The 115,343-nt window shown below is 66.7% G+C and carries 103 protein-coding genes and 1 tRNA gene (2 of these 104 cut by a window edge); 59 read left to right on the plus strand and 45 right to left on the minus strand.

All coding sequences use genetic code 11. The features are described 5' to 3' along the window. Positions 1-87: the 5' portion of a uracil phosphoribosyltransferase gene (gene upp, locus DWQ67_RS10280; protein ID WP_121485690.1), read on the minus strand. It extends 552 nt beyond the left edge of the window; the window shows 87 of its 639 coding nt (coding positions 1-87); its start codon is at positions 85-87; the stop codon falls past the left edge of the window. Between the two features lie 61 nt (positions 88-148). On the opposite strand from upp, the gene tadA reads away from it, so the two are divergent. Then, entirely contained in the window at positions 149-655 is a 507-nt protein-coding gene (gene tadA / locus DWQ67_RS10285; protein WP_121485527.1) for a tRNA adenosine(34) deaminase TadA, read from the plus strand. 451 nt (positions 656-1,106) lie between these two features. After that, positions 1,107-1,194 (plus strand) — tRNA-Ser (locus tag DWQ67_RS10290). 103 nt (positions 1,195-1,297) lie between these two features. Here the strand turns inward: DWQ67_RS10290 and DWQ67_RS10295 are convergent. Together DWQ67_RS10295 and DWQ67_RS13905 are read right to left on the minus strand one after the other, a co-directional pair. Beyond that, positions 1,298-2,407, minus strand: a complete 1,110-nt coding sequence (locus tag DWQ67_RS10295; RefSeq protein ID WP_121485528.1) for a site-specific integrase — start codon at positions 2,405-2,407, stop codon at positions 1,298-1,300. Positions 2,408-2,409: 2 nt separating this feature from the next. Further along, on the minus strand, positions 2,410-2,904 hold the full coding sequence (locus tag DWQ67_RS13905) for a hypothetical protein (RefSeq protein WP_199712687.1): 495 nt from the start codon (positions 2,902-2,904) through the stop codon (positions 2,410-2,412). Positions 2,905-3,020: 116 nt separating this feature from the next. Between DWQ67_RS13905 and DWQ67_RS10305 the strand changes: the two genes are divergently transcribed. From DWQ67_RS10305 to DWQ67_RS10345, 10 genes are all read left to right on the plus strand, one after another. Continuing rightward, on the plus strand, positions 3,021-3,206 hold the full coding sequence (locus tag DWQ67_RS10305) for a helix-turn-helix transcriptional regulator (protein ID WP_121485529.1): 186 nt from the start codon (positions 3,021-3,023) through the stop codon (positions 3,204-3,206). Next, the gene (locus tag DWQ67_RS10310) at positions 3,178-3,573 is read left to right on the plus strand and encodes a hypothetical protein (protein ID WP_147433668.1); all 396 of its coding nucleotides are present in this window, start codon (positions 3,178-3,180) and stop codon (positions 3,571-3,573) included. Before DWQ67_RS10305 ends, DWQ67_RS10310 begins: the two co-directional genes overlap by 29 nt. Before the next feature lie 20 nt (positions 3,574-3,593). Continuing rightward, complete coding sequence (locus DWQ67_RS10315) at positions 3,594-4,139, plus strand: hypothetical protein (RefSeq protein ID WP_147433669.1); 546 nt, start codon at positions 3,594-3,596, stop codon at positions 4,137-4,139. Positions 4,140-4,267: 128 nt separating this feature from the next. After that, positions 4,268-4,486 (plus strand): hypothetical protein, encoded by a 219-nt coding sequence (locus DWQ67_RS10320; RefSeq protein ID WP_121485532.1) that lies wholly within the window; start codon positions 4,268-4,270, stop codon positions 4,484-4,486. 74 nt (positions 4,487-4,560) lie between these two features. Beyond that, positions 4,561-5,925 carry a DUF3631 domain-containing protein gene (locus DWQ67_RS10325; protein WP_121485533.1) on the plus strand — a complete coding sequence of 455 codons (1,365 nt, stop codon included), beginning with the start codon at positions 4,561-4,563 and terminating at the stop codon, positions 5,923-5,925. A gap of 181 nt (positions 5,926-6,106) precedes the next feature. After that, on the plus strand, positions 6,107-6,313 hold the full coding sequence (locus tag DWQ67_RS10330) for a hypothetical protein (protein ID WP_121485534.1): 207 nt from the start codon (positions 6,107-6,109) through the stop codon (positions 6,311-6,313). Then, positions 6,310-6,516 (plus strand): hypothetical protein, encoded by a 207-nt coding sequence (locus DWQ67_RS10335; protein WP_121485535.1) that lies wholly within the window; start codon positions 6,310-6,312, stop codon positions 6,514-6,516. Before DWQ67_RS10330 ends, DWQ67_RS10335 begins: the two co-directional genes overlap by 4 nt. A gap of 292 nt (positions 6,517-6,808) precedes the next feature. Further along, complete coding sequence (locus tag DWQ67_RS10340; protein WP_121485536.1) at positions 6,809-7,639, plus strand: hypothetical protein; 831 nt, start codon at positions 6,809-6,811, stop codon at positions 7,637-7,639. Then, positions 7,636-7,803, plus strand: coding sequence for a hypothetical protein (locus DWQ67_RS13800; RefSeq protein WP_158595431.1), 168 nt, complete (start codon positions 7,636-7,638; stop codon positions 7,801-7,803). Before DWQ67_RS10340 ends, DWQ67_RS13800 begins: the two co-directional genes overlap by 4 nt. A 783-nt stretch (positions 7,804-8,586) precedes the next feature. Beyond that, positions 8,587-8,976 carry a DNA primase gene (locus tag DWQ67_RS10345; RefSeq protein WP_147433670.1) on the plus strand — a complete coding sequence of 130 codons (390 nt, stop codon included), beginning with the start codon at positions 8,587-8,589 and terminating at the stop codon, positions 8,974-8,976. Between the two features lie 52 nt (positions 8,977-9,028). Here the strand turns inward: DWQ67_RS10345 and DWQ67_RS10350 are convergent, their stop codons facing one another. The 4 genes from DWQ67_RS10350 to DWQ67_RS10370 form a co-directional block, all read right to left on the minus strand. After that, the gene (locus DWQ67_RS10350; protein ID WP_147433671.1) at positions 9,029-9,394 is read right to left on the minus strand and encodes a hypothetical protein; all 366 of its coding nucleotides are present in this window, start codon (positions 9,392-9,394) and stop codon (positions 9,029-9,031) included. 20 nt (positions 9,395-9,414) lie between these two features. Next, positions 9,415-10,607, minus strand: a protein-coding gene (locus DWQ67_RS10355) for an IS3 family transposase (RefSeq protein ID WP_121485539.1) whose coding sequence is annotated in 2 segments (ribosomal slippage) — positions 9,415-10,320 and positions 10,323-10,607 — 1,191 coding nt in all. Because the reading frame shifts where the segments join, the coding sequence is not laid out codon by codon here. 1,670 nt (positions 10,608-12,277) lie between these two features. Further along, positions 12,278-12,649, minus strand: a complete 372-nt coding sequence (locus tag DWQ67_RS10365) for an SdpI family protein (RefSeq protein ID WP_121485541.1) — start codon at positions 12,647-12,649, stop codon at positions 12,278-12,280. Positions 12,650-13,292: 643 nt separating this feature from the next. Next, the gene (locus DWQ67_RS10370) at positions 13,293-13,934 is read right to left on the minus strand and encodes a hypothetical protein (RefSeq protein ID WP_147433672.1); all 642 of its coding nucleotides are present in this window, start codon (positions 13,932-13,934) and stop codon (positions 13,293-13,295) included. Positions 13,935-14,047: 113 nt separating this feature from the next. On the opposite strand from DWQ67_RS10370, the gene DWQ67_RS10375 reads away from it, so the two are divergent. After that, on the plus strand, positions 14,048-14,587 hold the full coding sequence (locus DWQ67_RS10375; protein ID WP_121485543.1) for a YaeQ family protein: 540 nt from the start codon (positions 14,048-14,050) through the stop codon (positions 14,585-14,587). 120 nt (positions 14,588-14,707) lie between these two features. Here DWQ67_RS10375 and DWQ67_RS10380 read toward each other — a convergent pair whose 3' ends face one another. Next, complete coding sequence (locus tag DWQ67_RS10380; RefSeq protein WP_121485544.1) at positions 14,708-16,105, minus strand: MFS transporter; 1,398 nt, start codon at positions 16,103-16,105, stop codon at positions 14,708-14,710. 10 nt (positions 16,106-16,115) lie between these two features. After that, positions 16,116-16,571, minus strand: coding sequence for a DUF6953 family protein (locus DWQ67_RS10385; protein ID WP_121485545.1), 456 nt, complete (start codon positions 16,569-16,571; stop codon positions 16,116-16,118). Between the two features lie 48 nt (positions 16,572-16,619). On the opposite strand from DWQ67_RS10385, the gene DWQ67_RS10390 reads away from it, so the two are divergent. The 3 genes from DWQ67_RS10390 to DWQ67_RS10400 all read left to right on the plus strand — a co-directional run bounded on the left by DWQ67_RS10390 (position 16,620) and on the right by DWQ67_RS10400 (position 19,197). Then, complete coding sequence (locus DWQ67_RS10390) at positions 16,620-17,063, plus strand: hypothetical protein (RefSeq protein WP_121485546.1); 444 nt, start codon at positions 16,620-16,622, stop codon at positions 17,061-17,063. A gap of 43 nt (positions 17,064-17,106) precedes the next feature. Beyond that, complete coding sequence (locus DWQ67_RS10395) at positions 17,107-18,051, plus strand: SDR family oxidoreductase (RefSeq protein WP_121485547.1); 945 nt, start codon at positions 17,107-17,109, stop codon at positions 18,049-18,051. Between the two features lie 102 nt (positions 18,052-18,153). Continuing rightward, positions 18,154-19,197 (plus strand): dipeptidase, encoded by a 1,044-nt coding sequence (locus DWQ67_RS10400; protein WP_121485548.1) that lies wholly within the window; start codon positions 18,154-18,156, stop codon positions 19,195-19,197. Here the strand turns inward: DWQ67_RS10400 and DWQ67_RS10405 are convergent. Continuing rightward, positions 19,161-19,916: a phosphatase PAP2 family protein gene (locus tag DWQ67_RS10405; protein WP_121485549.1), complete on the minus strand. Its 756-nt coding sequence runs from the start codon at positions 19,914-19,916 to the stop codon at positions 19,161-19,163. The genes DWQ67_RS10400 and DWQ67_RS10405 overlap by 37 nt on opposite strands. A gap of 201 nt (positions 19,917-20,117) precedes the next feature. Here DWQ67_RS10405 and DWQ67_RS10410 point away from each other — a divergent pair, with 201 nt between their 5' ends. The 5 genes from DWQ67_RS10410 (at position 20,118) to DWQ67_RS10430 (ending at position 29,407) form a co-directional block, all read left to right on the plus strand. Beyond that, the gene (locus DWQ67_RS10410; protein WP_121485550.1) at positions 20,118-20,702 is read left to right on the plus strand and encodes an NADPH-dependent FMN reductase; all 585 of its coding nucleotides are present in this window, start codon (positions 20,118-20,120) and stop codon (positions 20,700-20,702) included. Positions 20,703-20,750: 48 nt separating this feature from the next. Next, entirely contained in the window at positions 20,751-21,209 is a 459-nt protein-coding gene (locus tag DWQ67_RS10415; RefSeq protein ID WP_121485551.1) for a 23S rRNA (pseudouridine(1915)-N(3))-methyltransferase RlmH, read from the plus strand. A gap of 195 nt (positions 21,210-21,404) precedes the next feature. After that, positions 21,405-22,865 carry an NADP-dependent phosphogluconate dehydrogenase gene (gene gndA, locus DWQ67_RS10420; RefSeq protein WP_121485552.1) on the plus strand — a complete coding sequence of 487 codons (1,461 nt, stop codon included), beginning with the start codon at positions 21,405-21,407 and terminating at the stop codon, positions 22,863-22,865. 415 nt (positions 22,866-23,280) lie between these two features. Next, positions 23,281-28,362 carry an Lhr family ATP-dependent helicase gene (locus DWQ67_RS10425; RefSeq protein ID WP_121485691.1) on the plus strand — a complete coding sequence of 1,694 codons (5,082 nt, stop codon included), beginning with the start codon at positions 23,281-23,283 and terminating at the stop codon, positions 28,360-28,362. Positions 28,363-28,489: 127 nt separating this feature from the next. Beyond that, positions 28,490-29,407 (plus strand): DNA-formamidopyrimidine glycosylase family protein, encoded by a 918-nt coding sequence (locus tag DWQ67_RS10430; protein ID WP_121485553.1) that lies wholly within the window; start codon positions 28,490-28,492, stop codon positions 29,405-29,407. On the opposite strand, the gene DWQ67_RS10435 is transcribed toward DWQ67_RS10430, so the two are convergent. Next, complete coding sequence (locus DWQ67_RS10435) at positions 29,337-29,939, minus strand: GNAT family N-acetyltransferase (protein ID WP_121485554.1); 603 nt, start codon at positions 29,937-29,939, stop codon at positions 29,337-29,339. The two genes, DWQ67_RS10430 and DWQ67_RS10435, sit on opposite strands and share 71 nt — an antisense overlap. A 52-nt stretch (positions 29,940-29,991) precedes the next feature. Beyond that, entirely contained in the window at positions 29,992-30,528 is a 537-nt protein-coding gene (locus DWQ67_RS10440) for a GNAT family N-acetyltransferase (protein ID WP_121485555.1), read from the minus strand. Between the two features lie 60 nt (positions 30,529-30,588). Between DWQ67_RS10440 and DWQ67_RS10445 the strand changes: the two genes are divergently transcribed. The 12 genes from DWQ67_RS10445 (at position 30,589) to DWQ67_RS14115 (ending at position 42,309) form a co-directional block, all read left to right on the plus strand. Further along, positions 30,589-31,641 carry a pseudouridine synthase gene (locus DWQ67_RS10445; RefSeq protein WP_121485556.1) on the plus strand — a complete coding sequence of 351 codons (1,053 nt, stop codon included), beginning with the start codon at positions 30,589-30,591 and terminating at the stop codon, positions 31,639-31,641. Further along, positions 31,638-32,276, plus strand: a complete 639-nt coding sequence (locus DWQ67_RS10450) for a DedA family protein (RefSeq protein ID WP_158595433.1) — start codon at positions 31,638-31,640, stop codon at positions 32,274-32,276. The genes DWQ67_RS10445 and DWQ67_RS10450 overlap by 4 nt, the downstream gene beginning before the upstream one ends. Positions 32,277-32,337: 61 nt before the next feature. Further along, positions 32,338-33,501 carry a hypothetical protein gene (locus DWQ67_RS10455; RefSeq protein ID WP_147433673.1) on the plus strand — a complete coding sequence of 388 codons (1,164 nt, stop codon included), beginning with the start codon at positions 32,338-32,340 and terminating at the stop codon, positions 33,499-33,501. A 32-nt stretch (positions 33,502-33,533) separates the two neighbouring features. Then, positions 33,534-34,271 carry a glutamine amidotransferase gene (locus tag DWQ67_RS10460; protein ID WP_121485559.1) on the plus strand — a complete coding sequence of 246 codons (738 nt, stop codon included), beginning with the start codon at positions 33,534-33,536 and terminating at the stop codon, positions 34,269-34,271. Positions 34,272-34,897: 626 nt separating this feature from the next. Continuing rightward, entirely contained in the window at positions 34,898-35,650 is a 753-nt protein-coding gene (locus DWQ67_RS13635; protein WP_147433674.1) for a hypothetical protein, read from the plus strand. Between the two features lie 49 nt (positions 35,651-35,699). Beyond that, entirely contained in the window at positions 35,700-36,452 is a 753-nt protein-coding gene (locus tag DWQ67_RS10475; RefSeq protein ID WP_121485562.1) for a hypothetical protein, read from the plus strand. Between the two features lie 142 nt (positions 36,453-36,594). Next, positions 36,595-37,251, plus strand: a complete 657-nt coding sequence (locus DWQ67_RS10480) for a hypothetical protein (RefSeq protein ID WP_147433675.1) — start codon at positions 36,595-36,597, stop codon at positions 37,249-37,251. A 49-nt stretch (positions 37,252-37,300) separates the two neighbouring features. After that, the gene (locus DWQ67_RS10485; RefSeq protein WP_121485564.1) at positions 37,301-38,050 is read left to right on the plus strand and encodes a hypothetical protein; all 750 of its coding nucleotides are present in this window, start codon (positions 37,301-37,303) and stop codon (positions 38,048-38,050) included. A 36-nt stretch (positions 38,051-38,086) separates the two neighbouring features. Next, positions 38,087-39,202 (plus strand): NADH:flavin oxidoreductase/NADH oxidase, encoded by a 1,116-nt coding sequence (locus DWQ67_RS10490; protein ID WP_233556049.1) that lies wholly within the window; start codon positions 38,087-38,089, stop codon positions 39,200-39,202. Between the two features lie 126 nt (positions 39,203-39,328). Next, positions 39,329-39,868 (plus strand): NUDIX hydrolase family protein, encoded by a 540-nt coding sequence (locus DWQ67_RS10495; RefSeq protein WP_121485565.1) that lies wholly within the window; start codon positions 39,329-39,331, stop codon positions 39,866-39,868. 5 nt (positions 39,869-39,873) lie between these two features. Continuing rightward, the gene (locus tag DWQ67_RS10500) at positions 39,874-40,758 is read left to right on the plus strand and encodes a DUF6707 family protein (protein ID WP_121485566.1); all 885 of its coding nucleotides are present in this window, start codon (positions 39,874-39,876) and stop codon (positions 40,756-40,758) included. A gap of 93 nt (positions 40,759-40,851) precedes the next feature. Continuing rightward, a complete protein-coding gene (locus DWQ67_RS14115; RefSeq protein WP_121485567.1) occupies positions 40,852-42,309 on the plus strand; it encodes a DUF6882 domain-containing protein in 1,458 nt (485 codons plus the stop codon). Between the two features lie 26 nt (positions 42,310-42,335). On the opposite strand, the gene DWQ67_RS10510 is transcribed toward DWQ67_RS14115, so the two are convergent. Continuing rightward, positions 42,336-43,472 (minus strand): FUSC family protein, encoded by a 1,137-nt coding sequence (locus DWQ67_RS10510; RefSeq protein ID WP_121485568.1) that lies wholly within the window; start codon positions 43,470-43,472, stop codon positions 42,336-42,338. Between the two features lie 136 nt (positions 43,473-43,608). Between DWQ67_RS10510 and tgt the strand changes: the two genes are divergently transcribed. After that, entirely contained in the window at positions 43,609-44,931 is a 1,323-nt protein-coding gene (tgt, locus tag DWQ67_RS10515; protein WP_407645808.1) for a tRNA guanosine(34) transglycosylase Tgt, read from the plus strand. Positions 44,932-45,108: 177 nt separating this feature from the next. Here the strand turns inward: tgt and DWQ67_RS10520 are convergent, their stop codons facing one another. Beyond that, positions 45,109-45,801, minus strand: coding sequence for a queuosine precursor transporter (locus DWQ67_RS10520; RefSeq protein ID WP_121485570.1), 693 nt, complete (start codon positions 45,799-45,801; stop codon positions 45,109-45,111). Positions 45,802-46,126: 325 nt separating this feature from the next. On the opposite strand from DWQ67_RS10520, the gene DWQ67_RS10525 reads away from it, so the two are divergent. Continuing rightward, a complete protein-coding gene (locus DWQ67_RS10525) occupies positions 46,127-46,942 on the plus strand; it encodes a hydroxymethylpyrimidine/phosphomethylpyrimidine kinase (RefSeq protein ID WP_121485571.1) in 816 nt (271 codons plus the stop codon). Between the two features lie 294 nt (positions 46,943-47,236). Further along, positions 47,237-50,572, plus strand: a complete 3,336-nt coding sequence (locus DWQ67_RS10530; RefSeq protein ID WP_121485572.1) for a S8 family peptidase — start codon at positions 47,237-47,239, stop codon at positions 50,570-50,572. 411 nt (positions 50,573-50,983) lie between these two features. On the opposite strand, the gene DWQ67_RS10535 is transcribed toward DWQ67_RS10530, so the two are convergent. The 3 genes from DWQ67_RS10535 to DWQ67_RS10545 form a co-directional block, all read right to left on the minus strand. After that, positions 50,984-52,450, minus strand: a complete 1,467-nt coding sequence (locus DWQ67_RS10535) for a Y-family DNA polymerase (RefSeq protein WP_233556050.1) — start codon at positions 52,448-52,450, stop codon at positions 50,984-50,986. Beyond that, the gene (locus DWQ67_RS10540) at positions 52,443-52,898 is read right to left on the minus strand and encodes a LexA family protein (RefSeq protein WP_233556051.1); all 456 of its coding nucleotides are present in this window, start codon (positions 52,896-52,898) and stop codon (positions 52,443-52,445) included. The genes DWQ67_RS10535 and DWQ67_RS10540 overlap by 8 nt, the downstream gene beginning before the upstream one ends. Before the next feature lie 211 nt (positions 52,899-53,109). Continuing rightward, the gene (locus DWQ67_RS10545; RefSeq protein WP_147433677.1) at positions 53,110-53,358 is read right to left on the minus strand and encodes a hypothetical protein; all 249 of its coding nucleotides are present in this window, start codon (positions 53,356-53,358) and stop codon (positions 53,110-53,112) included. Between the two features lie 250 nt (positions 53,359-53,608). On the opposite strand from DWQ67_RS10545, the gene DWQ67_RS10550 reads away from it, so the two are divergent. Then, on the plus strand, positions 53,609-54,313 hold the full coding sequence (locus tag DWQ67_RS10550) for an HAD family hydrolase (RefSeq protein ID WP_121485574.1): 705 nt from the start codon (positions 53,609-53,611) through the stop codon (positions 54,311-54,313). Between the two features lie 174 nt (positions 54,314-54,487). On the opposite strand, the gene DWQ67_RS10555 is transcribed toward DWQ67_RS10550, so the two are convergent. The 7 genes from DWQ67_RS10555 to DWQ67_RS10585 form a co-directional block, all read right to left on the minus strand. Then, positions 54,488-55,249, minus strand: coding sequence for an SDR family NAD(P)-dependent oxidoreductase (locus tag DWQ67_RS10555; protein WP_121485575.1), 762 nt, complete (start codon positions 55,247-55,249; stop codon positions 54,488-54,490). 89 nt (positions 55,250-55,338) lie between these two features. Then, positions 55,339-56,253, minus strand: a complete 915-nt coding sequence (locus DWQ67_RS10560; protein WP_121485695.1) for a cytochrome b/b6 domain-containing protein — start codon at positions 56,251-56,253, stop codon at positions 55,339-55,341. Positions 56,254-56,449: 196 nt separating this feature from the next. Then, on the minus strand, positions 56,450-57,859 hold the full coding sequence (locus tag DWQ67_RS10565; protein ID WP_121485576.1) for a sugar porter family MFS transporter: 1,410 nt from the start codon (positions 57,857-57,859) through the stop codon (positions 56,450-56,452). Between the two features lie 161 nt (positions 57,860-58,020). Further along, positions 58,021-58,815: a LysM peptidoglycan-binding domain-containing protein gene (locus DWQ67_RS14270; RefSeq protein ID WP_325049627.1), complete on the minus strand. Its 795-nt coding sequence runs from the start codon at positions 58,813-58,815 to the stop codon at positions 58,021-58,023. 1,147 nt (positions 58,816-59,962) lie between these two features. Next, positions 59,963-60,754, minus strand: coding sequence for an ABC transporter ATP-binding protein (locus DWQ67_RS10575; RefSeq protein WP_121485577.1), 792 nt, complete (start codon positions 60,752-60,754; stop codon positions 59,963-59,965). Beyond that, complete coding sequence (locus DWQ67_RS10580; RefSeq protein ID WP_233556052.1) at positions 60,747-61,757, minus strand: ABC transporter permease; 1,011 nt, start codon at positions 61,755-61,757, stop codon at positions 60,747-60,749. The genes DWQ67_RS10575 and DWQ67_RS10580 overlap by 8 nt, the downstream gene beginning before the upstream one ends. A gap of 75 nt (positions 61,758-61,832) precedes the next feature. Further along, a complete protein-coding gene (locus DWQ67_RS10585) occupies positions 61,833-62,831 on the minus strand; it encodes an ABC transporter substrate-binding protein (protein WP_121485578.1) in 999 nt (332 codons plus the stop codon). Between the two features lie 920 nt (positions 62,832-63,751). Here DWQ67_RS10585 and DWQ67_RS10590 point away from each other — a divergent pair. From DWQ67_RS10590 to DWQ67_RS10600, 3 genes are all read left to right on the plus strand, one after another. Further along, a complete protein-coding gene (locus DWQ67_RS10590) occupies positions 63,752-64,822 on the plus strand; it encodes an aldo/keto reductase (protein WP_121485579.1) in 1,071 nt (356 codons plus the stop codon). Between the two features lie 92 nt (positions 64,823-64,914). Beyond that, a complete protein-coding gene (locus tag DWQ67_RS10595; protein WP_158595434.1) occupies positions 64,915-65,556 on the plus strand; it encodes a dienelactone hydrolase family protein in 642 nt (213 codons plus the stop codon). A gap of 199 nt (positions 65,557-65,755) precedes the next feature. Beyond that, on the plus strand, positions 65,756-66,943 hold the full coding sequence (locus DWQ67_RS10600; protein WP_233556053.1) for a calcium:proton antiporter: 1,188 nt from the start codon (positions 65,756-65,758) through the stop codon (positions 66,941-66,943). A gap of 33 nt (positions 66,944-66,976) precedes the next feature. Here the strand turns inward: DWQ67_RS10600 and DWQ67_RS10605 are convergent, their stop codons facing one another. Further along, positions 66,977-68,464: an MDR family MFS transporter gene (locus DWQ67_RS10605; protein ID WP_121485581.1), complete on the minus strand. Its 1,488-nt coding sequence runs from the start codon at positions 68,462-68,464 to the stop codon at positions 66,977-66,979. Positions 68,465-68,648: 184 nt separating this feature from the next. Between DWQ67_RS10605 and DWQ67_RS10610 the strand changes: the two genes are divergently transcribed. Next, entirely contained in the window at positions 68,649-69,548 is a 900-nt protein-coding gene (locus tag DWQ67_RS10610) for an NAD(P)H-binding protein (protein ID WP_121485582.1), read from the plus strand. A gap of 38 nt (positions 69,549-69,586) precedes the next feature. On the opposite strand, the gene DWQ67_RS10615 is transcribed toward DWQ67_RS10610, so the two are convergent. Beyond that, positions 69,587-70,267: a TetR/AcrR family transcriptional regulator gene (locus tag DWQ67_RS10615; RefSeq protein ID WP_121485583.1), complete on the minus strand. Its 681-nt coding sequence runs from the start codon at positions 70,265-70,267 to the stop codon at positions 69,587-69,589. Between the two features lie 332 nt (positions 70,268-70,599). Here DWQ67_RS10615 and DWQ67_RS10620 point away from each other — a divergent pair, with 332 nt between their 5' ends. Next, a complete protein-coding gene (locus DWQ67_RS10620) occupies positions 70,600-71,097 on the plus strand; it encodes a helix-turn-helix domain-containing protein (RefSeq protein ID WP_121485584.1) in 498 nt (165 codons plus the stop codon). A 25-nt stretch (positions 71,098-71,122) separates the two neighbouring features. Here DWQ67_RS10620 and DWQ67_RS10625 read toward each other — a convergent pair whose 3' ends face one another. The 3 genes from DWQ67_RS10625 to DWQ67_RS10635 all read right to left on the minus strand — a co-directional run bounded on the left by DWQ67_RS10625 (position 71,123) and on the right by DWQ67_RS10635 (position 76,353). Then, positions 71,123-71,755, minus strand: a complete 633-nt coding sequence (locus DWQ67_RS10625) for a ClpP family protease (protein ID WP_121485585.1) — start codon at positions 71,753-71,755, stop codon at positions 71,123-71,125. Beyond that, positions 71,752-72,381 carry a ClpP family protease gene (locus tag DWQ67_RS10630; protein WP_121485586.1) on the minus strand — a complete coding sequence of 210 codons (630 nt, stop codon included), beginning with the start codon at positions 72,379-72,381 and terminating at the stop codon, positions 71,752-71,754. Before DWQ67_RS10630 ends, DWQ67_RS10625 begins: the two co-directional genes overlap by 4 nt. A 339-nt stretch (positions 72,382-72,720) precedes the next feature. Then, positions 72,721-76,353: a DEAD/DEAH box helicase gene (locus tag DWQ67_RS10635; protein WP_121485587.1), complete on the minus strand. Its 3,633-nt coding sequence runs from the start codon at positions 76,351-76,353 to the stop codon at positions 72,721-72,723. A gap of 339 nt (positions 76,354-76,692) precedes the next feature. Here DWQ67_RS10635 and DWQ67_RS10640 point away from each other — a divergent pair, with 339 nt between their 5' ends. The 3 genes from DWQ67_RS10640 to mmsB are packed head-to-tail and all read left to right on the plus strand — an operon-like array spanning position 76,693 to position 80,488. Beyond that, positions 76,693-78,195 carry a CoA-acylating methylmalonate-semialdehyde dehydrogenase gene (locus tag DWQ67_RS10640; protein ID WP_121485588.1) on the plus strand — a complete coding sequence of 501 codons (1,503 nt, stop codon included), beginning with the start codon at positions 76,693-76,695 and terminating at the stop codon, positions 78,193-78,195. Further along, positions 78,195-79,469 (plus strand): 3-hydroxyisobutyryl-CoA hydrolase, encoded by a 1,275-nt coding sequence (locus DWQ67_RS10645; protein ID WP_121485589.1) that lies wholly within the window; start codon positions 78,195-78,197, stop codon positions 79,467-79,469. The genes DWQ67_RS10640 and DWQ67_RS10645 overlap by 1 nt, the downstream gene beginning before the upstream one ends. Positions 79,470-79,510: 41 nt before the next feature. Beyond that, a complete protein-coding gene (gene mmsB / locus DWQ67_RS10650) occupies positions 79,511-80,488 on the plus strand; it encodes a 3-hydroxyisobutyrate dehydrogenase (RefSeq protein WP_121485590.1) in 978 nt (325 codons plus the stop codon). Between the two features lie 8 nt (positions 80,489-80,496). Here the strand turns inward: mmsB and DWQ67_RS10655 are convergent, their stop codons facing one another. Continuing rightward, complete coding sequence (locus tag DWQ67_RS10655) at positions 80,497-81,012, minus strand: MarR family winged helix-turn-helix transcriptional regulator (protein WP_121485591.1); 516 nt, start codon at positions 81,010-81,012, stop codon at positions 80,497-80,499. A 299-nt stretch (positions 81,013-81,311) separates the two neighbouring features. Here DWQ67_RS10655 and DWQ67_RS10660 point away from each other — a divergent pair, with 299 nt between their 5' ends. Next, positions 81,312-82,475, plus strand: coding sequence for an acyl-CoA dehydrogenase family protein (locus DWQ67_RS10660; protein ID WP_121485699.1), 1,164 nt, complete (start codon positions 81,312-81,314; stop codon positions 82,473-82,475). Positions 82,476-83,102: 627 nt separating this feature from the next. On the opposite strand, the gene DWQ67_RS10665 is transcribed toward DWQ67_RS10660, so the two are convergent. From DWQ67_RS10665 to DWQ67_RS10715, 11 genes are all read right to left on the minus strand, one after another. After that, complete coding sequence (locus DWQ67_RS10665; RefSeq protein ID WP_121485592.1) at positions 83,103-83,705, minus strand: Asp23/Gls24 family envelope stress response protein; 603 nt, start codon at positions 83,703-83,705, stop codon at positions 83,103-83,105. Further along, positions 83,702-84,277, minus strand: coding sequence for a DUF6286 domain-containing protein (locus tag DWQ67_RS10670; RefSeq protein WP_121485593.1), 576 nt, complete (start codon positions 84,275-84,277; stop codon positions 83,702-83,704). Before DWQ67_RS10670 ends, DWQ67_RS10665 begins: the two co-directional genes overlap by 4 nt. Further along, positions 84,274-84,666 carry an Asp23/Gls24 family envelope stress response protein gene (locus tag DWQ67_RS10675; protein ID WP_121485594.1) on the minus strand — a complete coding sequence of 131 codons (393 nt, stop codon included), beginning with the start codon at positions 84,664-84,666 and terminating at the stop codon, positions 84,274-84,276. Before DWQ67_RS10675 ends, DWQ67_RS10670 begins: the two co-directional genes overlap by 4 nt. After that, positions 84,663-84,938: a DUF2273 domain-containing protein gene (locus DWQ67_RS10680; protein WP_199712693.1), complete on the minus strand. Its 276-nt coding sequence runs from the start codon at positions 84,936-84,938 to the stop codon at positions 84,663-84,665. The genes DWQ67_RS10675 and DWQ67_RS10680 overlap by 4 nt, the downstream gene beginning before the upstream one ends. Beyond that, on the minus strand, positions 84,913-85,551 hold the full coding sequence (locus DWQ67_RS10685; RefSeq protein WP_233556054.1) for an Asp23/Gls24 family envelope stress response protein: 639 nt from the start codon (positions 85,549-85,551) through the stop codon (positions 84,913-84,915). The genes DWQ67_RS10680 and DWQ67_RS10685 overlap by 26 nt, the downstream gene beginning before the upstream one ends. A gap of 259 nt (positions 85,552-85,810) precedes the next feature. Next, positions 85,811-86,077, minus strand: a complete 267-nt coding sequence (locus tag DWQ67_RS10690; RefSeq protein WP_121485595.1) for a GlsB/YeaQ/YmgE family stress response membrane protein — start codon at positions 86,075-86,077, stop codon at positions 85,811-85,813. A 532-nt stretch (positions 86,078-86,609) separates the two neighbouring features. Then, positions 86,610-87,428, minus strand: a complete 819-nt coding sequence (locus DWQ67_RS10695; protein ID WP_233556055.1) for an ABC transporter permease — start codon at positions 87,426-87,428, stop codon at positions 86,610-86,612. Between the two features lie 47 nt (positions 87,429-87,475). Further along, entirely contained in the window at positions 87,476-88,414 is a 939-nt protein-coding gene (locus tag DWQ67_RS10700) for an ABC transporter permease (RefSeq protein WP_121485596.1), read from the minus strand. Next, positions 88,414-90,156, minus strand: coding sequence for an ABC transporter substrate-binding protein (locus DWQ67_RS10705; protein ID WP_233556056.1), 1,743 nt, complete (start codon positions 90,154-90,156; stop codon positions 88,414-88,416). Before DWQ67_RS10705 ends, DWQ67_RS10700 begins: the two co-directional genes overlap by 1 nt. Positions 90,157-90,331: 175 nt before the next feature. Next, a complete protein-coding gene (locus DWQ67_RS10710) occupies positions 90,332-93,373 on the minus strand; it encodes an alpha/beta fold hydrolase (protein WP_233556057.1) in 3,042 nt (1,013 codons plus the stop codon). Between the two features lie 181 nt (positions 93,374-93,554). Further along, positions 93,555-94,556 carry a YdcF family protein gene (locus DWQ67_RS10715; protein ID WP_233556058.1) on the minus strand — a complete coding sequence of 334 codons (1,002 nt, stop codon included), beginning with the start codon at positions 94,554-94,556 and terminating at the stop codon, positions 93,555-93,557. Positions 94,557-94,728: 172 nt separating this feature from the next. Here DWQ67_RS10715 and DWQ67_RS10720 point away from each other — a divergent pair, with 172 nt between their 5' ends. The 9 genes from DWQ67_RS10720 (at position 94,729) to DWQ67_RS10755 (ending at position 104,050) form a co-directional block, all read left to right on the plus strand. Next, positions 94,729-95,745, plus strand: a complete 1,017-nt coding sequence (locus DWQ67_RS10720) for an ADP-ribosylglycohydrolase family protein (RefSeq protein WP_121485598.1) — start codon at positions 94,729-94,731, stop codon at positions 95,743-95,745. Positions 95,746-95,811: 66 nt separating this feature from the next. After that, on the plus strand, positions 95,812-96,390 hold the full coding sequence (locus DWQ67_RS10725; protein WP_147433678.1) for a hypothetical protein: 579 nt from the start codon (positions 95,812-95,814) through the stop codon (positions 96,388-96,390). Then, on the plus strand, positions 96,387-96,776 hold the full coding sequence (locus DWQ67_RS10730; protein ID WP_121485600.1) for a hypothetical protein: 390 nt from the start codon (positions 96,387-96,389) through the stop codon (positions 96,774-96,776). Before DWQ67_RS10725 ends, DWQ67_RS10730 begins: the two co-directional genes overlap by 4 nt. Positions 96,777-96,826: 50 nt before the next feature. After that, positions 96,827-97,108 (plus strand): hypothetical protein, encoded by a 282-nt coding sequence (locus tag DWQ67_RS10735; RefSeq protein ID WP_121485601.1) that lies wholly within the window; start codon positions 96,827-96,829, stop codon positions 97,106-97,108. 316 nt (positions 97,109-97,424) lie between these two features. Then, the gene (locus DWQ67_RS10740) at positions 97,425-98,630 is read left to right on the plus strand and encodes a DNA cytosine methyltransferase (RefSeq protein ID WP_121485602.1); all 1,206 of its coding nucleotides are present in this window, start codon (positions 97,425-97,427) and stop codon (positions 98,628-98,630) included. Continuing rightward, positions 98,627-99,238: an Eco29kI family restriction endonuclease gene (locus tag DWQ67_RS10745; protein ID WP_121485603.1), complete on the plus strand. Its 612-nt coding sequence runs from the start codon at positions 98,627-98,629 to the stop codon at positions 99,236-99,238. Before DWQ67_RS10740 ends, DWQ67_RS10745 begins: the two co-directional genes overlap by 4 nt. Before the next feature lie 1,720 nt (positions 99,239-100,958). Beyond that, positions 100,959-101,621 (plus strand): hypothetical protein, encoded by a 663-nt coding sequence (locus tag DWQ67_RS13640; protein ID WP_147433679.1) that lies wholly within the window; start codon positions 100,959-100,961, stop codon positions 101,619-101,621. Positions 101,622-101,738: 117 nt separating this feature from the next. Further along, the gene (locus DWQ67_RS14350) at positions 101,739-101,909 is read left to right on the plus strand and encodes a P-loop NTPase family protein (protein ID WP_407645810.1); all 171 of its coding nucleotides are present in this window, start codon (positions 101,739-101,741) and stop codon (positions 101,907-101,909) included. Positions 101,910-103,597: 1,688 nt separating this feature from the next. After that, entirely contained in the window at positions 103,598-104,050 is a 453-nt protein-coding gene (locus DWQ67_RS10755; RefSeq protein ID WP_121485605.1) for a hypothetical protein, read from the plus strand. Between the two features lie 157 nt (positions 104,051-104,207). On the opposite strand, the gene DWQ67_RS10760 is transcribed toward DWQ67_RS10755, so the two are convergent. Further along, entirely contained in the window at positions 104,208-105,476 is a 1,269-nt protein-coding gene (locus DWQ67_RS10760) for a hypothetical protein (RefSeq protein ID WP_121485606.1), read from the minus strand. A gap of 306 nt (positions 105,477-105,782) precedes the next feature. Further along, entirely contained in the window at positions 105,783-107,435 is a 1,653-nt protein-coding gene (locus DWQ67_RS10765) for a nuclease-related domain-containing DEAD/DEAH box helicase (RefSeq protein WP_121485607.1), read from the minus strand. Positions 107,436-107,656: 221 nt separating this feature from the next. Between DWQ67_RS10765 and DWQ67_RS10770 the strand changes: the two genes are divergently transcribed. Continuing rightward, positions 107,657-109,285 (plus strand): serine hydrolase domain-containing protein, encoded by a 1,629-nt coding sequence (locus DWQ67_RS10770; protein WP_121485608.1) that lies wholly within the window; start codon positions 107,657-107,659, stop codon positions 109,283-109,285. A 37-nt stretch (positions 109,286-109,322) separates the two neighbouring features. On the opposite strand, the gene DWQ67_RS10775 is transcribed toward DWQ67_RS10770, so the two are convergent. Further along, positions 109,323-110,420, minus strand: coding sequence for a LacI family DNA-binding transcriptional regulator (locus DWQ67_RS10775; RefSeq protein WP_158595435.1), 1,098 nt, complete (start codon positions 110,418-110,420; stop codon positions 109,323-109,325). Positions 110,421-110,538: 118 nt separating this feature from the next. On the opposite strand from DWQ67_RS10775, the gene DWQ67_RS10780 reads away from it, so the two are divergent. Continuing rightward, complete coding sequence (locus DWQ67_RS10780; protein WP_121485610.1) at positions 110,539-111,738, plus strand: glycoside hydrolase family 1 protein; 1,200 nt, start codon at positions 110,539-110,541, stop codon at positions 111,736-111,738. 76 nt (positions 111,739-111,814) lie between these two features. Continuing rightward, positions 111,815-113,101: an MFS transporter gene (locus DWQ67_RS10785; RefSeq protein ID WP_121485611.1), complete on the plus strand. Its 1,287-nt coding sequence runs from the start codon at positions 111,815-111,817 to the stop codon at positions 113,099-113,101. 21 nt (positions 113,102-113,122) lie between these two features. Here DWQ67_RS10785 and DWQ67_RS10790 read toward each other — a convergent pair whose 3' ends face one another. Next, positions 113,123-113,659, minus strand: coding sequence for a hypothetical protein (locus tag DWQ67_RS10790; protein WP_121485612.1), 537 nt, complete (start codon positions 113,657-113,659; stop codon positions 113,123-113,125). Between the two features lie 190 nt (positions 113,660-113,849). Between DWQ67_RS10790 and DWQ67_RS10795 the strand changes: the two genes are divergently transcribed. Then, a protein-coding gene (locus tag DWQ67_RS10795) for a PD-(D/E)XK nuclease family protein (RefSeq protein ID WP_121485613.1) crosses the window boundary here: on the plus strand, positions 113,850-115,343 show its 5' portion. The gene runs 1,386 nt beyond the window's last position; only the first 1,494 of its 2,880 coding nucleotides appear in the window; the start codon lies at positions 113,850-113,852; the stop codon falls past the right edge of the window.

Here is a 115,343-nt window from a genome sequence, read left to right on the forward strand (position 1 = left end):
ACGGAACACCGGTGAGGAGGTGTTCTTGTCTCGCAGGACAGTGACCTTGTGGGCCACCAGGGGATGATCGACGACCTGTACGCGCATGAGGGTCATGCTACCGTCGCCGCGCCCCCTGACTCATACGGAATGCTTATACGGTGGGGGCATGAGCACGCTCCCCCCGCCGGACAACGCCGATGCCTGGATGCGCCAGGCCCTGGATCAGGCGCGCCTGGCGGGCACGCACGGCGATGTGCCGATCGGGGCCGTGGTGACGGATCCCACGGGAGCCGTGATCGGTGTGGGGCGCAATGTGCGCGAGCTGGACGGCGATCCGACGGGTCACGCCGAGATCCTTGCCCTGCGCGACGCCGCTGCGACGCTGGCTTCCCGGGGCGACGGCGACGGGTGGCGCCTGGAAGGTTGCACCCTCACCGTGACGTTGGAACCGTGCGCCATGTGCGCCGGCGCTCTTGTTCTGGCTCGGGTTCCTCGCGTGGTGTTTGGCGCCTGGGATCCTAAGGCCGGGGCGGCCGGGAGCGTCTTTGATGTGCTGCGCGAGCCTCGGCTGAACCACTGGGTGCAGGTGTACTCGGGGGTGCTGGAGGCCGAGTGCGCGGCATTGCTGCGCTCGTTCTTCGCTGAGCACCGGGGGCGTGAGGGCTCACCGTGAGTACACAAGTGGCGATCAGGTATTTTTCAGACTCTGTCACTAACGTAGGGATCACCTCAAAGGGTGCGAGTGATGAACGAGTGATGAGAAACCCCCGATCGGTTCGCCGGTCGGGGGTTTCTGCGTGTGCCGGGGCGGGGGCTCGTGGGCGGTCGGGGGGCCGGCCGGGGCCGCTCGGGGCCGGCCAAGCGGGCTTATCGCCGTCAAGCAGGGTTCAAGCCCGCTTCTCGCCGATAGCCCCGCTTCCCCTCGCCCGCGCAACGCCGACCACCCCCGGCCGGACCGAACGCCGACCGACCAAGCAGGCTTATCGCCGTCAAGCAGGGTTCAAGCCCGCTTCTCGCCGATAGCCCCGCTTCCCCTCGCCCGCACCACGCCGACCGCCCCCGGCCGGACCGAACGCCGTCCGGTTTGGGGCGGTGCGAGGGTGTGCCGTAGAGTGTTGGAGCCTGGTGACGTGTCCGAGCGGCCGAAGGTGCAACACTCGAAATGTTGTGTACGGTAATCCCGTACCGTGGGTTCAAATCCCACCGTCACCGCGTTAAAGAAGGCCCCAAAATCCCTGAAAACTCAAGGATTTTGGGGCCTTTCTTATGTCCAATGGGAGCCATTTGGACACATTTTGGACACACTTCGCAGAGATCACGCCTCAGATTGACTAGCCTCGACAGCCAAATCGAGGGCATCCGCAACGACGTCTAGATCGTCCTCGAACAGGTCCGCGTACACGTCAAGAGTCATGGCCGCGGTCTTGTGGCCGAGCATCCGCTGAACCACCTTGACGTTGGCCCCAGCACTCACGGCGAAAGATGCGGCGGTGTGCCTCAGATCGTGGGGCGTGATTCGCGGAGCCCCTGCCTTCTTGATTGCCGAGGCGAACCACGACAGATTGTGTTCGTGCACGCGGGCGTTCCTCATGTAGCCACCGTCCGGGCCCGGAAACAGCAGTTCGTTCTCCGACTTACCGAGCGCGGCAGCCTCGAGGTCCGAGGCCATAAACCGAGGGAAGGGGACAGCGCGAGCCCTGTGCGTCTTTGGCGTCCCGAGAATCATGGTTCCTGCCACGTCCACGGCATTGTTCACGACCCTGAGACGCCGCTTCTCGAGGTCCAGGTCTTGGACACGGAGCGCCGCCATTTCCCCCCACCGCAGGCCGCAGTATGCGAGCACCCGAATCACGGTCGGATACTTGGCTGCATTGGCGATCCGCCGCACCTGGTCGTGCGAGAGGTAAACCTTCTCCTTGGGTTTCCGCCGCGGCAGCGATACGTCGCTGGCCGGATTGGCCGCTAGCAACTTATCCGAGACGGCGTCACCCAAGATTCCGTGAAGGATTCCATACGCTCGCGTGACCACGGTGGCCGAGCGGGCAGGGTAGCCCGGCTCGTTGCCCACTGAGAGATTGGTGACCCAAGCTTGCACCTCGGTCTTGAGGATGGACGAGATGCCCCGTCTCCCCCACTTAGGGAGCACGTAGTTTCTCCACGTGGACTCAAGCACTCGGTAGGCCGATGGCTTCAAGTGCTGTTTACGCTCCAACCACGATGGCCCCAGCTTGGCCACGGTCGTCTTGCCCGCACTGATGGGTACGAACGCCCCGCGCTGCATGGACGTGGAAACTGACGCCGCGTAGTCCTCGGCGGCGCGTTTCGTCTTGAACCCGCGCTTGCGGGTCTGCGTGTGGTCTGGAGTGCGGAAACGGATTTCCCAGCGCGTCCCGTCCGCCGTGTCGTAACGCTTGGGAGAAGGCATTGCTAGTCACCTTCGAGCGATTTGGGCACAAAAGAAGGGTTGTGCTTCATCCTGTCCCTTGCCCGAGTGCTTGGCCCCTGCCCGCGCGGTGCCGAGCGATTCGTGTACTCGTCGTGGATCCGCTCGCGCTCCTCGAAAGTCGCAGCTTCCGGCATAGGGAGCGCCATACCCATTTGCGCCCAAGACCAAAGGTCCGCGTTTGGGTGTTCGCCTGGCAACCCCGTCACCCGGCTCTTGAGGGAGTCTGACTCGTTTTCCGGCAGGAGTAGCGCTAGAGGCGAAACCTTGAACACGGCAGCGAGGGCAGTGAGGTCATCAACGTCCACTCGGCGCTCGCCAGCCTCGATGCGACGCAACCCTAGGGGCGGAATTGGGCGCCCAACGTCACTCAACTCCTCCGCGAGTTTTTTGAACTCCTTCGCCCCTCGTAAGCGAGCTACGTTCTCGCGCACGCGCTCACCGGTCGCCCCAAGCATCATCTTCTTCTTATCGGCCATGAGCAGAGCCTAGCGCCCATAATGTTCCCTCACGACCAGTCTTGCACGCTGAACGTTCGATATGTATGCTGATGCCCAGGAGATCAAAACGATCCCCAGGGAATCAAGGGAGCAGCATGAACGAGAAGCTCTACACACCACAAGAGTTGGCCGACTGGCGCGGGACCACCGTGGCAGCGCTGGCCCAGGAGCGTTACAAGGGAACTGGCCCAAGGTTCATCAAGCTTGGCAAGACGGTCCGGTACTCCGAGACCCACGTGAAGGAGTGGCTTGATGCCAACACCCACCAGCGCACTGCCTGACCGGCGCGAGCACACCCATTCCGACGGTCTGGTTATCGCGGGAAGAACGAACCGAGTTGCGATGCGCCACCGTCTCACCGAGTCGACGCGACTGATCAAGCATCACGGGCTCCAGCGCAAGGAAGCCGTGGACGTGCTGGGTCAAGTGCTCACCCACCAATCGCTCCGGTGGATCAATCGCCACTTCCAGCAGCTCATGGAAGACGATCCCGCGGTTGCCCGTGAGATTCAGTATGCAGACCCGACGGGTGAGCAAGCCGTTCACCGTCTGCTCTGCGTCGCTGAAGAGTGCGACCGTTGCGGTCGCTCCACAGAGAAAAACGGCTCCGAGACCCATTCCACCAAGAACCGTCTCGAAGCCGCCTGAAGATCCTAGAAAGGACCACCATGACTATGCAGATTACCAACAACACTTGCCCACTCTCTACCCCCGAGGCCGCAGACCTGGGCCTGTTCCTCCACCGGAGCACCGACCGTGACGGCATTCTCCGCTACGAGTTGGAGACACAAGAGGGGCCCATGGACGCCGAGGGCCTCGCAGCACTGCGTGACCTGATCGCGTCGATCCTGGACAAGCCGCAGCGTCGGCAACTCACCTTCGCCCCTGACCCCAGCGACACCCCCGTGGTGGTGTCCTGCGTGAACGTGGCCGGTGTGCAGGTCTCCAAGTACCAGAGCACCGAGGATGGCGTCACTGTGGCCCTGGAGACCGATGAGGTGGTGCCGGTGGCGCAGCTCGTACACCTGGTGGACCACTTGCAGGGCATCCTGCGTGAGCACGCACCACGGGCGCAGGCGGAGCACTACTTCTCCAAGCCCGACGCGATGGACGCTAAAGCGCAGACCGTGAACTCCGTGATCGCCTTCGCCGTGTCCAACGGGTACGACGTCGCCAAGTTCACCGGCCTTGCCAGTGAGAGGGCAGGCAAGTGAGCGTGGCCGCCCTCCCCTGGCAAGCGCACAGGGCGCGGTGATGGGAGATGGCCTCGAACCCGAACGCCAGGCCCTCGCCGTTGCCGAGGCGTGGTGGCGCGGATACCAAGCAGGAGCCGCAACCCGAAGTGTGGGAGCTACTGGACCGCGAGGACGTACAGCTGCAAATCGCGTTCGAGCGGCATTGCGCCTACTCAGACGGCAAACGTGACGGCGTGAACGAGGAGTACCAGCGCTGGCAGAACATCCCGCTAGCCGCCTACTCCTACGCCCAAGGCTGGCACGCCTGCCGCGAGCAATACGAGCGCACAGGCAAACTGCCACACCACCTCAGGGCCGTGTCCTGAACCCACACACACTCAACCAGAGGCCGTGCTCTCCACACCAGGAGAGCGCGGCCTCACCCATTCACAAGGAGACCATGAACACCACCGATACCGTGCAGGTGCCCGCAGCAGATTCACCGCTCCCCGAGAGCGGCGCGGCCCTCATGGACGAGATTGCCAACTACTGGCGGCCCTATGTGCACGCGGCCACACCTAACGCTGTGGAACTGATGTGTCTTTGGGCTGGGCATACCTGGCTCCTGAACATCCCCGATCCAGAAGGTCCCGAACGTGAGGCTCTGCGCCTCTGGCGGACCGAGTATCGCAAGCGTGCCGCGGCACGGGTCAAAGAGTCCGAGATCATCGCTCAGATTGGCCCTGAGCCGCTTATACCCGATGATCCGCGCATGGACAAAGTGAAGGCCCCCCTGGGGCTGTTCACCTCCCCGATCCTGGCCATCAACGCGGAGGGCCCCGGGCTGGGGAAGTCTAAAGCCATGCAGGCCCTGCGCGGGCTCGGGTTCTCCTCCATGCCTATCCAGTACGCCACGACCGTTGCAGCCATGCGAGAGTTCCTGGCCGCCGGAGGCACGTTCCTGGTGGACGAGGCGCACCGTGTGTTCCGTTACGACCATCCTCAACGCTCAGAAGTAGAGGCCCTGATCAATGCTTCCTTTGACCTCGAAGGCGGCGGCATCTCCAAGATGGTTCAGAAGAAGAGCGGAGAACACGAACTACAGACCTCGCAAGTCTTCGCACCGTGGGCCGTCGCGGGAATCAATATGCACATGCCCGCAGATGTTGAGTCCCGCATGATCTGGGTCAACATGACAAGAGGCGATGTGGCGCGGTGGGATGACCGCACAACACCTACACCATTCCATTCCTATGGGATCCGGCTACGGGAGCTGTTGCGGCCGCAACTTGCGCTGGCGTTCGAGCACGACGCGGCCATGCCACCCGAACTCACAGGAAGGCTTGGCGACAAGTGGAGACCGCTCATCATCACCGCCGATCTGATCGGCGGGCGGTGGCCTCAAGTCGCTCGTGAACTCGCCGTGGACGCCATCAACGACGAACGAGACGAGCAAGACGAGGTTCCTGAACAGGCGTTGCTCTACCGGGATTGCTTGGCGGTGTTCGAACCAGAGGAAGACAGACTCACCGGCGCAGTACTGATCGAACGCCTACGTCCGCTCCAAGACGGAGGGCTGTGGGGGGATCGTTCAGGGCGGCCACTGAACACCACGCACGACCTCGCCAGACGTCTCAACTCCCGTAGCTTCCACCCGGCCCGGCCCAAGTCCAATGGCTCTAACCGGGCGTATCCAGCGGCTGCCTTTCATGCTGGATTGGAGCACTACAGAGAAGTGCTCCTGACTTCCCTGTCAGAAGTGTCAGAAGTGTCAGAATCCGCGCCAACACTGGGATTGGGGCCTGACACTTTGCCCCGGCCCTGACACTTACCAAGTGTCAGGGCACCAGCAAGTGTCAGCCAATATTCCCCGTGATCCCGGGGAAATTGACACTACTGACACTTCTGACACTTACCTGATGCCCCTGCTCCTTCGACTACCTCAGACGGCCCTCGTCCCCACGCGGACGAGGGCCGTCCCCTTCCCCTGAAAGGACTCAAAACACATGGCCAACACAGTTTTCCGCACACCATCCTCCGTCACCGCCTACCCCAGCGACTGGAGGCAACCAGACGGAACCCGAGTCCCCGGCCTCACCCTCGTCCGCCGTGGCAAATCACTAGCGCACCTGGACGCCGCAGAAGCCACGGAGCTAGCCGCCTCACTCACCAGGCTCCTAGACCACCTACACGAGCAGGAGGCCCAGCAGTGAACACCCTTCCCACCGCCGAAGCCACTTCCTACCTGGACGTGCCAGGCCAACCCCGACGGGTGCGCATCACCTGCCCACGCTGCAACTACCCCCACACCTACGCCGCCCCCAGATACCGCACCAGCCCCACCACCACACAGCTCTGCGGACTCACCGGCGCACTCATCCTCATCACCGGCCTCCAGCCACTACGACAGGACTAACCCATGTACCTTCGCCCAACCGACCCAGACGCCACGAGCTTCGAGATCTCCCACGGCGGCGTAATTCTCGCTCAGATCACACGATCCCAAGCCATGGCCCTCCAAGAACAACTAGAGGTGACTCTCGCCGCAACCCGCATGCCGCCACCCGCACCAAACCAAACCCCCGGGGACCTCAAACCCCGAGCCAACTGGGGACCAACACCCTCCAAACCCAAAAACACGACGCCCATAGCGGGCATCATCGGCCACCTCAACGGCAACCGCACCAACTAACAGCAAGGACAGCACCATGAACCAGAACACGTTAGAAATCCAGGCCGCCATCCAAGGCGTTCGCAGCGCCGCCCGACAGCTCGACCTTCCATTCAACGAGTACCCCGCCCAACCCGACACCATGCCCACCCCGGCCAAAGCTGACATCATCGCGGCCACACAAGCGGCCCTCACTGCTGGCAAAGATCCTGGCACAGATAAGAACATCATCGGCCTCATCACACGCCACTACCTCGCCATGCACATCGGCATCGCCACCGTGCAGACAAACAACTACGAGCAAGACAAACTCGCCCACGAAGTAGCGGAAGCAACCCGCCTCCTCACCGCCGCCCGGCCCATCATCGAAGAATCACAACAGCACCTCACCGCCGCCAAAGACGGCGGGATCGTGGTGTCAAACATCGAATCAGGATTCACCGGCACCGCGCAGCAAGTCCTACTACACGCCCAAGCCAGCATCGCCAATGCGAGACTCAAAGCCGCCACTGAATTGATCTGGTGGGCAGCAAGGGCCCAAGGCCACAACCTCCAGTACCTCAGCGGGAACATTGCCTGCCTCACCCTCGCGGACCTCACCCTCGCCCAGCACCACGGCTTGGGCCTGGGCCGAAAGGGCGACGCCGACCCGTGGCTCCTCGTCTCCAACGGGGTCACACTCAACTTCGCCAGCGATGCCGAAGAAGTGCGCCGCCGCTGGACGGCTATCCATGAGGCGGAGGAGGCCTTGCACGCCCGCATCCTCGCAGCCATGCCCCACGCCCACAACATGCCAGCAGGTAAATACGGCGAAGCCTTCAATCTCGCAGTCGAAGGAAAACTCACCTACCGAGGGCAACGCGTATGATCCGCGTCGAAGCAGACGGCACCACCTACACCTACGACCTCACGCCCGAAGCCGTAGAACACAGTGGTGGGCACCTGATCCTCAAGAATCCCCAAGGCACCACCATCGCCAGATACCGCCACTGGGAACGCTGGACAGACACCACACACCTCGCTGAGCACTAGCCCAGCAGCCCCGCAACGCTCACGGCGTTCACCTGGCTCACGACCAGGCGGGGCACAACTACACCCCAGACGGCGCATGCTTCCGCGACAACCCGTCGAGATGCAAGAACGCTGCTCCAGTCAACACGCAGGCCAGAACAGCGAACAACAGACGTTCAAGACGTGCACGCTTACTTGTAAGGGTCCTTAGTTACATGACCACAGGCCGGGTTCGTGCACCGGTACTCGCTTGGCGCATCCGCTCGAGACCTCCGCCCAGGATCAGGAACGTCCCAGACTCTCCGCAGCGTTTCACGGCCACACTGCTGGCATTCAGCCTGCTGTTCCATATCAACATCCTCCCGGTCAGCAATAGTCAAAACACCATACTCCGACGACTTCGAGACCCCCACCCCCCACCCGGTCCCCCTCCCCCCGCTGCTTCGTACCCCAGGCATAGATATATATTCACCGCCTTTTTTCCACACGGTGGGCGGCCTTGTGTGCCTTGCTGGGGGCTGCGTGGCGGCTGGGGCGTGGCGCGGGCGGTCTGGGGCGTTTGCGGCGTTTCTGGGCGAACCTGGCGGTTCGACTTTCCTGGGGGCCGGGCGTGACAGTCGTGGATCCCTGTATTGGCGGGGATTATCCGTTACATCGGGCGGCTTACTGGGGTAGAATTGGGGCATGGAACGGACGTGTGAGCGGTGCGGTGGGGGTCTTCGACTCCTGCGCACCGGTGCTCGGTTCTGTTCCACGCGGTGCCGGGTCGCTGCTCACCGCAGCAAGCCCGCGTTCCCCGCGGCGATGACCGCCCAGGATCGTTGGGTGCGCGCTGACGGGAAGCGGCCGATCACCGAGGCAGGCTGCGCAGCGTCGTCCATAAACGAGCGCACGTGGTCCACTTACGCCGCCGTGTCAGCGTCGAAGGCTGGCGACGGCATGGGCGTCATGCTCGGCGGCGGGCTCGGATGCTACGACCTGGACGGGTGCCTGGTTGACGGGCAGCTCACGGACGAGGCGCGGCGGATCATCGCCGCGATCACCGCCCCGATCCTCTACACCGAGATCAGCGTCTCCGGGCGCGGCCTCCACATCTTCACCGCCGAACCAGAAGGCCCTGGCGCCGAACTTGAGTGGGGCGGCCACTACACGCGATCACGGTTCATCAGGACCACAGGCAACACCTGGAGGTGACGGCATGGGAGGTGAGCGCGCATTGCAGCTAGTACCCCCCGACGCAGAACCACTAGCCTTGTTTCAGCCACTTCGCAGCTTCGTCTTGCGAGCGAAACTGACGGCGCTTCGCATCTGCTGGCGCGGCGACCATGGCCAGCATCAAAGTCGCATGTTCGTTTAGCGCCTGACGAGCATCAGCGAGCTCTTCCCAGGACTCATCGGTGGCCTCGGCAAGGCTGTTGCCCAAGCCGCTCACTGCCTCAGAGACTCGATTCATTGCTTGCCCGGACTCGAATGCAAAGGCGCTGATACGTCCGTCACCACAAGCAATAACGGCGGGCATGGCTAAGGTTGCCGTCCGGATCTCCTGCCAAAAACGTCGTCGTGCATCCCCCATCTCTGCATCAACGTACATGACCAGCTGGGACTGCTGCACGGATAGGTGACAGTTGTTAGTCACGCCGCCAGTGCGACGGTCGTGTTCATGATTGTCTCGAATTCGATGGGCGTCAAACGGCCCAGAGCTGCTTGTCTGCGCCGGCGGTGGTAGGTCCGTTCGATCCAGGTCACGATCGCGATGCGCAGCTGCTCACGGGTGGCCCAGGACCGTCGGTCGAGGACGTTCTTTTGCAGCAGGGCGAAGAAGCTCTCCATCGCGGCGTTGTCTGCGCAGGATGCGACTCTGCCCATTGATCCGACCAGGCGGTGGCGGGCCAGAGCGCGTAGGAACTTTCGGCTTCGAAATTGCGATCCGCGGTCGGAGTGGACCACGCACCCGGCGACATCGCCCCGCATCTGAACGGCGTTCTCGAGCGCGCGGACGGCCAGGCATGACTTCATTCTGGAGTCGATCGAGTATCCGACGATCTTGTTCGCGAACACGTCCTTGATCGCGCAGAGGTAGAGTTTGCCCTCACTTGTCTTGTGCTCGGTGATGTCGGTGAGCCAGAGTTGATTCGGGCGATCGGCGGTGAACTCGTGCCGGACCCGCCCCTTCTCGTCGGTGACGGTGCAAAGGTCATCGTGAACGGCGGGACCGGGCTTTTTGCCGTTGCGGCCCCGCTTCTTCCCGAACACGGACCACCAGCCGTTCGCGGTCGTAATCCGCCACGCGGTCCGATCCGCCATCGCCTCACCGGCATCACGGGCCTCGTCCGCAAGGAGACGGTGTCCGAACTCGGGGTCGTCTTTGTGAGCGTCAAATAGCGCGTTCGCTCGATATGCCTCCACGACCTCGCTGGGCGTGATGGGGCCAGCCAGCCACCGGTAGTAGGGCTGGCGAGCGAGCTTCAATACCCGACACGTCACCGTCACGGGGATCCCCGCAGCGGCGAGCTCAGTCACGAGCGGGTAGAACCTTTTCCCGGCAGGTTCGCCTGCGACAGATACGCCGCAGCCTTCCGCAGGACCTCGTTCTCTTGTTCCAGCAGTCGGATCCTCTGACGGGCTTCCCGCAACTCCACTGCCTCACTACGCGTCACGCCGGGCTTGGCCCCGTCGTCGAGCGCCGCACGCTGCAACCACTTATGCAACGTCACCGCATGGACACCGAAATCTTTCGCTACCTGCTCGATCGTCACACCAGGCTCGCGGCCTCGTGCGACGCGCACGACGTCATCACGGAACTCTCGCGGGTAGGGCTTAGGCATGATGCCATCCTTCCAGGCCAGCCCTCCGGGCTAGCCAGATCAGATGTCACCTATCCGTGCAGCAGACCCGCTGGGCCTCTTGCGGGGAAACGTAATCAGTCCCGCCTGCCTCGACCGTCCGCCTTGCTGTATCCCGTCCCTGGCGGCTTAAAGTACCCAGTCCTCTGGCCGTGACAGAAAGGGACCGTAACGCACGCACCAGCTCAGCCACAGCGCCACGATCTGAGTCAACGCCTCGGGCCTCCACTTCCCTCTTGGACTGCTGGCGTGACATAAGTAGCGCTGTCAGAGTGCCAACCACGGTGCCGAGAACCGCAACGACGCCAGTGACCAGGCCAGTGAGTGTCGCATCAGACATGCGGAAGATCGTATCCGAAAAAAGAGATCTGCAGTTGGGGTCGGAGCCGATGCGGTTGGCCCGTGATGAGTGTCTGCACCATGTGCTGATCTGTTACTAACAGTCACCTGTAACGGATGCTAGTATCTGTTACATGACAATTATCTGTAACGTTTGCGGCAAGGATTTTGAAGCCACGCGCTCTGATGCGCGTTTCTGCTCTCCACGCTGCCGGACCGAGTCTCACCGCCGTCAGAAGGACCCCAGCCGTGGAGCCCCGGCGCATCGGAGGGCCCTGTCAGACGACTTTCGGAAACGCGCCATGAATGCCTACATGGCCACCGAGAAGCTTGAGCGTTTACTCGATGATGACCGCCTTCCCCGCGCCCGTGAGACGCTGGCGCAGTCTTTTGGGCCGGAGGTTCGCCGGGCACTGGCATCCATGCAGCGTGTGGCAGACGCTCTAGGTGTTACACCCCAGTAGCGTGTAACACGTAATGCCGAAGGGGTGTCACTACTACCGACACCCTTTCGCGTTCCACGGTTCCTCTGTTGGCCCGTTGCTCGTGGCAACCGTGGCCACGGTGGCCACGGTTGAACCCGGTGATCCACACGGTGTTCAGCAACATGGTCACCCTGACCACGTTGCCCACAACGCAAGGGTGTCCATCGGGCGGACACCCTTTGACGTTCCCCGGCGGCCCTCTGTTCTTGGCGACCGTGGCCTTCAAGGCGACGGTCGACCGGCGGCGGAGCGTGGCCCCAATCTGGACACATTTTGGACACACTTACAGTCATTAGCCCTGACTTGTAGTGATGCGAAATCCTCTTGATCCCGGGGGATTCGCCACTTCACAGGCCGGGATATAGGTTTCAAATCCCACCGTCACCGCGTTTGCGAAGGGCCCCGGCTCCTTGAGAAATCAAGGAGCCGGGGCCCTTCGGCTTTGTCGGGGATGCCTCGCCGTACCGCAGTAGCAACCCTTTCGCATACACGTCCTTGATCGCGCACGCGTACAGCTTGCCGATGTCTGTCCAATGCTCCGTGATGTCCGTCAGCCACACCTTGTTCAGTGCGTCGGAGCGGAACTGGCGCTTGACGAAACCGCCGACTACCGGCGGCCTTGGCCGGCCCTTCTTGCCCGTGGAGCGAGGGCGTCCATCCGCGCTGCCCAGTGCTGTTCGGCAGCCTTAAACAGGGCGCGTAGCCAGCGGTTGCGCCGACGCAGCCCTCGACCCTCGGAGGCTTCCTCCTTCGTCGTGCCAGGCTTCCTGCCTGCCTCGCCATCGGCTTGTTTGAGTCAATCACTCAAGGAGGCCTCACTGATGAGGGTTATTCAGCTTTCTTTGCTGCCACGTTTGCTTTATGCGCAGCAACGCCGATCATGATTAGTGTTAGAAGTACGCCAATCGACGCGATAAGGGATGCGACGAAAAACTCCCCAAAGAGGATGAATGCGACAGCGATCACAGAGACACCTAAACTGCAAATTGAGGCAGCCAATACGGTGGTACGAGCAGCAAGATGACCCGCAGTCCAGGCATCCTCAGACCGCAGGGTGTGTTTCGTCTTAATTCCGAACATTCTATTGGCACTGAGCGAATCGGCTTTGGTGAAGCTTGCAAGAAGAGCTAAGCAAACAAAAAGCAAGACACTCATTGCAGACAGGCCCACCGCGAGGCCCTGCAGATCAACTTCACGCATAACCGCTGACTCCGCCTTCCATCCATCCCACGTTCTCCGACTTTGCTACGCGCTGAGCTCGAGGGAACTTGCTGAGAGCCGGTCTCACATCCCTCATGCCAAGCCCGCCCAGTGTGACTGTCGTTGCGCCGACCATTCTGAATGCGAGAGACCAGAGGCCCACGACGAGGATAATTCCGACATGGAGTAGCAACGACAGAACAACGGCGAATACCCTTCCAGTCGGTTTCCCAAACAGCAGCAGACAATCAATAGAAAGTTCTACGACTATAGCACCCCCGTGTCAGTGCGATCTCGAAAGTGATCCAGTGGATCACCGGCGCTAGTACGCTGGGTGCGCCGAATAGTTCACCCCGAGTAACATAGTAGGGTTCCGTCCCGCCGCCCGGCGCGGACCTTGGCCGCAATGTGGCCGCATCGGCAGTCAGGTAGCGGCAGCAGCGGCGATCCAGATGCCGTGGTTTCTCGCGTAAATTGCCGCCACTTCACTATGGCGGTTCGGTTTCACATCCCACCGTCGCCACGTTAAAGAAAGCCCCTGGATCTCTGATAAATCAAGGCTCCCGGGGCTTTCTTGCTGTCTATGTGGACGCTCTCTGGACACTAATCAAACGCATCGCGAACCCGTCACTCCGCCCGGCCTTTAACAGCCGACCTCGTGCAAGGACGGCCAGACCGGGTCGCTGGTGTCGCGGAAGGTGAGCAGGCCGCCGTCGGGCCCCCAGGTGAGCTCATAGTCCCCACCCGCGACCAGCTGGTAGCCATCATCGGCCGTCCACGAGCTCGCCTTCCACCCCAAGCCGGAGGGGCCGACCGCGTAGGCGCTCCCGCTGCCGGAAAACAAGAACGAGGCCTCTCGCACCACCACGCGGCAGCCATCGCCGCCGGCCGGTGAGAGCACGTGATACCTCACGCCGCCGATGTCACTCGCGGCCCCGAATCCACTGGCCGCAACGACCAGGACGGCCAGTGCTTTCACGGTCCAAGGCAACCTGGACCGCCCGCTGCCGCCCTCCGCCCGGCTGGGACCCCGCCGCTTCACCCCATCCACCACAAGCAGGATCAGGGCGGCCAACAACAGCACACCGCCGACCACCCAACCGGGGATCACGAGCTGACCAACAACCAAAAGCAACCCAAAGAATCCCAGCACGGATCCGGCCAGCGCCAAGCACAGAAGCACGACGGCGGCCCTGCGCCAGCCAGCTGGTGCCACGGCGCGCGCGTCGGTGGGCTTGGCTGGCTCTGCGGCGTGGGCGCCGGATGCGGCGTCGCTCAGTTCCATCACTCCCCAGATTCCATCGCTTCGATGAGGGCCACGCCAAGACCGACGCCAAGGCCAGATTCGTCCACCCAGTGTGCCAGAGCCATCCCCCGCACCCCGCTAGGATTCCAAGCATGGGTATTGGCGCGGTTGTCCACACGTTCACGGTGAATCTTGCGGACCTTGATCGCGGGATCTACGAGGAACTATCCCTGCGCGTAGCCCGGCAGGCCTCGGAAACCCCCAGCAACCTGCTCCTGCGCATCCTGGCCTACTGCCTGGAATACGAGGAGGGCATCGCCTTCAGCGAGGGAATCGACGCGAAGTCGGAACCAGCCGTCCTGGTCCGCGATCTCACCATGCGCCTCACGGACTGGATCGAGGTCGGCGCGCCGGACGCCGCCCGCGTGCACTTCGGCAGCAAACTCGCCGACCGCACCGTGGTCTACACCCACCGCGATCCGGAAAGCCTCATCGCCACCTGGGGCGGCAAATCCCTGCACAAGGCCGCGGATATCCGCGTCATCGGCTTCGACTCGCACTTCCTTGACCTGGCCGCCGAGTCAATCGAGCGCCGCAACAACCTCACCATCACCCTCACCGAACGCCAGCTCTACCTAGAGCTCAACGGCGCCGACTTCAGCTCGCCTCTGCAGGAAATGCGCGCGCGCTGACCCTGCTTTGCGGCGTGTGCTGGCCGCTGCAGGACCGGTGAGGGCGGCGCGCGGTAGCGATGCCCGACGCCGCTCGGTACAGTCCCGGCGCACAGCGCGCCGGAGGCCGAGCGGGGAAGGTTACCCCGCGGCGTCGGGCACAGACTTGGGGGGGCGAATCCCCAGCCAGGAGACCACCGCGCCGCCGGCAAACAGCACGGCGCAGGCCACGTTGGCGGTGTGGAATCCGGCCAGGTCCAGCCGGCCACCCACGATGGTGGCCACGAGGGCCACCGCGAAGAGCCCGGCCACCCGGGAGACCGCGTTGTTCACGGCGGACGCGATGCCGCTCTGCGAGGGGCTGATGGAGCCAAGGATGGCGCTGGTCAGGGGCGCGACCATGATGGAGAGGCCCATGCCCATCACGATCATGCCGGGCAGCACCTGCGTCCAGTAGTTGAAGTCGCCCCGGATGCCAAGGAAGAGTAGCGACGCGACGCCCAGCAGGAGCGGGCCAACCGTCATGAAGAGGCGGGGCCCCAACCGCCCGGCGAGCGCGCCCATGCGGGAGCTGAAGCCGATCATGAGCAGCGTGATGGGCAGGCTGGCCAAGCCGGCGGCGGTGGCGCTGAGGCCCGGGCCATCCGCGTTTTGCAGGAACACGCCAATCACAAAGCCATTCAGCGCCAGCGCCGCGTAGATGAGCAGGCTGGACACGTTGCCCACGGCGAAGTTGCGGATCTTAAACAGCCCCAGCGGCAGCACGGGGTGCTGGACCCTCCCCTGCCGCCACAGGAACCAAGCAAAGAGGAGTACCCCGGCGGCGAGCGTGCCCCAAATGTGCGGCGCCGCCCAGCCGGCGGCGGGTTCCTCGATGATGGCGAAGGTGATGAGGCCAAGCGCGGCGGCCGCGGCCAGGCCGCCCAGCCAGTCCACGCGGCCGGGCCCGGCGGTGTTCTGATCCGGGTCAAGGCGGCGCAGCATCAACAGTGTGATGGCGATGGGCACCACGTTGATGAGAAAGACCCAGCGCCAGGAGAGGTAGTCGGTGAAGAGCCCGCCCAGCAGCGGGCCCACGATGGTGGCCCCCGTGGTCGCCGCCGTCCAGACCCCAATCACCCTGCCCTGCGCAGGGCCGGAGACCCGATTGGTGATGAGCGCCAGGGAGCTGGGCACCAGGAATGCGCCCGCGGCCCCTTGCACCGCGCGGGAGGCGATCAGCATCTCCGGGGTGACGGAGAGCCCCACGGCCAGCGACGCCAGGCCAAAACCAACCAAGCCAATCTGCATGATGCGGATGCGCCCGTAGGCGTCCGCCAGCGAACCGGCCAGCAGCATCAACGCGCTCAGCGTCACCAGGTACGCGTCCACCGTCCACTGCTGCGTGGAGAGGCCTCCCCCGAGGTCGCGCGCGATGGCCGGCAGGGCAACGTTGGTCACCGAGGAGTCAAGCAGCGTGACAAAGGACGCGAGGATCGCGACAACAACGACGACGCGTTGCTTCGCGTCCAGTTGCTTGGAGTCCGGGAGCGCAGCCATGCGGCTCAGGTTAGCCCTCCTCGCGGGCGCTCTTGGCCGCGGCCTTCCTGGCCTTCTTTTCATCGGCAACACGGAAGGCGCGCATGCGTTCCTCATCCGCCACCCACCACGCCTTGGCGCGGGTATTCCAGCGCACATTCTCCGCCTTGATCCGGGCAAAGGCCTCCAGAACATCCGGGTGCAGCGAGGGAACGTTGTGGACGTTGAGCACGCCCCAATCCTCACCAAAGAGTTCCCGGGCGATCCGCACGGCGTTGGCCTGCGGGAACGGGCGGGGGTCCGCATCCAGGATGCGGCCAAGCAGCCACTCGGCGACGTCGGTGGCGGAGTTTGGCGCGGCGGCGCCGCCCTCAGCGGCGGATCCGTCTGCGACGGCGGACCCGTCCGCGACGGCGGAATCCTCTGGGAGGGCGGATTCCTCTGGGACAGAGGGCTGCTCTGCGGGAGAATGCTCAGGGGTACTCATGCCTCGATCCTAGGTGTATTCCCCAGAGAGCCCACCTACAGTGAGCGCATGACAAACACGGCCCCGCCCGTTTCCGCGGCCGCTCGTGGGACCACCACTGCGTCCGCTTCAGCGCTCACCCGAAAGCAAGGGGTCGCCAAGGCGTTGCTCTGGGTATCGCTGATACTTGCCGGACTGACGTTGATCGTGGTGACGGCCACCGCCCTGTGGGGCGGCGACTCGTCGCATGATCTGCGCCATGTGCCGCAATATGTTTTTCACGCCGGATCCTATGTGGTCTTTCTACCCCCGCTTCTCGGGTTGCTTACGCTCATTTTCGCGCTCATTGCACCGCGAAGGCGTCGCCTGATCCGGCTCTGTGGCGTGGGCCTGGCGCTGTCCATCATCGCTGGGGTGGGGACCATCTATGCCGCCAGCCGCATCGACCTGCCGTGTACATGCACCCCGCCGTACATCGCCCCGTCAAGCTCGCCGGGGCCCTCCACTCGCTAACCAGCCCTACCTCTGACCACAACACTCCAAGCTAGGACGATCCATGCCTCGAAACGAAGCCCCCTTCACCGTCCCGTCCCTGCGCGGCAAGCGCGCCGTCCTGACCGGAGGCAGCGACGGAATCGGCCTGCGGATCGCCACACAGCTGGCGCGGGCCGGGGCGGAGCTGGTGCTGCCGGTGCGCAATCCCCGCAAGGGCGACGCCGCTGCCGCCGGGATCCGCGAACAGGTCCCCGACGCGCAGGTCACCACCCTTCCGCTTGACCTGTCCTCTCTGGACAGCGTGGCGGCCTTCGGCGAGACCATGCTGGCGGACGGCCGCCCCGTCCACCTCCTCATCAACAACGCTGGCGTCATGACGCCGCCGGAGCGCCAGGCCACCGCGGACGGATTCGAGCTGCAGTTTGGCACCAACCACCTGGGCCACGTCGCGCTCGTGGGGCATCTGCTCCCGTTGTTGCGCGCCGGCCAGGCCCGCGTGACCTCTCAGGTCAGCATCGCGGCCAATCAAGGGTCCATCAATTGGGATGACCTGAACTGGGAGAAGTCATACAACGGCCAGGGCGCCTACAGCCAGTCCAAGATCGCCTTTGGGCTGTTTGGGCTGGAGCTTGACCGCCGCAGCGCCGCCAATGGCTGGGGCATCACCAGCAACCTGTCCCACCCCGGCGTTGCGCCGACCAGCCTGCTCTCCGCCCGGCCGGAGTTGGGCCGCGAGCGCGATACCGCCCTGGTCAAGGTGATCCGCTGGGGCTCGGCCCGTGGCCTCATCTTTGGCACCCCTGAATCCGCGGCGCAGCCCGCGCTCTTTGCCGCCACCTCCCCCTCAGCCCAGCGCGGCCACCTCTACGGGCCAAGCGGAGTGGGACACCTGGGCGGGCCACCCGCCGCGCAGAAGCTGTACTCCCGTTTGCGTCCCGAGGACCAGGCCCAGCGCGTGTGGGATGTCTCGCAGGAACTGACGGGGGTCACCTTCCCCGCGGCGTGAGAACCGCGCGGCTTCCTGCCAACCCCGCACCCGCGATACGGTCAAAGCGGCCCGCGAGCACCCGCCGTCGGGCATTTGGACTGTGCACCGCAGGAGGCACCCTTGATTCCCGTGATCGACGGCCACAACGACCTGGCGTGGGCCGCCCGCGAGTCCCGCAACTACTCCGTGGACGGGCTGGACGGCCCCGTGCCGCAGCTGCAGACGGACGTGCCGCGCCTGCGCGCGGGAGGGGTAGGTGGGCAATTCTGGTCGGTCTGGGTGGACGCGGAGCTTCCCGCCGCGCAGCAGGTGACGGCCACGCTGGAGCAGATCGATTTTGTGCAGCGCCTGGCCGCCGCCTACCCGCTGGATCTGCGCCTGGCGAGCACGGCCGCGCAGGCCCGTGCCGCCATGGCGGAAGGGCGCATCGCGTCGCTGATGGGCGTGGAGGGCGGCAATCAGATCAATGATTCGCTCGCGACCCTGCGCCAATATGCCCGCCTTGGCGCTCGCTACATGACGCTGACCTGGAACGTCACCACCACGTGGGCGGACTCCGCCACGGACGCGCCCCGGCATGGTGGGCTCAGCGACTTTGGCCGCGAGGTGGTGCGGGAAATGAACCGGATTGGCATGCTCGTTGACCTGTCCCACGTGGCCCCCAGCACCATGCGCGCGGCGCTGGAGGTCACCTCCCGACCGGTGTTGGTCAGCCACTCCAACGCGCTGGCGCTGTGCGATCACCCGCGCAATGTTCCGGACGATGTGATGCGGGCCATCGGCGAGCGCGGCGGCGTGCAGATGGTGACGTTTGTGGAGCGTTTTGTGAGCCAGGAGGCGCGCGAGTGGTACGCGCTCCCGGAGGCGGAGCGCCCCGGCCACGCGCCGCGGGCCACACTGCGCCAGGTCGCGGATCACGTTGATTACGTGCGCGAGCTGGCAGGGGTGGACGCCGTGGGGCTTGGCGGCGACTTTGACGGCACCCCGATGGTGCCGCTTGGTTTGGAGGACGTGTCCACGTACCCCGCCCTCATGGACGAGCTGCGCTCGCGCCGCTGGAGCGAACCGGAGCTGGCCAAGCTGGGACACGAGAACGTGCTGCGCGTCCTGGAAGCCTCTGACGCTGACTACTCCGCGTTCATGGGCGAGGTGCGCGGGGCCTGAGTCACGCGCTCTGGGCGGCGCAGCAACAACAACCGGTCAACGGAAATGATGACCGCCGCCCAGGCCGCGCCGATGAGCCAGCCGGCCACCACATCGGTGACCCAGTGCGCCCCCATGTAGACGCGGGAGAACGCCATGAGCAACGGGTACAGGATGGCGACGATGACCAGCACGCGACGCACCCAGGTCGCGGTGGCCCAGCGCAACACCAGGTAAATGAGCACCAGGCACAGCGTCGTGGAGTTCAAGGTGTGCCCGGAAGGGAACGAACCGGACGTCTCATAGGGAGGGATGGCGTGCTCATACGGCGGGCGCGGGCGCTCCAACGCGTTCTTCAATAGCACGGTGGTCAACACGGAGCAGGCGGCGGTGGCCAGGAGCACCACCAGCGGCCAGAGGGTTTTCCTGTGCCAGCAGAGCATCCCGATGAACAGGGCAAGCAGCGGCGTCAAGACGGTGGTGCTGCCGATGATGGAGAGCACCACCAGCGCCTCCGTGACCCCGGGCGCGCGGTGCTGGGAGAACCACTCCAGAACGGGCACGTCCACCGCGGCCAGCCGCTGCCCATCCGCGACCCAGTCGTAGACCACGGCGGCGCCCACCACGGTGATCAAGGCGAGCACCAACAGCACGACGACGCCGGGCAGGTGGGCGCGCAACCGCAGCGGCGCGGGATGTCCCGAATCGGGGGCAAGCAGGCTCGCTGTCGCAGACGTCATGAACCAAAACTACTGGGAAGCGGTGGGTGAATTCTGTGCGTGCGGGACCGGCACCCGCGCGTTTGAGCCGCTCACGCGGCGTCGGGCGTGAGGTAGAACACCTCCCGGGCAGGGAATGCCACGCAACCGGCTGACGCTTCAACTACTTGACATGTGGGACACAGATCCCCTCCGCTACGCCGCATTCCGAAAGGTCTACCCATGAAGATCGCCATCATCTCCGGATCCATCCGCGAGGGCCGCAACTCCGCACACGTGGCCAGCTGGGTAGAAGAACACTCGGCCGCTTTTGCCGATGCAGACCTCAGCTTTGAGGTGGTGGCGCTGGCCGACTACTCGCTGCCGCTGCTGGATGCCGCCGGCGTCCCCGGTGCCCTGAACCGCGCCTACACCCACCCGGCGCAGCTGGCCTGGGGCCAGAAGATCGACGAGTTTGACGGCTACATCGTGGTGACGCCCGAATACAACCACGGCGTCCCCGGCGCGCTGAAGAACGCCTTTGACTCGCTGGCACCGGAGTGGATGGGCAAGCCCATCGCCTTTGTGTCCTACGGCGCGGACGGCGGCGTGCGCGCGGTGGAGCAGTGGCGCCAGATCGTGGCCAACTTCGACATGTATGACCTGCGCGCCACCGTGGCGCTATCCCTGTTCCAGGAGCTCATGGGTGAGGGACTGGACCCGCTGGAGCGCCGCGCAGCAGAGATCGAGGCGGTGCTCGCGTCCATCACCACCGCAACGCGCGTCATGACCCTGGGCCGCGCGGCGTTGGCGAGCGTCAACGCCTAAAGAGTGGCCTGCCCTGTTCCAGGGCAGGCCAACTGCAAGGATGGGGGCATGAGCATCCGCGTCCTCGCCGTCGGCAAGAAGCACGAGTCCTGGGTCACCGAGGGGATAGATCGCTACTCCAAGCGCCTCAAGAAACCATGGGACCTGGACTTCCAGCTCATCCCCCACAGCTCCCGCCAGGAAGAGGCCGCGCGGACGGAAGAATCCGCCCGGTTGCTGGCCAAAATCAAGCCGGAGGAGTTCCTGGTCCTGCTGGATGAGCGCGGCAAAATGCTCTCCTCCCCCGGGCTGACCAAGGCGCTACGGGCGCCCCTGGACGCGGGCAAGCACATCACCGTCATCATCGGCGGCGCCTACGGCGTGGATGCATCGGTGCACGCCCGGGCCAACCTGGTGTGGTCCCTGTCCCAGCTCGTGTTTCCACACCAGCTGGTCCGGCTCATGCTCACCGAGCAGGTCTACCGCGCGCAGGAGATCGCCGGCGGCGGGTCGTATCACCACGTGTAAGGCGGCAGGAACCCGGACGGAACCCGGCCCAAACGGGACGCGAGGCCGCCGCAGGGGCGACCCAACGCCGTCGGGCAGTTCAGCCTCAGGGCAGTTCACGGAACTAGATCCCGTCACCCCGCATGCGATTTACTGAGAACCGGCCCAGCCCGGGGCAGCGACAGCCGCGGCGCAGGCCGCAAGGAAAGGACAAGCATGTCTGAGAATTCGAGCGCCAGCGCCAACATCGGCGTGGTGGGCCTGGCAGTCATGGGCTCAAACCTGGCCCGCAACCTGGCCTCCCGCGAAGGCAACACCGTGGCCGTCTACAACCGCTCCCGGTATCGCACAGACGAACTGGTCCAGGCCCACCCCGAGGCCGGCCTGGTCCCCTCCTTCTCTTACAAAGACTTCGCGGACTCCCTCTCCACCCCGCGCACCGCCATCATCATGGTTCAGGCCGGCAAGGGCACCGACGCCGTGATCGACGAGCTGGTCGCGGTGTTTGAGCCCGGCGACATCATCGTGGACGGCGGCAACGCCAACTTCCAGGACACCATCACTCGCGAGGCCCGCGTCCGCGAGACCGGAATGCACTTTGTGGGCACCGGCATCTCCGGCGGCGAGGAAGGCGCACTCAACGGCCCCTCCATCATGCCCGGCGGATCCGTGGAGTCCTACAAGACCCTTGGCCCCATCCTGGAAACCATCGCCGCGCGCGCGGAGGACGGCGCGCCATGCGTAACGCACGTGGGCACAGACGGCGCCGGACACTTCGTGAAGATGGTCCACAACGGCATCGAGTACGCGGACATGCAGCTCATCGCCGAGGCGTACGACCTGATCCGTCGCGGCACAGGCAAGACCCCCGCGCAGATCGCGGACGTGTTCACCGAATGGAACCAGGGCGAGCTCTCCTCCTACCTGATCGAGATCACCGCCGAGGTGCTGCGCCAGGTGGACGCCGAGACCGGCAAGCCGCTCGTGGACGTGATCCTTGACCAGGCCGGTGCCAAGGGAACCGGCGCCTGGACCGTGCAGAACGCACTGGATCTTGGTGTGCCAGTCACGGGAATTGCCGAGGCCGTCTTTGCCCGCTCCCTCTCCTCCTCCGCCGGCCAGCGCGCCGCTGCGCAGACGTTGGGCGGGCCGTCGCCGGTCGCCGTTCAGGACGCGGATGCGTTCATCGAGGACGTGCGCCAAGCGCTCTTCGCCTCCAAGATCGTGGCCTACTCGCAGGGGTTCGACGAGATCGTGGCCGGCGCCGCCAAGTACGGCTGGGACGTGAAGAAGGGCGAGATTGCGCGGATCTGGCGCGCAGGCTGCATCATCCGCGCCCAGTTCCTCAACACCATCTCCGACGTGTACACGGAGAACCCGGAGCTGCCCGCGCTACTGCTGGCCCCGTACTTCCGCGAGCACCTCGAGGCCGCCCAGGACTCCTGGCGCCGCGTGGTCGCAGACGCCGTGCGCAACGGCATCCCCGCCCCGGCGTTCTCCTCCTCCCTGTCTTACTACGATGGCCTGCGCTCCGAGCGCCTGCCCGCCGCACTGGTCCAGGGCCAACGCGACTTCTTCGGCGCCCACACCTACAAGCGCTCCGACAAGGACGGCACGTTCCACACGCTGTGGAGCGGGGACAGGACCGAGGTGGCGCAGGACCCGAGCACGCACTAGAGGGGGTTTGGCGGGGTGCGTGCGCCCGGGTTTTGCCGCGAGCTGGGACGTGTGCCGCCGTTTCGGCCACGTGCTTCGGTTTCGGCATCGGCTCGGCTCGGCCACGCCACGCCACGCCACGCCACGTGGCACCCAGCACCCGCCACCTGCCACCTGATACGACAAACGCCACCCCATAAGCATCCGCGCCCCCAACCCAGCCCGAGATGCCACTTCATACGACAAACGCCGTCTTCCACGACGGCGTTTGTCGTATGAAGTGGCACGCGGCCGGGGGCCCGAGCTCACCAGGGCCTGGCCCACGCCGCCTGTCACCTCACACGACAATCGTCGGCCCATGAGCCTCCGCGAGCAAAGCGTCGGCCTCGCCGCGTAGCCTGGAGCCGTGCCGAACTCGCCCACCGCGCAGACGGTCATGGACCGTTTCACCCCGGCCACGAAAGAGTGGTTCAGCGGGGCCTTTCCCGCGCCCACCCCAGCCCAGATCGGCGCCTGGGATGCCATCTCCTCCGGGCACCACTCGCTGGTGATTGCCCCGACCGGCTCAGGTAAGACGCTCTCGGCTTTCCTCTGGGCGCTGGACTCCTTCATCCGCCGGGCGGAAGGCCAAGCCGCGCTGCCCGGCTTGGACCAGGACGCGGGCAACTCAGGCGCAGGCAACTCAGGCCCGGGCAACTCAGCCGCAGGCGAGCCGGACCGCGACAGCCTCAAGTCCAAAGCCCGCGCCGCGAAGAAGAAGCATGACAACGCCGGGACCCGTGTCCTCTACATCTCCCCACTGAAGGCCCTCGGCGTGGATGTGGAGCGTAACCTTCGCTCCCCTTTGATTGGCATTACGCAGACGGCCCGCCGCCTGGGCATCCCCGCCCCGCAGGTCAGCGTAGGCGTGCGCTCCGGAGACACGAGCCCCGCCGAGCGTCGCTCGCTCGCCAGCCATCCACCGGACGTGCTCATCACCACGCCGGAATCCCTGTACCTGATGCTGACCTCCAAGGCCCGGGAGACGCTGACCCGGGTGGACACCGTCATCATCGACGAGGTGCACGCGGTCGCCGGCACCAAGCGCGGCGCCCACCTGGCCCTGACGCTGGAGCGCCTGGACGCACTACTCGCCGCGCCAGCCCAGCGCATCGGCCTGTCTGCCACGGTGGAACCCCGCGCCGAGGTGGCCCGCTTCCTTGGCGGCAGCCGCCCCGTCGCGCTGGTGGCACCCGCCTCCTCCAAAACCTGGGACCTCACCGTCACCGTCCCAGTCCCCGATCTGAGCGACCTGCCCAGCGCCTCCGGCGCGCATGACCTTGGCCCGGGGTCCTCTCCCGAGCCCAACGCGAGCATTTGGCCGCATGTGGAAGAGAAGATCGTCGACCTGGTGGAGGCCAATTCCTCTACGATTGTCTTCGCCAATTCGCGTCGCCTCGCAGAGCGTCTCACCGGTCGCCTCAATGAGATTCATGCCGCCCGCCAGGGCCTGGATGCGCCCCCAAGCGACACCGAGACGAACGCCCCCGTCCCCCTCAGCGAGGTTCTGCCCCAGGTACTCCCCGCCAACGGCGCCCCGGCGCAGATCATGGCGCAGGCCGGAACCACCGCTGGCGCCCCGGACCTACTGGCCCGCGCCCACCATGGTTCGGTCTCCAAGGAACGCCGCGCGGAGATTGAGGACGACCTCAAGTCCGGCCGCCTGCGCTGCGTGGTGGCCACGAGCTCGCTGGAGCTCGGCATCGACATGGGGCTCGTTGATTTGGTCATCCAGGTGGAGGCGCCAGGCTCGGTCTCCTCCGGCCTGCAGCGCGTGGGCCGCGCCGGGCACCAAGTGGGTTCCGCTTCCACGGGGGTGTTCTTCCCCAAGCATCGCGGCGATCTGGTCTCCTCTGCCGTCACCGTGGAGCGCATGCTCGCCGGCCGCATCGAGGCCATGCGCGTGCCCACCAATCCGCTGGATGTGCTGGCCCAGCAGACGGTGGCCGCCTGCGCCCTTGGCCCCATCGACGTGGAGGAATGGTTTGACCTGGCCAGGGGTAGCGCGCCCTTTGCCTCCCTGCCCCGCAGCGCCTTCGACGCCACGCTGGACCTGTTGGCCGGGAAGTACCCCTCGGACGAGTTCGCGGAGTTGCGCCCCCGCATCGTCTGGGACCGGACGGAGGGCACCATCGAGGGCCGGCCCGGCGCACAGCGGCTGGCCGTCACCTCCGGCGGAACCATCCCGGACCGTGGCCTCTTTGGCGTGTTCCTTGCCAGTTCCGACGACGCTGGCACGGGCGGCAAGCGTGTGGGCGAGCTGGATGAGGAGATGGTCTACGAGTCCCGCGTCGGGGACGTCTTTGCCCTGGGCGCCACCAGTTGGCGCATCGAGGACATCACCCACGACCGCGTGCTGGTCTCCCCCGCCTTTGGCCAGCCGGGCAAGCTGCCCTTTTGGCATGGCGACGGGTTGGGGCGCCCGGCGGAGTTGGGCGCGGCGCAGGGCCGCTTTCAACGCGAGTTGGCGGTGTCCGACGACGCGGCGGCGCGTGAGCGGTTGGGCTCAATTGGCCTGGACGAATGGGCGGCGGACAACCTGCTGGCCTATCTGCACGAGCAGCTCGAGGCGACCACCGCGGTCCCCAGCGACACCACCTTTGTGTTGGAGCGCTTCCAGGATGAGTTGGGTGATTGGCGCGTCATCCTTCATTCCCCTTACGGCATGCCTGTTCATGCCCCGTGGGCTTTAGCTGTGGGCGCTCGCCTGCACGAGCGCTATGGACTTGACGGTTCCGCGATGGCGGCGGATGACGGGATTGTGCTCCGCGTCCCGCTCATGGACGACGAGCCGCCGGGCATGGATCTCTTCCTCTTTGACCCAGAGGAATTACAGGACGTGGTGACGACGGAGGTGGGCGGTTCCGCACTCTTTGCCGCCCGCTTCCGCGAGTGCGCCGCGCGCGCCCTGTTGCTGCCCCGCCGCGATCCAGGCAAGCGCACGCCCCTGTGGCAGCAACGCCAGCGCTCCGCCCAGCTCCTGGACGTGGCCCGCAAATACCCGCAGTTCCCCATCATTCTTGAGACGGTTCGTGAGTGCCTCCAGGATGTTTACGACCTACCCGCCCTGCACCGCCTCGCCACGGATCTGCAATCGCGCAAGATCCGCGTGATCGAGACGCAGACGGTCACGCCCAGCCCCTTTGCCCAGTCCCTCCTCTTTGGGTACGTGGCGCAGTTCCTCTACGAGGGGGACTCTCCCTTGGCAGAGCGCCGCGCCGCGGCACTCTCCCTTGACCCCTCCCTTCTCGCGGATCTCTTGGGGCGCGAAGAACTCCGCGAGCTCTTGGATGCAGAGGTGATGATCGCCGTCGAGCAGGAGGCCCAGCGGCTGGCCCCGCAGCGCCGCCTGCGGGGCGTGGAGGGGGTCGCGGACCTGGTGCGCATGCTTGGCCCGCTCTCCGCGCCGGACCTGGCGCTGCGGCTGCAGGGTGATGTTCTTGACCCGGCGGCCCCTGGCGCCGCCGACGGCCAGCATCAAGACCGGCACGACGGCCAGGAGGACCCCGCCCAGACCGGCCACGCCACCCTTGAACAGGCCACGCAGTGGGCCCAAGAACTCGTCACGGCCCGCCGCGCCCTGCCCGTGCATCTCAACGGCCAGGCGGTTTTTGCCGCGATCGAGGACGCCGCGCGGCTCCGGGATGCCATCGGTGTGGCGCTGCCCATGGGCGTGCCGCTGGCCTTTGTGGAGCCAGTTCCGGACCCGCTCGGGGACCTGGTGGGCCGCTACGCGCGCACCCACGGACCCTTCACCGCCACCGAGGCCGCGGCTGCGCTTGGCCTGGCCGGCGCCGTGGTCACCCAGACCCTGCAGCGTCTGGCCCAGGAATCCCGGGTCAGCGCCGGGGAGTATCGCCCGGTGCCGGCCGGCGAACAGGAGTGGTGCGAGACCGAGGTGCTGCGCCGCATCCGGCGCCGCTCCCTGGCAGCGCTGCGCGCCGACGTGGAGCCGGTGGAGCAGCCCGCGCTCGCCCGTTTTCTGGCCGACTGGCAGTACCTGCCCACCCAGCTACGCGGCGTCGACGGGGTGGCCCTGGTGGTGGAGCAACTCTCCGGCGTGCCCATTCCGGCCAGCGCTTGGGAGGGCTTCATCCTCCCGTCGCGCGTGCGTGGTTATCAGGCGGCGTGGCTGGATGAGCTGATGACCTCCGGCGAGGTGCTCTTCTCCGGTGCCGGCTCGCTCTCCGGGACGGACGGCTGGGTGGCCCTGCATCTGGCGGATTCCGCGCCGTTAACCCTGCACCGCGACGAGGAGTTTGTCCCCGGCGCCCTGCATGAGCGCATCCTCGAGGCTCTGTCCGGCGGTGGCGGTTGGTTCATGGGCCAGCTCTCCGCACGGCTAGAGACCATGGGCCCCCGGGTCCCCGACCTGGAGCTCAACGCGGCGCTCTGGGACCTGGTCTGGGCCGGGCTCATCACCAACGACAGCTACGGCGCCGTGCGCGGAATGCTCTCCGGCGGCAAGGCCGCGCACAAGCGCAAGCCCGAGCCTCGCGCCCGGACCTCGCGGCTGGGCCACGTGCGCGGGCTGCGCACGCGCGGCGGCTACGGCGCGGGCCTCCCGGCCATCGGCATGCGGCGCGATGGCGTGTGGGAAGACCGTGCCACAGGCCACGGAAACGGCGCGGACGGTGGCGAGGAACCATCCAGCGGCGACGCTGCGGGAGTCGGGCGCGGTTTCCGGCCCGACGACGCGGCGGTACCGGCGCGCGCGGGTGACCCCACGGCGTCGGGCAGGGACATTGATCGGCGCACCGGCCGCGCCACGCCTCTGGCTCTGCCGTCCGCCCAGGGCCGCTGGTCACTGTTGCCAGCCCCGGAGGCCGACCCAACGCTGCGCGCGCACGCCACGAGTGAGGTGCTGCTGGATCGCTACGGCGTGCTGACGAAGGGATCCGTGGAGGCTGAGGAGGTGCCGGGCGGCTTCGGCATGCTCTACAAGGTGCTGACGCGGATGGAGGACCAGGGCATCACGCGGCGCGGCTACTTCGTGGAGAAGCTGGGCGCCGCGCAGTTCTCTACGTCGGCGACCGTGGACCGGCTGCGCTCGCATACGCACGACGACGTTGGGGTGCGTCGGGAGGGCCCGCTGGCTCTGGCGCTGGCGGCCACTGACCCGGCCAACCCTTACGGGGCCGCTTTGGCGTGGCCGGCGTTGCCGATTCCGGAGGGCGCTCCCACTGCGGCGACCGGGCACCGCCCCGGGCGCAAGGCCGGCGCGGTGGTGGTGCTCGTGGACGGCGCACTGGTGCTTTATGTGGAGCGGGGTGGCAAGACGGTGCTGTGCTTTGATGACTCGGAGGCGGTTTTGGCCGTGGCTGCGCCGGGTCTGGTTGGCGCGTTGCGCACGGCCCGCGTGGAGAAACTCTCGATGCAGAAGGTCAATGGTGCGGCCATCCTGGATACCCCGCTGGCCCGGGCCCTGGTTGCCGCCGGTTTTGGAACCTTGCCGTCCGGTCTGCGATTCAGGGCGTAAGCCCAACAAACCAAGCTAGAGCAAGGACACGCATGAAGCCGCTCAGGGACTCAGAGATCAGCCGGACCGCCTCACACGCTCTGCGTCACGCGCCGGAGCAGTGCGGGCTGAGCGTGGAGGCGTAGCCGTGCCGGAGGGGGATTCGCTGGCGCGCGTTGAGCAGCGGCTGCGCCCGGTACTGGCGGGCCACCCGCTCACCCGCGCAGAGTTGCGCGTCCCGGCGCTCGCCACGCTGGACTTGACCGGGCGCACCATCCGGGACGTGCGTGCCTACGGCAAGCACCTGTTCATGGAGTTCGACGGCGGCGACGCCCTGCATTCGCACCTCTTGATGGAGGGCACCTGGCGTGCCATCTCCCGCGGCGAGCGCTGGCCGGCCCGCGCCGCGCAGGTGCGCGCGGTCCTGGAGACCGCGGACACCACGGTGCTCGGCATCGACCTGGGCATCCTTGACGCGCTGACCGCCGCGCAGGTCGCCGAGCTCACGGATCTGTTGGGGCCGGATCCCATCCACGCCTGGGATCCACAGGAGGCGCTGCAGCGACTGGTGGCCCGCCCCGAGCGCGAGCTGGGTGCGGCGCTGCTTGACCAGCGCGTCGTGGCTGGGATCGGCAATATCTTCCGCTCAGAAGCGCTTTTCATGGCACGTCTTAATCCGTGGGTAGTGGTGGGTGAGGTGCCGCCGGAACGGCTCAAACAGGTGCTCGACGTCGCTGCGGGCCAGCTGCGAGATAACGCCACCAGGGCATCACGCAGGACGGCGGGGCCCACCTTTCGCGATCGCTATTGGGTTTACGGCAGGGCAGGGCAGGCCTGCCCCCGCGCCCATGGACGCGTGGCCCACGGGCTTATCGCCGATCCGGATCTGCAGCGCGGGCGGGTGGGCGGGGACGCCAGGGACCTGAGTGCCGTTGCTCGCGATGTGTACTTCTGCGCGCGCTGCCAGGGCGTGGACCCTGCCACCGCCGCGGCGGCTACTGCCCAGCTGGGCGGAACGACGCCGGGCGCGGGTCGCTCCGGAGCACGGACATCACCTCGGCGTTGATCCATTCCCCGTCAAAGAGCAAGGCGTCGCGGCGCACCCCCTCCGCCACAAACCCAGCCTTCTCATAGGCCCGGCGGGCGCGCGGATTAAAGCTGTAGACCTCCAGCTCAATCCGGTGCAGCTCGGTGGTGGCAAAGGCGTGGTCAAGGATCAGCCGCGTGGCCTCCGTGCCCAGCCCACGCCCGCGCCCAGCCGGCCCCATGAGAATGCGGAAGTTGCAGGAGCGGTTCTCAGGGTCCACGTCGTTGAGCACGGCCTCGCCCACGCACTCCCCGCTCTGCGCGTCCACGATCGCCAGGTCCAGCCGGTCACCCTGCGCTGCGCGGCTGCGGTACCAGGCAAGCGTGCGCTCATCCAGAGTCGCCGAGGCACCGTCCGCCTGGGCCCGGCTCGCCACTGAACCCGTCAGGATCTGCACCTCGGGGTCGGCGAGCACAGGGCCCATGGCACTAATGTCCGCCTCCGTGAAGGGGCGCAGCACAACCAAGCGCCCCTCCAGCGTGGGCTTGTGCGTCAAGGGAAAAGAGTCCATGGTCCTGATTCCTCGTCAGTGGGTGCGCGATGAGTTGTTGGCTGAGCCCGGTTCACTCCTGCGGAATGCGGTACTTGAATCCCACGTGGCTGCCGGTGAACCCCAGGCGCTCGTAGAAGCGGTGCGCATCAGGGCGGCGAACATCGGAGGTGAGCTGCACCAGTTCCGCCCCGGTGAGCTGCGTCGCCGATTCCATGACCCAGCGCATCAGCGCGCCGCCGATTCCCCCGGAGCGCACCGAGGAGGAGACCCGCACGGCCTCCACCAACAAGCGAGTGGCGCCTCGGCGGGCCATCCCGGGGATCAGCGTGAGCTGGAACGTCGCCACGATTCCAGTTTCGCCACCCTCCTCTGCCCCGCCCAGTTCCGCGACGATCAGCGCATTCGCGGGGTCCTGCATCAGGGCCAGCAGAGCTGCGCGGTACGCGTCCTCATCCTCCGGGGAGGCGACGTCGCCCCGGGAACGCGACACCGCGTCGTCGGACATCAGCCCCATCAGCGCACCCAGGTCCGCCTCGCGTGCCCCCCTCAGCCGCAGTTCGCCGGCGGGGCTCGGGACGGTCACGGGCAGCGCGAGCGAAGCAATCATGCGCCCATGCTTGCACACCCACCGCCGCGGCCCCGCCGCCGGGCGTGGGATGCTTGGACCATGGCCCTGCGTTCCCCCCTTCCCGTGAAGAACGGTGTGAACGCCACCCGCCTGCACCTGCCGCTGGAGGGGCCGTGGCCCACCATTCAGGATTACGTCCTGTCCCGCTTTGGGCACGTGGACGCGGCAGGGCTTCGGCGGCGCTTTGCGAGCGGCGAGGTGCGGGGCATCGGCGGCACGGTGATCGAAGCCGCGACGGCGCTGGGCGCGCACGAGTTCATTTGGTATTACCGGGACGCGCCACAGGAAAACCCGGTGCCGTTTCATGAGCACATCCTGCACCTCGATGCGGATTTGTTGGCGGTAGATAAACCACATTTCCTCCCCACCACTCCTGGCGGTCGCTTTGTGCAGCAATCAGCCTTGGTGCGCCTGCGGAATCGGCTTGGCCTGCCGCACCTGACCCCCATGCACCGCTTGGACCGCGCCACGGCCGGCGTCATTCTTTTTTCCGTTCGCCCAGAGACTCGCGGAGACTACCAATACCTGTTTGAGCGCCGCGGGATTCGCAAAGAATACGAGGCGGTGTCCGCGCTTCCCACGGGGTGGGATCCGCAGCGTCCCGCTCTGGCCCAGACCCCGCTGCCCCTGACCTACCGCAACCACATCGACAAGGTCAAGGGCACGCTGCGCGTGGTGGTCAGCGAGGACAAGGACCCCAACGCGGAGAGCATCGTGGAGCTGATCGGCACCGGAATCAGCGCCGGAACGCACGCAGGCCTGCCCGTGCTGCACACCCGGCTGCGCCCGCGCTCCGGGCGCACCCACCAGCTGCGCGTGCACCTCGCGGCGCTGGGCGCCGGGATCCTGAACGACGCCTTCTACCCGGACCTCTGGGACGAGGCACCAGATGACTACGCCCGCCCCTTACAGCTCCTGGCCCGTTCCATCGCGTTCACGGATCCGCTGAGCGGACGGGAGCGCTCCTTCCGCTCGGTGCGCAGGCTTTCCGAGCTGCCTGCGCAACCAGGGCCATCAGGGCTACCCGGGCTACCCGGGCTACCCGGGCTACCCGCAGTGTCAGCAGTACCTGCGGCGGTGGCCACGCCGTGAATCTCCTGGCGCCGGACACCCTTGGCTGGTGGTTTTATCCCGTCACGTTCATCCTCAACGTGCTGGATTCCTTCCTGCCCCCGCTCCCACAGGAGCTCTTTGTGCTGGCCATCGGGCCGCTCACGCAGACACACCAAATTGCCCTGTGGCCGGCCATGTTCATTGCGTGGATCGCGAACGTGCTGGGAGATGCCTGGCTGGCCTGGGTGGTGGCCCGGCATCGGCACCGGCTGGAGCGCTGGCGGTGGGGCCGGTGGTTGCTGCGCAAGGCAGGCGCCGGGCTCGCGGCACTGGGCCAGCGCGGGGCCTTTGGGGTGCTCGCTGGGCTGCGCTTTGTCTCCGGCGGGCGCACCGCATCCTTTGTGGCCGCAGGGCTGGCGGGCACCTCGCAACGCACCATTTGGGCCGCCACCTCGGTGGGGTCAGCGGCCTGGGTCGGTTTCATGGTGATTCTGGGCCAATTGACCCATAACGCCACGGGTCTCCCGGCGTGGGGTTCCGCGATCCTGGGCATGATCATCGGTACGCTGATTGGGGCCGTACCTGCGCTAATTGCGTGGTGGCGGCGCCGTCACGGCAAGGGGAACACCGATGATCAGACCGGCGCGTCAAGAAGAGCCAAACGAGGCGAATGAGGCCTCGGCCTCCGACGCGCCAGAAACACTGCGGTTCCCCCCTCGGGAGCGCGCCACCACGGTGCGCCGCCCCGATCGCAACGCCCCCTTTGACCTGCAGGGCGAGCAGGCGCATGTGGACTCCGAGGTGGAGTCCCGCGCCGCACTGGAGCTAGGCAAGGAACGCGCCCGTGAGATCGCGGAGCGCGAGGACGCCATCCGCCAGGCCCGCGCGGCTCTTGCCGGCGCCGCCCCGCAACCTGATCTGGCCGCCGTCGTCTGGGACGCCCACGAGGCCATCATCCGCTCCCGCACCGCCCCGGATGATGCCGAGCGCCCGCAGTACGTTCCCATCGCGCATGCCAGCCGCGGCATCACTGCCAAGCAGCCCATCGAGGCGCTCCCAGCCTCCGTCTACGTGGCGCCGTACAACCTTCCCGAGCGCTCGGTGAACCCGCGCCAGACCCCACTTGACCTGCTGCGCCGCGTGCTGGTCAGCGGATCCGCGATCACCTTCCTGATCCTCTCCTTGCTTCTCCTGGCCGGCGGCGGGACAGCCGCGGCCTTTGGCGCCGGGACTGCCCTGCTTGCCCCGCTGGCTCCCGCGCTTCTGATGTGGCCCGTGATGGCGCTGGGGCTCACTGCCCTGGCCGCCCACGAGTGGGTCCCGGATCAGCTCTCCGCGCGGCGCCAGCGCTCCATCGGCGTCCCCGTCACCCTGGCCTCACTGGCCGGGATCGCCTGGTGCCTCACCGCGGCATCCGGCCAGATGTGGGGCGCACTGCTGAGCTCCTTGGTGCTCTTCGCCGCCGCGTGGGAGGCCCTGAGACGGCTGAACCTCCTGACGGCGCGCACCCGTCGCGAGCGCTGGCTGACGGACGCTCCGGTGGAGTTTGCGCTCGGTTTCTCCGCCTTCGTGACGGCCTGGACCGCGTCCGCCGTGGTCACCTCCTGGGGCTGGGCCCTGGCCCCAGAGGCACTCTGGGCCTCGCTCACCCTGCTGGCCGTCGCGCTGCCCGTCTGCCTGGCGGGCATGAGCGAGCGCGGGCGCATCGTCCCCGCCCTCGCCTTTGCTTGGGGCGCGGTGTGGCTCATGGCCGCGCGCATCTTTGGCGATATCAACGACCCCACCGTCATGGTGCTCTCCGGCCTGTGCGCCGTCGTGGCCCTGCTCACCGCTTTGGCTCGCCGCCAGGAGATATCGCATACTGAGCGCGTGGCCCTGCAGGGCTACACCGAACGCTGACCCGCGCAGCGCGGCACCCACTGGAAGTGAACATGAAGCCCTACTTGTTGCTGTCCACCCGCACGGATGACGTAATCTCCGCGGATGAACTGCGCAGCGTCACCGAGCTCTCCGGCCTGGCCCCGGAGTACGTGGAACAGTGGCGCCTTGAGCGCATGCCTCTACCCCCGGTGCTCGACGCCGCGTGGCTGGCTCAGTATTCCGGCGTCATCTTGGGCGGTAGCCCCTTTACCTCCTCCGACACGGACCGCTCCGACACGCAGATCCGGGTAGAGGCAGACCTGGAGCGCCTGCTGCGGGTGGTATTGGACGGGGACACCGCGTTCCTTGGCCTCTGCTACGGCGTGGGCATGCTGGCCCGCGTGGCCGGCGGCGTCGTGGATCGCTCCTACCCGGAGCCCGTGGGGCTCACCACCGTGCGCGTGAGTGATCACGGCGCCGTGGACCCGCTGCTGGCCGGCGTTCCCGTGACCTTTGATGCCTTTGTGGGGCACAAGGAGGCCACGTCCAGACTGCCGGAATCCGCGGTCCTCCTGGCCAGTTCCGGACCGGCACCCGTGCAGATGTACCGGATCGGCAAGAACGTGTACGCCACGCAGTTCCACCCTGAGCTGGATGGGCAGGGGCTGGCCAAGCGCATTGAGGCGTACAAGCATGCCGGTTACTTTGACCCCTCGGACGCCGCGGAGTTGACGGAGATGGCGCTGAACTCCGATGTGTCCCACGCACGCAAGGTGCTTCGCAACTTCGTCAGCCGCTACCAGCGCTGATTAGCCCTGGCCCCAAGGCCGCCTGTACCTGCACGAAGCGGCATCGGCGCCATTAAACCAGCCATTTGATCAATGCGTACTTTCTGGTAACGTCCTTCCCTGGGACATCAGAAGTAGGGGAAGACCGCGGGACAGTGGATTCGATCAAAGGTGATGAAGGGGTTGCCGGCTCCCTGGTGCGCGTCGCCCAAGCGGCAGCAAAAACACTTCGCTCCCCAGGGCCCAGCCGACGGTCATCTGCGGAAAGCGCCCACGAAGTCTTCAACGACGGATTTGCCAAGGTTTTCGAGGGCATCTGCCGCTCAGAGAGCACTGATCGCGGCAGGGCAAGGCGAAGGCCGAGGACCCCCAGCATTGAACAACCCGACTTGGCTCACGGCCCCTCAGCCATCCGCGACACCGGTAGCAGAACCCGAGGTGTCTGCTTCGTTTTCCGAGGCCATCGGTGGTGACAACACAGCGACTATGCACAACCTGACCAGCCCCGTGAAGTGGCCGGGCCCGCTTCAATGGGCTGCGGATCTTGATGGCCACAAGGCAACGGATGAAGTGGGAAACCTTAATCCACCGTCCATCACGGTCGATGCCCTCATCCGGATCATGCAAGGAAAGCAGGAGGACCTCCCGTGAAAACCCGATCATGGGCACACAACGCACTGATCGTAGGGCTGAGCCTAGGATTTCTTCTCACCGGATGCACACCACCGGAGACCCAGAACACGCAACAGACTTCCCAAGAAAACCAAGGGGCACGTGACCTCTCCGGCGCGACTAAAGCCGAGGCATACTCGGGGTCGCCGAAAGATCGCTACGCCAAGGCTGGTGAGCGCTACAAGGAACTCAACGCGTTCTACGTCGGCGTCCAGCGCGACATCCACGCAGGCACTTGGCAGGACTCGCCAACACACAGCGGCGTCACACCAACTGAGGGATACAACTCCGGTATGAAACTCGACGGAGACGGCCAAGGTGACGATGGATCCGCCGATAGCTACACCTTCTGGCTCTCCCGGTTTTACACCCCCGATGAGCCCGTTGCTCAGGTCCTCGAGCGAACAGTGGAGGACTGGCGACGGCGCGGGTGGGATGTTAAGGAGAAGGTACCCGGCTCTCACCGTTTTGCCACGACGACACCCGAGGGATACTGGTTAGACATCAAAGTAAAGGGTGCCGGCACCATCGCTCTTCGAGCGTATAGCCCCGTATTCTGGGGCAGCTACGACGAACTGCTCGCTGCCGTCGCCGAGCGCCGTGACGCCGAGGATGAGGCCAAGGCCCCCGGTACCGTTTTTAATCGAGACCCGAAAACGAAGCAGGCCAGCCTCAAGCCCGGCGTGTACCGGCCCTTCCCGGCCTGGGACGCAGTACCCACCACCTGAAGGGGCCGACCCCCTTCCTCGACGTGCCAGGAAAGCTGGAGGATCTGCTATGAGAAACAAGATGTGGGGCCGCGGCGCCCTGATCGTAGGGCTGAGCCTAGGATTTCTTCTCACCGGATGCACACCACCGGAGACCCAGAACACGCAACAGACTTCCCAAGAAAACCAAGGGGCACGTGACCTCTCCGGCGCGACTAAAGCCGAGGCATACTCGGGGTCGCCGAAAGATCGCTACGCCAAGGCTGGTGCGCGCTACAAGGAACTCACCGCGTTCTTCACCGGCGTCCAGCGCGACATCCACGCGGGCACCTGGCTGGATTCGCCGACCCATAGTGACTTCATTCCCGACCCGGGATACAACTCCGGCATGAAGCTCGACGGCGATGGCCGTAGCGAAGACGGAAATGCTGATAGCTACACCTTCTGGGTTTCACGCTTCTACACGCCCGAGGAGCCCGTCGCTAAGGTCCTTCAGCGAACAGTGCAAGCCTGGCGAGAGCGTGGGTGGGAGGTAGCGGAGAAGGTGCCTGGCTCCCAGCGTTTCGCCACGACGACGCCCGAAGGTTACTGGTTAGACATCAAAGTTAACGGTGCCGGCACCATCGCTCTGCGGGCGTATAGCCCTGCCTTTTGGGGCAGCTACGACGAACTGCTCACGGCGGTCGCCGAGCGCCGTGACGCCGAATATCAGGCCAAGGCGCCTGGCACAGTGTTCAAGGAAGACCCGAAAACGAAGCAGGCCAGCCTCAAGCCCGGCGTGTACCGGCCCTTCCCGGCCTGGGACGCTGTGCCCACCACCTAAAGGGGCCGACCCCCTTCCTCGACGTTCCAGGAAAGCTGGAGGAACTGCTATGAGAAACAAGATGTGGGGCCGCGGCGCCCTGATCGTAGGACTGAGCCTAGGATTTCTCCTCACCGGATGCACACCACAGGAGGCCGGGAACATGCAACAGACTTCTCAAGAAAACCAAGGGGCACGTGACCTCTCCGGCGCGACTAAAGCCGAGGCATACTCGGGGTCGCCGAAAGATCGCTACGCCAAGGCTGGTGAGCGCTACAAGGAACTCAACGCGTTCTACGTCGGCGTCCAGCGCGACATCCACGCAGGCACTTGGCAGGACTCGCCAACACACAGCGGAGTCACACCAACCGAAGGATACAACTCCGGAATGGAACTCATCGGGGATGGCCAAGGCGACGATGGATCCGCCGACAGCTACACCTTCTGGCTCACCCGGTTCTACACCCCCGATGAGCCCGCAACGAACGTCCTTGAGCGAACGGTGGAGGACTGGCGGCAGCGAGGATGGGAGGTAGCGGAGCCAGTGCCGGGCGCACAACGTTTCACCACGACCTCCCCGGAGGGTTACGGGTTAGAGATATCAGTATCCGACGGCACCTTCGAGTTACGCGCCTTCAGCCCGGTTTACTGGGGCAGCTACGACGAACTGCTCACGGCGGTCGCCGAGCGCCGTGACGCCGAATATCAGGCCAAGGCGCCTGGCACAGTGTTCAAGGAAGACCCGAAAACGAAGCAGGCCAGCCTCAAGCCCGGCGTGTACCGGCCCTTCCCGGCCTGGGACGCAGTACCCACCACCTGAAGAGGCCGACCCCCTTCCTCGACGTGCCAGGAAAGCTGGAGGAACTGCTATGAGAAACAAGATGTGGGGCCGCGGCGCCCTGATCGTAGGACTGAGCCTAGGATTTCCTCTCACCGGATGCACACCACCGGAGGCCCAGAACACGCAACAGACGTCCCAAGAAAACCAAGGGGCACGTGACCTCTCCGGAGCGACCAAAGCCGAGGCATACTCGGGGCCGCCGAAAGATCGCTACGCCAAGGCTGGTGCGCGCTACAAGGAACTCACCGCGTTCTACGCCGGCGTCCAGCGCGACATCCACGCAGGTACTTGGCAGGACTCACCCACCCACAGCGACTTCATTCCCAGCCCGGGGTACAACTCCGGGATGAAACTCGACGGCGACGGGCGCAGCAAAGACGGGTTGGCCGATAGCTACACCTTTTGGACCACCCGGTTCTTCACTCCCGATGAGCCCGTCACTAAGGTCCTCGAGAGAACGGTGGAGGGCTGGCGACGGCGCGGCTGGGAGGTAGCGGAGCCGGTTCCCGGTGCCCCACGTTTCACCACGACGACGCCCGAAGGGTACTGGCTAGAGATATCAGAATCAGGCGGCACCGTCGAGTTGCGCGCATATAGCCCCGTGTTCTGGGGTAGCTACAACGAGTTATTGCGGGAGGTCGCCGAGCGCCGTGACGCCGAATATCAGGCCAAGGCGCCTGGCACAGTGTTCAAGGAAGACCCGAAAACGAAGCAGGCCAGCCTCAAGCCCGGCGTGTACCGGCCCTTCCCAGCCTGGGACGCTGTGCCCACCCGCTAGGGAATACTCCGGCGCCATGGCCTGTTGCCCACTGCCGTGAGCCATTTTCTGATGAACCCCGTGACCCTCCCCTCCCCCGCCGGCCCCGGGCTTGAGCTACGCAACCGCGCCTTCATTGCGCCGATGTGCCAGTACTCGGTTGAGGCTGAGGACGGCGTACCCACGGACTGGCATCTGGCGCACCTTGGCGCCTTTGCCGCCGGCGGTTTCTCCTTGGTCACCGCGGAGGCCACCGCCGTGGAGGCCCGCGGGCGCATTTCTGCGCGGGACCTTGGCCTCTGGGACGACTCCCAGGTGCCCGCGCACCGCCGCATCACTGACTTTGTGCACTCCCAGGGCGCAGCGGCCGCAGTGCAGCTGGGCCACGCGGGCGGCAAGGCCTCCACCCACCCGTGGCTGCCCGGCGCGGCGGAGGGCACGGTTCCGGCGTCCGACGGCGGCTGGGCCACGGTCGGGGCCACGGACGCGCCGGTCCTCCCGGACCTAGACGCACCCCACGCTTTGAGCGAGGAGGAGCTGGGTCTGCTGGTGCAGGCTTGGGCGGACGCCGCCCGCCGCGCGGATACGGCGGGCTATGACGCCATCCAGATCCACGCCGCCCACGGCTACCTGCTGCACCAGTTCCTCTCCCCCTTGAACAACACGCGCACGGACGGCTACGGCGGCGATGAGCGCGGACGCACCCGCCTGCTGCGTGAGGTGGTGGCGGCGGTGCGCGCCGCCTGGCCCGCGCACAAGGCCCTCGGCATCCGTTTCAGCGGCACCGACTGGGTGGACGGCGGCTGGGACGTGGACGCCACGGCCCGCATGGCCGGCGAGCTGGTGCGTGAGCACGGCGTGGGTTGGGTTGACCTCTCCTCCGGCGGCCTGGGCGGTCCGGCTGCCATCCCGGTGGGCCCGGGCTACCAGGTGTCCCTGGCGGATCATGTGCGGGCGGAACTGGCCGGCACGGACGCCGTGGTCTCCGCGGTGGGTCTGATCCACAACGCCATGCAGGCGGAGACCATCCTGGCCACCGGCCAGGCGGATGCCGTCAGCATTGGGCGCGCGGCGCTCCGGGATCCGCACTGGGCGGCGCACGCGGCCAGCGATCTGCGCGTGTCAGCGGCGGACTCCCCCGCCGCGGATCAGTACTGGCGAGCCAACTGGTAATCCAAGCCAGAGCGGCGTCGAACGTCTAAGGCGCCACACGTCGCTCCGCATTCAGCGCACCGCACAAGATCTCACGCATCGGCGCGGGACCTGTGCGGGGCGGCCGCTCTGCGGTATCAATGAGATATGAGCGTGCGTACACCCGACCCGAATTCCGGCTGGCTCTCTGACGAAGACCTCTATGAGGCGCGGCACCGGCTCCCCATGTTGTACGTGGAAGCCGTTCCCGTGCGCATTGACCCGCTGGGCTACGTGAATCAGATTGGTCTGCTGTACACCACGGATGAGGCGGGGCACTTTGAGCGCACCTTCGTCTCCGGCCGCGTGATGTACCGCGAGACCGTCCGCGCGGCGCTGATGCGCCACCTGGAGAAGGATCTGGGACCCATGGCGATGCCGTCGCTTCCAACCTCCCCCGTCCCCTTCACCGTGGGCGAGTACTTCCCCTCCCCCTCGGAAACCGGGCTGACAGATGAGCGGCAGCACGCCGTCGCCCTGGCTTATGTGGTGCCGGTGCGCGGGGAATGCTCCCCGCGCCAGGACGCCCTTGAGCTGACCTGGATGAGCCCGGAGGAGGCGCTGGCAGAGTCGGTGCAGGCGGAGTTCACCGGCGGCCGCGGCAACATTGTGCGCGCCGCGCTGGCTCACGTGGGCTGGGGGCGCTAAGCACCGTGCCGGTCCGATTCGACGGCGAGGCCCCCCGCCACCGTCGCTCCGTGTCCGCCCGCCAGATCTCTGCGGGCGATCGCTTCATGCGCCGCAACGGCAAGCCAAGCGTCGCGGTCAAGAGCGTGCGCGTGGTCCGGGATTCCTTTGGAACGGACGCCTATGTGGAGGCGCAGCTGATGGATGGGGTGCGCGTGACCATCGCGATTGCCTCCTCCATCCGCGTCTACACCGAGCGCGCGGCCGGCCCGGGCTTCTCCGATCTCATCGCCCTGCCCACGGAGGCGGGCACGGCGGAGGCCGCTCTGGTCGCGGCCGTGCAGGCTTACCCGGAGGACGGCGAGCTGTTGGACACGGCGCTGCGCCTGGCCCCCGGCATCAACCCCCGCGCCGGCGCGCACCTAGTAGACCTGGCGTGGGCGGCGGACCGGCTGGTGGTGGAACACGGCGATACCGAGGCGGGCATGCCCTTGCTTGCGGCGCTGACCGTCCTGAGTTTTGACGGCAACGAGGGCCGCTGGCGCGCGGTGCGCCACGGCCTGGCGCTCTCCGCCTGGCTGGCGCGCCAGCAGGGCGTGATGGACGCCGCCGCGGAGTTGGGTGCGCGCATCCGCCGCGGCGAGGAGGAAGCGCTGGAGGACATGCGCGGCCCCGTCGCGGCGATTCGGCGCCGGGAACTGAGCAACCCTGTTTTCCCCGAGCGGGAGATCCAGAAGGCACGGGACACGGGCGCCATCCAGGACGAACGCCAGCTGCGTCTCACGCGCCTTGACCTGCTGCTGGCACAGTTGGCCACCGGCTGGGCGGGCCTGAATGAGGCGGAGCTGACGCGGCTCATTAGCGCGGAGCTGGCGGCGCTTGGCCCCGGCGGCGGCGCGTCAGTGATCTAGCCCAGGACGTGAGGGCGGCGCCGGCGGGCCCCAGTCGGTACAGTCGGGCGCAAGCGCGGTCAGTGGATCGCGAATGCCCCGTGAGGAGTCCGCGTGGACAAGATTCAACTCAGCATTGACCCACGTCGCCCCGCCATTGCGCAGTTGGCTCACGCCGCCTGCATCATGGCGGCCGAGTCTCAGCCGCTCTTTGACGCGCGCTTTGGCGGGCGCAATGCCACGGTGGACCTGGCAGCGGACCGGCCGCTTTTTCTGCTGAGCACGCCTGAGGCCAACTTGGAGTTTGGCGCGCAGCTGGTGGGCACCCATGACACGGCCGCCAACACGTGGACCTGGGGTTGGCGCGATGCCCAGGGCTGGAACCCGTGGACCGTGGGCGCTTCCCGGCAGCTCCTGGCTGTGGGCGAGGCAGTGGAGGACCCGGACATTCTGCTGGGATCCATGCCTTACCAAGACGGCATGGACCAGATCTGCATCGCGGCCACGCAGGCGGTCACAGACCTCTATGTGCACTACGAGCTGCGGGTCGGCGCCCTGCGACACGTGCTCTTGCTGATCAACCCCATGCTCTTTGACCTGCCCGAGCCCACACCAACCACCACGGCCCAGGCTCTGCACCGCGCGGCGGCCGCGCCCTGGTTCAGCGACGCACGCGCCGCTGTGCGCGGCTACGGTGCACGCCGCGAGGGCGTGGAGTGGGAGGAGGACGAGCTGGGCATCGCGACCCTGAGCATGGACCGCGGCACGGTACGGATCGGCTTTGATGAGGACGACGGCGTGCGCTCGGTTGAGGTGAACGACGCCGGTTCTTGGCTCCCTGCCCCTGCGGACGACGGCGTGGCGGCCACCTCCGCGACGCGCGGCCCGGTCGGTTCCGGCTTTGCGACGCCCGCACCGGAGACTGGGCCTGCGCCCTCCGCCCCGACGTACTCGAACCCGCAACGTCCCGCACCCGCGCCGGCACCCGCACCCGCGCCGGCACCCGCGCCGGCTCCGGCACCCGCGCCGGCGCGCCCGGCTGGACCCAACGTCGTCGACTCCCGACTTTTTGGACGCCGCGAGGACCGCGCCCCGGCCCCGCGACCGATCCCGGACGCAGCCCCCGCGCCCAGCGCGGACCCGGAGGCGCAGGCACTCGCCGAGCGCCAACGCGAGCTGCAGGAACGGTTTGTTGCCGCCCACGCCGGGCGTAGCTGGCGGCTGAGCCTGGACGGCCCGGAGCCGCGAGTGGACTTCCTCAACGGTGCCGGGCAGAGCACCCAGAGCTACGCCGCGCACCTGCTGGGCGTGGTGCGCCGCAGACCGGCGCTGTGGCAATGGGCCTGGTCACTCGATCACCTGCCAGCCGCCGGAACCGAGCGCAGCTCCGCGCTACGGGAGCTGGGAGAGGCCACCAGCGATCCCAGCCTTGGCCTGCCCGAAGGCTCATACGAGCCGGGGCTAGAGGAGCACTTTGTGCAGCTCTATGTGAGCCACCACGGGCCGGCGCCGCTGCTGCGGGGGCGGCTGGGCAACGGCTCGCGTTTTTGGGCGTTTCTCGAGGAGCGGTAATTCCTCGAGGGTCGATGCATGGACAGCTAGGACAGCTTCATCACGTGCACGGTGTGCGAGGAGGCGCGTGAGAAGCGGTCCATCAGCAGCACCACGATCACGCCAATCACCACGCCAATCAGCGTCTCCAGCGCGCGGTCGTAGAGGATGTCCGGCGTGAGCGGGCGCCCAAGCGTGCCGCCCACCAGCGCCAGCGGCGTCACAAAGAGCATGGCCCAGAAGTAGTTGCGGGTCACAAAGATCTCGGCCAGGAACTGCATCAGGCCAATCGCCAGCACGGCCAGCCACGGCTGGGGTTGCAGCAACACGATCAGCGCCATGAGAATCAGGCCAGCGCCGGTGCCGAGCACGCGGTGCACGGCGCGGATGATGCGGTGTTGCGTGCTGCGCCCCACGAGCGGCACCACGGCGGCCACCATGGCCCAATAGGTGTGGCCCATACCGAGCGGGCCGGAGAGCAGGATGGCGGCACTGCCCGCCACGCCCGCGGCGACCAGGTAGGCCAGGCCCTCTCGCCAGATGGCCCCCTGCGCAGAGGGCGGAATCATGGGCAGCGGCGTGACCTGCCACGGGGTGCGGTTCAGCGGAGCTATGCGCCCCAGCTGGCCAAGGACCAGGGCCAGGATCATGGCGGAGCTAGCGGTGAACATCCCATCGCTCAGTCCGGGATCCGCCGGCAGTGAGGCAATCGCGGCGAAGGCAAAGATGTGAAAGAGCGATCCGGCCGGACGCAGGCGCAAGAACCCGGCCACCACGGAGGCGGCGCCAGCCACCAGCGTCGTCAGTCCCACCAACCACCAGCCACCGGTGGGCAGCGTCACGCCGTGCACCAGGAAGTTGCCTGCCAGGGTCGCCAGCAGCACCACAAGCCACATGAGCGCGCCGGCCTTGATCTGCATCAGGAGCCGGTCAAGGTGCCCCGGGACGCGCGAATACACGCCAACGAAGGCCCCAAAGACGGCGTACGGCGCCAGTTCAATGCGTTGCACCGCGATGAGCGTGAGCAGCGGAAGGAGCACACCAATGGCCGTGCGCAGACCCACGTGATGATCCCCATTTAGGGGCGCCAACGTGAAGAGGTGGCGCAGGCGGAAGCGATCCGCTGTGGCCGTGCCAGACGTGGGCGGCTGTGGGCTGGGGGCGGGGACGCTAGCTGCATTCATGACACGTCAACGATAGTCCCCTGCGATGCCCAGCGGCAGGGCTGGTAGGCGAGCTACGCAGTGAGGTGGGCCACGCGTCGTCGGGCATCTGGTGGCAGCGGCGCCGCGCCCCGGGCGGATGCGGCACACTAGACAGGTGCCCAATGAAGCCAAGAAGCGCCGCCGCGCCGAGCCCCCCGCGCCCCAGCCCTACGTGCAGCCGGAGCTGCCGGATGCCCATCCGCGCCAGTCCGCGTTCAGCTACGAGGTCGGCACCCGCCTGCCGGGCCGGCACGGCCGCACCGGCGTGATCCACACCCCGCATGGGGACGTCAAGACGCCGGCGTTCATTGTGGTGGGCACCAAGGCCACGGTGAAGGCGCTGACGCCGGAGCAGGTCGCCGCGACCGGCGCGCAGGCCATGCTCGCCAACGCGTACCACCTCTACCTGCAGCCGGGCCACGATCTGCTCGACGCCGCTGGCGGGCTGGGGCGGTTCACCAACTGGCAGGGCCCCACCTACACGGACTCGGGCGGTTTCCAGGTCATGAGCCTGGGATCCGGGTTCAAGAAGGTGATCGATATGAACACCGTGGACAGCTCCGGACCGGATGACGCGGTGGCGCCGGGCAAGGAACGCCTGGCGAACGTGGACGACGACGGCGTGTGGTTCAAGTCCCACATCAATGGGGACAAGCACCGTTTCACCCCTGAGGTGTCCATGCAGGTCCAGCACGGCATTGGCGCGGACGTGATGTTTGCCTTTGACGAGCTGACCACGCTGCACAACTCCCGCGGCTACCAGGAGGAGGCGCTGGAACGCACGCGCCGCTGGGCCGAGCGCTGCATCCAGGAGCACTTCCGCCTCACGGATGAGCGCGAGGGCAAGGACTACCAGGCGCTCTTTGGCGTGATTCAGGGTGCACAGTTCGAGGACCTGCGGCGCAAGGCGTGCCAGGACTTGGCTGCCATGCCCTTTGACGGCTTTGGGCTGGGCGGGGCGCTGGAGAAGGAGAATCTGGGCACCATCGTGGGATGGTGCGCGGAAGAACTTCCGGAGGACAAACCCCGTCACCTCCTGGGCATCTCCGAGCCGGATGACCTGTTCTGGGCCATCGAGAACGGCGCGGATACCTTTGATTGCGTGTCCCCCACGCGGGTGGCGCGCAACTCGGCGTTTTACACGGACCACGGCCGCTTCAACCTGAGCGGGCGCCGGTACAAGACGGACTTCACGCCCCTGCAAGAGGGCTGTGATTGCTACAGCTGCCTGAACTACACCCGCGCCTACATTCATCACCTCTTCAAAGCCGATGAACTCCTCAGCCATACGCTCATCTCCATCCACAACATTCGCTTTACCGTGCGACTGGTGGACCGGGCCCGCGAGGCCATCGAGGACGGCACGTTCTTTGAGCTCAAGGACCGCGTCCTGGCCGACTACTACGCCGGCGCCGGGGACCCGCAGGGGCGCGACTGACGGCGCCCGCCTGGATGCCATCTCATACGACGAACGCCACCTGATACGACGGCGCCCGCCTGGATGCCACTTCACACGACAAACGCCGCCTTGGAAGACGGCGTTTGTCGTATGAGGTGGCAGGGGTGCCGGGGCGGCAGGGGTGCCGGGGTGGCAGGGGCGGCCGGTGGCCGGCGCTTAGCCCCGCTCCGCCGCCACGGCCTTGACGTAGCCCGGCTCGCGGCGCTTGACCCACCCGATCACCAGCACGGTCAGCGGCGAAAGCACCACCTCCACCAGCGTCTTCCACACAAAGCCGACCACCACGTAGTTGACGAAGGCGCCCCAGGAATCCACGCCGATCACCGACGCGGCAATGGAGCAGAAGATGAGAGTGTCAAGGAATTCGCCCAGGCCGGTGGAGCCCAGCAGGCGCAGCAGCAGCTTCTTCTCGCCGTGACGCTTCTTGAGCGTGACCATGACCAGGGAATTAGAAAGCTGGCCCACCAGGAACCCGGCGAGCGAGGCCACCACCACCAACCAGACCGGCCCAAGCGTGCGCTCCAGCGCCGCCTGGCCGTCGTAGAAGCTGGCCGAGGGCAGCTGGATCATGACCCAGAACGTGCCTGCGGCAAACGCGGCCATCACAAAGGTCGCCAGCACCGCGCGGCGAGAGGCCTTCCAGCCGTACACCTCAGAGATCACGTCGCCCAGGATGTACGCGAGCGGGAACAGGAAGAAGCCGCCGTCGGTGACCAGCGGGCCAATCTCCACGCCCTTGGAGGCGCCAATGTTGGAGAGCACCACGACCACGGCCATCACGGCGACGGTGACCGCAAAAAAGCGGCTGCCGATGGGGGCAAAGGCGGTGGGCAGGGGTGTGGCGGACATGCGCAGGGGTCTCCTGAGAAGAGGGTCGGTCGGGTTCGAGCCGGCGCTGCCACCACCGCTCACAGGGGCCAAAGACCGGCACACGCGAGCGCCCCGGTCAAGAGCCAGGGGCAATTCTCTCACGATGCTCACCCTTCCCTGCCCGACGCCGCTGGGGTGCGTCGAGCGCTCTGCCTGCCCAGGCGGGCCGTGGGGACCGCAACCCCCTGCCGTGGCGCGGTTCGCGCCCGGCCCGACCACGCGGCGTCGGGCGCTGCGTCATGTACCCAAGGTGGCCCGTCATGGGGCCAGGCACGCACCCGGTGCCCGGTTCTACGATGGAGTCATGACTACTTCCACTCCCCCGATTGCCCTGTCGATCGCTGGGTCCGAGGCCACCGGCGGCGCCGGCGCGCAGGCGGACCTGAAGACGTTCGAGGAACTGGGCACCTTTGGCATCATTGCGCTGACCTGCATTGTTTCCTTTGACCCCAAGAACAATTGGGGACACCGCTTTGTGCCGGTGGCCCCGCAGGTGATTGCCGATCAGCTGGAGGCCGTGCAGGCCGCGTACGCCGGCCAGCTGCGCACCGTGAAGCTGGGCATGATGGGCACCCCGGACACCATCGAGACCGTGGCCGCCGCGCTGGAGAACCAGGAGTGGGCCAACGTGGTCCTTGACCCGGTGCTGATCTGCAAGGGCCAGGAGCCCGGCGCCGCGCTGGACACTGATCAGGCGCTGCAGGCCAAGCTGCTGCCCAAGGCCACGTTTGTGACCCCCAATCACTTTGAGGCAGAGGCGCTTTCTGGCATCTCCATCTCCTCCGTGGAGGACCTGAAGGAGGCCGCGCGGCTGATCTTTGAGAAGTCCGGCGCCACGGTTCTGGCCAAGGGTGGCGTGCGGCTGGCGGGACCGGACGCCGTGGACGTGTTCTACGACGGCTCCACCATGGAGGTGCTGTCCACACCCAAGGTGGGAGACGTGGCGGTCTCCGGTGCGGGCTGCACGCTGGCCGCGGCCGTCACCGCGGAGCTGGCCAAGGGTGTGGCCCCGCTGCAGGCCTCCATCAACGCCAAGGCGTTTGTCACCGAATCCATCAAGAACCGCGTGGCCTCCGCCGCGCCGTTTGAGGCCGTGTACCAGGGCGGCGCGCGCCGCTAGCTAGACCGAGCAGGGCCAACCCCAGGGGCGGGTGGTGACGAGACATCGTCGCCACCCGCCCCTGTTCGTGACGCCCGACGGCGGTGACCGGGCGCTTCACAACGGCGGCCGCGGCGCGGTTCTCTTACACCGTCTTCACTCGAATCGTCAACCCGAAATGACGCCCCGCGCGCGGGTCGCGCATCATGTCAAACAAGTCCTTGACATCTGAGTGCGGGTGTCCGATGCTCTTGAATGTGGTGTGGCTCACGCTGTTGGGCAACACCCCGTCACCCCTTCCACTCAAGGAGCACCATGAGCCATCGACCCTTGCGTCGTCGTCTCGCGCTCGGGGTACTGGTGATTGCGACCGGCACGTCGCTCACATTCGCCAGCACCCTGCCCGCCAACGCGGCTAAGACACCCAGTGATTCCGATGGGGGCGCGTTCAGCGCCTCGGAGTCGCGCCTGGACGCCCTGCAGAACCTGAAGGTTGCGGGCCCAGTGCGTGACAGCGACGGGGAGGTGAGCGCCTACGTCCAGTTCTCCGGTCAGGGTGCGTTCGGCTCCACCCAGAGCAACGCCGTACGCCAGGGCAAGCAAAAGCCGGCCAAGAAGGTCGCGGAGGTCAAGAAGATCCGCGCCTCCATCACCGCCAAGGCTAAGAGCGCTGCCAAGTCCGCTGACGCGGATGTGCTGTACCAGACCACCAACACCATCCCGGGTGTGGCGCTGACGGGTGACGCGGACAAGATCCGCGCCCTTGCCTCGCGCTCGGACGTCGTCAAGATCACCGGCATTGTGCCCAAGAACCCGGAGAACGCTGGCAGCGCCATCGACTCCGGCGCTCTGGCGTCCTGGCAGAAGCTGGATCAGACCGGCGAGGGCGTGACGATCGCCGTCCTCGATACCGGCGTTGACTACACGCACGCGGGCTTTGGTGGCCCCGGCACCGCGGAGGCCTACAAGAAGGCCCAGGCCTCCCCCACGCTGCCCAAGGCCAACACGCGCCTGCTGGACAACAAGAAGTTCATTGGTGGTTGGGACTTGGTCGGAGATGACTACGACGCCAACTCCAACAACCCCACGTACCAGCCCATCCCCAAGCCTGACCCCAACCCGCTTGACTGCTCCACCGCGGGCCACGGCTCGCACGTGGCAGGCACCGCAGCAGGCTACGGCGTCACGGCGGATGGCAAGACCTTCCGCGGCGACTACTCCAAGCTGACCGCCGAGCAGGTCAAGGCCATGCGCGTTGCCCCGGGCTCCGCCCCCAAGGCCTCCCTGGTCGGCATCCGCGTCTTCGGTTGCGTTGGCTCCTCCAGCGTGGTGGGCCAGGCCCTTGACTACGTGCTTGATCCCAACTCGGACGGCGACTTCTCCGACCGCGCGCAGGTCGTGAACATGTCCCTTGGTTCGGACGCGACCCCCACGCAGGACCCCGAGAATGACATCGTTGATGCGCTCACCAAGCAGGGCATCCTCTCCGTCGTCTCCTCCGGCAACGCCAGCGACGTCACCGACGTCGGTGGCTCCCCCGGTAACTCACGCTCCTCGCTGACCGTGGCCAACACGGTGAGCTCGCTGGCCTCCGTTGACGAGACCAAGGTGACCGCCCCGGCGGACCTGGCAGGCAGCTACGGCTCCCAGCTCTCCTCCAACTTCCCCTGGACCGGTCCCGTCACCGGTGACGTCGTGATGGTCAACGGTGACGCCAGCGTCACCGGTTGCTCCGCCATCACCGACCCCGCGGTCAAGGGCAAGTGGGTTTGGTTGCACTGGACGGATGACCCCACGGGCGTCAGCCTCCCCTGTGGCTCGGCCGCACGCTTCAACAACGCCAAGGCCGCAGGCGCCACCGGCGTGGTCCTTGATTCGCCCTCGGATCTGTTCAACGCTGGCATCGCCGGCAACACCACGATTCCGGGCGTTCAGCTGACCAAGACCTCTGCTGCCAAGCTGCAGGGCGCGGCAAAGGCCGGCACGCTGAAGGTGTCGGTTGATCCGGCCCAGCGCGGCAAGGTCATCGCCGAGACCGGCGCAAAGGACACCATGAACGTGTCCTCCTCGCGCGGTGTTCACGGCAGCAACGGCGTCTCCAAGCCTGACGTCGGCGCGGCCGGTACCTCTGTTGGTTCGGTTGCGGTGGCCTCCGGTAACGGCGCCTCCGTCAAGACCGGTACCTCGATGGCCGCCCCGCACGTGGCCGGCATCGCCGCCCTGGTCGCCGCCAGCGGCAACTACACCCCGTACCAGGTCAAGTCCCTGATCATGAACACGGCTGCCACCGATGTGAAGCGCGACGGTGTGGCCTTTGGCCCGCACCGCGTGGGTTCCGGACGTGTCATGGCCGACGCCGCGCTGAAGACCCCGGTCTACGCGTACGACAAGACGGCGCCGGATCTGACCACCTCCGTGTTCGGTGTGGTGGAGGCCGCCAAGGGCACCACCAAGCTCAGCCGCACCATTGAGCTGCGCAACGTGACCACCAAGGCACGCACCTACAACGTGGGCTACCTGGCCGCGACCAGCATGCCGGGCGCCAAGGTCACCGTGGACAAGAAGAAGGTGACCGTCCCCTCCAAGGGCCTGGCCACCGTCAAGGTCACCCTGACCCTGAAGTCCGCTCAGATGGAGAAGTCCATGGACAAGACCATGGATGCCAACCAGCTCGGTTTCGCCCGCACCTACCTCGCGGACGTCACCGGTCGTGTGGAGTTCACCTCCGCCGGCGGCTCTGCCTCCCAGGCGGATCCCACCCTGCGCGTCCCCGTGACCGCAGCACCCAAGCCGGTCTCTGACATGAGCGCCAAGAACGTCAAGGTCAACCTGAGCAAGAAGACCGCCACGGTTGGTCTTGCCGGTCGCGGTGTGGATCAGGGCTCGGGAGCAGAGAACTTCCTCTCCAAGGCCTCCACCCTGACCCTGGGTCACAGCAGCGCTCGCCTCGGCGAGAAGACTGACACCGTGCCGTCCGCTCGTCCCATGGACCTGCAGTACGTCGGTGCCAACTCCACGGCCCCGTCCGTGGGTGCCGCGAACGGCCGCTTGGACATTGGTCTGAGCACCTGGGGCAACTGGTCCTCGCTGACCGGTACCGCCAGCGGTAACACCAACCAGCTGCAAGCTGACATCGACGTCAATGGTGATGGCAAGGCGGACTTCCGCTCCTTCACCACTGCCGCGGATGACCTGGACCTGACCTTGGTTGCCACCGTGAACGTGGCGACGGGCGAGCAGGTAGAGCTGCAGCCGCTGAACGGTGTCTTTGGTGATATCGATTCCAACACCTATGACACCAACGTGGCAGTGCTGCCGGTCTCGCTGAAGGCCTTGGGCGTCACCGCCGAGAACTCCTCGAAGCTGCGCTACCGCGTGGTGACCTGGAGCGATTACAACAAGAACGACAGCGGCCAGACGGTCTCCGTGGATAACACCCCGTGGATCTCCTACGATCCGTTCAAGCCCAGCGTCCAGGTTCAGTCCCCCGGCACCATGGTGACTGACCTCCCGGGCCAGCGCCTGTCGGTGAAGTTCGCTGACACCGCTCAGCAGCTCTTGGTCTTGCACCACCTCAACGCCACCGGCGATCTGAGTGGCAAGACCGCGGGCCAGGACGGCGGCAAGGCAGAGGTCGTGTCCTTCCGCTAGACCCAGTAGCAAGGCACAGCAGTAGGTAAAGCAGGACGGCGGGGCCGGTGGTCAGGGTGCACAAGCACCGTGGTCACCGGCCCCGCTTGCTGCGTCCGACGGTGCGGCAGTCCCGGCCCGACGGCGCTGCGGCTCCCGCAACTTCGACCCCGCGCGTTGACACTTCATACGACATTTGCCGTCGTGCACGACGGCAAATGTCGTATGAAGTGGCAGGTGCCCGCGTGGGGCGGGGGTTTTGTCGTACGAGGTGGCGTTTGTCGTGAGAGGTGGCGCCGCCGCGGAGGGCCCGGCGGAAGTGGGCGCGGCGAAGGGGTTCCCGGCGAAGGGGTGCCCGGCGGAAGTGGGTGCGGCTAAGGGCGGCCATATCGGGCCGGGCCGTGCCACGCCGCGCCGCGCCGGTCAGAACTTCTAGGCGCGAACGGTGGGGAGCTCATCCCATTCGGTGGTGTAGCGATTGGAGCGGAACTCGCGCTTCATGCTCCACTCTGGCTCCTCGCTGAAGCCGCCCCTGCCCAGCCCGATCGCCGCCTCGCCAAACTTGCCCTTCACGGCCGCGAGCAGGGCGTTGAGCTGCTGCCCGTCTCCGGCCCCGCTGCTCCGACCAGGATCCGACGATCCGCCGTCCCCACCCGCGGCCCCGGAGGGTGCAGCGGTACCCGGCCCCGCGTCGTCGAACAGGGAACCCTGCTCCCCCTCCCCTGGGGAGCCAAAGAGGTCCAGCTGCTCCTGGCCGCCGTGCTCGGTATCGCGGTCGAGCCCGGAGAGCATCACGCCCGCGCGCACGTACTGCGTGCCGGGGTTCGTGACGGAACGCAGGGCGGAGACGGCGTAGCGGGTGAGCAGCAGCGGGTCCGCGGTGGGAGAGGGCAGCGCCACGGAACGCGAGGGGAAGGATGCCTCGCCGGAGAAGCGGCTGGTCCCGGCGGAGACGGTGAGCACGCGGGCGCGCAGGCCCTGGGCGGCCAGGCGGGCGGTGGCGCGCTGGGTGTAGAGGTTCATGACCTGATCCAGTTCCTCCCAGCTACTGACCGGCGTGGAGAAGCTACGCGAGTACATGACCTGGGCGCGGTCCGCTCGTTCGGCGGTGGGTGGCAGGCAGTTCACGCCGTTGAGTTCCCGGACCGTGCGTTCAAGGACCACGGAGTGTTTCTTGCGAATCTTGCTGGGGTCAGCCCGGCGCAGATCGGCGATGGTGTCGATGCCCTCTGCCCGCAGGCGCTCCCCACTGCGGGCGCCCACGCCCCACAGCCCCGTGACGGGAAGGCGCTGCTGCAGGGCCCACACGTCCTGGTCCGCCAGGGAATCCAGGGAGCAGACGCTGCCAAGGGTGGGGGTGTGCTTGGCGATGTGATTGGCCAGCTTGGCCTGGGTCTTGGTGGGGGCCACTCCCACGCAGACCGGCACGCCGACATAGCGCACCACGTCCTCCTTGATACGCGTGGCGAGCGCTAGCAGGTCCGCGGCCGTTCCGGCGAGCCCCACAAAGGACTCGTCGATGGAGTAGACCTCTTGCCACAGCCCGTGCCTGCCAAGCACCTCCATGACGCGCGCAGACATGTCCCCGTAGAGCTCGTAATTGCTTGACTTGGCCACCAGACCCCAGCGCCGCGCCTGGTCCTGCAGCTTGAACCAGGGCATGCCCGTCTTGACGCCCAGATCCTTGGATTCTTGACTGCGGGCCACCACACAGCCGTCGTTGTTGGAGAGCACCACCACGGGACGCCCGCGCAGGGTGGGGTCAAAGACCCGCTCGCAGGAGACGTAGAAGTTGTTCACATCCACCAGGGCGATGCGCTCCCGCATGACCCTGTCCGCCGGGTCCGGGGGCAGGTGGCGCACATGCCAGTCCTCCGCCCGGCCTACCAGCTCAGACATGGTGCAGGCTCCGGGTCACTACGCCCCACAGGACCAGCTCGGTATCCGCGCCCACGCGGGTGACCTGCGCGCCGTCATCCGTGGCGAGGATGATGCCCTCCGGGCGCTCGTGCCAACGGCGCAGCGTGAGCTCGCCATCCAAGACGGCGACGACGACGCTGCGGTCGCGCGGGTGAAGGGAACGGTCCACGATCACCTCGTCCCCGTCCATCATGCCGTCCGCCGCCATGCCCTGACCTTCCACACGCATGAGGAAGGTGCTGGTGCGGTCCCGGACCAGGAGCCGGTTCAGGTCCAACCCGCCGTGGAAGTAGTCCTGCGCGGGAGAGGGAAAGCCGTGAGCCTGGGTGGGCTGGCCCGTGCCCGCGCCGCCCTCACCCACACGGGAAGCCGCGTCAAAGCGGTCCGCGCCGGGCATGGCCCGTCCGCCGCTGTTGTCCACGTTCATCCGCGCCATCCTCTGCACCTGCGTCCACGGACACCAGAGTGGGGCCCGCTCATTCGAAGATCTCTTCGATTCAGTCTAGCCCGCGGGGGCGACGGTCAGGCCGACGACGGACGGTTGCGACGGTTGCGACGGCGCCCGACGACGGATGGTTGCGACGGTTGCGACGGCGCGTGTGTGTGCGTGTGTACGACGGTGAGCGTTGCCCCTGCGTTCACCGCGGGTGGTTGATGCTCCACGCGATCCACCAGACGAACTGCGCCAGCCCACTCAGGAGAATCAGGGCGCCGCAGGCGAGGAGAAACATCGGCTGGGCATCCGGGGGCACCATGTTCGAAAACCGTGGAGTGGCAGCAAGCGGGGCCAGCGCGCCTGCAAAGAACGCCACAGCAAAGACACCGGTGAGCCAATGGTTGGCAAAGTCCTTGCCCTTCTTGTCCTGCTTGTCCTGCATATTCGCCATGACACTCCTCTCTCGCCTCGTTGAGCCCCATTTTATTGCCTTCCTTGCGACGCCACCCTGCCGCGCCCACCAACCGTTCCAACCGACCGTGCCCCGGCGCCCACCGCGTAGGCTCGTACCTAGCCACAACACCGTTGCTCGGCGCCTCCTCGCGCGCCGAGCCGCACGAGTTCCGCGGCCACAACCCACCTCTACGCCCGCACCCGCACCCCACACCCCCGCACCCAGCAGCCACAGGAGTCCGCACCGCATGTCCACCCCCACGCCTCCCCTGCCCCAAGCCGTGCTCTGGGACCTGGACGGAACCCTCATCGACTCCGAGCCGCTCTGGATGGCTGCGGAGGCCAGCCTGATGGCTGAGTTTGGGATCGAGTGGACCCACGAGGATGCCATGAGCCTGGTGGGCAACGCCCTGCCGGTTTCAGCGGAAATCATGCGCTCCCACGGCGTTCCGCTGGAGAACCGCCAGGTCATTGACCGCCTGATTGGCGAGGTCATGGCCGGCCTGCGCCGCGAGGTGCCCTGGCGCGCCGGCGCCCGCGAGCTGTTGGTCTCCCTGCAGCAGGCCGGGGTGCCGCAGGCTCTGGTCACCATGAGCGAGGCCGTGATGGCGGAGGCCGTGGTGCAGGGCCTGGGCTTTGACCCCTTCAGCGTCAGGATCACCGGGGATGTGGTGCGCAACGGCAAGCCCCACCCCGAGCCGTACCTCACGGCGGTCACCCAGCTGGAGGAGAGCCACGGACCGCTGGACCCCCAGCGCGTCGTGGCCGTGGAGGACTCCCGCCCCGGCACCGCTTCCGCCATGGCGGCCGGTCTCGTGACCGTCGCCGTTCCGCTGCATGTGCCCCTTGAACCGAACCCGGGGCTCCACCTGCTCAAGGACCTGGACGGCGTCACGCCGCAGGACCTGGCGCGGATCGTGGCTCAGGACGACGCCCTCCGCGCCGGCGAATAGCACGGACTCGAAACGACCGTGGCCGCCCAGGTGCCGTGAGGCACCCGGGCGGCCACGCGCCGTCGAGCAGGCAGTTCGGATGGGCAGTTCGGTTATGCAGGCACGTCACCTGACCAGGCAGTTCGCCTCAACAAACCCCGCCGTAAAACGCTAAGAAAACGCCGGAAAGCCGATTTACTTGGGCGCCATCCGAATGGCACCGTCCAGGCGAATGGTCTCTCCGTTGAGCATGGGATTCTCCACGATGGCCCGCACCAACTGCGCGTATTCCGTGGCCTTGCCCAGGCGCGCCGGGTGCGGCACCTGTTGGCCAAGCGAATCCTGCGCGGCCTGCGGCAGGCCGGCCATCATGGGCGTCTCAAAGATGCCGGGGGCAATGGTCATGACGCGGACGGCGTCCCGCGCCAGCTCGCGCGCGGCGGGCAGCGTCACCGCGGCCACGGCGCCCTTGGACGCCGAGTACGCCATCTGCCCAATCTGCCCGTCAAAGGCCGCGACAGAGGCAGTGTTGATGATGACACCGCGCTCCTCGCCCTGCAGCTCGGTGGCCTTCATAGCCACGGCGGCCTGCGCCATGACGTTAATGGTGCCCAGCAGATTGATTTTGACGACGCGCATGAAGGCGTCTGCACTGAGCGGACCCTCGCGGCCCACCAGCTTGCCCGGGGTGGCCACGCCGGCGCAGTTGACCACGATGCGCAGGTCCCCTGCCGCGGCGGCCTGTTCGACGGCGCTGCGTACAGCGGCCTCGTCGGTCACGTCTGCGCCAAGGAAGTGAGCCTGGGGGCCCAGTTCCGCGGCGGCCTTCTCCCCGGCTTCGCCGGGCAGGTCAAGGATGAAGACCTCTGCGCCGGCCTCGATGAGGGTGCGGGCCGTGGCGTTACCGAGCCCGGAGGCGCCGCCGGTGACGAGGGCGATACAACCGTTGATCTGCATCTGAGAACTCCCTTGATCCGAGATGTGCGGCCGGCGCCAGGGTGGCTGCGGCCGGGACTGCTGAGGTGCGGGGCGTGAGGTGCGGGGCGTTAGTTGCGCGAAACCTTGCCCATGAGTGAGGCGATGGGGCGCAGCACCACGGGACGCGCGGCCTCCATGACGCCGATCGTGAGGGCCACGCCCACCACAAAGATCCAGAATCCGACCCAGCCCCCCGCGTCCGCGCCAAGGAACATGTGGTTCAGGTTGCGCAGCGCCCCGGTGGAGAGCACCAGCGCCACGTGCACAATCACAAAGATGACGAAGTACAGCATCACCGGGAAGTGCACGGCGCGCGCCCACTCCATCTTGAACGTCTTGGCCAGCCCGTTGGCCTTGGAGGGGAACAGGCCGGACATGCGCCAACCGGAGAGCGCCGCGAGGGGCGCCGCAACAAACACGGTAAGGAAGTACGCGAGCAGCTGGATGGCGTTGTAAGAGACCCAGCCGTTCTCCAGCGGCCAATCCAGCGAGGCGTACTGCAGGCCGGCGCTGATCACGTTGGGGAACACATCCCAGCTGGTCGGCACAATGCGCGCCCACTGCCCGCTGGCAAAGAGCAACACCACAAACAGCAGGCCGTTCACCAGCCACAGGATGTCGATGCTTTGGTGGAACCACAGGTCAAGGCTGATCTTCTTGGGCGAGGCCTTGCCGCGCCCGCGCTTCTTGGGCGTCCAGTACGCCGCGGGCCGCTGCGTGGTGCGCACGCGCAGGCCGGAGCGAATGATGAGCGCCATGAAGAAGAAGTTCAGGAAGTGATTCCAGCGCAGCCAGGCGGGGAAGCCCTCCGGCGTTCCCTCCGGCGGGTGCGTGCCGCCGGGGTAGGTCACCAGAAAGTCCTGCACGGCGGGCAGGGTGCGCAGCAGCTTGGCCGCGAGGACCACCACACCCACCAGCACGACGGCGGCGGCGAGCCACACGAGCGCGCGTTGCCAGAGCGGCAGGCCGGCAAGGCGTGCCATGGGACTGGAGGCGGAGGCCTTGTTTGCCGCCGGATTCCGGGTCATGAGTCTCTCCTGGGTGCGGATGGGACAGAACGACACCGAAGCGACGTCGCTCCCCCAACCTACCCGCCAATGGCCACTCAGTGAATAGCCGTTAACTGAAATTCGGGGCCGGGCTTCCGGCCGGTTTTTCTGGCCGGGTCTCCGGGCCGCGCTACATGTCCTCCAGTTCCTTGCCCTTGGTCTCCTTGACGTAGCGAGCCACAAACCAGAGGGAGAGCAGGGCAAAGAACGCGTAGATGCCGTACGCCAGCGTCAGGCCAATCTCGGACAGCGTGGGGAACGTGGTGGTGACCAGGAAGTTGGCCAGCCACTGCGCGGCGGCGGCGACGGAGAGCGCAATGGCGCGGACCCTGTTCGGGAACATCTCTCCCAGCAACACCCAGACCACCGGCCCCCAGGTGGCGCCAAAGGCGACAACAAAGGCGTTAGCCGCCACCAGCGCAACCATGCCCCAGGCACCCGGCAGGGACACAGCGCCGTCGACCATCACAGACTGCGAGAACGCCAGGGCCATGACACCAAGGGCCACGGCCATGCCCGCGGAACCGACCAGCAGCATGGGCCGGCGGCCCACCTTGTCCACCAGGGCAATCGCGACGATCGTCACCACAATGTTGGTGACGGAGGTGATCACGGAGACCGTGAAGGAATCCGACTCGGAGAAGCCGACCGAGCGCCACAGGGTCGTGGAGTAGTAGAAGATCACGTTGATACCAACAAATTGCTGGAACACGGACAGCGCAATGCCGATCCACACCACCGGCATGAGCCCCCACGCCGGGCCCTTCAGGTCCCGCAGGCTCTGGCGGGCCTCCGCGTTGGAGGTGCGCTCAATGTCCTCGATTTTGTGCTCCACGGCCTCCTCCGTGCGCAGGCCGACCACGTCTCGCAGCACCAGCTTGGCGCGCGCCAGGTCCCCCTTGGCCACCAGGTAGCGCGGGGACTCGGGGACCATCAGCGCCAGCACGCCGTACAGCACCGCAGGAACCACCTCCACCAGGAACATCCAGCGCCACGCCTCCAGGCCAAGCCACACGGGCTGGGCCGCACCACCGGCGGTGTTGGCGATGAACGCGTCGGAGAGCAGGGCAAGGAAGATGCCGGTGACGATCGCGAGCTGCTGCAGGGACCCCAGACGGCCGCGCACGCGGGCCGGAGCGATCTCAGCGATGTAGGCCGGGGCAATCACGGAGGCCATGCCCACGCCCACGCCGCCCACGGCGCGCCAGATGGAGAGGTCAATGATGTCGAAGCAGAAGGCCGACCCCACCGAAGACACGGCGAAGAGGGTCGCGGCCAGGAGCATGGCGCGGATGCGGCCAAAGCGGTCCGCGATGGAACCCGCGAACCACGCGCCAACCATGGCGCCAATCAGGGCCACAGAGACCACAAAGCCGGTGATGGCGCCGGAGAGATTCCATCTGTCTTGAATGGCATCCACGGCGCCGTTAATCACGGATGAATCAAAGCCAAAGAGGAGTCCGCCCAAGGCGGCCACCACCGAGACCATGATGACTTTGAGCGGGATCCCGTCCCGCGTTGGCTGCGCCGAGGTACTCATGCGGCGAGTGTAGACCCAGTCACACGCTGTGTTAAAACTCCCCCGAAAACGGTCAAGCCCGGACGCAGCGAGCCCCGCCCGCGACCGTTGGGTCACTGGCGGGGCTCGCTGGAGTTCGGCCGGCCTAGCGCTGCGGTGTCACCGCTTCGCTAGGCATGACCTCACTTGGTCGGCAGGTTGAGCTGCGAACCGGCAAAGATCATGTCGGGGCTGGTCAGCTCGCCCTTGTTCAGGGAGTAGAGCGAGAGCCACGAGCCCAAGCCCTGGGACTTGGCGATGCTGGACAGGGTGTCGCCTGCCTTCACCGTGTAGTTCTTGCCCGAGTCCTTGACGTTGGCGGGCAACGCGAGGGACGGCGCAACGTGCTTTGCCTTGGAAGGCGCGGCAACCGGCGCCTGGGGCACGGAACGCTTGCTGGTGTAGCCGGAGCCGATCTTGCTCTTGGCGGCCGAGCTCTTCTGGGTGGAGTACTTGGAAGAGTAGGAGCTGATGTTGCTCTTCTTCGTGGAGTACTTCTTCGAGTAAGAGCTGGAGCTGCCCTTGACGCTCTTGCCGGCGGAGGTGGCACCGTCGTTGGCCGCGGCGGAGCCGCGCAGGCCCAGCTTGGCGGAGCATGCGGGCCATGCGCCCCAGCCCTGCCCGGCCTGAACCTTCTTGGCCACGCGGATCTGCTCCGCCTTGGAGGCGTTGTGGGAGGAGCCCTTGCCGCCGAACGCCTTCCAGGTGCTCGGGGTGAACTGGAGTCCACCGCCAAAGCCGTTTCCGGTGTTGGTGCCCCACTTGCCACCGGACTCGCACTGCGCGAGCTTGTCCCAGGTGTTGGTGGGTGCTGCGGCCGCATTCGCCGGAGCCGCGGTCATCGCGGTGCCAGCCGAGAGGGCCAGGGCGGCCACGCCGCCCATGATTCCGATGCGTCCAAAACGGCGCCCGGCAGTCTGCTGATTCTTCAAGGTCACGGTCTTCTCCTGCGCCGCCCCAGCACACAAGCTGCCCGTTCTGCGCGATCCGTTGATCTTCCGGTGGAGCAGCAGCGAACGGGAGGGGCCGGCTGCTCCGGCGTTCCGACTCTTCCCGCAGCTGTGTGGGGCGTCGTTATCGAAACGTGACTCACCGACGGTAACGGTTTGGTCACGCCCCACGCAAGTCGAGGGAGGGTGCGAGCCCGGATTGCCAGCGTGATGCCAGGGCGCGCCCAGGGTCTTGGGGTTGGTTTGGGGCGGTTGGATCCGCGGATCCGCGGGGTTTTTGGCCCCTGGCGCGTGTTCTTGCTCATACCCCGCTTGCGCGGCGGATGCTTCGAAGGGGGTGGACGCTGGCGGATTTCCACCGCCTTTTGGCCCCACACCCGGATATTCGCCGCGCTCTCGGCGAAAACCCGGTGGAGAACCACTCGGCCGCGCGCCCCGGCTTGCGGAGCCCCTGGGCTCCCAACGATCCCCCGTGATTTCGCGGATCCCCTGTCGAGTGGACGGGGGATCCACGAAAAGGCCGGGGGTCCGCGAAAGGGCAGGGGATCCGCACGCACGCGCCACCCCACCCGGCCACTCCACCCGGCCACACCCCTGCCCGACGCCGCGCGCCCGGCTTGACCACGCGTCGTCGGGCAAGTGGGCGGCCGGGACAGCAACGCGCCCGCCGCCTCGCTGAGGAACCGCGGCCCCAACCCTGCCCCGCCCCCCTCGAGAGCGCGGGCGAACCCGATTTCCACCGCCTTTTCGGCCCACACCCGGATATTCGCCGCACTCACGGCGAAAACCCGGTGGAGAACCACTCGGCCGCGCGCCCACCGCCTTGCGGAACCCCTGGGTTCTCAACGATCCCCCGTGTTTTCGCGGATCCCCTGTCGAGTGGACGGGGGATCCCCGAAAAAGCCGGGGATCCGCACGCACGCGCCACCCCACCCGGCCACTCCACCCGGCCGCCCCCCCTGCCCGACGCCGCGCGCCCAGCCTGGCCACGCGGCGTCGAGCAGGTGCGCGGCCGCGTCAGCAAGCGCACCCCGGGCCTAGCAAGCGCACCCCGGGCGCAGCAAGGGCGCGAGACCCACGGCCCCGCGCCCTTGCCCTACTGAGCCCGCCGCAGCGGGAATCGCCTGAGCGACGTCTACTGCAGCAGCGTCGCGTCGGAGAGAACAACGCCCTTGAGCTTGTCGAACTCCCCCAGCAGATCCTTGACGGTCATCTGAGCCTTGCGCTCTTCCGTGACCTCCAGGATGATCCGGCCCTCGTGCATCATGATGAGCCGGTTGCCCAACTGCAGGGCCTGCTCCATGTTGTGCGTGACCATCAGCGTGGTGAGCTTGTCCCGCTCCACGATGGCGCCGGTCAGGCCGGACACCAACGCCGCACGCTGCGGATCCAGCGCCGCAGTGTGCTCATCCAGCAAGAGGATGGAGGGGTGCGTCATGGTGGCCATGAGCAGGCTGAGCGCCTGGCGCTGCCCGCCGGAAAGCAAGCCGACCTCCGCCTTGAGCCGGTTCTCCAACCCCAACTCCAGCGAGGCCAGCTCCTTCACGAACCAGGCCCGGTCCTTGCGAGAGACGCCGGGCTGCAGGCTGCGCAGGCGCGTTCGCCCGGCCGCCACGGAGAGATTTTCCTCCACGGAGAGGTGCGGCGCGGTGCCGGCCATGGGGTCCTGGAACACGCGACCCACCCAGCGGGCTCGGCGGTGCTCGGGGATCTTGGTGACGTTGCGCCCATCGGTCGACACGCTGCCGGTGTCAGGGCGCAGGCGGCCGCCAATCATGTTGAGCAGCGTGGACTTGCCGGCGCCATTGGAGCCAATGACCGTGACAAAGTCGCCGTCATTCAGCGTCAGGTTGATGCCTTGCAGCGCCTTGCGCTCGTTCACGGTCCCGGGGAAGAAGGTCTTGGACAGCTTCTGAATCTCAAGCACGATCTGACTCCTTGGCCTCTGCACCGTGAGCCACGGCAACGGCGGGCTGCTCGGTTGGCACGTCGATGGTTCCGGCGAGCGCTTCCTCACGCCGGCGTTGAGCGCGATTGTTGCGCAGCTGTTTGATGAAGGACAGGCGCGGCAGCAGCAGCGCGGCGACCACCAACACTGCGGAGGCCAGCTTCAGGTCCTGCGGGGGCAGGCCAACGGCCATGGCCAGCTGCAGCACCCAGCGGTAGATCACGGCGCCGGCGGCTGCGGCCACCACGGCCTGCCACACGTGGCGCTGGCCAAAGAGCGCCTGGCCCACAATCACCGAGGCAAGGCCAATGACGATCAGGCCGATGCCGGAGGTCACGTCCGCGGCGCCGTTGTACTGGGCCATGAGCGCGCCGGAGACGGCGACCATGCCGTTGGAGAGGGACAGGCCGATGATCTTCTGCCCGTCCGTGCTGACCCGAAAGGAGCCAGCCATCTGCTCGTTATCACCCGTGGAGCGCAGCGACAGGCCGGCGCGGGTGTGCAGGAACGCGACCAGGACGGCGCAGAGCAGCAGGACCCACAGGCCAAGGATGAGCGAGCCCATCCAGCTATTGCGCAGCAGACCCTGGGCCTCCAGCGGCGTGAAGACCGTGTCCACCAGGAGCAAGGGCAGGTTGGCCTTGTTGTCCATGATGTGCAAGTTGATGGAGTACAGGGCGATCATCACGATGATGGAGGCCAGCAGGCCGTTGATCTTGCCCTTGGTGTGAAGCAGACCGGTCACGGATCCGGCCACGGCGCCTGCCGCAAAGGCCACGACCAGTGAGATCCACGGCGGCACGCCCTGCGAGACCATGACGGCGCCGGCCGCGGCACCCGTGGTGAAGCTGCCGTCCACTGTCAGGTCGGGGAAATCAAGGATGCGGAAGGTGAGGTAGACGCCCAGCGCTGAGACGGCGTAAATCAGGCCGAGCTCGGTAGCGCCGGGTAGCTGGGTCAAAAAGTCAGGGAAGAAGTTCACAACGGGCTCCTCGTGAGAACGCGGGCGCGAACCGGGACATCATCCCGGCCCGCACCCGCGATCAGTGCGAAACGATCAGTACTTCTCGACGGCGGAGGACAGGACGTCCGCGGGGATGGTCAGGCCGATGTTCTTTGCGGCCTTCTCATTCACGTACACGTCGTACTCAGACTGGGTTTCCACGGGCATGTCAGCCGGCTTGGCCTCGCCCTTCAGGATCTTGGCTGCCATGGCGCCCGTCTGCTCGCCCAGCTTCTCGTAATTGATGCCCACGGTGGCGACAGCGCCGGCCTTGACCGTGCCGGCCTCTGCGCCAAGCACCAGGGTCTTCTTGGACTCGGCGACCTTGACCAGGGAGGCCAGGCCGGAGACCACGGCGTTGTCGGTCGGGACGTAGATGGCGTCGACGTTGAGCGACGAGGCGGCCTGCGAGACCTCGGAGGAAGCGGAGATGGCCTTCTCTTCGATGGTCAGCCCCAAGCCGACGGCGGCGTCCTTGGCCCACTGGACCTGCACGGCGGAGTTGGGCTCGGCCGAGGAGTAGACGATGCCGACAGTCTTGGCGTCCGGCTTGAGCTTCTTGAGCAACTCCAGCTGCTCCTTCACCGGGTTGCGGTCTGAGGTGCCGGTGACGTTGGCGCCCGGAGCTTCCGCAGACTTGACCAGCTTGGCGCCGACCGGATCCGTCACGGCGGTGAACAGCACCGGCGTGGACTTCACGGCGTTGGCCACGGCCTGCGCGGACGGGGTCGCGATCGCGAACACCAAGTCCGGCTTACCCTGGGAAATCTTGGTCGCCATCTGCGTGTTGTTCGGCGCATCACCCGCGGCGTTCTGCTGCGTGATCTCCACCTTGTCAGCCGGGAATCCGTTGTCCGCCAGGCCCTTCACAAAGCCCTTGTTGGTGGAGTCAAGCGCGGCGTGGGTGACGAACTGGAGGATCTCAATCTTCTTCTTGGCGCCATCACCACCGGCCGATGAGGCGCCGGTGGAGGATCCACCGCCACAAGCTGAGAGGGACAGAGCAAGGGTCGCGGCTGCTGCTGCGACCTTCAGGCCGGTGATTTTCTTCATTGGAAATCTCAACTTTCGGTTACCTACATCAGGGTGCGTGATGTGAACCATCTCACAGGGCGTGGCGGACGCCACAGCGATCCCGAACAAGTGGGAACGGGACCGGGTTCGCTGTAGACAAAGCGTCGCGCTGCGGAGGCCTTGAATCCAAATCGTCCACCACCATGTCGGCGGAGTCCCGATTATGACAAGCGCTCCATCCCGCCCGACGCCGTGTGCCCAGGATCGCGGGCGGCGCGAGGGGTGAGCGGGGTGTCAACTTTTTGACCCGGACGGGTGGGCGGCCCCTGGATTTCCACCGCCTTTTGGCCCCACGACCGAACATTGATCGGTCTCACGGCGAAAACCCGGTGGAGAACCGCTCGGCCGCGCGCCCGGCCCTGCGGAACCCCTGGACTCGCACCGATCCCTCGTGTTTTCGGGGATCCCCTGGGCTCCCAACGATCCCCCGTTTTTTCGTGGATCCCCTGTCGAATAGACGGGGGATCCGCGAAAAGGCCGGGGATCCGCACGCACGCGCCACCCCACCCGGCGACACCCCCACCCGGCCACTCCCCTGCCCGACGCCGCGCGCCCGGCTTGACCACGCGGCGTCGGGCAGGTGGGCGGCCGCGTCAGCAACGCTCCCGCCGCCCTGGGGAACGGCGCCCCCAACCCCGCCCGCAGCGAGAGGGTGGACGCTCGCGGATTTCCACCGGGTTTTCGCCCCACGACCGAACATTGATCGGTCTCACGGCGAAAACCCGGTGGAGAACCGCTCGGCCGCGCGCCCAGCCCTGCGGAACCCCAGGACTCTCAACGATCCCCCGGGATGTCGCGGAACCCCTGTCGAGTGGACGGGGGATCCACGAAAAGGCCGGGGATCCGCACGCACACCCCACCCCGTGCCATTCCGGCGCGCAGGCCCTAGGCTCGGGGCCATGAGTTCCGCCGCATTGCACCCCCAGCGCACCCAAGAATCCCACCGCCCCTTTGTGGCTGCGGAAGATCGCTACGACGCCACCGGGTATCGCCGCGTGGGCACGTCCGGGCTGTACCTTCCGCCGATTTCGCTGGGGTTGTGGTGGAACTTTGGGGACAACAAGACCTTTGATTCGCAGCGCGAGATTCTGCGTCACGCCTTTGACCACGGGATCACGCACTTTGACCTGGCCAACAACTACGGCCCTCCCTTTGGCGCCGCGGAAGAGAATTTTGGCCGCATGCTGCGCACCGACTTCAAGCCGTACCGAGACGAGCTGATCGTCTCTTCCAAGGCCGGCTGGGACATGTGGCCGGGGCCCTACGGCGTGGGCAGCTCCCGCAAGTACCTGCTGTCCTCCGCCGAGGCCTCGCTCCAGCGGCTTGGCCTGGACTACGTGGACCTCTTCTATAGCCATCGCTACGACGACACCGTGCCGGTCTCGGAGACGGTCGGCGCGCTGGACACGTTGGTGCGCCAGGGCAAGGCCCTCTACGTCGGCATCTCCTCCTACTCGGCCGAGCGCACCGCGGAGGCCGTCGCCGTGGCACGCGAGCTGGGCACACCGCTGGTGATCCACCAGCCCGCCTACTCGCTCTTTAATCGCTGGGTGGAGGACGGCCTGCTGCAGACCCTCAACGAGTCCGGCCTGGGCTCCATCGCCTTCACGCCGCTGGCGCAGGGCCTGCTGACCAACAAGTACCTTGACGATTCCAGCGCCACACCCAGCGGCGGCCGCGACTCCCTTGAGGGGCTCATTACCGAGGAGAACATCGGTAAGGCCCGGGCGCTCAACGAGGTGGCGCGCGAGCGCGGGCAGACCCTGGCGCAGCTCGCGATTGCCTGGTTGTTGCGCGAGGGCGGCGTGAGCAGTGTGCTCATGGGTGCCTCCTCCACCCGCCAGTTGGACGAGAATCTTGCGGCCCCGGCCAACACGGACTTCAGCGCCGAGGAGCTGGCACGCATCGACTCCATCACCCGCGGCGATGATCCCGCGATCAACAAATGGGCGCTCTCCTCGGAGGCATAGACTCACCGACACGGGACCTGAACCACCACAACCACCAGAGACAGCACCACCGGAACCGGCACCACCACGCCGGCGCTTCAGAGGGAGAGGTCATGGCACAACTACTGCTCATCCACCACGCATTGGGGCTCACGCACGCGGTGCGCCGGCTGGCCGGGGCCTGGCGGGATGCCGGGCACGAGGTCTCCCTGCCGGATCTCTACGACGGCAACGTCTTTGAGACAATCCCGGAGGGGCTCGCCTACGCCAACTCGGTGGGTTCCGAGTCGCTCTCAGCCAAGGGTGAGGACGCCGCCGGCGACCTGGCGCCTGGCTTCATTGTGTGCGGGATCTCCATGGGGGTGATCCCCGCTATGCGGATCGGAGTGTCCGACGACGCTGTGAACGGGGTCGTCGCGGTCGGTTCCTGCCTGCCGGGAGAGTTCCTTGAGGCGCCGTGGCCCCGCTCGGTACCCCTGCGGATTATCGCCTCAAAGGACGATCCGTTCTTCCGCGATGAGGGCGACTTGGAGGCCGCGCAGGAGCTGGTGGCGACCGCAGCCGACGTGCGCCTCAAGTTGATGCCCGGCACCGAGCATCTCTTCATGGAGGCCAGTGATCCCCTCTCCCGTGCCGCCACCGAGCGGCTCTACGAGGTGGTCCTGCGCATGCTGGAGAAGGCGGATTCCCTCAAGCCGGACAGCGCGGAGGAGGAGAACGAGGACGGCGATGACCTGGTGTGGGACCTGCCCTAGCTCGGCTTTCGCACAGTGGTGAGCCCGGGCCGCGGTGAGCCCGGGCCGCGGTGAGCCGGCGTCCCAGCTAGCCCGTCCCAGTTAGCCCCGGAAGTGCCCCTTTGCTAGCCTGAAGAGCGCGCGCAGCGCGGCCCGGGATGGACGACCACCCCGGCGACAAACAGGCGGGGACGGCCCCGAGTCTGTTGAGGTGCACACCGTGAACACTCCGGCCCCTTCCACCCCTACCAGCCTGCGTTCCCTCCTGACCGGCCAAGCCATTGCCCGGTTGGTGGTGGGTTGGGGCGCCTTCGCGGCCCTCCTTGCCCTTGGCCCAGCACTCAAACCACCGGTGGATGGGCCCCTGCTGATCGTGGCCCTCCTCGCGATCGTGGCCGTGATCCTTTACTGCGCCTTCGGCGTGGTCCACGAGGCGGAGGCCCTGGCCAAGCGGCTGGGAGACCCCTACGGTTCGCTGGTCTTGACCCTCTCCATCGTCATCATCGAGGTGGTGCTGATCGCCGCCGTGATGCTGGGCCCGGGCGAGCACGCAAACATCGCCCGAGACTCCGTCATGGCCGTCTCCATGATCATCTTGAACCTGGTGATTGGCCTCAGCCTGCTGCTCGGCGGCCTGCGCCACCGCGGCATGCGCGCCAACCGCGCCGGGATCTCCACCTACCTCTCCCTGCTGGTGATCCTCTGCGTGGTCGCCTTCGCGCTGCCCGCGCTCCTGGGCCGCGACGGCGCCTACACGCCGGCCCAGGAAATCCCGGCCGTCATGCTCACCCTTGGCCTCTACATCGTGTTTCTTGGCCGACAGATGGGCCCGCGGGTCAACGATTTCCGCGAGGTTTCCCCGTCCAAGACCGCCGGCGCCGCCCAGGCGACGAAGACGCTGACCCAGCCCGGCGGCGTCGGGCAGCGGACCTTGAAGCAGACCCTGGCACTGCACGGCCGCGAAATCACGGGCCGCCTGGTGTTGCTGGTGGCCACGGTGTTGCCGATTGTGCTGCTCTCGCATGACATGGCTGCACTGCTCGACGACGCGTTGGGGCGCGTGGGTGCGCCGACGGCCCTGGCGGGCCTGCTGATCGCGATGATTGTGTTTCTGCCGGAGTCCATCACGTCCGTGCGCGCCGCGTTGTCTGGCGAAATCCAGCGCGTGAGCAACCTGTGCCACGGGGCCCTAGTCTCCACCGTGGGGCTCACCATTCCCGCGGTGCTGGTCATTGGGTTGCTCACGGGCCAGACCGTGATTCTGGCGGAGTCCACCGTCAATCTGGTGCTCCTGGGCGCCAGCCTGTTGCTCTCCGCGCTCAGCTTCTTTGCCCGTCGCATCACGCCGTGGCACGGCGCTGCCCACTTGGCGCTGTTTGCGGCCTACGTGGTGGCGCTGTTTTCCTAGCGCCACCACGTAGGCCGGCCCGGCTGCCCGCCGCTAGTGGGAGATGTCCACCGGGGCGCTCTTGATGCCCTCGGCTTCCTCTTCCTCCGCCGGCGCGCGCTTGACCAAGAAGCTCAGCGCCACCACTCCCAGGGAGAGGAATGCGGCGACGAGCAGCGCGGCGTGGATGCCATCCGCGGTCGCGGGCACCAGGGCCGAGCCGCTGGCCAGGCTCTTGGATGAGGCCAGCGTCATCACCGTGATGAGCAGCGCGGTTCCGGCGCCGCCGGCCACCTGCTGCAGCGTGGAGAGGATCGCGGAGCCGTAGGAGTACTGACTCTTGGGCAGCGCGCCAAGGGCATTGGTCATGAGCGGGGTGAACATGAACGCCAGGCCGATGGAGAGCAGCACGTGCGTCGCCACGATCATCCAGGTCTGGGTGTCCACGCCAAACGTCGTCATGATCCAGAGGGCGCCGGACACCACGAGGGAGCCGGGGATCACCAGCGGGCTGGGGCCAAAGCGGTCGTAGAGGCGGCCCACAATCTCCGAGGAGACGCCCATGACCACGCCGCCGGGCAGCAGCATCAGGCCGGCGCCCAGGGTGTCCCAGCCCAGCACGCTCTGCACGTAGAGCGGCAGCAGGATCAGGACGCCAAAGAATGCGGCGGAGAGCACCACCACCAAGATGATGGAGACGGTGAAGGTGCGCACCGTGAACGGGCGCAGGTCAAGCAAGGCCTCATCCGTGCGCTGGAGCCTGGTCTGGCGCCAGATGAACACGGCCAGCGCCGCCACCCCGATAGAGAGCGGGACGGCCGGAGAGACCTGCGCGGTGCCAGAGGCTGCCGCGCCGATCGCGGAGAGCCCATAGACCAGGCCACCGAAGCCAAGCACGGAGAGCAGGACGGAGAGCATGTCCACGCGCACCCGGCGGGTTTCGCCGATGTCCTTGAGCACCAGGGCGCCCAGGATGAGGGCGGCGGCGGCGATGGGCAGCACGATGATGAACAACCAGCGCCACGGCAGCACGTGCAGGATGAGCCCGGAGATGGTGGGGCCAACGGCCGGCGCCACGGAGATCACGATGGAGATCAGGCCCATGACCCGCCCGCGGCGCGCGGCCGGAACAAAGGTCATGGCGGTGGTGATGAGCAGCGGGAGCATGATCGCCGTGCCGCCGGCCTGGATCACGCGAGCCACCAGCAAGAGGTAGAAGTCAGGCGCGGCCGCGGCCAGCGCCGTTCCGGCCGTGAAGAGGCCCATGGCGATGAGGAACACGATCCTGGTGCGCAGCACCTGCAGGATCAGGCCGGTGACGGGGATGACCACGGCCATGGTCAGCATGAATCCGGTGGTGAGCCATTGGCCCTGCACCGCGTCGATCTTCAGATCCACCATCAGCTTGGGCAGCGCGACGCCCATGATGGTCTCGTTCAGGATCACCACAAACGTGGCGGCGATCAGCACCGTCAGGGCGGTCTTGATGGCGGGTGGGAGACGGTCGTCTTTGGGTGCGGCCTGCGGCAGAGCGCTACTCATAGGGATTCCTCAATCAGTCACGGCGAACTGTCCAAGCATAGGGGTGCGGGGCGACACTCTGGAAGGGCGGCCGTCCGCTAGTGATGCAACGCACCAGGCGCGCGCATCTATTCCGGCCCCCTCGTCTGGCCACCAGACGCCGGGCACCAGGCACGAGACACCACCCACCAGGCAGACTTGGGACATGACCTCCTCCTCGCAAGACGCACCGGCCGTCCCCGGAACCACCCCCCAGACCATCGGGCTCCTGGGCTCCACCGGCCACCTCGGATCCCGCGTGGCGCACCTCCTGGATCGCAGCGGCACGCCGCACATGCTCTTCGCCCGCCAGCCGGACTCCCCCAAGGTCCCCCGCACCGCCTCCACCACGCAGGTCCGCCCCGCCGACTACACCGACCCGGACGGCCTGCGCAGCGCCCTGACCGGGATCGACACCCTGTTGATGGTCTCCGCGACCGAGTCCCCGGAGCGCCTGCAGCTGCACGCCGCCGTGATCAACGCCGCCGCGGCCGCCGGGGTGGGGCACATCGTCTACACCTCCTTCATCGGCGCCGCCCCGGACGCCACCTTCACCTTCGCGCGGGATCACTACGCCACGGAGCAGCTGCTCGCGGCGGCGCGGGACGCCGGCGGGCCGGACTTCACGGCGCTACGCAACAGCTTTTACCTGGACGTGCTGCCGGAGTTTGTGGGGCCCGACGGCGCTCTGCGGGGCCCCGCGGGTCAGGGTCGCGTCAGCGCGGTGGCCAGGGACGACGTCGCTGCGGTCGCCGCCCGCGTGCTGCAAGATCCGGGCGCGTTTGCCGGGCGAATCGTGGAGATCACCGGCCGGGAGGCCCTCACGCTGGAGGAGGTCGCGGCCGTCATCACCGAGGAGTCCGGGCGCCCGGTGCGCTACGTGGAGGAGACGGTTCAGGAGGCCTACGCCTCCCGCGCCCACTACGGCGCGCCGGACTGGCAGGTGGAGGCGTGGGTCAGCACGTACACGGCCATTGCCGCGGGCGAGGAATCCACTATCACCAACGCGGTGAAAGAGATCACCGGGCGCGAGCCAAAGACCTTGCGCGACCTGCTGCGTTCCTAATGTGCCGTGACTAGTTTGCCCTGACTAGTTTGTCCTGATTAGTTTGCCGTGACAGCGCTGGCAGGTTCTGCCGTGCGCAACTCGGCCGCCTCGAGGACCGCCGCCCGCCCGGATGCCCACCACACGTCGTCGGGCAGGTAGGTATTGAGCAGCGTGTCCAGGTGGGCAGACATCTTGTCGCGGCTCACCGCGACGCGGTCCACGGTGACGCTGACCTGCGTGCCGAGCAGGAAGGTCATGAGGCCGTCCACCAGGATGTCCACCGTGATGCCCTCGCGGAATCCGGTGTCCGCCCGCTGCTGCTGCACCCACGTGGAGAGCCATTGGCGCCACACGCCCATGGCGGCGTCGTTGACGCGCTTCATATCCTCATCGTGCGCGGCCAGGGCCCAAAACCCAATGATCACGCGGGCCTCGTCCACCAGGTTCTGGTTGATCGGCAGAATCTCGCGGGAGAACGCGCGCACCGCATCAAAGCCGCGAAGAGTGGCGGCGGTGGCATCCACACGCTCGGCGACGCGGGCGCACACGAACTCGAAGGTGCCCAGCATCAGGTCATCCTTGCTGGGGAAATACGGCTTCAGCGCGCCGTTGGCGAAGCCGGCCTCCGCGGCCACGCTGCGCAGGGTCACCCCCTGCATGCCCTTGCGCGCAATGATCTGCCACGCCACGGCCATGAATTCGGCCCTGCGCTGGTGGTGATCAATGATCTTCGGCACTGCGACTCCCTTTCAACGTGCTCCGCTCTCAGCCTACGAGACGCAGCAGAACGCCGCGCGGACGTTGCGGCGGCTGTGACACCTCATGCGACGAACGCCACCTCACACAACAGCCACCCAGACCCGTGACACCTCATACGACAAATGCCGTCGTGGAAGACGGCGATTGTCGTATGAGGTGTCACCCGCACGTCGGAGCGGGACTGGGTTGCGCGGGGCAGGGTGGAGCTGGACTGGGTGGAGCTGGACTGGGTTGCGCCGGGTGCGGTGCGCGTTCTGCCGTGAGCAGATCGACCTGCTCAGACGGGGTCCCCGCCCACTACCGTCAAGGCATGAGCGCCGAGCCCCGCACCCCGCACACCCCCGCCTCCCACACTCCCACCCCGCACACCCCCGCCTCCCACACCCCCACCGCCCGGAAGCGGCCCGCCGTTCCCCTGTGGCGCGAGGCCGTGGGCGCGGTGCTGCGCTCGACCCGACTGGAGCTGGGCCGCCGGCTGGTGGACGTGGCAGGCGACGCCGGGGTCTCGCCCCAATACCTGTCCGAGGTGGAACGCGGGCTCAAGGATCCCTCCTCGGAGATGCTGGCCGCGATCAGTGGAGCGCTCGGGATGGACGTCGGCACGGTCACCGGGCTCGCCGCGGCTCAGGTGCGCGCCGCGGACGCCCGCCGCACCGGCGCGCTCATCCTCGAACTCCGCTCGGACCTGACCGTGGCCCGGCGCGCCCAACTGGGCGTCGCGGTGCTCGGGGACCACACGCCGTCGGGCATCTGGGGCGCGCCCGGTGCCGCGACTACCCCGGCCACCGCCTACCTCCTGGCGGCCTAGGGACCCGCCCAACGTCCCCGGCCGCCTATCCCACCAGCTGCCCGCGCCCTGCCTCGACGCCTCGCGCACCGCGCGCTCCCAGCACCTCGTCGGCCAGCCCAAACTCCACCGCGGCCTGCGCCGTCAGCACCAACTCCCGGTCGGTTTCCGAGCGCAGCGCGGCCAGGCTCTGGCCCGTGCGCTCGGCCAGGATCTGCTCAAATTGCCCGCGAATCCGCAGCACCTCCTCGGCCTGCAGAATCAGGTCCGGGATGGCCCCGCGAGACTCCGCATTGAGCTGATGCAGCACCACGCGGGCGTGAGGCAAAAGCATGCGTCGGCCCCTATCCGCGCCGGCCAGCAACAACGCGGAGGCGCCCACGGCCTGGCCCACCACCGTCGCCGCGATGGGGCAGCGGACGTAGCGCAGGGTGTCGTAGACGGCGAGCGCCGCGAACTCGCTGCCGCCGGAGGAGTTGATCACCAGGTCAATGGGCAGGTCCGGGGCCTGCGATTCCAGGTGCATGAGCTGCGCAATCACCACGTTCGCTACGTCGTCATTGATGGGCGTGCCGACGTACACAATCCGCTCGGATACCAGCCGGGAGAACACGTCAGTGACGCGCTCGGAGCCGTTGGCCGTGCGCTCCACGACGCTGGGGACGGTGTAGCTGCTCATCGGACACCGCCCAGAACCTGGCTCAGATCCGTCACCACGTGGTCCACAAATCCGTAGTCTCGCGCGCCTTGAGCGTCCCAGATCCGATCGCGCTGGGAGTCCTCAGTGACACGATCCAGCGGCTGCCCGGTGTGGCGGGAGATGATCCCCAGGATCGTGTCGCGATTGCGGCGCAGATGCTGGGCCTGCAGGGCAATATCCACCGCGGACCCACCGAATCCGGCCGATCCCTGATGCAGCAACACCGTAGCGTGCGGCAGGGCAAAGCGCTTGCCCGGGGTGCCTGCGGACAGCAGAAATTGCCCGGCGGAATAGGCCATGCCCAGCGCTAGCGTGCGCACATCGTTGGGGATCAGCTCCATCAGATCTGCGATCGCGAGCATGGACGGGACCGAGCCGCCCGGCGAGTTGATGAGCAGCACAATGTCCGCCCGCGGATCCTCCTCGGAGAGCAGGATGAGCTGCGAGCACAGCGCGCTGCCGTTGTCCTCCTCCAGCGCCCGGTCCAGGCGCAAGATCCTCCGATGCATCAGCCCCAGGCCGGTCTGCACCTCCAAGGAGGCGTCCGGCGGGGGCCACGGGGTGGTCTGGGATTCGAGTCGGGACGGGGCTGGGTAGGTGTTCATGCCTCCACCCTGTGCCCGACGCCGCGTGGCAGGCTACGGCGCGCGGCTCACGGCGGATCCGCTGCGAGCGGTGCGGTCCTGAGGTGGATGGGGCCCGGAGGTGAATGGGACCCAACAGGCCCGTGACACTTCATACGACAAACGCCACGCGACACGACAGCCGTCCAGGCCCGTGACACTTCATACGACAAACGCCACGCGACACCACAGCCGTCCAGGCCCGTGACACTTCATACGACAAACGCCGCCTTCCACGACGGCATTTGTCGTATGAGATGGCAGCTACGAGCGAGCCCCGCCTACAACCCCCGCCAACCAGCCTTGCCGACCCCACACCACCTACCCGGCGAAGAGCTCGCGCAGGTCCGCCTCGCTCAGGGCCTGCGGCGTGGATTGCGCGGTGCCGACCAGCTGATCAAAGAGCTCCGCCTTGCGCTCCTTCAGCGCCATGACCTTTCCCTCGATGGTGTCCTCCGCGACCATGCGGTAGACCATGACGGGCCGTTCTTGCCCAATGCGGTGCGTGCGGTCCACCGCCTGGGCCTCCACGGCCGGGTTCCACCAGGGATCCATGATGAAGACGTAGTCCGCCTCCGTCAGGGTGAGGCCCACGCCGCCCGCCTTGAGCGAGATCAGGAACACTGGTGCGTCCCCCTCGGCGAACTGGTCCAACACGCCGGCGCGGTCGCGCGTGGATCCATCCAGATACACCGTCTCCAACCCGGCCCGGTGCACCGCCTCGCGAATGAGCTTCAGGAATGACGTGAACTGACTAAAGACCAGCGCCCTATGCCCCTCCTGAGCCAGCTCTATCAGCCGCGGCACCAGCTCTGCGATCTTGGCGGACTCGACTGCGCTGTATTCCTCATCCACCAGCCCCGCGTGCAGACTCCCCATGCGCAGGCGAGTGATCGCAGCAAAGACCGCCACGCGATTCTGATCCAACTCCTCCACGAGCCCCAGCACTTCCTGACGCTCGCGCTGCAGCAGCGCGTCGTAGAAGTGGCGATGCGACTTATCCAGCGCCACCTGTAGCACTTGCTCCTGCTTGGGCGGCAGCGCGGAGGCGACCAACGCCTTGGTGCGGCGCAGCAGGAACGGGCGAATGCGGCGTCGGAGGCGAAGCATGGCCTCCTGATCCTCTTTCTTCTCCACCGGCGTGATCACCAGCCGGGTGAAGGATTCCAGCGTGGGATACAGGCCCGGCGCCACCACGGCGAGTAGGGGCCACAGCTCTCCGATCCGGTTCTCCACTGGCGTTCCGGTGACCGCGAGGGAGAAGGGTGCTTGGATCTTTCGGGCCGCCTGGAAGGTCTTACTGGCCGCATTTTTGATGGCTTGGGCCTCATCAAGAATCAGCCCGCCCCAACCCAGATCGGCATAGTCTGCAGCCTCGGAACGCAACAGGTTGTAGCTAGTCACCACAATGTCCGCATCTTGTGCCACCTGGCCCAGGCTCAGCTTGCGCCGCTTGATGGTGTTGGTGATGGCCCGCACCTTCAGATGTGGCGCGTGCGTCGCGACCTGGCGTTGCCACGCGCCCACCACGCTGGTCGGCGCAATCACAAGGAACGGCTCCGACCCATCGGCGCGCGCCAGCGAGATCAGGCTGATGACCTGGAGCGTCTTACCCAGCCCCATGTCGTCGGCCAGAATCCCGCCCAGCCCCTGCGAATACAGGTAGTGCAGCCAATTCAGGCCCTCGCGCTGGTAGTCGCGCAGCTCGGTGAGAACCCCCACCGGCTCGACGGCCGGCATCCGCTCCGGCGCGCGCAGGGCGCGGGCCGTCTCCACCCAGCGCGCCGCGGCGGCGTCGGTCTCTCCGAGCTTGTCCACCATCTCCCACAGGGCCAGGTCCCCGGCCGCGACCTGCACGGTCCCGGCGGCGGAGGCGTTCTTGCCGCCGCGGCGCACGCCCTGCGCCTCCTCCACCATGCGCGCCAGTTGCGTGAGCGCCGGGTGTTCTGCATCCACGTATGAGCCGGAGGCCAGCAGGATCACGGGCTCCTGGAGGGTCAGCGCGGCCAGCACCTCCGCCAACGGAACCGGCTCGCCGTCCACCGTGATTTTGACAGAAAGATCCAGCCAATCCGTGCCCCCGGCGGGCGGCTCCCCCACCTCAAAGCGAATCTCCGGGTCCCCGTCCAGGCGCTGGAAGGCGGGCTCCGCACCGACCTCGCGCACCTCCCCCGCCGCGCGCAGTTGCGGAAGCACCTCGTGCACCAACCGCACCATGGGCGCGCCGGTGACGCGTTGGGCGGCCACGGGGCGGCCGCCGGAGAAGGTCAGGACCTCCCGCGCGGCGTCGCCGGGGTTCCACGCGGCGAGCGCGCGGGCCTCCGCGGCGGGGTCGCGGACGAGCCGGCGGGCCGCGTCAAATTCAGTGCCCGACGACGCGGCGGAGCCAGTCCCCGGGGCAGCGCTCGCCTGGCGGCTCGCGTCCGCACTCTGCGCGACGGCCGTCGTGGAGGCCTGCGTGGGGGCCCGTGTGGAGGCCGTGCCCACCGCCGCGAGCTCTTCCCGCGCCCCCACCATGTACTTCATGAGGAACTCCACCAGCGCGGCATCCTGCCCCTGCCAGGTCACGCGCGTGAGTAGCGTGGGTTTGGCCGGAATGGCGGCGCGCAGCGCGGCGTCCTGGGTCTCCACCTTGACGTGGCGCGTGAGTTGCGGGAGCAGCTTGTCCACGAGTTTGGAACGACCGGTCCCCGGGATGGTGGTGCTGCGGCCGGCCCTGAGCGTGTGGCTCAGCCCCTCGTCCAGCATCCGGTCCAGGCGCACCAGCACCCCGCGCTTCTGGCCGGGACGCTCGCCCGGAAGCAGCACGAGCGCCCCGTGGGCCCTGCGCCCCAGCGGAATCACGTCTCGCCCGGAATAGAGCTGCCCCTGCCACGAGACGCCGAGCTGCAGGACCGTGGATTCGTCGTGGGCGCGGGGCACACCGGCGCCCCGGGCCGAGTCGCGATTCCGGGCCGCGTCGTGGATCTGGGCCACCCCGGAGGATCCCCGGCCGGTGGAACCGTTGGCATGGGCCCCGTTGGCAGCGTCGAGCTTGATCGCGACCTCGGCCGGCTCCTCCGCGACCTCAAAGGACTCCAACGCCCCGCCGCCCAGCAGGGTGATTCCCGTCTTGCGTGCGCTGGTCAGCGCACTCCAGATCCGCGGAGTGGCATGGTCAAGGGCCCGTTCCATGGCGGCGGAGCTGGGCCCGCCAAGGGCGTCGCCCACGGCCTCAAGCGCCGAGCGCTGGTCCTCATCCAGTCCCCCGCGCCCAAACGGCGAGCAGACCTCGGCCCAGGACGCGCCGGTCTTGATCCACCCCTTCTTCTTGCCCACCTTGAGGGGGCGCGCGGTCACCGCGAGCGGGCCGCCATAGCGCGACGGCGTGGGGTCCAGTTCCAGCTCCAGCGCCAGGGCCGCGGACTCCCGGGACTCGGTGCCACTGGCCGCGGAGAGCTGATGGACCAGATTCTGCACGTCCACCTCCCACTGCTCCCGACGATCGGGAAGGCCAAAGCCGGAGGTCGAGTAGCCCCGACCCCTCTGGTGCTGCGCGTCCAACAACTCCCACAGACGGGGGTCCGCGGGCTCGTCCCTCACACCCGTGGCACCCCCGGCGCGCGCCGGTGCGGGACCCGACCCGGCGTCGTCGGGCAGGGTATTCCCGGCCGCCAGCGCCACCTTCTCGTCAATGAGAACCAGGCATACCGCGGCCGCGTGCTTGCACTGATGCGTGACCGGGCAGGAACAATTGCCAACAATCTTGACGCCGCTGGTGCCCTCGCTGAGCTGGACCATGGTCTGGTAGTCGTGCGTGCTGAGCACCGTGGCCATCACCGTGGCTGGGCCCTCCTGTGGCGCGCGGCGGGTGATGCGGACCATGCGCACCAGGCTGCGGGCGCGCTGCAAGGTGGGGGTGCCCACGGCGCGCACCACATCCGTCACCTGGAGGCGCTCGAGCACGGGATTCATGCGTCCATTCTCCCCCGCGGGCCTGACGGTTTGCGACGCCGGATCGCGTGGGTGGAGCGTGGGTCGGCGGTGGGCAGGGTGCGGTCGGTCCGCCTGAACTCAAGGTTTGCGCCTCAATGTGTGCGGATGCAGTCCCAACGGGGCCTGCATCCGCACAAATCGAAGCGCAAAGCTCCGCAGGCCGCCCCGTGCACTACTCAACCGACACCCAGCAAATTACTTGGACACCCAACCTTTTCCCCAGCCCCACAAAGGCGGTACCGTGGTGGTGACCGTGACCTCGGTCACCCACGCCCGCGCTTGCCCCTTACGCACAAGCGCTGTCGAAGAAGGAGCCCCATGGTTCGCCAGCTCACGCACTGGATCGACGGAGAACACGTTGACGGCACTAGCGGTCGCGCCGCGGATGTCTTCAACCCGAGCACGGGCGAGGTCCAGGCGCAGGTTCCCCTGGCCAGCAACACCGAGGTGGAGTTCGCCATCGCCGTCGCGAAGGCCGCGCAGAAGGGCTGGGGCGCCACCAATCCCCAGCGCCGCGGCCGCATCCTGTTGCGCTTTGTGGACCTGATTAACCAGAACATGGATGAGCTCGCCACCCTGCTCTCCAACGAGCACGGCAAGACGTTTGACGACGCCAAGGGTGACATTCAGCGCGGCCTTGAGGTCGTGGAGTTTGCCGGCGGCGGCGCCCCGCATCAGCTCAAGGGCGAGTTCTCCACCGAGGTCGGCAAGGGCATCGACACGCATTCGTTGCGCCAGCCGCTGGGTGTGGTCGCGGGCATCACGCCCTTTAACTTCCCCGCCATGATCCCGCTCTGGAAGGCCGGCCCGGCCCTGGCTGCGGGCAACGCGTTCATTCTCAAGCCCTCTGAGCGCGACCCGGGCGTGCCCCTGCGCCTCGCGGAGCTCCTCAAGGAGGCCGGCCTGCCGGACGGCGTTTTCCAAGTCATCAACGGCGACAAGGAGGCCGTGGATGCGCTGGTGAATCACCCGGACATCAAGGCCGTGGGCTTTGTTGGTTCCACGCCCATCGCGCAGTCCATTTACACGGGTGCCGCGGCCGCGGGCAAGCGTGCGCAGTGCTTTGGCGGCGCCAAGAACCACCTGGTGATCATGCCGGACGCGGACCTGGACCAGGTCACGGACGCCCTGCTTGGCGCGGCCTTTGGCTCCGCCGGCGAGCGCTGCATGGCCATCTCCGTGGCCGTGCCGGTGGGCAAGGACACCGCGGATCGCCTGGTCGCCAAGCTCAAGGAGCGCGCCGCCAAACTCACGGTGGGCCCGTCGCTGAACCCCTCCTCAGACTTTGGCCCCGTGGTCACGCCCATGGCCAAGGCCCGCATCGAGGACCTGATCCAGCAGGGTGTCGACGCCGGCGCCGAGCTGGTCCTGGACGGTCGCGGCGTGGAGGTGCCCGGCCACGAGAATGGCTTTTACATCGGTGCCACCATCTTTGATCACGTGGGCACGGACATGCCGATCTACACCGAAGAGGTCTTTGGCCCGGTGCTTTCCGTGGTCCGCGTGGAACACTTCGACGACGCCCTCGCGGTGATTGACGGCAACCAGTACGGCAACGGCGTCTCCATCTTCACGCGCGACGGCGCCGCGGGCCGCGAGTTCGCCACCCGCGTGGAGGTGGGCATGGTGGGCATCAACATCCCCATCCCGGTCCCCATCGCGTATTACACGTTCGGCGGCTGGAAGGCCTCCGGATTCGGCGACCTGAACCAGCACGGCCCGGACGCGTTCCGCTTCTACACGCGCACCAAGACGGTCACCACGCGCTGGCCGGAGGGCGTCTCAGAGGGCGCATCCTTCGTCATGCCGCAGGGTTCCTGATGAGCGGGGAGGCCCAGTCTGTGCCCGACGCCGCAGGGCAGGGTCCCAGCGCCGGCGCCGCCTCCCAGCGGCGCGCGGAAGGCGACGCGACGCCGTCGAACGCTGGCGGCGACGCCGCACGGCCAAAGGCGGAAGGCGATGCGGCGCCGTCGAGCAGCGGAACTGGCCGCGGCGCGGAACAGCCGTCCTCCGGAAATGGACCCCCGGTCCATTTCGAGGTGCGGGGTGCCCTGGGCCTCATCACCCTGAATCGCCCGCGCGCGGTTAATGCGCTGACGCATGAGATGGTGCTGCTGCTGTGGGCGCAGCTGGTGCGGTGGGCGCATGATCCGGCCGTGGAACGCGTCGCGATTCGCGGCGGCGGCGAGCGCGGACTGTGTGCCGGCGGCGATGTTGTCGCCATTTATCGGGACATCACGCGGGAAGATCGCACCCCGGAAACCCCGTTCGAGACCATGGGTTTTTGGCGCGACGAGTACCGACTGAACCTGCTGATTTCTCGCTATCCCAAGCCGTACATCGCGCTGATGGACGGCCTGGTGCTGGGCGGCGGGATTGGCGTGAGTGCGCACGGCAGCCACCGGGTGGTCACGGAGCGCACGCGTTCTGGGCTGCCGGAGACGCAGATCGGCTTCAGCCCGGACGTGGGCGGCACCTACTTGTTGGGGCATGCCCCCGGCGCGGCCGGTGCGCACGCGGCGTTGACCGGTGCGCATCTGGACGCCGGGGACGCGCTGTACCTGGGCCTGGCGGACTACTGCGTGCCTGCCGCCTCCCTGGAGGAGCTGCTCTCGGCGCTGGAGACCACCGCTCCCGAGCAGGCGCTGGAGGCGCTGGCCGTGCCACACCCCGAGTCCACGTTGCAGGCCGCAAGCGAGTGGATTGAGCCGGCCTATGCCGCGCCGCACGCGCTGGCCGTGGTCCAGGCGCTGGAGGCCTCAGATCACCCGGATGCCGTTGCGGCAGCCGCCGTGATCCGTTCCAAATCCCCCACTTCCGTGGCCGTGGCGCTGGCCGCGGTGCGCGCCGGCGGGGACGGCGACCTGGCCCAGGCGCTGCAGCTCGAGTGGCGCGCGGGCTACCGCTTCTTGGGCGGACACGACTTTGCCGAGGGCATCCGCGCGCAGGTCGTGGACAAGGACCGCAACCCCGCGTGGGAGCCCGCGACCCTGGAGCAGCTGGACCTCACGAAGGTCACCGATCACTACCTGGCGCCCCTGCCCAACGTGCCGCTGGACCTGAGCCCGGTGGACGTCGTGGTTCCGCCCGCCTAGTCACGCGCCACTTCACCACCCACCATCCCCGGGAGGACCCCATGAGCACCACACCCACCCCCGCCACAACTCCTGCCCCCACCGCCACCACGCTGCCGCTGGATCAGACCACCGTGGCCTTTGTTGGCCTGGGCCACATGGGCGCACCCATGGCCGCCAACCTGGTACGGGCCGGCGTGCGCGTGATCGGCTTTGATCTGATGCCGGCAGCGCTCGACGCCGCTCGGGCGGCTGGCGCTGAGATCGCCGAGTCAGGCGCGGCGGCGGCTGCGCAGGCGGACATCGTGCTGACGATGCTCCCGTCCGGCCAGCACGTGCTCTCCGCCTACGCCGACGGGGCGGACGGCTCCCCCGGCCTGCTCAGCTCCGCCAAGCCAGGTTCGCTGATGTTGGACTGCTCAACTATCTCCGTCGCGGAGGCGCAGCAGGCAGCTCAGTTGGCCAACGCCGTCGGGCATCGCTCTGCAGACGCCCCCGTTTCGGGAGGCGTGGTGGGTGCGGAAGCGGGTTCGCTCGCGTTCATGGTGGGCGCCCCTGAGGACGTTTTTGCGGACGTGTATCCCATCCTGGATGTGATGGGCGGGCGGATTGTGCACTGCGGCGCCAATGGGCTGGGGCAGGCCGCCAAAGTCTGCAACAACATGATTCTGGCGGTCAGTCAGATCGCTGTTGCGGAGGCGTTTGTGCTGGGAGAGGGCCTGGGGCTCACCCACCAGGCGCTCTTTGACGTGGCCTCCAATGCGACCGGTCAGTGCTGGGCACTCAATACCAATTGCCCTGTGCCGGGGCCGGTGCCCACCTCCCCCGCCAATCGTGATTATCAGCCGGGCTTTGCCGGGGCGCTCATGGCCAAGGACCTTGGCCTGGCGCTCGCGGCCATTGAGCAGACGGGGACGCAGGCGGATCTGGGCCGGCATGCCGAGGAGATCTACCGCCGCTTCCGCGACGAGGACGGCGGGGCTGGAACCGATTTCAGCGGGATCATTAACGTGATTCGCGAGAAGTCGGATCACTCCTGAGCCGCGCATCAGTCCAAGGGGGCCGCGAAATCTCCGCTCTTGTGCCGGAACCGCTCCAGGATGCGATTCAGACTCGCCACATCGCGCGCGCTGAATCCCGTCTTAGCAAAGAGCTCCTCGTTGAGGGACTCGGCGGCGCCGCGGGCCAGCGTGCGCCCCTCCTCCGTGAGGACAAGCAGCACGGTGCGCCCATCCGTGGGATGCGCGGTGCGCCGCACCAGCCCATCCTTTTCCAAGCGGTCAACGGCGCTCGTCACGGAGGTCGGGTGCACCTGCAGCAGGCGGGAGGCGCGGTTCATGGGCATCTGTGTGCCGCGCGCAAAACTGAGCAGCTGCAGCATCTCAAAGCGGGCAAAGGTCAGGCCGTAGCGCTTCACGATCAGTTCGGCGCGGCCAATCAGAATCTGCTGGGCGCGCATGATGGACGTGACCGCGGCCATCGGCTCCGCCACCTCACCCCAGCCGTGACGCTCCCAGTTACGGGCGGCTTCTGCGATGGGGTCGCGTGGCAAGGGGTCCTGCACGGGCTCTCCTTCATCTTGGGGCACACCCACGCCCCTGACGGGCGCATCCAGGCGCTGAACAACTCTGTGGGAATCCTACATTTGCGTCACCTCAGTGCCGGTTCCATGAGATCCATGGCGGGCCGGCCTCTTTCCGGAAGGACCATTTCATGACCTCCAGCCAGACCCCGCTCCCGAAGGATTCCTTCCGGAAGGACGGAGCCGGCCGTGCGGCCACGCATCCCGTAGGCACCGCACCCGCCAAGGGTTCCCGCCAGACCGGTGTGGCCGGCGCGGCGGATGACCCCACGAGCTGGCTCATGGCGGAGGGCAGCCGCGACCTGCTGGGGGCGGCGGAGCTGTTGCCCCCGGAGGAGTTGGAGCGCCTGATTGAGATTGACCGGGTGTTGCAAGAGACCATGGCACAGCAGTCTGTTGAGTTCTGGAACCGCGAGGAATTCCCCTTCCAGTGGCTCAAGCCGCTCGGGGACCTTGGCCTTGGCCGCGTGCAGGTGGACGGCACCTCCCGGCTTTTCAAGGGGCTGGTGTACGCGGTGGTGGCCCGCGCGGACGTCTCTCTATGCGCGCTGGTGGGTATCCACAACGAGCTGATCGTCGGCATGATTGACCGCCTTGGCTCGGACGCGCAGCGCGCCGAGTGGCTGCCGCGCTTGGAGGTGTTCGACGCCGTGGGCTCCTTTGCCCTGACCGAGCCGGATCACGGCTCCGACGTGGCTGGCGGCGTGGCCACCAGCGCGCGCCGCGAGGGCGATACCTGGATCCTGAACGGCGCCAAGCGCTGGATCGGCGCCGGAACCATCGCAGACGTGGTGCTGACCTGGGCGCGCGATGAGGCGGACGGAGTGATCAAGGCCTTCCTGGTCCGCGGAGACGCCCCCGGCTTCACCGCCACCAAGATTGAGAACAAAGCCGGGCTGCGCATCATGCAGAACGCGGACCTGACGTTTGACGAGGTCCGCGTTCCGGAAAGCGACCGGCTGCCCGGATCCGATGGCTTCGACAAGGCCAACGAGCTGCTCCTTGATTCGCGGGCGTGGGTGGGCTGGCAGGCCGTGGGTCTTGGTCATGCCGTGTTGGACGACGCCCGCTCCTACGCCGCGCAGCGCGTCCAGTTTGGCAAGCCGCTGGCCAAGTTCCAGCTCATCCAGGAGCAGATCGCCCGGATTGCCGGCAACGCCACCGCGGCCATGGGCATGATGATCCAGATGGCGCGGCTGCAGGACGACGGCCGGCTCAAGATGGCCCAGGCCGCCATGGCCAAGGCCACGTGCACGCGCTTGGTCCGCGAGGCGGCGTCGCTCAACCGCGATCTGCACGGCGGCAACGGCCTGGTCACCGAGCCCGGGCACATCGCCTCCAAGCTCTGGGGCGACGCTGAGATCATCTACACCTACGAGGGCACGTACAACATCAACTCGCTGATCGTGGGCCGCGCGCTCACGGGTGTCTCGGCGTTCGTCTAGGCCGGGGCGGGCCTCCCGAGGGCCCTCCCACGTACGACGAAGCAGGCTTATCGACGTCAAGCAGGGTTCAAGCCCGCTTCTCGTCGATAAGCCCGCTTCCGGATTCCAAGAGCCCGACGCCGCCGGGTCGCCACCCCGACCCGGCCGGCGGACGAACGGCGGACGGACGGCGGTCGGGACGGGCGAGCCCCGGAGCCTCCCACGCACGACGAAGCGGGCTTATCGACGACAAGCAGGGTTCAAGCCCGCTTCTCGTCGATAAGCCCGCTTTCTTGCCCGACGACGCCGGGTCGCCACCCCGACCCGGCCGGCGGTCGGGTCGGCCGGCGGCCTGCGGACGAACGGACGGGAACGGGGACGACGAAGCGGGCTTATCGACATCAAGCAGGGTTCAAGCCCGCTTCTCGTCGATAAGCCCGCTTTCTTGCCCGACGACGCTTGGTCGCCACCCCGACTCGGCCGGCGGACGGACGGCGGTCGGGTCGGGCGGCGGCCTGCGGACGAACCGGACGAACGGACGGGAACGGGAACGACGAAGCGGGCTTATCGCCGACAAGCAGGGTTCAAGCCCGCTTCTCGTCGATAAGCCCGCTTCCGGACCCCAAGAGCCCCTCAGGTCAGCTCAGGTCAGGCCCGCTCGGGACTAAGTTCTAGGTCCGCGTTGGGCTTGACCTTGTCCGGCCTGGTCCCCACGTATTCCACGTTGACCTGCGTCAGGGGCGCGCCGAGCATGGCTTCGGCCGGGCGAATCACCTCTGTCACGAGGGATTCACGCACCGCCTCAAAGTCCTCTTCGGGACGGACCGTGAAGCGGGCTACCATCCCTGGCTTGTCCCGCGAACCGGTCAGCCGCACACGAGCGGACTCGATGCCCGCCTGGTCCTGCGCGCTGCGTTCAAGCTCCTGCGCCAGCACCCCGGAGTCCATCCGGCTCACTGACGACCCATCGGCAAAGCGGTATTCCACGGGCTTGGCGCGTCGTGGCAGCAGCGACAGTAGCCACCACAGCCCCAGGACCACACCCAGTCCGCCGGCCACGGCCAACGCAATGGACCAGCCATTGACCCACGGAGAATCCACGAGCACCAGGTCCCCCGCGGCCGGAGCCTGGCTCCAGAGCGGGCGCGCCTGCCCAAGGGAGAGCAGCGCCAAGGCGGCGGCCACCACCAGAAGCAGCACCGCCGTCACCACCAGCAGGACTCGCTGGCGCACACCATGCGTTGCGATCATGCCGATTCCCCTTCCACGTCCACGGTCACCGACACCTTGGTGCGGCGGCCCAGCGGCAGCCGGTCCACGGCTGCCTGCGCCGCTGCGGTGGCCTGCTTGCCCAGCGCGTCACGATCCCGCAAGGGGGTGCGCACGCTGGCCCGCACGGCTCCGGCGCGGCTGCGCGCGGAGGCCTGGTGAACGCCGTCGACCTGCTGCAGAGCAGACTCGACATACGCGGAAAGCGCCCCCAGCGTGAGGGTCTCCTCCGCACCGTCCGCCAGGGCGGGGGTCACCAGCTGGTTGTGCCTGCGCCCGGGAACCAGGACACAAAGCAACAGCACGACGCCGATCAGCGCCAGTGCCCCGGCGGCCCACAGAACCGCCGTGTCCTGCCAGCGGAGGGAGCGTAAGGCCGTGACCCAGGAGCCGACGGGCTCCTGCCACGTGCCCGTGCTCAGCCGCGCGATCGCGGCCCAGCTCACCAGCCCGCCGGCCACGAGCAGCACCAGCGCCACGAGGGCGTTGGGGACAACCCGGGAGGGCCTGCGGTAGAAGAAGTGACGGGGATGGCGTCCAGATGTTTTGCTCATCGCAGTTCCTTCCCCTTGTGGCTGTTCTTCTTGTGATCTTCCCTGTCCTGATGCACCCAGGTGATGCTCACGTCCACCTGGCGCACGCTCAGGCCGGTGAGGGTCTCCACGCGCTCGGTGATGTGTGTGCGCGCGGCGCTCAGCGTGGATTCGATTGGCTCACCGAAACGCACGCCGAGTTCTAGTCGCAGCACCACGGCCCGGCCAAAGACCTCGGCCTTAGCCTGGGGGCGGGCCCCAAAGTTGCCCTTGGATCCCATGCCCAAAAAGCCGCCGGCGCCTGCCCCAATTCCCCGGGCCTCGAGGGCCGCCTGTCCGGCGATCTTGGAGATGACCTCCACCGGCAGATGGGTGCGTCCGGGCAGGTCGGTGCGCCCCGGCGCGCTCATCGGCGCCGGCTGGCCAGGAACTCGCCCAGGTCCACCCGGTTCTCCAGCACCCAGCCCACTGCTGCGCCAATCACGGTCAACAGCAGCACCACCAGGAACTGCCAGAAGGAGCCAAAGGCGATGACCAGGCCGGCCACCAAGCCAATCAGCAGACCCCAACGGGTTGCCCCGTTGCGGAACAGGGACGCTCCGGGAGCCTTGCCCGGCCGACCCGGCTCATCGCCGTCCGGCGCTGAAGAGCCCCACTCAGCGAAGTTGCGCGGCGGCGTCATCGTTGCTCTCCTCGTCGTCCTCGCTCGGCAGGTGCACGTCTGACACGTCGATGTTGACCTCAACGACGTCCAGGCCGGTCATCTGGCTCACGCGATCAATGATGTTGGCGCGGATGCCGTCCGCGACCTCAACGATGGAGAAGCCGTACTCCACCACGATGGTCAGGTCGATCGATGCCTGCACCACGCCCTTCTTCACGCTGACGCCGGACGGGCCGGCGGTGGCGCTGCGGGAGATCTTGCCGGCGATGTTGCTGAAGGTGCGCTGCGTGGACGTGCCCATGGCGTAGACGCCCGGAACCTCGCGGGCGGCGATCTCTGCGATCTTCTCCACCACGCGGTCCTCAATGCTGGTATCGCCGTGCTCGGTCTGCAGCGGGCCCTCCGGCACGCGCTCCACGACCTCCTGCTTGCTCTCAGCCTTCTCCATACGCGCCAGCTCTTCCCCGGTGAGCTTCACGGGGTTGCCGGAGCCGTTCTTGGCCGGGGCGCTTGCGGGGGTGGCAGCCTGGGCGTCATGACCCTGGCCGCTGGCCTGGGCGTTGCCCTGGCCGTTGTTTCCCTGGCTGCTGCCCTGGTTGTTGTTGGAGTTATTGGCGTTGGCGTTTGCCACGATCGGGTCCCTTTCGGTCGTAGAACTGCTTCTGCTGTGATCAATGGGCCAGGTTTCCCGGCCCATCGCTTCCCGGCGGAATGCCGGTCATCAGCCGCCGCAGGCTGGGCCTGCGGCGGCTGGAAGACGCTGGGGGGCGAGCCCTAGTGGACCCGCCCCGGCGGTGGAACGCGGTGGCGCTCACGCCGCTAGCTGGTGCCTCTGGCGTAGAGGCTGTGCCCCTCGATGAGAGGCGTTGCCCCGCGAACGGGGCGGTGGGTCAGGCGTTTTTGCGGCTCTTGCCGGTGATCAGCGAGAAGACCCACACGACGATGACGGAGCCGATGATGGCTGCGAGCCAGGTCCACAGGGAGAAGAAGTTCTCCATGGCCTTGCCTCCGGTCATGGCGTCCACGATCCAACCACCGACGACGCCGCCGATCAGGCCACAGATGAGGGTGGCGATCCAGCCCATGCCCTTGCCAACGATGGCCTTGCCAATAGCGCCGCCAATGAAACCAATGACGATCCAAGCGATGAAGCCCATTTTTCTGTCCTCTGTTAGGTGAAAATGATGATGCCAGCCACTGGTGTCGCGGCTGAGATTTGTGTGGATGCGAGGCCTGCCCGGTTGACGGGTAGCTCGCTTGCGAGGATCGGGGTCTGCCCGGAGCCTGTCGCCAACACTGCGGTCGGTGACGATCGGGTCTGTGGACTGCGCTTTTCGCGTAGCCCGCCCTCGCCAGGCGATCAATCAAAAGACTGACGGAGGGGTTATTCAAACCCGGCTGTCGTGCCAGTTCCTGATCCTGCGCACGTCATTCGCCGTTTAGGCTGCCCGTTGCGCTAGGCCTATGAATGGAAGGAAGCGGGCCTTCGCTCGCCCTTCCGTAGCCTCAAGGTGTAGTAATCCCCCGTGCATCCATACCTCCGGTTGTCCCTTTGATTGGTCGCTTGCCACTCATTGGACACTAGCGCAACTGATATTCATTCGCAACTAATAACCGGTGACTCATGTGCTAACTGTCCCGGATTCACTGGCACCAGAAGCGCAAACACCCAGCGGCGGCGCCAGGCACTCAGCCCCGAGGATCCCCGGCTCCCAGCCGGTCCCTCAGCCCGTCCCCCAAGAGGTTCAGGCCCAGCACGGTGATGGCGATGGCCAGGCCGGGCCAGAGCGTCAGCAGGGGTTGCAGGGAGAGGAACTGTTGGGACTCGTGCAGCATGCGCCCCCACGACGGATCCGGCGCGGGGGTGCCCAGACCCAGGTAGCTCAGCGCCGCCTCCGCCAGCACGGCCAGGGAAAAGGTCACGGTGCACTGCACCAGTACCAAGCCGGCAAGATTGGGCAGCACGTGCTTGACCCCAATGACCCAGGAATTCAGCCCGGTGATCCGGGCGGCGGCGATGTAGTCCTGCTGCATGATCCGCAAGGTGGCCGCCCTGGCCACGCGGGCAAAGCCGGGCACCGAGCCCAGCCCAATCGCGATCATGGCGGAGACGGTGCCGGCGCCAAAGACGGCGGCAAAGACGATGGCCAGCAACAGCGCCGGGAACGCCAGCAGCAGGTCGGAGAAGCGCAGGATCAGCTCCTCCACCCACCCGCGGCGCATCGCGGCCATGATCCCCAATGGCGTGCCGATGAGCAGGGCGATCCCCACGGCCACAAAGCCCACCAGCAGCGCCACCTGGGACCCAGCCATGAGGATGGAGAGCACGTCCCGGCCCAGCTTGTCTGTTCCGAGCCAGTGTTCACCCGTGGTCCCGAGCAGCCGCTGGCTGGAGTCCGCAGCCACAGGATCAAAGGGGGTCCAGACCAGGGACACGAGCGCCGTCAGCACCACCAGCGCGCTCAGCGCCATCCCCAGCCACAGGGAGAGGGAGCGGGGGCGCCTCACGCGCCGAGCCTCCGGCGCAGCGGCCGCTGGCCGCGCCTGGGGGCGCCTCACGCGCGTGTCCTGGGGTCAATGACGGTGTGCAGCAGGTCCACACACAGATTGAGTACAACGGTGATGAGCACCAGCACCATCACGATCCCCTGCACGCTCACCATGTCTCGCCCGGCCACGGCCTCCACCAGCAGGGACCCCACACCGGGCACATCAAACACGGACTCGATCACCACGGCCCCCACCAGCAGGGCAGAGAGCTGCACCCCGGTCACCGTCAGCACCGGCACGGCGGCGTTGCGCAGCCCGTGCCGCACCAGCGCCTGCCCCCGCGTGAGCCCCTTAGAGCGGGCCTCCACGATGTAGTCCTGGCCAATCACCTCAAGCATCGCTTCCCTCACATACCGCGTCAGAATCGCCGCCTGCACGGCGGTCAGCGCCAGCACCGGCAGCACCAGGTGGGCCAGGAACGCGGCGGGGTCATCCGCCGGCACCACCCAGCCAGAGGGCGGCAGCCAGCCCAATCCAAGGGACAGCCCCAGCACCAGCAGCACGCCGGCCAGAAAGCCCGGGACGGCCATCAGCATTTGGGACCCCACGGTGATGACTAGGCCATCCACCGACCTGCGCCGCAGCGCGGCCCACGTCCCCAGCACGGTCGCGATCAGCAGCGCCAGCGCGATGGACGGCAGCGCCAGCCACAGCGTCACGGCCGTCCGGTCCAGCACCACGGCGCTCATCTCCTGGCCACTGACAAAACTGGTCCCAAAGTGACCGGTCAGCAGCCCGCCCATCCACTCGAGGTACTGCACCACCAGCGGCCGGTCCAGCCCAAACCGCTCGCGCGTGGCCTGGACCAGCTCAGGCGTGGCATCCACGCCGAGCGCCACCTGCGCCGGGTCGCCGGGCACCAGGCGCAGCAGCACAAAAATCAGCACGGACGCGGCGCACAGCGTCACGAGCGTGCGCGCCACCAGCAGGAGAGGCGTGCGCATCAGGCGCCCTCACCGCCCGACGACGCTGGGTTGCCCGACGCCGCATCGTCACCAAAGCGCGCGGCATCACCAGAGCGCGCGGCGCGCTCAGACCGCGCGGAGTTGCCCGACGCCGCCGCGTCACCGGAGCGCGCGGCGTCGCCCTGCTGCCCCGTTTTGGTCAGCCGCGTCAGATCCAGCGCGGTGGTGGGCGCGTTGACGGGCATCCCGCTCACATCCGCGCGCATCACGTTGAGGTTGGGCAACAGGAACAGGGTGTCCGCCACCGCGTCATCCACCACGGCGCGGCGCACCACCTTCTTCATGTTTGCGGCGTAGCTGGCGTCATCCCCGGCGTCCGCTTGGGCGGCGAGCTCGCTGATCCGGGACGAGTCATAGCCCAGGTAATACCCCTTGGAGAGCAGGGAAAGCAGGTCTCGCGGCTCCACATGGGCAATCACGGAAAGCTGATAGTCGTGTTTGGTCAGCACCTGGTCAAGCCATACCGCGGGGAATTCCTGCTGCTTGATTTTGACGTTCAGTCCCACCTTCTTCAGGTCAGAGACCACCACTTGCGCCGCGGCGACCGCGTACGGCAGATCCGGCACGGAGAAGGTAATGGTGGACCCGTCAACCCCGGCCTGCTTCAGGAGCTCCCTGGCCTTGGCCGGATCGTGGGGATAGGCGTTGTTCAGGTCCTCGTAATACGGATCCGTGGGCGGCACAGGTGCACCGATCAGGCTCCCCCGCCCGGCCCAGGCCGAGTCCAACACGGCCTTTCGGTTCACCGCATGCAGCACCGCCCGCCGCACCCGCACGTCGTTGAGCGGCGCCTTCTGGTTGTTCATGGACATCACCACTTCGCCGGTGGTGGTGCCCTCGGTGACCTTAAAACCCGCATCCTTCTGGAAGCCGGGCAGCAGGTCCGGGGCCTGCATCCCGGCCACCACGTCCACGGCGCCGGCGCGCAGCGCATTGGTGGCGGTGGTGGGGTCAGCGTAGTAGCGCAGCGCGATCTGCGGCGCGGCGGCGGGCTGGCCCCAGTAGTGCTCCCGCCGGGTCAGCGTCAGGCTTTGGCCGGGCTTCCAACTCGTGACGGTGAAGGGCCCCGTACCCACCGCCTGGGTGGCGAGCTTGGCCGTGCCGTTCGGCGTGAATTGGGCCCCCACCAGCGTCGCCATGGTCCACAACCACGACTGCGACGGGCGGCTGAGGGTGATGGCCACGGTGTGCTCGCCGCGCACCTCCACCGCCTTGACCACGTCCATCCCGGACTTGAGGCCGTTGCTCCATGCCGCACTCTTGACGCGTTCCACGGAAAATTTGACCGATTCCGCGTTGAACGGATCGCCATTGGAGAAGGTCACGCCGGGCTGGAGCTCAAAGGTGTACACGGTGCGGGAGGAATCCACCTGCCACCCGCTGGCCAGTTGCGGCACCAGCTTGCCGTCCTCATTCACGGCGACCAGCCCCTGGTACACATTGCCCATCAGCGCCTGCGGAATGGCGGCGCCGGAGGTGGTGGTGAAGTCGAGGTTGCTTGGTGCCGCCGTCAGCGCCACGGTGAGGGATCCCGCCGGAGCCGCCCCCGCGTCGTCGCGCGCTGTGTAGCCGGCGGTGCAGGCAGAGAGCAGCAGCATGGCTGCGCTCAGCAGCGCCACCGCCAGCCCAGCCCGGGACCGCGACCGCGCCCGATACCCAGCCCGCGACCGGCTCAACCCAGCGCGGCGCTGCCTGGCGCGCGGCGGCACGGGCTGTGGCACGGGGTCTCCTAGTGAGGGCTGAGAGGGGATGAGGCATAAAAGACGTGCGGGGTGAAGCAGTCCAAGGATAGTCCGGACACACAGCGGCCCCCTCACGGGCATTTCCGTGAGGGGGCCGCTGCCGAGCCTGGGTCCCTAGCCGTGTGGCTCAGGACCGCGGCTCACCTTGTCCTGCTTAGTTCTGCTCTCCCTTGCGGCGGCGAGCCACCAGCAAGGCGCCTGCGCCGACCAGGATGGCCGCGGCGCCGCCAAAGATCCAGCCAGCGGAGTCAGAACCGGTGTTGGAGAGGTTCTCTCCGGAGTTCTGCGCTACCGGCTTGGGCTTGGGCTTGGGCTTGTGCACCACCGGGGGCTTGGGCTTGCTCGGCACTGCGGTCTTCTGGACCGTCAGCGGGCGGGAAGCCACAAAGGCACCGCGGGCGTCCTTGAGGACCACCATGTACTGACCCGGTGCCGTCTTGGCGGGAACCTGGAAGACGCCGGCGTGGTTGCCGCCGTTATCCGTGGTCATGCCTGCCACCTGAGCGTTGACCACGGCCTTGACCGCGGCGCCCTTGCCGGAGCCCGTGGTCAGGGAGACCGTGTACTTGGCCTCCGAGTCGCGGTGCAGCACGGCAAAGCCGACCTTGTCCTTGGCCTTGGCCTTGGTGGTGCTGGTGACGAAGTCCGAGTCGCGGAAGGTCTTGACCTTGCACAGATTCGGGAAGGTGACCGTGTTGCCGCGATCATCCTTGGTGGTGTCCGGGGTCTTCAGCTTGTCGCCAAAGTCCCCGTCCTTGGGCACCACGCCGGAGGTCAGGAAGTTGTTCACCGTGTCATCAACGCACTTGATCTCCGCGTTGTAGGAGGTGTGCGAGGCACCGGAGACGCTGAGCAGCGTGCCATCAATCATGCGGGCCAGCTTGGGGCCGGCCGCATACGGGGTCGCCGGGTCGTGGCTGGTGGAGACCACCAGGACGTTGGGGACCTTGGTCAGCTTCTCTGCCTGGGGCAGGGTGCCGGTGAAGTTCCAGAACTGGCAGTAGTCCGGGGTTCCCAGGGCCTGGCTTGCGGCCTGGAACGGAGCTGCCTCATCGTAGAGCTTGGCCAGCTTGCGCAGGTGCGCGTCAGGGGCCGGGTTGGCCGAGTTGTTGGCGTCCGTGCAACGGATGTTGGTGAAGGCCTGCAGCATGGGCGCGTAGTGCCCCGTCTGCGGATCGCGGTCGTTGTACTGATCCGCCAGGCTCATCATCACGGTGCCATCCGCGCCCGCTTTCAGGTCCGCCAGGCCCACGTTCAGCGTGCCCCAGAGATCCTCGGAGTACAGGGCCTGGAAGAAGCCGGTGCGGGCGTCGCCGAAGCTCAGATTGCGCTCATACGCGGTCGGGAGCCCCTCATTCACGCCGCCCGTTTCCAGGGTCTGCAGCAGCTTGGCGCTGTTGGTGGAGAGGACCTTGGGGTCCTGGCTCTGGCCAAGGGCGCACTCAAACTTGGTTCCCTGCAGCTGGGTGTCTCCCTCAAAGGAGCCATCCTTGGCAAACAGTTTTGGCCACAGTTCGCCGTAGGTCTTCTGCTTGGCCGGGTCAGCGGGGCCCTTGGCCGCGCAATCCTTGGCGAACTGCTCAAAGGTGTCCTGGAAGCCGGCACCCTGGGCGATGTTGTCCTGCTCCTCAGAGTTCACCTCAGAGTCGGCGGCCTTGGCGCCTGCCTTGGCCGCGGGAACCGGCTTGCCGTTGAGATCCTGGTAGCGGTTGGAGGAGGCGTTGAGGGACTTCAGGGCCGCGGCGGCCTTGGCGTCTCCCGGATCAACCACGCCATCTAGCACCAGGCGACCGGCGCTGGCCTGGAACTTCTGCGCGTAGACATAGCCCAGGCGCGTTCCGTAGGAGTAACCCACGTAGGAGAGCTTCTTGTCTCCCACCACGGAGCGGAGCATGTCCAGGTCGCCGACGGCGTCCCAGGTGCCCAGGTGCTTCATAAGGGTGTTGCGTGCGCCGCCGTTCAGGCCAAAGGCCTTACCGGTGTTCTCGAAGCAGTCCTTGGCGAAGCGCTTGGTGATGTCCGCCTGCTCCTTCTCCGCCGCGTCCAGGGGCTTGCCCCAGGAGTTGGTGGCGCGGTCAAGGTCCAGCTGCTCATCGGTGGAGCACTGCGAGAACGGCATGGAGCTGCCGGTGCCGCGGGGGTCAAAGCCGATCATGTCAAAATCCTTGGCCAGCTCAGGCTGGTACAGGGCGCCGACCAGGGCCAGCGTCATGCCGGAGGCACCCGGGCCGCCCGGGTTCCACATGACGGAGCCCTTGGACTTGCCGCTGGCCTTGATGCGCATCACGCCGATCGCCACATCGCCCGTGCTGGGCTTCTTGGAATCGATCGGGGCAATCATGTAGCCGCACTCGAGGGGGCGCTTCAGGGTCGGCTCATACTTCTTGGCGTAGGCGCCGTAACCCAGGGCCACGCAGTTCGCGGAGCTGAAGTCCACCTTCTGGGAGTAGTAGCTGCCCAGTCCCTTGGGGACGATGCCCGCGGACTTGCCGCCCGCCGTCGGGCCGGTGACCTTGTAGGTGCCGTTGCCGTCCTTGTCGAAGAGGTCCTTGGCGAGCTGGGGGTAGTACTTATCCAGCCCGTCCGCGCGCTCGTCCTTCTTGGCTTCCTTCTTGGCCTCTGCGGCCTTCTTCTCTGCCGCCGCCTTGTCCTGCGCGGGCGCGGTGGTGGACGGCGCTGCCGTGGCAGGTGCGCTGTTCGACGGCGCGGGGCTGGCTTCCGTACCCGGCGCGGCCGGGGCGGTGACCGTGATGGCGCCGGACTGCTTGAGCCCGCCCTCATCCACAATCTTGTACTTGCCTGCCTCAACGGACTTGGCGGGAACGTCCGCGGTGCCCTTGCCGTCGGCGCCGGCCGTGGCGCTCACCTGGGCGCCGGCCACCTCCGACTGATCGGTGACGCGCACCAGCTTGAGCTTGATCGGGGTGTTGGGGGTGGTCGTGAAGGTCACCGGGATGCTCAGGTTCGCGGAGGAGACCACGGTGGCGCCCTTGGGCAGCTCCAGCGTGGCGTCTGCGATGGCCTGAGTGGATGAGGTGCCCGGGAGCGCTGCCGACTGATCAGTCAGGGCGGGGGCGGAGGCCTGGCTGTCTTGGGAGACAGGGGCGGACGTGGCCTGGGCTGGGACGGTGCAGCCCAGTGCGAGGGTCAGGGAAGCGACGGCGGCGGTCGTAGAGAGCGCAAGCAGTCGCCTCACCCTCGAGGGGTGTTGTGAACGAGACATAGAACACACGCTATTGCACAGGTGGCTCACAGAATAGTGGGCCCGGGTGTGTGTCTGAAGAAATCTCACGGTGTGACACTGGTGTAAATACGCGGTGGCACAAGTCACGCGCGCGGAGGTGACTCCTGGCCGTGGCTGAGCGGCGCCCCGGCCGCTACTGCGCGCTGAACGCGTACAGCATCACGAGGATGGAGATGCCAAGGAAGGGCAGGCAGGCCAGGGCGTTGAGGACCTTGTGCTCGGAGAGCACAGCCACAAACTCTCGCAAAAAAGCACTGGGCCGGTAGTAGCTGGCCGTGCGGGCGCCCTGCACCTCCGCGTCAAGGTCCAGCTTGCGACCGATCAGGGCGCTGCGCAGCACGTGATAGTCGTTGGTGACCGCCACCAGCGGGCCCGTACGCCCGGCCTGCAGCTGGATGTCCCGGGCCAGGCGCAGGTTCTGCGCCGTGTTGACAGCGTGGTTCTCTGGCAGCACATCCCCCTCCGGGATGCCGGCCTGCACCAGGTACTCCGCCATGGCCGCGCCCTCCGGGCGGGTCTCGTCCGCGCCCTGCCCGCCGGAGGGGATCATGAGCGGCTTGGGATCTGTTTCCCCGTAGATCTGAACGGCGCGGTCCAGGCGGGCGCGCAGCAGCGGCGGGACCTTGCCGCCAATGAGGCGCGAACCAAGGATCACCACGGCGTCCGGCTCAAAGCGCGGCTCCATGCGCGCGTACGCCAGCGCATACACCAGGAAGACCACAAAGACGCCGCCCACGTAGGAGCTCACAAAGAAGAGGAGGAAGGCCAGGCCAAGGGCCACGGGGTTGGTGGTCCGGACCAGGGCCACGGCGATGACGGGCAGGGCAAACACCAACACCCCGGCCACCAGGGAGAGCATGTTGCCCAGGCTGCGCCCCTCCCGCCGCCACATGGTGACGCCGTTGCGGATCAGATAAAAGCCCAGCACCATCACGGCAAAGGGCATCAGCAGGATCAGGAAGAGCCAGATGTAACTAGTCCACGGCCAGAACCTGGAGAGCAGGTCAGCTACGCCGAGCAGCACCAGGAGGGCGGCCGCCACCAGGACAAAGCCGTTGCTGAGGCGGCGGCGGTCGGAGCGGCGCATCCAGAAGTACAGGGCGGCCAGGACCAGGCCAAGGAGCAGGAGGATCACCGTTTAACCGTACCGGGCGCTGCGGCGGCGGGGCGTGGGCTTGCGGGCTGATCTGCGCCGAGCCGCCATCCCCCTGCGGGCCCCCGAGGGAGCCGCCTATCCGGCGAGCGCGCCCAGTGACCCGGCTCACCACTAAGGTGGTGCCAAGCCGCCAGCACCGGATGGAGAAGCCATGCACCAGCCCAACCCCAACCCCTCCGCGGTACCGCACCCCACGGCGTCGGGCAGTGCGCCTTCCCCGGTTCCTTCCCCTGACCTCTCCCCCGCCCAGCTGGACCGCGCCCGTGGCGCGCTCCTGGCGACCGCCGCTGGCGACGCGCTGGGTGCCGGTTACGAGTTTGGGCCGCCGCTGGATGAGGGCGAGGCCGTGTTCATGAAGGGCGGCGGCGCCTTTGATTGGGAGTCCGGCGAGTGGACGGATGACACGTCCATGTTGGTGCCGATGGCGCGCGAGCTGGCCGCGGGGCACCGGCTGGAGGATGAGGCCACGTTGGATGCGATCGTGACCGCGTGGATCGGCTGGGCGCGGACCGCGCCGGATGTTGGCGCGCAGACGCGGGGCGTGCTGACGGACGCGCACACCCCCACCGCGCGGGGCGCCCGCGCCGCGGCCATCCGGCTGCATGAGCGCACGGGTCGCAGCGCAGGCAACGGGTCGCTGATGCGCACGGCGCCCGTGGCGCTGGGCTACCTGGGCGCCGGGCGCGAGGCGGAGCTGGCCGCCGCTGCGCTCTCCGTTTCTGCGTTGACGCATGCCGATGAGAGCGCCGGGGAGGCGTGCGCCATCTGGTGCCTGGCGATCCGCCACGCGGTGCTCACTGGCGAGCTGAATCTGCGGGGGCAGCTGCGGTGGCTGGCGGATGACAGGGCGGCGTTCTGGGCGCAGATACTTGACGTGGCGCAGGTGCGCCAGCCGCGGGACTTTGAGCGCAACGGCTGGGTGGTGGAGGCGCTGCAGGGCGCGTGGAGCGCCATCACGCACGGTGCCGGCTTGGTGGACACGCTGGAACGCGCGGTGCGCGGCGGGCTGGATACGGACACGGTCGCGGCGATCGCGGGCGGGTTGGCGGGGGCGGTGCACGGGGCGTCGGCTCTGCCGGCTGAGTGGATCGCCGTGTTGCACGGTTGGCCGGGGCTCGACGCCGCTGGGTTGGGTGAGTTGGCGGAGCGGGCGGTCAGGGCGCGGTAGCGTCACGACGGATGACTTGCCACCTCGCTTGACCGCCCGTGACTGCTCTTCTTCTTTGGGGGAAACATGACATATCCAGCCTGGGGCCCTCCCCCGGTGAGCGTGCAGCTGGGCGACGAGCAGTTGGGCCCGTTCCATGGTGCCGCGCTCCACAGGTGGGTGCAGACCCATCCGTCGTCGCTGAGCGGCGAAGAACGCTTGCGTGCGGAGCGGGCGCTGGCGCATCTTCAGGGAAGGCTGCGCCGCAGAGGGGCACGCCCCCGCCCCTTCCTCACCCTGTTGACCGTGCTGCTGACCTTCGTTGGTGCGCTGTGCGGCTTCGGGGCCGCCCACGTCACCCTGACCGGCCTGGAACTGGCCGGGCTCCAGAGCCGTGGGCTGGAGTATGCGTTGGAGGGCGTTTTCCGAACCGTCGTCTTCCCGCACGCGGTGGTGATCCTCTCCATCGCGGTGTTGGCCGCCACCACGCCCATGTGGGCACGGATCATCGGCATCATCGCCGGCGGCCTATCCCTCCTGTGGCTCTTTGCCTACGTCCCCTTTTTGGGCATGCTTGACCAATTCAGCGATGCGGTGCCCACCGTTTTGAACCTCGTCAGTTGCCTCATCTTCATTCTGGTGGCCATCCTGGGAGTGCGTCGGTGAACGCGCAGATTCCGCTGGGGCACGTGGTGCGCCAGCAGCTGGCCCAGCTGTGGTCTGACGCCATGGCGACGTCCGCCTCCGTGCAAGAACCCCAGAGCCAGCAGCAGCGCCTCACTGAGGAGATCGCCGCTCTCGGCCGGGCCCATGGTGTGGACCAGATGGCGCAGCCACCCGGCCGGGTGGTGCCCCTGGAGCAGCTGCGTTATGGGCTGAGCGTTCTGCGCGCGGACCTCAACGCGGTGCACTCACTGCAGAACATTGAGCAGGATCTCGAGCAGTCCCAGACTCCCGAGCCGCGGCGCACGCTGCTGTTCGCCGCCTGGCTCCTGGCCGGAGCTGGCGGAGTGATCGCGCTGGGGATCCTCCTGCTCGTCCTCATCCGCTGACGGGGGCCGCTGCGCAGCTGCGGGCGGATGCGAAAGCTTCTGAGGCTCCCTTGGCTCTGACCCAAGACATTGAGCAACTGACCCTCGTCAGCGCCGACGAAAACGAGGCCCTCCCCAAGGGCTGCATCATGACGGAGGCTGTACGGCGCTCACGGTTGGCGGAGTTACGGCCAGCCCCGGAGGCGGTAGACACACTGGCGAACATCGAAACGGACAGCGCAACTGCGTTGAAGGCCGGCCGCCCGCCCAAGGCGCTCTTCCGCGCCTGTGGCTGCGTCGTCGTCGGTAGCACCATCGTGCTCAGCATCCCGGCCGCCTACATCCTCTCGTGACGGAGTCCCGACGGCCTGGCTAGCTGGCCACGGTGACCCGAGGCCGTTCAGCGATCCCTTGGCGTCGAGCGATTCCAAGTCGGCGGCATTGCCCCGCAGTGCACGGGAGCACGGGAGCACGGGAGCACGGGAGCACGGGAGCACGGGAGCACGGGAGCACGGGAGCACGGGACATCACGTACATAAGGCATGGGACTGGCAGACCGACGCCTTTTTAGGGCTCTGAGGTGCCTGCACAGATTGCCCGTCAGTGTCCTGACCTGGACTAAGCTGACTCCCATGTTCTTTCCACCGTGCAACAGTCAGGAGACGCGCCATGCCCGTGCGCGGAGTTGAGCTATTTGCAGGCGGCGGTGGGCTACTTCTTGGATCCGCCTTGGCAGGAGTGGAGCATGTCGCGGCCGCCGAGTGGGATCATTGGGCCTCCACCACGATGCGCGAAAATGCTGCGCGAGACTACCCTCTAGTTCGAGGACTTAACGTCATCGAAGGCGACGTGCGGGACATCAACTGGGCCGAGGTTCCTGACGCGCAGAGCGTTGACATTGTCGCGGGTGGGCCTCCATGTCAACCATTCTCCCTCGGCGGAAGTGCTCGCAGTGCCGACGATCCAAGGGATATGTTCCCGGCCACAACGTCGGTGATTGAACAACTCCGACCGCGGGCCTTCGTGGTCGAGAACGTGAAAGGTTTAACACGCAGCTCCTTCTCAGAATACTTTGAATACATCAAGCTTCGCCTCCAACACCCTGAACTCCAGTCACGCGGAAATGAATCGTGGGTCGACCACCACAAACGACTTCAGCGGGAGCACAGCTCAGTTCGTGGCGATCTAAGTTACCGACTTCTCACCAACATTGTGGACGCCGCTGATTATGGAGTCCCGCAGCACAGGCATCGGGTTTTCATGGTGGGTTTTCGTTCCGATGTGGATGCCGACTGGCATTTCCCAAATGCAACACATTCAGCGTCTGCCCTGTTGAGCGAACAGACACAGGGACACTACTGGGATCGCCATGGCGTCCTTGAGAGCGATCAGATCTCTGTTCGCACAGGACAAAAAAATGACGATGGGCTGCTGCCGTGGGTTACGGTGCGTGATGCTCTCCAGGACATGCCATTCCCTGGAAAAACCAAAACGGCACCAGGTTGGTTGGACCACCGTTTCCAGCCAGGCGCTAAAACCTACCCCGGCCATACTGGCTCTCCTCTCGACGAGCCCAGTAAAGCGCTGAAGGCTGGCGTGCATGGTGTACCAGGTGGTGAGAACATGCTACGAAATCCGGATGGCACTGTCCGGTACTATTCCACCCGCGAGGCTGCACGACTTCAGACGTTTCCGGATCGCTATGCACTGCACGGAGCCTGGAGCGAGGCAATGCGCCAGCTTGGTAATGCCGTCCCTGTTAAGCTCGCCGAAACTGTGATGGGAAGCGTGGTCGAGCACCTAGAACTGGACGCGGCGAAGCACGAAGTTGCAGACTCCATCCAGCGGCACCGAGCTACAGAATTGATGATATGACCGATTATTTCGATCCCTTGGACTACGAGAATCTGGGGGCGTCTATCGCTCGGGCGTTGGACGAGCAGCCGGTACAGGACTTGGGGTCCATCCCGCGGTTCGAAGGCGCAGGCGTCTACGCGCTCTATTACACGGGCAATCACGCCGCGTATTCACCATTGGCAGAAGCTAACCGCGAAGTTCCAGGGTCTTGGGCGATCTACATAGGGAAAGCGGAAACGGAAAATGCCAGGAAAGGCGATCCAAGGCAGGCAAGCAAACCGGTTGGGGCGAAGCTGTACGACCGCATCGGCAATCACCGGAAATCGATCCTGCAGGCAACGAATCTCGAAGTGACTGACTTCCAGGTCCGTGCACTCGCTATTTCGCCCACCTGGATCCCTTTAGCTGAGGTTGTGGCGATTCGCATCCACAGGCCTGTATGGAACGTGATTGTCGACGGTCTGGGAAATCATAACCCAGGGAAAGGTCGCGAGAAGGGCGTTCGTCCACGCTGGGATACCGTCCACCCTGGGCGTACATGGGCGCACAAGTTCGAGGAACGAAGAGAAACTGCCGCAGACATCCAACAGGACGCACTGCAGTACCTCCACGCACGATCGCATTAACACACAACAAACGCAAACGGCTGTTTCTGCGCTTGGAGCAAATAGGACCTTCGCCCATTCTAGTTTCTTTGCGGAAAGGACAGGTTGTAGGTTCGACTTGCTTTCAGCTCTTTGGTCAGCAACAGGGCACCAGACCGCTAGTGGATGCACCCTCGAGCGGGTTTCGGTCAGTAGAATGGACATTTTCCGCAGGCGGAACGGCAAATGCGACACTTTACACTGGCACAACTCGACCATACCAATGAATCGCGAAAATTAGTTATGACCGTTTAGCAACCCGCCGAGCGAAGTTTACAACTCCGCCACAACCGGATTTAAGACTTCCACTTCAGGATGCCCAGGCTCCGGAGGAGCACGCCGCCACGCATCGCCAATCTCGGAAACGCAACTTCCTGGCTCGACGCAACTCCTTGTCGGAAACCACCTTCAATCCAGAGATTCGGTGGTCAGTGTGAGCAATAGAATGAGCGTATTGCAAGCCTGCGCGTCACTTATGATGTAGATTAACGCCCCTTAATGAGGGGCAATCCAACTGCAAACGACTATAAACTCCAACTATATTTCCGATTGCTACACCCGACTATAAGAGAAAATGATTCTCTTTGCAAATCTTAAAATCCCGATGCCCGCGCCAGAACAAAACCTTGCCCTTCTGGCCGACAGAATTTTTGCTGTCACCAACGACACATCATCACCTTGACGCTCCCAGCGCATACCCCGGTTATCTAGATCCTCGGGCATTCTGTGCGTCATGGTGTGAGGTCCCCGGCGGCGAGGAGCATGCGTAGTCGGTTGCGGAGGCTGCGGGCGACGCGGGGGCGAACCTCATCGACGGTGGCTGTGCCGGGCTTGAGAAAGCGGAGACCATTCAGCACCGCCACGACATCTCCGAGCTGGTCATCGATCGCGGTGTTGTATCCGGCCAACGGGTCCAACGCCGCGATCTGTACCCCGACACGAATCGCTGGGCCGCGCTCGTCTAGCTAAGTCGCGTAGGCATTCCTGGACCGGTCGAGGAGGAGATCCAGCAGTCTGCGCCGCGTCATTCCGTGCTTGGCGCGGGTAGGGTCCACCATCCCAGTCTGCTCTTTCTGCCCACGCTTGCGGGGGCAGCCGTAGTGCCACATGTGCTCATAGACGCCGAGAGTGGTGACTTGCTTGAAGCGGGACTCCTCATCGGCGCTCGACCAGCGACGGCAACTGATTGACGAACGTCTTCTTCGCGCAGAGTGGCTCATCGCATCGCCAGACACGCGGCCGCCAGTTCGCGCGACCCCGGGTAGCCCCCCGGTACGTCGTGAGGCACGCGGCGGCACCTGCCACGACCGACCGCGATCACCTCCCAGCTCGGGCAGCCCGTCGGCATCAACGGAGTCGAGACCACCATGACCAGCTCCCCTTCACGGCGCTCGACCTCCTCGACATGCACCCCTCGATGCCGAGCAAAAGGTCGCAGCGGGAACACGGGCAAGCCACGGGGCGCGCGTCAACACACCCCGAACTGTGGTGAGACACTTCGAAGTCCTCGGAGTCGATCTGAGAGTTAGCTCTTCTGATCCTCGTAGGCCTCGCCTCCTACACGCCAACCATCACACGGCGCGCTTCACCCCCACCGGAGGCCCAAAGGGCCGGATTGTTGGACTCAAACACGCAGTTCTTCCAGCTGTGTCGAGAAAAGGTAATTCTTTTCAGCGGGCTCCTTGTGTGCTTGACTCACGCTATGAACTCAACGCTTGGCCGCAAGCTCACCGACGGGCTATTGGCTCGCCTTGATTTCGACTACGCGTGCAATAGGGGTCATTCGTTCGGCGAGTATCACTTGCACGGCGTAGTGAACGAGGTCATCTCCGCGAATATCGACCCGAAAATGATGCGCGTCCACGCAAATTTCGCACACAGTGCGATCGCACGGAAAGACCCGGAGCGTGGGCGACACCCCGAGCTCGATTTCTACATCCAAAGCCGCGACGGGACGGCCCCTAGCGTGTGCGCGGAAGTCAAGTGGGCGGGCTCCTCACACGCCAGCGCGAAGCGAGTTTTGCTGGACGTAATTCGATTAGCACTCGTGAAACAGTCAGAACCGTCAACGGAGTGCCTCTTTATCCTTGCCGGCGGGAATGCTGAGTTACGTAAGCTACTTCTTGTACCTCCGTTGGCAACAGAACAACGAGGCAGTCGGGGACTTCTGGAGCGGCCGCGGGCTACCAAGGATCCTCGAAAGCGCTCTTTTCCACTTGTCGCGGCGGGCGTGCCTATTACAATCATCGACAAGGAAGCCCAAGAATTTTTGACCATGCCCAATAAGGTCTCTACAACACTCGTGACGCCAGCAGCTTTTGACACGAAACGCTGGCAGTCCCTGGTGTGGAGAGTCAGCGTCTGACGCTTCTGGCGTCGCTCAGATCAGTCGTGCTACACAAACAAGAGTCGTGCACTTTTATTTGCTAGCCGAGCCCTTCGAATTCGCTTCGCGCACCTCAAATCCCTTTGAGAGCCGCTGGTGTTCGGGACGCTGACCACGTACCGTGCTGCGGACTCAGCAGGGTACCCCGCGAGGTTCAAACTCGTGAACACAGCTAACCGCTGCCCGCGCGCCAAGAAGAGCCGACCTTGCGGGGCAACGCCGTTGTGCGGCGTCGGCATTGAGCGGGGCCCTCAGGCCCGCTCATGACTCGTATGGATCTGCGCATCACCGTCCCAGAGGTCGAGGTGGCGGCGATGGTTCGCACACAAGGAGGGGAGCCCCTGCAGACGTCTGCGCCCGGGTGGAGTCGGCCAGAGCCAGGCAAGCGGAGCGTTAGGCCATACACGGTGGAGGCGGAACGCCCGGATCCATGGGGCTGTGCTGCGTTCCCCGGATCCATGGAGCTGTGCTGCGTTCCCCGGACCTTGGCCGGCGCGGAGAGGCGCGAAGGACCCTGGCGAGCGTGGCCAAGGAGCTGACGCTGACCGGGCGAGGAATTGAACGGGCGCTGCACATCACTTGGACGTCTGAGACCTCCACATCTCCATGCCTGATCATGGCCCGGCGGTCGATTGGGACGAGTACACAGCTCGAACTAGTTGGCCAAGTGCCTATCAACTCTCGCGGGCTCACCAAGGCGGCGTTGAGGATCTGGGTGGTCAGCTACAGTCGCGTGACTCGGACAGCCACCGCGAAGCCGTCCAAAGCGTCACGAGGCGCCGCTGCGCTTCAGCCGGCGAAGGTCTTCCGGTTCGGGGGAGACGCACTGCCACCAAACAGGAGGCCCATTTGCTGGCCCAAGAACCCGACTCCCTGACAGAGGACGCCAAATATTTCGGTGGTGAATCTAGCTCGTGAATCGTTTCCAGATCGCCGCCGATTACCAGGAGGCCCCTGGCGCGCAAAGGTTAAGAAGCTCGATGGAGGCTGCCCGATCGCTGTCGTAGGCCCGATTTGATGCGCCACCCGCCTGGCGAGGGGAATCGCTGAAACTTCCCCCGTTGATTTCCCAGACCGCAGTCCTTTGTGCCCCACGAATTGGGGACCGGGCGAAAGGGGCGCTTTTTCGTACCTCGGATAACGTGGTAGGAGCGCTCGGTTACAACTAGGTCAGCCGTCGGTGTGTCGCACGCATCATACCCGAGCACCACTGGGTGGGAATCCGCTTGCGGCGGCGTAATCTCACGCCCCCATTCGACAAGTCTGAACAGTCCTTTCTATGCCCGACTGCCCCGGGTTTTGCCGCCGCAGAATTGTGCTATAGCTGTTCTAACAAATTATTTACCTTCCATAGATCAACGGTAACCCCCTTTGTAGGACTCCGTAATTCACCTTGCTTGCGGAAAATTGCTTAGCCGCGTAATGGTCGGCCATCGGCGGATCGATCTCGTTCAGAACGCTGTCGAGGGCACTTACAGGTGCGTGTCACAATGGTCAGAGTAGTCCAGCACTCCGATGGCGGCCCCGTTATGGCCACTAAGGACCACGCCGGGTAGCGAGGTCAGGTTTTGGCATGACGCAGTCGACTGAAGCCACCGGAGCCTCGGACGCTAATGCGCGAACACGGTACTTTAGAACAGCACTCAGCCGTCCAAGGCTTCCTAGATCCGCCGACGGGACATCGCAAGCGGTTCCGTCGGGCCACCGACGACAAATCTCGTCGTTGCCAATCGGTGATCGGTGGGGGGCGCCCAATCCCTTCTTAGCGACCGCCTCGGATATTGCGACCGGGAGGCAAAATTCACACATCGCGTGTCCGAAATTAAGGTTCACGCCCCGGCAGGCTACGCGACTACTTCGGTCCTGCGGAAAGTGAGGCAACCTCCTAGTTTTATGCCAGATTCCATGCAAAGATCCGTCTACTTGGTGTTTAGCTTGCCCCTAGGAGGTCGCGCATGCGGTATTGGCTAGTTTCACAGAACACGTCATGGGAACACGAACGCCAGCTTTCAATCCTTTGGTCCCCACGAACCGATGTGAACGGGCACCGCGTCCCGGCTTACGATCGGCTGCAAAAAGCAGAGCCCGGCGACGTGGTTTTCAACTACAGCAAGGGCCATTTCCGAGGTGCCAGCACGGTCATCGCACGCGCTGTGCCCGCCCTTCGGCCGTATGGCGACCCGGAGGACGGGCAAGTCGTCAAACTCGACATGCGCGAGTTCTCATTCCCCATTCCTTACACCGATGTTCCTCGAGAAATGCGGGCACGCATGGTTGGCCACGCTCTTCCTTTCGTGGGTGGCACTGGCCCTAAGTCCGGGCAGATTCGTCAGCAGTACTTTTCCGTTGTTCCGGACGAGCTTGCAGCGTGGTTGCTGGCCCGGTCCAGAACCGACAACGACGCGTAGTGCTCGCTTCGAATTCCGGCACGGGCCCGCGAGCGCTACCCTCACTCGGTTCTGCCCGCGCCTGACCTGGCCACAGTAGGGAGGCCACTCATCCAGCTAGATGAGTGGCCTCCCTCTGCTTACCTACCTAACAAACCTTTCCGCCCCAAGATGCGAACTACCGCACCCGCATCGCCGCGAACGAGTCGCGGCCATCCGACGGCGCGATCGCCGAGTAGGCGACAGCCCCGCCGTTCGTGAAGGCCTGCTGCGGGTTGCCGTTCGCTGTCAGCTTGCGCAACTTACCGGCGTCGAACACTGAGATTTGGCGGTTCGCCACGGCAGAGGGGTTGCCCATCTCCAACCACGGCCACACCACACGGTTGCTACCGATGGTGGGTCGCATGGCCAGGGCCTTGCCCGGGGCGCTGACCCACCAGGCCTTCTTGGCCTTGGTGTCCATAATGATGGTGCCCTTGCCGCCCACGTTGGCTACGGCCACCGTGTGCCCGGAGAGCATCAGCTCCGCCATGCCATCATCCGGGCCGCCGGCGTTGGGCCACGTGCCCGTGTAGCTCACCAGGTTCTTGCCGCCCAGCAGTTTGGCGCCCGTCACGGGGCCGCCGGTCCAGTCCCCGGTCACGTTCTTGTGGGTCACCACGCCCACGCCGCCATCCACGATGGAGGGGTCGCTGGCGCTCTTAGCCTCCAGGCGCACCGCGCCGCCCTTCATGGAGCGCGACACCACCTCGGCCCGCACCGGCTCACCGCCGGACATCACCAGGCGCGTCCAGTACACCCGCCCGCTATGGACCGCGTACGAGCCATTCTGCGTGTCGCCCTGCAGCCACGGCGCATCCTGGCTCACCTTGCCGCCCACAGAGCCCAGGTCAAAGAACTGCGCGCCGCCCTTCTCCGCGCTGTAGCGCACACCGTAGGCGCGGTTGCCCTGAAGCCAGGCATCGTCCACGGTGGGTGTCCACCCGCTATTGAAGAGGTGCAGCTGGCCCTTGGCATCCGCGTAGTGCAACTTGCCGTCCTTCAGCCCCACTCCCCTGCCATCGGAGAGCACGCCCACCATCTGATCCCACTTGGTCCAGGCGACCGTGCGATTGCTGATGTCCGCGCCGGCCACCTCCTTGGCGCCACTGCCGCTCACCACGGTGGCCTTGACCGTAGAACCATCCGCCCAGCGGAACTTGGTGGTCATGGTCTGAGCGGCGCTTGGCGCCACGGCACTCTGCCCGACGACGCGTGCCTGGCTCCACAGTCCCGCATCCGTGGGTGCCTGGCTGGCTTGGGCGGGTGCGGCCAGTCCGATCCCGGCGACCGCCAGCCCTGCCGCAGCCAGGCAGCTTCCCACGACGCCGACGCGGCTGGGGCCTGCGCCCTTGCGAAGGCCTGAGCCGGTGTGAAGTCCTGAGCCACTCTGAAGATGAGCAAACATGATTCCTCCTGAAGCAATCAATGCGAAATTGCCACGCTTCGGTTGGCAGGGAAGTCCACAGTGCGCGTGAGGTCCGTGGGGTTTGCGCCCGTTTCATTCCGGGGCACACCTATGAGTCTGTGCCAGAGCTGTGCGGCCAACAAGGGCCGCTGGGCGCTGCAACCCAAACGAAAAGCGCATCACGAGCGGGTCACTTGAAGCGCCCACTAAAGGGTCGCCGATCCGCCTGCGGGCGCGGGCCGGAGAACTCGAAACACAACGGGCTTGTGACCTACCTGTTGGTAGCCTCACAAACTTATAACACCGTCAGGAAACACTCAGGGTGACTCGTTTGAACACCTCATCGCCACCGATCCGGCGCAGCACCTCCGGCTCCCCCACCACCACCAGCAGGGCCTTGGCCCGGGACAGCCCCACGTACAGCTTCTGCACCGCGCGCTCGTCCTCCGCCGGCCCATCCAGGGCCAGCACCACCACGTCACGCTCCAGACCCTTGAACCCCAGCACGTGCCCATAGAACACGTCGTTGGCGGCGAAGAACTCGTCCCAGTACCCCTCATGTCCCACGGTTTCCACGGTCTCGATCTGCACCTGATGCCGGTGCCCCGTCGAAAGGAGGGCCACCTGTCCAGGCGACCACGCGTCGTCGGACAGAACGCTCTCCACCGCGTCATCCGCGGCGCCAATCACGCTCTCCCCCACCGCGACCGGCACCCACACAATGGGCACTCCCGGGTCCAGGCGGGGGCGCTGCTCCAGCGGCGCCAACGGCGCAAAGCACGCAGCGATGGTGGCGGAATTGCGCAGATTCTCATCCAACGGGAACGGGCTCAGGTCAATGGGCGCACGGCCCCCACGGTCAAAAACCTCTTGATGAGAGTCGGCAAAGGCAAAGAGCGTGCCGTCCGCGCCACCCACCAGCAGCGGCATGAGCCCCTCCCACCAGGCGTTGGCGAAGTCCTGCGCCTCATCCACCACAATGCCCTCAAAGCGGTGTTCCTCCGGCAAGTCCTGCGCCAGCTCGCGCAGTCGGCGCGGCAGAAACTCGTCATAATAGGTGGCCTCCGGGCCCATCTCCGGGGAGTACGGCTCCGCGTTCAGGCTCACGGGCAGGTCGTGAAACAGCCCCACAAACAACGGCCGCTCCTCCTCCGGCCAGGTCCCGACCAGGAGCTGGAAGTGCCGCGCCAGCCCGCGCGAATAACAGACCAGCGCCACCCTCTTGCCCTGCCGCGTCAGCTCGCGCGCCTTCATCAGCGCCAGGTGCGTCTTGCCGGAGCCGGCGCCGCCAACCAACTGTGCGCGGTGCTGGAAGCGCAGCAGCGAGAGCACTCGTTCCTGCTCCCGCGTGAGCTCGTTGCCCTTGTCCGCAATCCGCGCGGCAAGGTCCTGATGATTCAGCACCGCCAGGTGCGTGGCGCGCAAAGCCTTCACCACGCCGTCGCGCTGGGCAGGGGTCAGCACCTGACCGGCGGCATGGGCCTCCTGTTCGACGCCGCGGCGGAGGAACCCTGCCAGGTGCGGCAGGTCGGTGCTGTCCGCGACCAGGTGACGCGGCGCGTCCGGCACGGCCCACTTGGGATCCAGGCGTGTGTAGGGCAGCGCGACCACGTGGGTGAGCTTGCCAATCCCGTAGCTGAGGCGTCCCTTGAGGAAAGTGTTGAGCTCATGCTTGGCCAGGCGCACCTGCTCCACCGGGGACTTCTTGAGCTGCCGGCGGCTCTGATACCACTCGCCGTCGCGGACCTCCACCACCCCGCCCTTGACCTCCACCACGATGGTGCCGACGCCGGGCCAGAGCACCAGGACATCAATCTCCACCTCGTGGCGATTAGCCGTGATGCGCTGGCCACAGATCATGGTGGCCTCCGGCGGGAGCTGCTCCGCGAGGGCGTCCCAGACATCCCGCTCGGCGTCGGAGGCGAAGTCGGGTTCTTGAGGGATGAGGTGTGCGGTCACGGCAGGCTCCTCAGTAACCTTTCGAAGGCCCAAGAGCTCTCGGGTCGAGTGTTATCCGGAGTCTAGAGCAGCGCGCCGACCAATTGCCTTGTTGAGTCCCAAGATTTTTTTGTTCGACCCGCTTGAAATGAATAGCCTCTGAACCCAGGGTTGAACGGAGCCGGAGATTTCATTCGCAGAAAGCAATGTACGCACATACATTTCCGGTCTAGGGTGGCGTCATGACGTTGCTGCCACGGAAGTCCGCACGCTCCCAAGGGGTCCACGAGCAAGGGATCGTCGACTTTCTCGACGCCATTGCGGGGTCAGGAATCGAGCTGCATGGCTTCATGCTCCTGAAGCACGGAGCCGTGGTCGCGCAGACCAGCTGGGCGCCCTATGAGCGCGACGCCCCGCACCTGCTGTACTCGCTGAGCAAGAGCTTCCTCTCCGTCGCGGCCGGCATTGCCGAGTCCGAGGGGCTCCTGAGCATGCAGGACTGCCTGGCGGACCGGCTACCTGAGGCCGCCGACTACGGCGAGGCCACCATCGCGGACGCCCTGCGCATGTCCGTGGGGCACCTCTTTGATCCGGTCCTGGACCCCAGCCAAGACAACACCGACGTGAGCGACGCCGCCCTGCGCCGCATGCTGCGCTCCTACGCCCCGGAGCGGGCACCCGGCGAGGTGTTCACCTACGACCAACTGGCCACCTTCGCCGTCGCCAAGATCATCGAGGACGCCAGCGGCACGTCGCTGATGGAGTACCTGCGCCCGCGCATCCTTGACCCTATCGGCGCCACCGAGGCCCGCTGGTACGGCGGCGAGCAGAACTTCGGCTTCAGCGGCCTCTACCTGCGCACGGAGTCCATCGCCGCCTTTGGCCAGCTGCTCCTCCAGCGCGGCGAATGGCAAGGACGCCAGCTCATCCCCCGCGACTGGCTCGCCGCCGCCACCAGCATCCAGATGCCCAACGACTCCGCACACCGCTTCCCACCCGGGCAGCCCGTGGACTCCTTCAGCGCCGGTGGTTACGGCTACCAATTCTGGATCAACCCCCAGGGCTACCTCGCCGGCGGCGCCTACGGCCAAACCTGCCTGGTGCTGCCCCAGCTGGACGCGGTCGTCGCCATCACCGCGTCCACGGAGGCCGGGCAGAGGGTCCTGGAACACGTCTGGACGCACCTCCTCCCGGCCCTGGCCGGCGGCGGCGAGCGCGAACCCGATCACAGCGACAGCCTCGCTGCCCGCCTGGCGAACCTGAGCGTGCCTGCGCCCATCGCCGGCCTCCCGGAGGCGGCGCGAACCAAGGCGCTGGCCACCCTCGGGATGCTCGCCGCCGCGGTGACGGCGCTGCGGGGCGAGGCCGCGGATGCGCGCTGGCCCCAGATCGCCGCGGGTGCGGCGCAGCGCGCCGAAGAGGCCATGGCCGTTGCTCTGGCCAGCCGAAGCGCCGCCGCGCCGTTGGCTCCGCCTGAACTGCACGACGTCGGGCAGGTAGTTTTTGAGCGAAAGCTGACCGCGTCCGCGGCGCCGGATGTGCGCTTTGGCGCGCTGGGCGCCCTGGACCTGCCGGAGCTCACCCAGGTGCGGCTCCTGGGCTCAGACCTGGAGCTCACCCTGGGCGGTCAGCCCTCCACCCTGCCGGTCGGGAGCAGCGACTGGCGTCGCGGCGAGGTGGGCGGGGACCTGCCCATCCCCTTCGCGACGCGCGGCGGTTGGTCACCGGAGGGGCGCTTTGAGGCGGAGCTGCGCATGGTGGAGACGCCGCATGTGGGCTATCTGTCGCTGGATCCCGGCACCGCGAGCTTCACGTTCACGTGGCGGGAACCCACGCTGATGGGACGGGACCTGAGCGGCTACCGAATCTGAGCGTCCCCGACCCTCGGCCTCAGCTCATCCCCGCCCCTCAGGGGCAGCCGCAGCTGCGCCGCAGCACCAGCGTGACCGGCAGGACCACGCTGCCGGGCACCGCATCGTCCGCCAAGTGTTGCTGTAAGAGTGAGACCGCCTCGCGGCCCAGTTCGTCCATGGGTTGGCGCACCGTGGTCAGCGGCGGCTCCGACACGTGGCCGGCGTCGATCCCGTCAAAGCCGGTCACGGCGACCTGGGTCGGCACCTGGATACCCAGTTCCGCCAAGACGAAGAGGACGCCGAGCGCGGTCTGATCGCTGGAGCAGACGATCGCGTCCGGGAGCGAGGTTGCCAGCGCCGGGGTGCGCGCAAACGCCGCCCGCACAGCCTCGATGGTGAGCGAGCGCGAGCCCGTGCCAACAAACGGCTCCGCCGGGACCGGCAGTCCGCGCTCGCGCAGCGCCCCCTCAAAGCCTCGGAAACGCGCCTCGAATTCGGCGCCCTGAGTGCTTCCCGCGTACCAAAAACTCCTCGCACCGTGATCATCCGCCAGGTGGGTGGTGACCTCGCGTACCCCGCCCTGGTTATCCACGGACACGGAGGACGCGGCGATCCCGTCCGGGACGGGTTGGGAGACCAGGACCACCGGCTTGTGGCGGGAGAGGCGGCGCAGGTGATCGTCTGAAACGGTGGAGGGCAGCACAATCACGCCGTCCCCGCGGCCGGCGATGTCATCCAGATCCACGCCGCGATCCTCGGTGTCCTGCCAGCCCACCACAAGGGGCAGGCGGCGCAGGGTGCACTCGAGCTCCACGCCGCGCAGCACCTCGTCGCTAAAGAGTGGGAACAGGCACGGGGGCCGCCCGGATTCGGTGATGCGCTCCACGGTGCCCGGCTGCCCGTGCACGCTGCGTTCCAGCTCGTCCGGCTCATGCTGACTGAAGGAATAGAGCCCCACCATGCCCGTGCGCCGCTCCGCGAGGCCGCGGGCCGCGCCACTTGGTAGGTAGCCAAGCCGGTCCACGGCCTGGCCAATGCGGGTGCGGGTTGCGGCGCTGAGCTTGCCGGGTGAGCGGAAGTATCGCGACACGGAGGCGGTAGACACCCCTGCCGCCGTGGCGACGTCATAGACAGACGGTTTACCAGAGCTCACTGCCACCAACCTTTTTTAGTTCCTCAAAGACTATCGCGCTACGGCCATGTATGCGCGTACAGTGCAGTCTACGGAAGGCCGCCAGGCTAGACGGCCAAGCGATCGGAGAAGGTGTCTGATGACTGCACAGGACCACGCACTGACGTTCCCGCAAGGGTTCCTCTGGGGCGCCGCCACCTCGGCGCACCAGGTGGAAGGCAACAACGTCAACTCGAATTGGTGGGTGCGTGAGAACGCGGCCCAACCCGACGTGCGGGACCGCAGCGGGGACGCCGCAGATAGCTTCCACCGCTATGAAGAGGACATCGCGTTGTTGGCCTCGCTTGGCCTGACCAGCTACCGCTTCAGCATCGAGTGGTCACGCATCGAGCCGGCGCCCGGCCACTTCTCCCTGGCGATGCGGGAGCACTACGCGCGGATGATCGGCAGCTGCGCCCGCCACGGCCTCACACCGGTGGTGACCCTGCACCACTTCACCAACCCGATCTGGTTCAGCCAGCTGGGCGGGTGGGAAGCGCCCGACGCCGCGTCCCACTTTGAGCGCTACGTCGCCTTCGTTGCCCCCATCCTCCAAGACGTGCCGTGGGTCTGCACCATCAACGAGCCAAACCTGCTGGCTGGCGCCCCGGATGACCCCGCCACCGGCGCCGCGCTCGCCTCGCTGGAGGCGCCCAGCCCCCGGGCCACCGCGAACCTCATCTCCGCCCACGAGGCGGCCCGCCGCGTGCTCCATTCAGACACCTCCGCCCAGACCGGCTGGTCCATCGCCGCCCAGGCCTACCACGCGGCGTCGGGCGCTGAAGAAGAAATGCTCGCCTACCGCTACCCCCGCGAGGACCTGTTCCTCGAGGCGGCGCGCAGCGACGACTTTGTGGGCGTGCAGGCCTATCTGCGCACCTTCATTGGCAAGCAGGGGCCACTGCCGGTCGCCGAGGACGCCGAGACAACCCAGATGGGCTGGGAGTACTTTCCACAGGCCCTGGGCATCGCGGTTCGGCACGCGCACGCCATCACCGGGCGGCCGCTGCTCGTGACGGAGAACGGGATGGCCACGGCGGATGACAACAGGCGCATCGACTACACCTTTGAGGCCCTGACCGCACTGCATGAGGCCATGGCCAGCGGCGCCGACGTGCGCGGCTACCTGCACTGGTCCGCGCTGGATAACTACGAGTGGGGCAGCAACCTGCCCACGTTTGGACTCATCGCCGTGGACCCCGAAACCTTCGCTCGGCAGGCCAAACCCAGCGCACACTGGCTTGGTCAGGTAGCGCGCACCGGCCAGCTGCAGCGACCCCTGAGCGTCAGCACCGTTTGATTTCCCTAGACCACCTTCCGGCAACCCCCCGCCGCAACACCGAACACCGCTTGACCCGACTCAATGAGGAGTTCCCATGACCAACACGGCCGCCCGCGCGGAACAGGCACCCACCCCCCGGGACCACCGCGTTCCCGGCGAGCGGCAAACCAAACTGTTCTGGATCACCTTTGCGCTGTCATGGATTGCCGTTGGCCTGGCGCAGGGAATCGTCAACGTCGCGGTGCCGCAGCTGCTGCGGGAATGGGACCCGGCGACCGCCACGGCAAACCTCAGCGTGCTGCTCACGATCGGCGGGCTGGCGACGCTGCTGGCCACACCGATCTTTGGGCGGCTCAGCGACCGCTCGCGCTCCCGCCTTGGCCTGCGACGCCCATGGATTCTTGCCGGCTCCCTCATCGCCTTCTCCGGCTATCTCTTCTCCGCCTTTGCACCCACCCCCCAGTGGCTGTGGGTCGGGATTGTGCTGAACTACGTGGGGTGGGGCGCCGTGGCGATGGCGCAGCACAGCATGTTTGCCGACCAGATCCACGCCCGGGTCCGCGCCATCATGTCCGCGGTCACCGGCGCCTCCCAGACTGTGGGCATCCTGGTCGGCACCAGCATCACCGGCCTGCTTGGCGGCATGGGACAGGTGGGGATGTTCCTGATTCCGGGATCCATCGCCGTGGTCCTCTCGCTGCTCCTGTTCCTCACGCTGCGCGACCTTCACCGCACTGACACGCCGCCGCGCCTTGACCTGCGCGCCCTCGTGTCCACGTTCTGGCTCAACCCGCGCAAACACCCGGACTTTGCCTGGGCGTGGATCTGCCGCTTCCTCATGACCTCCTCCGTGGTGACCATCACCAGCTACCTGTACCTGACCATCGCGGTGCGGTTCCACATCGAGGACGCGGCGGCGATCGCCGGTCTCATGACGGTCGGAACGGCCCTGTTCACGGTCGCCAACCTGCTCTTCGCGTTCGTCTTTGGCGTCATCTCAGACCGCACCATGCGGCGCAAGCCGAGCATCGTGTTTGGCGCGTTCCTCAGCGCCGCCGGGCTCCTCACCGCCGTGGCGACCCCGGACACGCTGTTCTTCCTCATCGGGATCACGCTGGTGGGCGCCGGCCAGGGCGCGTTCATCTCCGCCGACGTGGCGCTCATGACGGAAACCCTGCCCTCCTTCGATGAGGCAGGCAAAGACCTGGGGATCGTGGCCCTGTCCTACCTCCTGCCGGCCATCCTGGTCCCGGCGCTTGGCTTCATGCTCACGCGCATCGGCTCCCCCACCGGCGAGAACTTCGCGGCACTGTATGTGGCGGCGTTCGTCATGGCGGTGCTCTCCGGGCTATCGGTGCTCAAGGTCAAGTCGGTGCGTTAAGCGTGAGCCCAAGCCGCTGAACTACTCCCCGGCCGTGCTCCCCGCCGGCGCCTCCGCCGCGATCTCGCGCAGCTGCCCCGATTCCAACCGCTCCCAGCGCTGCCCAAAGCTGTCAGTGAAGCGCAACCGGACCACCTTCCACTTCTGGGTGCTCCCGTATGGCCGGGTCCGTTCGCCGTCATCGGCCATGTTCTGGACCGGCTCGCAGAAGTCCCAATCCGTGCGAGTCGTGGAGGAGGAATAGCCCTCCCACTGCACAAAGTGCTGGCCCGGGGGCACCACCTGCGAGTTGAACGGCTCCGACTGCTTGCCGTTCATCGTTGCGAGCAATTCCACGTCAAAGACGGGGGCCTCAGAGGCGTTGTGGATCATCGCTACGTTGCCGCGGTGTTGCTTGGCGGCCAGGGGTGGCAGGTACTTATAGGCAATCCAGCTAGAGAGCTTGGCGGCCTGCTCCGCCTTATGGCGCGCCTCCGCCTCACGCGCCGTTTTGAAGGAAACCCACAGGGACACGACGGACAATATCGCGGCAATGATCCCAACAATCCACTCACCCATGGGTGCGTCCTCCACTCGTTCTGGCTGAATATCTACATGTTTTGTCGCACAGAGCAGGAAGTATCTCAACTGTATGACTGGGTCCGTTCACAGAGCGAGCCGTCGGCCCGTGCCACTAGGCTCAACCCACGGCCACTTCCTTGGGAGCGGGCCGGCGGACCGGACGTGTTTTCGCTCGACGGGAGACCCCATGACCCTGCCCCAGACGCCCCCGGGCGGCACGGAGTCCGGGATGGCCGCCGCCCTGGACCAGGCCGCACAGTTGGTGCAGCGGGCCAAGGAGCGGGACCCGCTGACGCGCGTCACGCTGGTGGCACCGAGTCATTCGAGCGCGCGGGACGCCTACGCGAACGTTGTTCGACGCCTGGCGAAGCGCGGCATGGGCGCGGTGGTGAACCTCCACCTCGCCACCCTTTCTGGGCTGGCGCACGAGTATTTTGTGGGCAGCGGCGCCGCCGCGGGCCGCCAGGAACTCAGCGCCGCTGCACGGCTGGGCGCCGTGCAGCACGTGCTGGAAGCGGACCCCGGCGCGTTCGCGTACGCCAAGGATGAGCCCGTGACCGCGGCCGCGCTGGCCGCGGCGTCCGCGCAGCTGGCCGCCGTCGCCACCCTCCCCGGCACTTCCGAACGGTCCGGGCTCACGAGCCTCACCCGCGGCGTGCTGCGCAGCGAGGACTCGGTCCGGGAGCAGCTGGCGCCGCACTGGCACGGCGCGGAAGAGGCCCTGCGCTACGCCGCCGATCATGCCCAGGACTTCCTCAGCACCCTGGGAATCACGGCCGTCTTGGCCCCGCTCGGCTCCGTTTCCACGGACGAGTTGCATCTTCGCGAGGCGCTGGTCGCGGCCGGAGCCACCGTTATTCAGCCCCAGACCACCACCGTGCTTGAGCGGTCCACGGCGACCGACCCCGGCCTGAGCATCGTCTCCGTGTCAGACCCGGACGATGAAGCACGCCTGGCCACCCGCGCCGTGGTCCGAGCGCTGGATGCCGGCACGCCCGCCCACCGGATCGGCGTGTTCTGGCCCCACCCGGCCCCTTACGCCGAACTGCTTCTGCGCCAGCTCACCGCCGCGCGCATCACCGTCAGCTCCCCCGCCCCGCACCCCCTAGGAGCCGACGCCTTGGTGCGCTCCTTCACCCACCTGGCCGGCCTGAACCCGGAGGAACCGGATGAGCGAGATCTCCTGGACATCCGCGCCCAGGAGTGTCTGTGCTGGGCCGGCCCTGTGGGGCTCCCCTCCAGCCGCGACCTGGAGCGGCACTACGGGGGAAACCCACACAACGCACCCTTCCCGCCCGCCTTCCTGGAACAGCTCGCCACCCTGCTGCGGGCCCTGCGAGCGGCGAACAACTGGCAGGCCGCCTCAGCGGCCGCGCTTGCCCTGTTGGACGCCTGCTTCGCCGAGTCTCCGGCGGACCACCAGGACGCAGGCCTCAATACGGTGCCCCGCGCCGCGGTCCGCGAGGCTCTCGCCGCAACCCTGCGCTCCCTCGCCTCCCTGGACGGCCTGGCCCCCTCCCCCACCATCGACGCGATCGTCGCGTCCATCCAGGACGCCGCGGACGCGCAGCGCCTGAGACTGGGCCAGCTCGGAACGGGTGTGGTGCTGGGTTCCCAGCCAGACGCCGTCGGGCGGGACCTTGACCTGCTCATCCTCCCGGGCCTGGCCGAGGGCGTCTCC

Source organism: Galactobacter caseinivorans, from assembly GCF_003640665.1.
GTDB lineage: Bacteria > Actinomycetota > Actinomycetes > Actinomycetales > Micrococcaceae > Galactobacter > Galactobacter caseinivorans.

Excerpts from the sequence above, each read along its gene's own strand:
- tadA (WP_121485527.1), top strand. The coding sequence starts at position 149 with ATGAGCACGCTCCCCCCGCCGGACAACGCCGATGCCTGGATGCGCCAG.
- DWQ67_RS10295 (WP_121485528.1), bottom strand. The coding sequence starts at position 2,407 with ATGCCTTCTCCCAAGCGTTACGACACGGCGGACGGGACGCGCTGGGAA.
- DWQ67_RS13905 (WP_199712687.1), bottom strand. The coding sequence starts at position 2,904 with ATGGCCGATAAGAAGAAGATGATGCTTGGGGCGACCGGTGAGCGCGTG.
- DWQ67_RS10305 (WP_121485529.1), top strand. The coding sequence starts at position 3,021 with ATGAACGAGAAGCTCTACACACCACAAGAGTTGGCCGACTGGCGCGGG.
- DWQ67_RS10310 (WP_147433668.1), top strand. The coding sequence starts at position 3,178 with ATGCCAACACCCACCAGCGCACTGCCTGACCGGCGCGAGCACACCCAT.
- DWQ67_RS10315 (WP_147433669.1), top strand. The coding sequence starts at position 3,594 with ATGACTATGCAGATTACCAACAACACTTGCCCACTCTCTACCCCCGAG.
- DWQ67_RS10325 (WP_121485533.1), top strand. The coding sequence starts at position 4,561 with ATGAACACCACCGATACCGTGCAGGTGCCCGCAGCAGATTCACCGCTC.
- DWQ67_RS10330 (WP_121485534.1), top strand. The coding sequence starts at position 6,107 with ATGGCCAACACAGTTTTCCGCACACCATCCTCCGTCACCGCCTACCCC.
- DWQ67_RS10340 (WP_121485536.1), top strand. The coding sequence starts at position 6,809 with ATGAACCAGAACACGTTAGAAATCCAGGCCGCCATCCAAGGCGTTCGC.
- DWQ67_RS13800 (WP_158595431.1), top strand. The coding sequence starts at position 7,636 with ATGATCCGCGTCGAAGCAGACGGCACCACCTACACCTACGACCTCACG.
- DWQ67_RS10345 (WP_147433670.1), top strand. The coding sequence starts at position 8,587 with ATGACCGCCCAGGATCGTTGGGTGCGCGCTGACGGGAAGCGGCCGATC.
- DWQ67_RS10365 (WP_121485541.1), bottom strand. The coding sequence starts at position 12,649 with ATGCGTGAAGTTGATCTGCAGGGCCTCGCGGTGGGCCTGTCTGCAATG.
- DWQ67_RS10370 (WP_147433672.1), bottom strand. The coding sequence starts at position 13,934 with ATGGAACTGAGCGACGCCGCATCCGGCGCCCACGCCGCAGAGCCAGCC.
- DWQ67_RS10375 (WP_121485543.1), top strand. The coding sequence starts at position 14,048 with ATGGGTATTGGCGCGGTTGTCCACACGTTCACGGTGAATCTTGCGGAC.
- DWQ67_RS10380 (WP_121485544.1), bottom strand. The coding sequence starts at position 16,105 with ATGGCTGCGCTCCCGGACTCCAAGCAACTGGACGCGAAGCAACGCGTC.
- DWQ67_RS10385 (WP_121485545.1), bottom strand. The coding sequence starts at position 16,571 with ATGAGTACCCCTGAGCATTCTCCCGCAGAGCAGCCCTCTGTCCCAGAG.
- DWQ67_RS10390 (WP_121485546.1), top strand. The coding sequence starts at position 16,620 with ATGACAAACACGGCCCCGCCCGTTTCCGCGGCCGCTCGTGGGACCACC.
- DWQ67_RS10395 (WP_121485547.1), top strand. The coding sequence starts at position 17,107 with ATGCCTCGAAACGAAGCCCCCTTCACCGTCCCGTCCCTGCGCGGCAAG.
- DWQ67_RS10405 (WP_121485549.1), bottom strand. The coding sequence starts at position 19,916 with ATGACGTCTGCGACAGCGAGCCTGCTTGCCCCCGATTCGGGACATCCC.
- DWQ67_RS10410 (WP_121485550.1), top strand. The coding sequence starts at position 20,118 with ATGAAGATCGCCATCATCTCCGGATCCATCCGCGAGGGCCGCAACTCC.
- DWQ67_RS10415 (WP_121485551.1), top strand. The coding sequence starts at position 20,751 with ATGAGCATCCGCGTCCTCGCCGTCGGCAAGAAGCACGAGTCCTGGGTC.
- gndA (WP_121485552.1), top strand. The coding sequence starts at position 21,405 with ATGTCTGAGAATTCGAGCGCCAGCGCCAACATCGGCGTGGTGGGCCTG.
- DWQ67_RS10425 (WP_121485691.1), top strand. The coding sequence starts at position 23,281 with ATGGACCGTTTCACCCCGGCCACGAAAGAGTGGTTCAGCGGGGCCTTT.
- DWQ67_RS10435 (WP_121485554.1), bottom strand. The coding sequence starts at position 29,939 with ATGGACTCTTTTCCCTTGACGCACAAGCCCACGCTGGAGGGGCGCTTG.
- DWQ67_RS10440 (WP_121485555.1), bottom strand. The coding sequence starts at position 30,528 with ATGATTGCTTCGCTCGCGCTGCCCGTGACCGTCCCGAGCCCCGCCGGC.
- DWQ67_RS10445 (WP_121485556.1), top strand. The coding sequence starts at position 30,589 with ATGGCCCTGCGTTCCCCCCTTCCCGTGAAGAACGGTGTGAACGCCACC.
- DWQ67_RS10460 (WP_121485559.1), top strand. The coding sequence starts at position 33,534 with ATGAAGCCCTACTTGTTGCTGTCCACCCGCACGGATGACGTAATCTCC.
- DWQ67_RS10475 (WP_121485562.1), top strand. The coding sequence starts at position 35,700 with ATGAGAAACAAGATGTGGGGCCGCGGCGCCCTGATCGTAGGGCTGAGC.
- DWQ67_RS10480 (WP_147433675.1), top strand. The coding sequence starts at position 36,595 with ATGCAACAGACTTCTCAAGAAAACCAAGGGGCACGTGACCTCTCCGGC.
- DWQ67_RS10485 (WP_121485564.1), top strand. The coding sequence starts at position 37,301 with ATGAGAAACAAGATGTGGGGCCGCGGCGCCCTGATCGTAGGACTGAGC.
- DWQ67_RS10495 (WP_121485565.1), top strand. The coding sequence starts at position 39,329 with ATGAGCGTGCGTACACCCGACCCGAATTCCGGCTGGCTCTCTGACGAA.
- DWQ67_RS10510 (WP_121485568.1), bottom strand. The coding sequence starts at position 43,472 with ATGAATGCAGCTAGCGTCCCCGCCCCCAGCCCACAGCCGCCCACGTCT.
- DWQ67_RS10520 (WP_121485570.1), bottom strand. The coding sequence starts at position 45,801 with ATGTCCGCCACACCCCTGCCCACCGCCTTTGCCCCCATCGGCAGCCGC.
- DWQ67_RS10525 (WP_121485571.1), top strand. The coding sequence starts at position 46,127 with ATGACTACTTCCACTCCCCCGATTGCCCTGTCGATCGCTGGGTCCGAG.
- DWQ67_RS10530 (WP_121485572.1), top strand. The coding sequence starts at position 47,237 with ATGAGCCATCGACCCTTGCGTCGTCGTCTCGCGCTCGGGGTACTGGTG.
- DWQ67_RS10535 (WP_233556050.1), bottom strand. The coding sequence starts at position 52,450 with ATGTCTGAGCTGGTAGGCCGGGCGGAGGACTGGCATGTGCGCCACCTG.
- DWQ67_RS10540 (WP_233556051.1), bottom strand. The coding sequence starts at position 52,898 with ATGAACGTGGACAACAGCGGCGGACGGGCCATGCCCGGCGCGGACCGC.
- DWQ67_RS10545 (WP_147433677.1), bottom strand. The coding sequence starts at position 53,358 with ATGGCGAATATGCAGGACAAGCAGGACAAGAAGGGCAAGGACTTTGCC.
- DWQ67_RS10550 (WP_121485574.1), top strand. The coding sequence starts at position 53,609 with ATGTCCACCCCCACGCCTCCCCTGCCCCAAGCCGTGCTCTGGGACCTG.
- DWQ67_RS10555 (WP_121485575.1), bottom strand. The coding sequence starts at position 55,249 with ATGCAGATCAACGGTTGTATCGCCCTCGTCACCGGCGGCGCCTCCGGG.
- DWQ67_RS10560 (WP_121485695.1), bottom strand. The coding sequence starts at position 56,253 with ATGGCACGCCTTGCCGGCCTGCCGCTCTGGCAACGCGCGCTCGTGTGG.
- DWQ67_RS10565 (WP_121485576.1), bottom strand. The coding sequence starts at position 57,859 with ATGAGTACCTCGGCGCAGCCAACGCGGGACGGGATCCCGCTCAAAGTC.
- DWQ67_RS10585 (WP_121485578.1), bottom strand. The coding sequence starts at position 62,831 with ATGAAGAAAATCACCGGCCTGAAGGTCGCAGCAGCAGCCGCGACCCTT.
- DWQ67_RS10590 (WP_121485579.1), top strand. The coding sequence starts at position 63,752 with ATGAGTTCCGCCGCATTGCACCCCCAGCGCACCCAAGAATCCCACCGC.
- DWQ67_RS10595 (WP_158595434.1), top strand. The coding sequence starts at position 64,915 with ATGGCACAACTACTGCTCATCCACCACGCATTGGGGCTCACGCACGCG.
- DWQ67_RS10605 (WP_121485581.1), bottom strand. The coding sequence starts at position 68,464 with ATGAGTAGCGCTCTGCCGCAGGCCGCACCCAAAGACGACCGTCTCCCA.
- DWQ67_RS10610 (WP_121485582.1), top strand. The coding sequence starts at position 68,649 with ATGACCTCCTCCTCGCAAGACGCACCGGCCGTCCCCGGAACCACCCCC.
- DWQ67_RS10620 (WP_121485584.1), top strand. The coding sequence starts at position 70,600 with ATGAGCGCCGAGCCCCGCACCCCGCACACCCCCGCCTCCCACACTCCC.
- DWQ67_RS10625 (WP_121485585.1), bottom strand. The coding sequence starts at position 71,755 with ATGAGCAGCTACACCGTCCCCAGCGTCGTGGAGCGCACGGCCAACGGC.
- DWQ67_RS10630 (WP_121485586.1), bottom strand. The coding sequence starts at position 72,381 with ATGAACACCTACCCAGCCCCGTCCCGACTCGAATCCCAGACCACCCCG.
- DWQ67_RS10635 (WP_121485587.1), bottom strand. The coding sequence starts at position 76,353 with ATGAATCCCGTGCTCGAGCGCCTCCAGGTGACGGATGTGGTGCGCGCC.
- DWQ67_RS10640 (WP_121485588.1), top strand. The coding sequence starts at position 76,693 with ATGGTTCGCCAGCTCACGCACTGGATCGACGGAGAACACGTTGACGGC.
- DWQ67_RS10645 (WP_121485589.1), top strand. The coding sequence starts at position 78,195 with ATGAGCGGGGAGGCCCAGTCTGTGCCCGACGCCGCAGGGCAGGGTCCC.
- mmsB (WP_121485590.1), top strand. The coding sequence starts at position 79,511 with ATGAGCACCACACCCACCCCCGCCACAACTCCTGCCCCCACCGCCACC.
- DWQ67_RS10660 (WP_121485699.1), top strand. The coding sequence starts at position 81,312 with ATGGCGGAGGGCAGCCGCGACCTGCTGGGGGCGGCGGAGCTGTTGCCC.
- DWQ67_RS10665 (WP_121485592.1), bottom strand. The coding sequence starts at position 83,705 with ATGATCGCAACGCATGGTGTGCGCCAGCGAGTCCTGCTGGTGGTGACG.
- DWQ67_RS10670 (WP_121485593.1), bottom strand. The coding sequence starts at position 84,277 with ATGAGCAAAACATCTGGACGCCATCCCCGTCACTTCTTCTACCGCAGG.
- DWQ67_RS10675 (WP_121485594.1), bottom strand. The coding sequence starts at position 84,666 with ATGAGCGCGCCGGGGCGCACCGACCTGCCCGGACGCACCCATCTGCCG.
- DWQ67_RS10680 (WP_199712693.1), bottom strand. The coding sequence starts at position 84,938 with ATGACGCCGCCGCGCAACTTCGCTGAGTGGGGCTCTTCAGCGCCGGAC.
- DWQ67_RS10690 (WP_121485595.1), bottom strand. The coding sequence starts at position 86,077 with ATGGGCTTCATCGCTTGGATCGTCATTGGTTTCATTGGCGGCGCTATT.
- DWQ67_RS10700 (WP_121485596.1), bottom strand. The coding sequence starts at position 88,414 with ATGCGCACGCCTCTCCTGCTGGTGGCGCGCACGCTCGTGACGCTGTGC.
- DWQ67_RS10720 (WP_121485598.1), top strand. The coding sequence starts at position 94,729 with ATGCACCAGCCCAACCCCAACCCCTCCGCGGTACCGCACCCCACGGCG.
- DWQ67_RS10725 (WP_147433678.1), top strand. The coding sequence starts at position 95,812 with ATGACATATCCAGCCTGGGGCCCTCCCCCGGTGAGCGTGCAGCTGGGC.
- DWQ67_RS10740 (WP_121485602.1), top strand. The coding sequence starts at position 97,425 with ATGCCCGTGCGCGGAGTTGAGCTATTTGCAGGCGGCGGTGGGCTACTT.
- DWQ67_RS10745 (WP_121485603.1), top strand. The coding sequence starts at position 98,627 with ATGACCGATTATTTCGATCCCTTGGACTACGAGAATCTGGGGGCGTCT.
- DWQ67_RS13640 (WP_147433679.1), top strand. The coding sequence starts at position 100,959 with ATGAACTCAACGCTTGGCCGCAAGCTCACCGACGGGCTATTGGCTCGC.
- DWQ67_RS10755 (WP_121485605.1), top strand. The coding sequence starts at position 103,598 with ATGCGGTATTGGCTAGTTTCACAGAACACGTCATGGGAACACGAACGC.
- DWQ67_RS10760 (WP_121485606.1), bottom strand. The coding sequence starts at position 105,476 with ATGTTTGCTCATCTTCAGAGTGGCTCAGGACTTCACACCGGCTCAGGC.
- DWQ67_RS10770 (WP_121485608.1), top strand. The coding sequence starts at position 107,657 with ATGACGTTGCTGCCACGGAAGTCCGCACGCTCCCAAGGGGTCCACGAG.
- DWQ67_RS10780 (WP_121485610.1), top strand. The coding sequence starts at position 110,539 with ATGACTGCACAGGACCACGCACTGACGTTCCCGCAAGGGTTCCTCTGG.
- DWQ67_RS10785 (WP_121485611.1), top strand. The coding sequence starts at position 111,815 with ATGACCAACACGGCCGCCCGCGCGGAACAGGCACCCACCCCCCGGGAC.
- DWQ67_RS10790 (WP_121485612.1), bottom strand. The coding sequence starts at position 113,659 with ATGGGTGAGTGGATTGTTGGGATCATTGCCGCGATATTGTCCGTCGTG.